Annotated in this window: 83 protein-coding genes and 1 pseudogene (1 of these 84 running past the window's edge); 49 read left to right on the top strand and 35 right to left on the bottom strand. The window is 71.0% G+C overall.

Annotation, left to right across the window (positions count from 1 at the left end; all coding sequences use genetic code 11):
* A protein-coding gene (locus AB0M02_RS33605; protein ID WP_364234497.1) for an EAL domain-containing protein crosses the window boundary here: on the bottom strand, positions 1-222 show its beginning. It extends 2,007 nt beyond the left edge of the window; only the first 222 of its 2,229 coding nucleotides appear in the window; its start codon is at positions 220-222; its stop codon lies off the left edge, out of view.
* Between the two features lie 137 nt (positions 223-359).
* On the opposite strand from AB0M02_RS33605, the gene AB0M02_RS33600 reads away from it, so the two are divergent.
* Positions 360-3,083 carry a beta-L-arabinofuranosidase domain-containing protein gene (locus AB0M02_RS33600; protein WP_364234315.1) on the top strand — a complete coding sequence of 908 codons (2,724 nt, stop codon included), beginning with the start codon at positions 360-362 and terminating at the stop codon, positions 3,081-3,083.
* On the opposite strand, the gene AB0M02_RS33595 is transcribed toward AB0M02_RS33600, so the two are convergent.
* From AB0M02_RS33595 to AB0M02_RS33585, 3 genes are read right to left on the bottom strand one after another with little or no spacing between them, the layout of a single operon-like run.
* Entirely contained in the window at positions 3,080-3,739 is a 660-nt protein-coding gene (locus AB0M02_RS33595) for a maleylpyruvate isomerase family mycothiol-dependent enzyme (RefSeq protein ID WP_364234312.1), read from the bottom strand. The two genes, AB0M02_RS33600 and AB0M02_RS33595, sit on opposite strands and share 4 nt — an antisense overlap.
* Positions 3,736-4,191 carry a MarR family winged helix-turn-helix transcriptional regulator gene (locus AB0M02_RS33590; protein WP_364234310.1) on the bottom strand — a complete coding sequence of 152 codons (456 nt, stop codon included), beginning with the start codon at positions 4,189-4,191 and terminating at the stop codon, positions 3,736-3,738. The genes AB0M02_RS33595 and AB0M02_RS33590 overlap by 4 nt, the downstream gene beginning before the upstream one ends.
* 13 nt (positions 4,192-4,204) lie before the next feature.
* Positions 4,205-4,621, bottom strand: coding sequence for a MarR family transcriptional regulator (locus tag AB0M02_RS33585; protein ID WP_364234308.1), 417 nt, complete (start codon positions 4,619-4,621; stop codon positions 4,205-4,207).
* Positions 4,622-4,674: 53 nt separating this feature from the next.
* On the opposite strand from AB0M02_RS33585, the gene AB0M02_RS33580 reads away from it, so the two are divergent.
* Positions 4,675-5,268, top strand: a complete 594-nt coding sequence (locus AB0M02_RS33580) for a TIGR03086 family metal-binding protein (protein ID WP_364234306.1) — start codon at positions 4,675-4,677, stop codon at positions 5,266-5,268.
* Between the two features lie 125 nt (positions 5,269-5,393).
* Here the strand turns inward: AB0M02_RS33580 and AB0M02_RS33575 are convergent, their stop codons facing one another.
* Positions 5,394-6,584 (bottom strand): amidohydrolase family protein, encoded by a 1,191-nt coding sequence (locus AB0M02_RS33575; RefSeq protein WP_364234303.1) that lies wholly within the window; start codon positions 6,582-6,584, stop codon positions 5,394-5,396.
* Positions 6,585-6,653: 69 nt separating this feature from the next.
* Here AB0M02_RS33575 and AB0M02_RS33570 point away from each other — a divergent pair, with 69 nt between their 5' ends.
* The 3 genes from AB0M02_RS33570 to AB0M02_RS33560 all read left to right on the top strand — a co-directional run bounded on the left by AB0M02_RS33570 (position 6,654) and on the right by AB0M02_RS33560 (position 9,814).
* On the top strand, positions 6,654-7,154 hold the full coding sequence (locus AB0M02_RS33570) for a MarR family transcriptional regulator (RefSeq protein WP_364234300.1): 501 nt from the start codon (positions 6,654-6,656) through the stop codon (positions 7,152-7,154).
* Positions 7,155-7,297: 143 nt separating this feature from the next.
* Positions 7,298-8,506: a D-mannonate dehydratase ManD gene (gene manD / locus AB0M02_RS33565; protein WP_364234297.1), complete on the top strand. Its 1,209-nt coding sequence runs from the start codon at positions 7,298-7,300 to the stop codon at positions 8,504-8,506.
* Positions 8,507-8,572: 66 nt separating this feature from the next.
* Positions 8,573-9,814, top strand: coding sequence for an FAD-dependent oxidoreductase (locus AB0M02_RS33560; protein WP_364234294.1), 1,242 nt, complete (start codon positions 8,573-8,575; stop codon positions 9,812-9,814).
* Positions 9,815-9,874: 60 nt separating this feature from the next.
* Here AB0M02_RS33560 and AB0M02_RS33555 read toward each other — a convergent pair whose 3' ends face one another.
* On the bottom strand, positions 9,875-10,693 hold the full coding sequence (locus AB0M02_RS33555) for a hypothetical protein (RefSeq protein ID WP_364234291.1): 819 nt from the start codon (positions 10,691-10,693) through the stop codon (positions 9,875-9,877).
* Positions 10,694-10,696: 3 nt separating this feature from the next.
* Positions 10,697-11,416, bottom strand: coding sequence for a hypothetical protein (locus tag AB0M02_RS33550; protein ID WP_364234289.1), 720 nt, complete (start codon positions 11,414-11,416; stop codon positions 10,697-10,699).
* A gap of 267 nt (positions 11,417-11,683) precedes the next feature.
* Between AB0M02_RS33550 and AB0M02_RS33545 the strand changes: the two genes are divergently transcribed.
* From AB0M02_RS33545 to AB0M02_RS33535, 3 genes are read left to right on the top strand one after another with little or no spacing between them, the layout of a single operon-like run.
* Positions 11,684-12,532, top strand: a complete 849-nt coding sequence (locus tag AB0M02_RS33545) for an alpha/beta hydrolase (RefSeq protein WP_364234286.1) — start codon at positions 11,684-11,686, stop codon at positions 12,530-12,532.
* A complete protein-coding gene (locus AB0M02_RS33540) occupies positions 12,532-13,176 on the top strand; it encodes a class I SAM-dependent methyltransferase (RefSeq protein ID WP_364234283.1) in 645 nt (214 codons plus the stop codon). Before AB0M02_RS33545 ends, AB0M02_RS33540 begins: the two co-directional genes overlap by 1 nt.
* Positions 13,177-13,204: 28 nt before the next feature.
* Complete coding sequence (locus AB0M02_RS33535; RefSeq protein WP_364234281.1) at positions 13,205-14,761, top strand: alpha/beta fold hydrolase; 1,557 nt, start codon at positions 13,205-13,207, stop codon at positions 14,759-14,761.
* On the opposite strand, the gene AB0M02_RS33530 is transcribed toward AB0M02_RS33535, so the two are convergent.
* Positions 14,751-15,932 carry a serine/threonine-protein kinase gene (locus tag AB0M02_RS33530; protein ID WP_364234278.1) on the bottom strand — a complete coding sequence of 394 codons (1,182 nt, stop codon included), beginning with the start codon at positions 15,930-15,932 and terminating at the stop codon, positions 14,751-14,753. The genes AB0M02_RS33535 and AB0M02_RS33530 overlap by 11 nt on opposite strands.
* Positions 15,933-16,047: 115 nt before the next feature.
* Here AB0M02_RS33530 and AB0M02_RS33525 point away from each other — a divergent pair, with 115 nt between their 5' ends.
* Positions 16,048-18,519, top strand: coding sequence for an alpha-L-rhamnosidase N-terminal domain-containing protein (locus AB0M02_RS33525; protein ID WP_364234275.1), 2,472 nt, complete (start codon positions 16,048-16,050; stop codon positions 18,517-18,519).
* A 13-nt stretch (positions 18,520-18,532) separates the two neighbouring features.
* On the opposite strand, the gene AB0M02_RS33520 is transcribed toward AB0M02_RS33525, so the two are convergent.
* Positions 18,533-20,065: a GGDEF domain-containing protein gene (locus AB0M02_RS33520; protein WP_364234272.1), complete on the bottom strand. Its 1,533-nt coding sequence runs from the start codon at positions 20,063-20,065 to the stop codon at positions 18,533-18,535.
* Positions 20,066-20,181: 116 nt separating this feature from the next.
* Between AB0M02_RS33520 and AB0M02_RS33515 the strand changes: the two genes are divergently transcribed.
* The 5 genes from AB0M02_RS33515 to AB0M02_RS33495 all read left to right on the top strand — a co-directional run bounded on the left by AB0M02_RS33515 (position 20,182) and on the right by AB0M02_RS33495 (position 29,533).
* A complete protein-coding gene (locus tag AB0M02_RS33515; protein WP_364234269.1) occupies positions 20,182-21,753 on the top strand; it encodes a S8 family serine peptidase in 1,572 nt (523 codons plus the stop codon).
* A 62-nt stretch (positions 21,754-21,815) separates the two neighbouring features.
* A complete protein-coding gene (locus AB0M02_RS33510; RefSeq protein ID WP_364234267.1) occupies positions 21,816-24,194 on the top strand; it encodes an ABC transporter permease in 2,379 nt (792 codons plus the stop codon).
* A gap of 38 nt (positions 24,195-24,232) precedes the next feature.
* Complete coding sequence (locus AB0M02_RS33505) at positions 24,233-26,320, top strand: hypothetical protein (RefSeq protein WP_364234265.1); 2,088 nt, start codon at positions 24,233-24,235, stop codon at positions 26,318-26,320.
* A gap of 58 nt (positions 26,321-26,378) precedes the next feature.
* Positions 26,379-29,084 carry an Hsp70 family protein gene (locus tag AB0M02_RS33500; protein WP_364234264.1) on the top strand — a complete coding sequence of 902 codons (2,706 nt, stop codon included), beginning with the start codon at positions 26,379-26,381 and terminating at the stop codon, positions 29,082-29,084.
* Positions 29,085-29,143: 59 nt separating this feature from the next.
* Positions 29,144-29,533, top strand: a complete 390-nt coding sequence (locus AB0M02_RS33495) for a DUF6188 family protein (protein WP_364234261.1) — start codon at positions 29,144-29,146, stop codon at positions 29,531-29,533.
* Here the strand turns inward: AB0M02_RS33495 and AB0M02_RS33490 are convergent.
* Positions 29,509-31,068, bottom strand: coding sequence for a GGDEF domain-containing protein (locus tag AB0M02_RS33490; protein WP_364234260.1), 1,560 nt, complete (start codon positions 31,066-31,068; stop codon positions 29,509-29,511). The genes AB0M02_RS33495 and AB0M02_RS33490 overlap by 25 nt on opposite strands.
* A gap of 137 nt (positions 31,069-31,205) precedes the next feature.
* On the opposite strand from AB0M02_RS33490, the gene AB0M02_RS33485 reads away from it, so the two are divergent.
* Complete coding sequence (locus AB0M02_RS33485; protein WP_364234258.1) at positions 31,206-33,761, top strand: EAL domain-containing protein; 2,556 nt, start codon at positions 31,206-31,208, stop codon at positions 33,759-33,761.
* A 2-nt stretch (positions 33,762-33,763) separates the two neighbouring features.
* Here the strand turns inward: AB0M02_RS33485 and katG are convergent, their stop codons facing one another.
* Complete coding sequence (gene katG, locus AB0M02_RS33480) at positions 33,764-35,995, bottom strand: catalase/peroxidase HPI (protein WP_364234257.1); 2,232 nt, start codon at positions 35,993-35,995, stop codon at positions 33,764-33,766.
* Positions 35,992-36,429: a Fur family transcriptional regulator gene (locus tag AB0M02_RS33475; RefSeq protein WP_364234254.1), complete on the bottom strand. Its 438-nt coding sequence runs from the start codon at positions 36,427-36,429 to the stop codon at positions 35,992-35,994. Before AB0M02_RS33475 ends, katG begins: the two co-directional genes overlap by 4 nt.
* Positions 36,430-36,715: 286 nt before the next feature.
* On the opposite strand from AB0M02_RS33475, the gene AB0M02_RS33470 reads away from it, so the two are divergent.
* Positions 36,716-36,895 carry a hypothetical protein gene (locus tag AB0M02_RS33470; RefSeq protein ID WP_364234251.1) on the top strand — a complete coding sequence of 60 codons (180 nt, stop codon included), beginning with the start codon at positions 36,716-36,718 and terminating at the stop codon, positions 36,893-36,895.
* 49 nt (positions 36,896-36,944) lie between these two features.
* On the opposite strand, the gene AB0M02_RS33465 is transcribed toward AB0M02_RS33470, so the two are convergent.
* The gene (locus AB0M02_RS33465; RefSeq protein ID WP_364234249.1) at positions 36,945-37,679 is read right to left on the bottom strand and encodes a hypothetical protein; all 735 of its coding nucleotides are present in this window, start codon (positions 37,677-37,679) and stop codon (positions 36,945-36,947) included.
* A gap of 59 nt (positions 37,680-37,738) precedes the next feature.
* Here AB0M02_RS33465 and AB0M02_RS33460 point away from each other — a divergent pair, with 59 nt between their 5' ends.
* From AB0M02_RS33460 to AB0M02_RS33445, 4 genes are all read left to right on the top strand, one after another.
* Positions 37,739-38,278, top strand: coding sequence for a QsdR family transcriptional regulator (locus AB0M02_RS33460; RefSeq protein WP_364234246.1), 540 nt, complete (start codon positions 37,739-37,741; stop codon positions 38,276-38,278).
* A gap of 64 nt (positions 38,279-38,342) precedes the next feature.
* Positions 38,343-38,531: a DUF3311 domain-containing protein gene (locus AB0M02_RS33455; protein ID WP_364234243.1), complete on the top strand. Its 189-nt coding sequence runs from the start codon at positions 38,343-38,345 to the stop codon at positions 38,529-38,531.
* Positions 38,528-40,123 (top strand): sodium:solute symporter, encoded by a 1,596-nt coding sequence (locus AB0M02_RS33450; RefSeq protein WP_364234242.1) that lies wholly within the window; start codon positions 38,528-38,530, stop codon positions 40,121-40,123. Before AB0M02_RS33455 ends, AB0M02_RS33450 begins: the two co-directional genes overlap by 4 nt.
* Before the next feature lie 45 nt (positions 40,124-40,168).
* On the top strand, positions 40,169-41,605 hold the full coding sequence (locus AB0M02_RS33445; protein WP_364234240.1) for a protein kinase: 1,437 nt from the start codon (positions 40,169-40,171) through the stop codon (positions 41,603-41,605).
* A gap of 5 nt (positions 41,606-41,610) precedes the next feature.
* On the opposite strand, the gene AB0M02_RS33440 is transcribed toward AB0M02_RS33445, so the two are convergent.
* Together AB0M02_RS33440 and AB0M02_RS33435 are read right to left on the bottom strand one after the other, a co-directional pair.
* Positions 41,611-48,366, bottom strand: coding sequence for a polymorphic toxin-type HINT domain-containing protein (locus tag AB0M02_RS33440; protein ID WP_364234238.1), 6,756 nt, complete (start codon positions 48,364-48,366; stop codon positions 41,611-41,613).
* Between the two features lie 22 nt (positions 48,367-48,388).
* Complete coding sequence (locus AB0M02_RS33435) at positions 48,389-51,094, bottom strand: DNRLRE domain-containing protein (protein WP_364234235.1); 2,706 nt, start codon at positions 51,092-51,094, stop codon at positions 48,389-48,391.
* Positions 51,095-51,225: 131 nt separating this feature from the next.
* On the opposite strand from AB0M02_RS33435, the gene AB0M02_RS33430 reads away from it, so the two are divergent.
* Entirely contained in the window at positions 51,226-52,137 is a 912-nt protein-coding gene (locus tag AB0M02_RS33430) for a DUF1295 domain-containing protein (protein WP_364234232.1), read from the top strand.
* 21 nt (positions 52,138-52,158) lie between these two features.
* Here the strand turns inward: AB0M02_RS33430 and AB0M02_RS33425 are convergent, their stop codons facing one another.
* A complete protein-coding gene (locus AB0M02_RS33425; RefSeq protein ID WP_364234230.1) occupies positions 52,159-54,042 on the bottom strand; it encodes a ricin-type beta-trefoil lectin domain protein in 1,884 nt (627 codons plus the stop codon).
* Between the two features lie 192 nt (positions 54,043-54,234).
* On the opposite strand from AB0M02_RS33425, the gene AB0M02_RS33420 reads away from it, so the two are divergent.
* The 6 genes from AB0M02_RS33420 to AB0M02_RS33395 all read left to right on the top strand — a co-directional run bounded on the left by AB0M02_RS33420 (position 54,235) and on the right by AB0M02_RS33395 (position 63,654).
* On the top strand, positions 54,235-56,403 hold the full coding sequence (locus AB0M02_RS33420) for a ricin-type beta-trefoil lectin domain protein (RefSeq protein WP_364234228.1): 2,169 nt from the start codon (positions 54,235-54,237) through the stop codon (positions 56,401-56,403).
* Between the two features lie 58 nt (positions 56,404-56,461).
* On the top strand, positions 56,462-57,451 hold the full coding sequence (locus tag AB0M02_RS33415; protein WP_364234225.1) for a LacI family DNA-binding transcriptional regulator: 990 nt from the start codon (positions 56,462-56,464) through the stop codon (positions 57,449-57,451).
* Positions 57,452-57,461: 10 nt separating this feature from the next.
* The gene (gene tsaA / locus AB0M02_RS33410) at positions 57,462-57,872 is read left to right on the top strand and encodes a tRNA (N6-threonylcarbamoyladenosine(37)-N6)-methyltransferase TrmO (protein WP_364234222.1); all 411 of its coding nucleotides are present in this window, start codon (positions 57,462-57,464) and stop codon (positions 57,870-57,872) included.
* A gap of 106 nt (positions 57,873-57,978) precedes the next feature.
* Positions 57,979-58,383 (top strand): hypothetical protein, encoded by a 405-nt coding sequence (locus AB0M02_RS33405; RefSeq protein WP_364234219.1) that lies wholly within the window; start codon positions 57,979-57,981, stop codon positions 58,381-58,383.
* Positions 58,384-58,559: 176 nt separating this feature from the next.
* The gene (locus tag AB0M02_RS33400; RefSeq protein ID WP_364234217.1) at positions 58,560-62,093 is read left to right on the top strand and encodes a P-loop NTPase fold protein; all 3,534 of its coding nucleotides are present in this window, start codon (positions 58,560-58,562) and stop codon (positions 62,091-62,093) included.
* Between the two features lie 46 nt (positions 62,094-62,139).
* The gene (locus tag AB0M02_RS33395) at positions 62,140-63,654 is read left to right on the top strand and encodes a S1 family peptidase (RefSeq protein ID WP_364234216.1); all 1,515 of its coding nucleotides are present in this window, start codon (positions 62,140-62,142) and stop codon (positions 63,652-63,654) included.
* Here AB0M02_RS33395 and AB0M02_RS33390 read toward each other — a convergent pair.
* A complete protein-coding gene (locus tag AB0M02_RS33390; protein ID WP_364234214.1) occupies positions 63,638-64,891 on the bottom strand; it encodes a cation:proton antiporter in 1,254 nt (417 codons plus the stop codon). The genes AB0M02_RS33395 and AB0M02_RS33390 overlap by 17 nt on opposite strands.
* Before the next feature lie 184 nt (positions 64,892-65,075).
* On the opposite strand from AB0M02_RS33390, the gene AB0M02_RS33385 reads away from it, so the two are divergent.
* Positions 65,076-66,080, top strand: a complete 1,005-nt coding sequence (locus AB0M02_RS33385; RefSeq protein ID WP_364234211.1) for a peptidoglycan-binding domain-containing protein — start codon at positions 65,076-65,078, stop codon at positions 66,078-66,080.
* Here the strand turns inward: AB0M02_RS33385 and AB0M02_RS33380 are convergent.
* Complete coding sequence (locus tag AB0M02_RS33380; protein WP_364234209.1) at positions 66,061-66,696, bottom strand: DUF4360 domain-containing protein; 636 nt, start codon at positions 66,694-66,696, stop codon at positions 66,061-66,063. The genes AB0M02_RS33385 and AB0M02_RS33380 overlap by 20 nt on opposite strands.
* Positions 66,697-67,049: 353 nt before the next feature.
* Between AB0M02_RS33380 and AB0M02_RS33375 the strand changes: the two genes are divergently transcribed.
* Entirely contained in the window at positions 67,050-67,697 is a 648-nt protein-coding gene (locus AB0M02_RS33375; RefSeq protein WP_364234207.1) for a DUF4360 domain-containing protein, read from the top strand.
* Between the two features lie 139 nt (positions 67,698-67,836).
* On the top strand, positions 67,837-71,160 hold the full coding sequence (locus AB0M02_RS33370; protein WP_364234204.1) for a family 16 glycoside hydrolase: 3,324 nt from the start codon (positions 67,837-67,839) through the stop codon (positions 71,158-71,160).
* 36 nt (positions 71,161-71,196) lie between these two features.
* Here the strand turns inward: AB0M02_RS33370 and AB0M02_RS33365 are convergent, their stop codons facing one another.
* The 3 genes from AB0M02_RS33365 to AB0M02_RS33355 are packed head-to-tail and all read right to left on the bottom strand — an operon-like array spanning position 71,197 to position 74,523.
* Positions 71,197-73,122 carry a CotH kinase family protein gene (locus tag AB0M02_RS33365; protein ID WP_364234202.1) on the bottom strand — a complete coding sequence of 642 codons (1,926 nt, stop codon included), beginning with the start codon at positions 73,120-73,122 and terminating at the stop codon, positions 71,197-71,199.
* Positions 73,115-73,948 carry a polyphosphate polymerase domain-containing protein gene (locus AB0M02_RS33360; protein ID WP_364234199.1) on the bottom strand — a complete coding sequence of 278 codons (834 nt, stop codon included), beginning with the start codon at positions 73,946-73,948 and terminating at the stop codon, positions 73,115-73,117. The genes AB0M02_RS33365 and AB0M02_RS33360 overlap by 8 nt, the downstream gene beginning before the upstream one ends.
* Entirely contained in the window at positions 73,945-74,523 is a 579-nt protein-coding gene (locus AB0M02_RS33355) for a DUF4956 domain-containing protein (protein WP_364234198.1), read from the bottom strand. The genes AB0M02_RS33360 and AB0M02_RS33355 overlap by 4 nt, the downstream gene beginning before the upstream one ends.
* A gap of 150 nt (positions 74,524-74,673) precedes the next feature.
* On the opposite strand from AB0M02_RS33355, the gene AB0M02_RS33350 reads away from it, so the two are divergent.
* The 3 genes from AB0M02_RS33350 to AB0M02_RS33340 all read left to right on the top strand — a co-directional run bounded on the left by AB0M02_RS33350 (position 74,674) and on the right by AB0M02_RS33340 (position 78,884).
* Positions 74,674-76,203 (top strand): MFS transporter, encoded by a 1,530-nt coding sequence (locus AB0M02_RS33350; RefSeq protein WP_364234197.1) that lies wholly within the window; start codon positions 74,674-74,676, stop codon positions 76,201-76,203.
* A 133-nt stretch (positions 76,204-76,336) separates the two neighbouring features.
* Positions 76,337-77,047, top strand: a complete 711-nt coding sequence (locus AB0M02_RS33345; protein WP_364234196.1) for a VOC family protein — start codon at positions 76,337-76,339, stop codon at positions 77,045-77,047.
* Positions 77,048-77,117: 70 nt separating this feature from the next.
* The gene (locus tag AB0M02_RS33340) at positions 77,118-78,884 is read left to right on the top strand and encodes an RICIN domain-containing protein (RefSeq protein WP_364234193.1); all 1,767 of its coding nucleotides are present in this window, start codon (positions 77,118-77,120) and stop codon (positions 78,882-78,884) included.
* Here the strand turns inward: AB0M02_RS33340 and AB0M02_RS33335 are convergent.
* The 3 genes from AB0M02_RS33335 to AB0M02_RS33325 all read right to left on the bottom strand — a co-directional run bounded on the left by AB0M02_RS33335 (position 78,872) and on the right by AB0M02_RS33325 (position 81,826).
* A complete protein-coding gene (locus AB0M02_RS33335) occupies positions 78,872-80,080 on the bottom strand; it encodes an MFS transporter (protein WP_364234192.1) in 1,209 nt (402 codons plus the stop codon). The genes AB0M02_RS33340 and AB0M02_RS33335 overlap by 13 nt on opposite strands.
* A gap of 20 nt (positions 80,081-80,100) precedes the next feature.
* The gene (locus tag AB0M02_RS33330) at positions 80,101-81,168 is read right to left on the bottom strand and encodes a hypothetical protein (RefSeq protein ID WP_364234190.1); all 1,068 of its coding nucleotides are present in this window, start codon (positions 81,166-81,168) and stop codon (positions 80,101-80,103) included.
* Positions 81,169-81,247: 79 nt separating this feature from the next.
* Positions 81,248-81,826, bottom strand: coding sequence for a TetR/AcrR family transcriptional regulator (locus AB0M02_RS33325; protein ID WP_364234187.1), 579 nt, complete (start codon positions 81,824-81,826; stop codon positions 81,248-81,250).
* 108 nt (positions 81,827-81,934) lie between these two features.
* On the opposite strand from AB0M02_RS33325, the gene AB0M02_RS33320 reads away from it, so the two are divergent.
* Positions 81,935-82,492, top strand: a complete 558-nt coding sequence (locus AB0M02_RS33320; protein ID WP_364234186.1) for a hypothetical protein — start codon at positions 81,935-81,937, stop codon at positions 82,490-82,492.
* A gap of 1 nt (position 82,493) precedes the next feature.
* Positions 82,494-83,906, top strand: coding sequence for an NAD(P)/FAD-dependent oxidoreductase (locus AB0M02_RS33315; RefSeq protein WP_364234184.1), 1,413 nt, complete (start codon positions 82,494-82,496; stop codon positions 83,904-83,906).
* A gap of 60 nt (positions 83,907-83,966) precedes the next feature.
* Here AB0M02_RS33315 and AB0M02_RS33310 read toward each other — a convergent pair.
* Positions 83,967-84,371: pseudogene (locus AB0M02_RS33310) on the bottom strand (peptidase M23); the annotation flags it as partial.
* A 103-nt stretch (positions 84,372-84,474) separates the two neighbouring features.
* Here AB0M02_RS33310 and AB0M02_RS33305 point away from each other — a divergent pair.
* Entirely contained in the window at positions 84,475-85,212 is a 738-nt protein-coding gene (locus tag AB0M02_RS33305) for a lysophospholipid acyltransferase family protein (RefSeq protein ID WP_364234182.1), read from the top strand.
* On the opposite strand, the gene AB0M02_RS33300 is transcribed toward AB0M02_RS33305, so the two are convergent.
* Positions 85,184-85,645 carry an Lrp/AsnC family transcriptional regulator gene (locus tag AB0M02_RS33300; RefSeq protein ID WP_364234180.1) on the bottom strand — a complete coding sequence of 154 codons (462 nt, stop codon included), beginning with the start codon at positions 85,643-85,645 and terminating at the stop codon, positions 85,184-85,186. The two genes, AB0M02_RS33305 and AB0M02_RS33300, sit on opposite strands and share 29 nt — an antisense overlap.
* Positions 85,646-85,756: 111 nt before the next feature.
* Here AB0M02_RS33300 and AB0M02_RS33295 point away from each other — a divergent pair, with 111 nt between their 5' ends.
* Positions 85,757-86,971: an amino acid permease gene (locus tag AB0M02_RS33295; RefSeq protein ID WP_364234179.1), complete on the top strand. Its 1,215-nt coding sequence runs from the start codon at positions 85,757-85,759 to the stop codon at positions 86,969-86,971.
* Here AB0M02_RS33295 and AB0M02_RS33290 read toward each other — a convergent pair.
* A complete protein-coding gene (locus AB0M02_RS33290; RefSeq protein WP_364234177.1) occupies positions 86,895-87,422 on the bottom strand; it encodes a DoxX family protein in 528 nt (175 codons plus the stop codon). The genes AB0M02_RS33295 and AB0M02_RS33290 overlap by 77 nt on opposite strands.
* A gap of 106 nt (positions 87,423-87,528) precedes the next feature.
* On the opposite strand from AB0M02_RS33290, the gene AB0M02_RS33285 reads away from it, so the two are divergent.
* The 8 genes from AB0M02_RS33285 (at position 87,529) to AB0M02_RS33250 (ending at position 95,414) form a co-directional block, all read left to right on the top strand.
* A complete protein-coding gene (locus AB0M02_RS33285) occupies positions 87,529-88,461 on the top strand; it encodes a LysR family transcriptional regulator (RefSeq protein ID WP_364234175.1) in 933 nt (310 codons plus the stop codon).
* A gap of 103 nt (positions 88,462-88,564) precedes the next feature.
* A complete protein-coding gene (locus tag AB0M02_RS33280) occupies positions 88,565-89,812 on the top strand; it encodes an MFS transporter (protein ID WP_364234172.1) in 1,248 nt (415 codons plus the stop codon).
* A gap of 13 nt (positions 89,813-89,825) precedes the next feature.
* Positions 89,826-90,866, top strand: a complete 1,041-nt coding sequence (locus AB0M02_RS33275; protein WP_364234170.1) for an LLM class flavin-dependent oxidoreductase — start codon at positions 89,826-89,828, stop codon at positions 90,864-90,866.
* Between the two features lies 1 nt (position 90,867).
* Complete coding sequence (locus tag AB0M02_RS33270; protein ID WP_364234168.1) at positions 90,868-91,851, top strand: amidohydrolase family protein; 984 nt, start codon at positions 90,868-90,870, stop codon at positions 91,849-91,851.
* Positions 91,848-92,318 (top strand): flavin reductase family protein, encoded by a 471-nt coding sequence (locus AB0M02_RS33265; protein ID WP_364234165.1) that lies wholly within the window; start codon positions 91,848-91,850, stop codon positions 92,316-92,318. The genes AB0M02_RS33270 and AB0M02_RS33265 overlap by 4 nt, the downstream gene beginning before the upstream one ends.
* 87 nt (positions 92,319-92,405) lie before the next feature.
* Entirely contained in the window at positions 92,406-92,963 is a 558-nt protein-coding gene (locus AB0M02_RS33260; RefSeq protein ID WP_364234163.1) for a hypothetical protein, read from the top strand.
* Positions 92,964-92,973: 10 nt separating this feature from the next.
* Positions 92,974-93,663 carry a response regulator transcription factor gene (locus AB0M02_RS33255; RefSeq protein WP_364234162.1) on the top strand — a complete coding sequence of 230 codons (690 nt, stop codon included), beginning with the start codon at positions 92,974-92,976 and terminating at the stop codon, positions 93,661-93,663.
* On the top strand, positions 93,660-95,414 hold the full coding sequence (locus AB0M02_RS33250; protein ID WP_364234159.1) for a HAMP domain-containing sensor histidine kinase: 1,755 nt from the start codon (positions 93,660-93,662) through the stop codon (positions 95,412-95,414). The genes AB0M02_RS33255 and AB0M02_RS33250 overlap by 4 nt, the downstream gene beginning before the upstream one ends.
* Position 95,415: 1 nt before the next feature.
* Here the strand turns inward: AB0M02_RS33250 and AB0M02_RS33245 are convergent, their stop codons facing one another.
* Positions 95,416-96,495, bottom strand: coding sequence for a class I SAM-dependent methyltransferase (locus AB0M02_RS33245; RefSeq protein ID WP_364234157.1), 1,080 nt, complete (start codon positions 96,493-96,495; stop codon positions 95,416-95,418).
* 34 nt (positions 96,496-96,529) lie between these two features.
* Between AB0M02_RS33245 and AB0M02_RS33240 the strand changes: the two genes are divergently transcribed.
* Positions 96,530-97,486, top strand: coding sequence for a LysR family transcriptional regulator (locus tag AB0M02_RS33240; RefSeq protein ID WP_364234155.1), 957 nt, complete (start codon positions 96,530-96,532; stop codon positions 97,484-97,486).
* Here AB0M02_RS33240 and AB0M02_RS33235 read toward each other — a convergent pair.
* The gene (locus AB0M02_RS33235) at positions 97,431-98,297 is read right to left on the bottom strand and encodes an LLM class flavin-dependent oxidoreductase (protein WP_364234153.1); all 867 of its coding nucleotides are present in this window, start codon (positions 98,295-98,297) and stop codon (positions 97,431-97,433) included. The genes AB0M02_RS33240 and AB0M02_RS33235 overlap by 56 nt on opposite strands.
* Before the next feature lie 46 nt (positions 98,298-98,343).
* On the opposite strand from AB0M02_RS33235, the gene AB0M02_RS33230 reads away from it, so the two are divergent.
* The 3 genes from AB0M02_RS33230 to AB0M02_RS33220 all read left to right on the top strand — a co-directional run bounded on the left by AB0M02_RS33230 (position 98,344) and on the right by AB0M02_RS33220 (position 100,565).
* A complete protein-coding gene (locus tag AB0M02_RS33230; RefSeq protein WP_364234151.1) occupies positions 98,344-99,162 on the top strand; it encodes a hypothetical protein in 819 nt (272 codons plus the stop codon).
* Positions 99,163-99,284: 122 nt separating this feature from the next.
* Positions 99,285-99,893, top strand: a complete 609-nt coding sequence (locus AB0M02_RS33225; RefSeq protein WP_364234149.1) for a response regulator transcription factor — start codon at positions 99,285-99,287, stop codon at positions 99,891-99,893.
* A 117-nt stretch (positions 99,894-100,010) separates the two neighbouring features.
* Positions 100,011-100,565 carry a hypothetical protein gene (locus tag AB0M02_RS33220; protein ID WP_364234147.1) on the top strand — a complete coding sequence of 185 codons (555 nt, stop codon included), beginning with the start codon at positions 100,011-100,013 and terminating at the stop codon, positions 100,563-100,565.
* Between the two features lie 55 nt (positions 100,566-100,620).
* Here the strand turns inward: AB0M02_RS33220 and AB0M02_RS33215 are convergent, their stop codons facing one another.
* From AB0M02_RS33215 to AB0M02_RS33190, 6 genes are all read right to left on the bottom strand, one after another.
* Positions 100,621-101,199 carry a hypothetical protein gene (locus AB0M02_RS33215; protein ID WP_364234145.1) on the bottom strand — a complete coding sequence of 193 codons (579 nt, stop codon included), beginning with the start codon at positions 101,197-101,199 and terminating at the stop codon, positions 100,621-100,623.
* A complete protein-coding gene (locus AB0M02_RS33210) occupies positions 101,196-102,230 on the bottom strand; it encodes a LuxR C-terminal-related transcriptional regulator (protein ID WP_364234144.1) in 1,035 nt (344 codons plus the stop codon). The genes AB0M02_RS33215 and AB0M02_RS33210 overlap by 4 nt, the downstream gene beginning before the upstream one ends.
* Positions 102,231-102,343: 113 nt before the next feature.
* Positions 102,344-104,317 (bottom strand): tachylectin-related carbohydrate-binding protein, encoded by a 1,974-nt coding sequence (locus tag AB0M02_RS33205; protein ID WP_364234142.1) that lies wholly within the window; start codon positions 104,315-104,317, stop codon positions 102,344-102,346.
* A 114-nt stretch (positions 104,318-104,431) separates the two neighbouring features.
* Positions 104,432-104,956 carry a HEAT repeat domain-containing protein gene (locus AB0M02_RS33200; RefSeq protein WP_364234139.1) on the bottom strand — a complete coding sequence of 175 codons (525 nt, stop codon included), beginning with the start codon at positions 104,954-104,956 and terminating at the stop codon, positions 104,432-104,434.
* Positions 104,953-114,696 (bottom strand): RHS repeat-associated core domain-containing protein, encoded by a 9,744-nt coding sequence (locus AB0M02_RS33195; protein WP_364234137.1) that lies wholly within the window; start codon positions 114,694-114,696, stop codon positions 104,953-104,955. Before AB0M02_RS33195 ends, AB0M02_RS33200 begins: the two co-directional genes overlap by 4 nt.
* 98 nt (positions 114,697-114,794) lie before the next feature.
* Positions 114,795-115,343, bottom strand: a 549-nt coding sequence (locus AB0M02_RS33190) for a non-reducing end alpha-L-arabinofuranosidase family hydrolase (protein ID WP_364234135.1), incomplete at its 5' end; no start/stop codon positions are given.

Below are 115,343 nucleotides of genomic sequence, written 5' to 3'. Positions count from 1 at the left end.
CGCCCAGCTCCGCTGAAGGATGTGCTCCCAGCGCAAGCGGGTCGCCGCCAGCAGCAGGAGCGCGATCGGGGCCAGCGCGGCCGGTGCCCATCCTGGCTCCGGCCAGGCGAGCTCGACGCGCACCAGGCCCATCACGGTCAGTGCGGCGAAAACGCACAGGTTGAGACGGACCTGGCGGGCCAGGTGCCCCGTCTGTCTCGTCTGGAAGTCCGCCCAGCGCATCACGTCCCCGCCATCGGCCGGGCCCGGGCGTTCGTGAGAGGAATCGACGTTCTTGACAACAGTAGCCGAATCGTGAAAACGTTTTCGAGACCACTCCACCTGGTCAAACTCGTTACTGCCGAAACCCGAGGAGTATCATGCCCTCACGACGGCAATTCCTCCAGTACGGCACGGCCGCCGCTCTTGCCGCCTCCGGCACCTCTCTCAGCCGGCCGTCTGTGCCCGGGACGATCAACGGCATGCCCGTCCCGTCCTCGTGGCGCGCCGTTCCGTTCTCCCTCGATCAGGTCGACCTGCGGCCGAGCATCTTCACCGAGAAGCGTGACCGGATCCTCGCCTACGCCCGCGCCTATCCGGCGGACCGGATCCTCAGCAACTTCCGGGCGGCGGCGGGGCTCCCGGCCTCGGGCGCGCAGCCGCCCGGCGGGTGGGACGACGCCACCGGCAACCTGCGGGGCCACTACAGCGGGCACTTCCTGTCGATGCTGGCCCAGGCGTGGGCGGGCACCGGGGAGGCGGTGTTCAAGGAGAAGGCGGACTACATCGTCGCGGGGCTCAAGGAGTGCCAGGACGCGTGGACCGCGCAGGTCGGGCTGCCGGGGACCCCGCCGCCGCCCGCCACCTGGGTGGACGGCGGACTGGAGCTCAACGGGGACGGCCAGTATGTGGGGCTGCCGGACGCGACGGTTGACGGGCTGCGGCGGTGCACGATCCGGATGCGGCTGAAGCTGATCGAGCGGCGTACCTGGTCGCGGGCGTTCGACTTCGGCACCGGGACCGCGGTGAACATGTTCCTCACGGTTCATGACGGTGTGGGGCCACGCTTCGCCATCACCACCGGTGGGAGCGGGGGTGAGCAGCGGATCCAGGGGAGCGCTCCACTGCCGGTGGGAGAGTGGGTGGATCTGGCGGTCACGCTCGACGGGTCGGCCGGGACGCTCTATGTGAACGGTGTGGTGGCCGGTTCCCATGCGAACATGACCCTGACCCCGGCTGACCTCGGTGCTCCCAAGAACAATTGGATCGGCCGCTCGCAGTACGGTGACGCGGGCCTGAAGGCGGTCGTCGACGAGTTCCACCTGTCCGACTCAGCCGAAATATCCGATATTTCGGGAAATGTGGTGGCTTACCGTTTCGAGGAGACGGCCGGGACCAAGGTCGCCGACTCGTCGGGCCGCGGCTGGGACGCGGCAGTGGTGACCGGTGCCGGCGGTGCGCCCGGGCCGAGCCACGCCGGCTTCCTCGCCGCGTACCCCGAAACGCAGTTCATCCTTCTGGAGCAGTACACGACGTACCCGGCGATCTGGGCGCCCTACTACACCTGCCACAAGATCATGCGCGGTCTGCTCGACGCGCACACGCTGACCGGCAACGCCACCGCACTCGACGTGGTCCGCGGTATGGGGGAGTGGGTGCACAGCCGGCTCAGCAGGCTGCCCCGCGAGCAGCTCGACCGGATGTGGGCGCTGTACATCGCCGGTGAGTACGGCGGCATGAACGAGGTGATGGCCGACCTCGCGTCGCTGACCGGGAACCGGACGTTCCTGCAGACCGCCGGCTACTTCGACAACACGGCGCTGCTGGCGAACTGCGTGGCGGACGTGGACACCCTGGACGGCAAGCACGCCAACCAGCACATTCCGCAGTTCCTCGGCTATCTGCGGATGTTCGAGCAGGGTGCGGGGCGCGACTATCGCACGGCGGCGGCGAACTTCTTCGGGATGGTGGTGCCGCATCGGACGTACATGCACGGCGGCACCGGGCAGGGCGAGGTGTTCCGCAAACGCGACGTGATCGCGGGCAGCATCGTGAACACGACCAACGCGGAGTCGTGTGCGGCGTACAACATGCTCAAGGTGGCGCGGAACCTCTTCTTCCACGAGCCGTCCGCCGGCCTCATGGACTATTACGAGAAGGCGCTGGTCAACCAGATCCTGGCGTCGCGGCAGGACGTGGACAGTGCGACGAATCCGCTGGTCACGTACATGGTTCCGGTCGGTGCGGGCGCGCGGCGCGGTTACGGCAACACCGGCACCTGCTGCGGCGGCACCGGCCTGGAGAACCACACGAAGTATCAGGACTCTATTTACTTCCGGTCAGCGCGCGGCGACACGCTTTACGTCAACCTCTACATCCCGTCGACGCTGAACTGGGCGCAGCGCGGTCTGACGATCACTCAGAGCGGCGATTACCCCAGGTCGGCGGCGACCACCCTGACCTTCGCCGGCCGGGGCCGTCTCGATCTCCGGCTGCGGGTGCCGTCGTGGGCACGCGGGGGCTTTTCGGTCACGGTCAATTCAAAAGCCTTTGATGTACGCGTAAAGCGCGACGGATACACCAGTGTCGACCGGCACTGGCGCGACGGTGACCGTGTGGAGATCCGGTTCCCGTACCACCTGCGCGTGGAGAAGGCGATCGACGACCCGAGCCTGCAGGCCCTGCTCTACGGCCCGGTGGCACTGGTGGCCAAGTCCGCCGGCACCGAATACCTGCCGATGTCGTGGTACTCCTCGCTGGGCCTGTCCGGCGACCTGACCGCGATCGTCCAGCCCGGCGCGACGCCGATGACATTCACAGCGGGGACGGTGCCGTTCGAGCCGTTCTACCTGGGCGACACCCAGCCGTATCACGCGTACTTCCGCCGCGTGGAGCCCACGATCGCGTTCGCGGGCACAGACTCCGGCGTGGAGAACGTGAACGGCTTCCTGGAGACCCTGTGGAACAAGGCCCCGTTCCGGAACCGGTGGGAGTTCCTGCGGGCGGTCTCGGACACGGTTCGGGCGTGGGAGAGGGAAGGGTTGTTATCGCGTGCTCAATCCGATGCCGTCAAAGCAGCCGCAGCCGCCGCACCCATCGGCTAGGGGTTCGACCGTGTGCCGCCTGACGTCTGCCGGGCGGCACACAGCCGGCGCAGGCCCGGCCCTCGCAGGTCGGCGAGGGCCGCGGCCCGGCCGGTGACCGCCATGGCGATCGCCTCCGCCGGACCGGAAATGATCTCGCCGTCGCCGGTGGTCCAGTCGATGTCGGTGGCCTTGAGGGAGGTGCCGGTGAGGCTTCCGGCGCGGACGAGCGAGGGCGCGACCGTGGGGGAGACCAGGTAGTCCAGCAGGATCCGCCAGTGTTCCACGGGCACGTCGGCGGGCAGACCGAGCGGGCGGGCGATGTCGCGAAGGTGCAGGCAGGTTTCCGCGAACGGTCCCATCGGGCCGACCCGTGGTGGATCGATGCGGTCGTGCGCGTGCGTCCGGAGCAGCGTGATCAGCTCGGTTCGGGGCTTGCCGGCCAAGCGCTTGGTGAAGTGGTCGACGGTGCGGTCGGTGTTGCCGCGGTACCGGAACGAGACCAGGAGGAAGCGGCCGAAACCGACCAGCATGGGCTGAACGAAGTGGGCGGCCATGTGCCGGACGGTCCAGCCGCGGCAGAGGGTCTCGGTGTCCCACTGGCGGTCGCTCAGGCTGTCGAGGAGGTCGGCGATCATCAGGCGGTTGGTGGTCGTCAGCTGGTAGATCTCGGTCATCCGGCCGCCTTTCGTCGGATGTCGCGGTGGAGTGCGGTCAGCACCCGGACGGTGGTGGTGATGTCGTCCGCGCTGCACTCGGGGGCCAGCTCGCTCAGCTCGCGCAGCTCGTCGTCGCGGATCCGGCCGAAGCGCTCAGTGCCGGCGGGGGTCAGGGCGATCAGCACGGAACGGCGGTGTGCCGGGTTCTCCTGCTGCTCGACGTGCCCGAGTTCGATCAGGTCGTTGACGTGTCGCTGCACGCCCTGCCGCGCGAGGTCCAGCCGCGCAGCGATCGTGGGAACGGTGGTGGGGCCGCTCTCGGCGAGGATCTCCAGGACGGCGCGCATGCCGACGGTCAGGTTGTGGGGCTTGAGGCGGGTCTCGACGACGCGGGCCGAGTTGAGGACGAGCGGCCGGACCAGCCGCACGATTTCGTATATTTCGTGACCTCGGACGCTTCGTTCGAACATGACAACAATGTTGTCATGTTCGGTGGAGGTTCTCCAGTGCTTGCAGGAAGAAGTGGCGCTCCTCGTCGTCCAGCTGGCCGAGCATCGTCTCCTCGGCGGACCGGATCTCGGCCTGGACGGCGCTGTGCAGATCGCGCCCGGCCGGTGTGAGGCGCAGCAGCCGCACGCGGCGGTCGGCGGGATCCGGCTCGCGCTCGATGAGGGTGCGCCGCTGCAGCTCGTCGAGGATGCCGATGATCCGCGTCTTGTCCGCGCCGATCGACCGCGCGAGCGCCGCCTGCGTGCGCATCGGCTCGTCGCGCAGGGCTGTCAGCACCGCGTATCCCCACATCGAGACGTCGTGCTCGGCAAGGATCGGCTGCTCGATCGCGATCAGCTGCCGCGCCAGCCGGGCCAGCATCGCGGCCAGGTCAGGACGGCCGTTGGTCACGCCGTCGAAGTTATCCGATTGACAGACCGTAAGCTCCTGTAGATAGTAAGCGCATGCCTACGAATATCCCAGACTTCCGTGCCGCGGACGTGGTCGCCGTCCGAGCGACCGTCGACCTGATCGCCAAGATCGCGGCCACCGACCTGGCTCTCCCGACCCCCTGCGCCGGCTGGGACCTGGCCACCCTCCTCAAGCACATGACCGAGCAGCACGACACCTTCGCCGCGGCGGTCGGCGGCGCTTCGGCGGCGGTGGGGTCGAGTGCGCCGGATCCGGTGCGGGACTACTTCGCGGCGGCTGAGCGGGTGCTTGATGCGTTCTCGCCTGCGGAGGTGCTGGACCGGGAGGTCGTCCTTGCCGAAGCGCCTCATCCGATCCCGGGGCGGATGGCGATCAGTTTTCACCTCGTCGACTACGTGGTGCACGGCTGGGACGTCGCCCGCTCCCTCGGTCTGACCTGGGAGCTGCCGGACGACGTCCTGCGCGGCGCGCTGGCGATCGCCGAGGCCGTGCCCGACGACGCCGCGACCCGGAAATCTCCCGGAGCCCCCTTCGCGCCGCGCCTCCCGGAGCCGCCCACCGCCGACCCGCTCAGCCGGATCCTCACCCTGCTCGGCCGCTCCCCGACCTGGTCCCCGCCGAACTGAGCGGCCGCCACGCCCAAGGTCCGCGCGACACCTGAGGTGAATGTGGAGCGCTCGGGCGATGTCGGGCGCGGCGGGCGGCTGGTGGCGGTTCGAGGGTCCGAGGTCTGCGTGCCGGGGCGAGGGTGTCAGCGCTTTCCGGTGCTGGTTGCTCTGGTGGCCAGGCCCGTCGTCTCCTGGCGGAGTTCGGTGAGGTCGAGGGTGGTCAGGGAGCCGTCCCGCTTCAGGACCCGGCCGTTCACCACGACGGTTCGGACGTCGGCGGGGCCCAGGGTGGTGACGGCGGCGCCGGTCAGGTCGCCGGAGTTGAAGAGGTGGGACAGGCCGTCGAGGAGGATGAAGTCCGCGCGCTTGCCGGCCTGGAGTGATCCGGTTCGGTCGGCGATTCCGATGGCTCGGGCGCTGTCGATCGTGGCGGAGGCCAGGAAGTCGCCGGCCGGTGTCAATGCCGCGGTGCGCAGGCGGTGGGTGCGGAGGGTGTCGCGCATCGGCTCGAACAGGTCTGGTGGCGCGTTGACGGCCACGTCGGTGCCGAGTCCGGCCCGGCCGCCGGCTTTCGCGAAGAGTGTGAACGGCGACGCTCCGTGTCCCATCGTGCCCTCGACCACCGGTGTGACGGTGACGCCTGTTCTGCTGTCGGCGAGCAGTTTCGCGTCGTCGGGGGTCATTCGGTTCATGTGGACCAGCTGCAGGTGCGGTCCGAGCAGTCCGGCGTCGTGCATCCACCGCACCTCGCCGGACGCGTGCATGGAGACCACGACGCCGAGATGTCTGGCCCACTCGATCTGCCGTGCTGTCTCGTCGCGATCGGCGCCGAGAATCGCCAGCGCGCCGGTGACTCGTCCGCGCAGTGCGGCCACGCGCTCCATGTCGGCGGTGTCCTCGGGCCGGGTGTGCGCCACGACGGCCCTGATGCCGGCCTCCGCGTAGGCATCCAGCACCGCATCCGTGTGCTCCGGGCTCCGCGTCGCGTTGCACCAGTCGAAGACCGTCGTGATTCCGGCGTCCAGGGCCTCCGCCGCGCCGAGCAGGGTCGCCCGCCGGGCGTCCTGCGGGGTGAGTGCCGCGAGCGCTCGGCCGAGCACCGCCTCGAAGTAGTCGTTCAGGGTCATGTCGGCGCCCACCCCGCGCAGCGGCGCCTGCCACACGTGGCGGTGCCCGTCCACCATCCCCGGTGCGACCACCAGCCCGTCCGCATCGATCACCTCCCGGGCGCTCGCGCTCTGACCGGGCCGGATCGCGACGATGTCGCCGCTGTCGACGAGCAGGTCCGCGCGCTCCCCGGACAGGAGCCGGGCGTTCTTCACCAGCAGATCCATGTTTTGCACCTCCAAAGCTTTTCGAAAAGCTATCTGTAAAGCTTTCTGGGCGCAACTAGGATTGATCGCGTGGGTCGAGACACCGTTGACGAGATCGCTGAGGCGTGGGACCGGGAGCTGGCCGGCGTGGTCGGCACCGAGCTGGCGCTGGCCAAACGTGCCGCCCGGGTGGCCGGCCTGATGAACGGCCCGGTCGAGGAACAGTTGACCCGGCTCGGTCTGACCAGGGCGGAGTACGAGATTCTCGCCGTTCTCCGCGCCTCCGGCCCGCCCTACCGGATGCGCCCGTCCCTGCTGGCCCAGCGCCTGTTGCTGACGTCCGGGGGCACGAGCAACGTCCTGCGCCGCCTGTCCGCGGCCGGCCTCATCGACCGCGATCCCGACCCCGCGGACGCCCGCAGCTCGCCGGTCCGCCTCTCGCCGTCCGGCGTCAAGCTGGCCGAGGACGCGGTGCGGGCCGCGAGCGCCGCCCAGGCCATCCGCCTGCGCGACGTCCCGCCCGAGGTGACCGACGCCGCCATCAGCGCCCTGCGAAACCTGCTGCTGGCCCTCGGCGACACCGCTGGCTAGCCGCACCGCCGGCCGGCACCGCGGCGGCGCCGGCGAAAGGCGGACCCGGCGGCGCCGGCGAAAGGCGGACCCGGCGGCGCCGATGAAAGGCGAACCCCGGCGGTTAGGGTCGAGGCGGGCGAGGGATCGATGGGAGTGAGTTCGTGGCGACGATTGAGCGGGTCGAGGTCCTGGTGACCTCGCCGGGGCGGAACTTCGTGACTCTGCGGATCACCACGTCTGACGGGGTCACCGGGCTGGGCGACGCGACGCTCAACGGGCGTGAGCTGGCCGTCGCCTCCTATCTGCGGGACCACCTGGCACCCCTGCTGATCGGCCGCGACCCGGCGCGCATCGAGGACACCTGGCAATACCTCTACAAGGGCGCCTACTGGCGGCGTGGGCCGGTGACCATGACCGCGATCGCCGCCGTCGACGTGGCGCTCTGGGACATCAAGGGCAAGGTGGCCGGGCTGCCGGTGTACGAGCTGCTCGGCGGGCGGTCCCGGGACGGCGTGCTGGTGTACTGCCACGCCAGCGGCAGCGACGCCGAGTCTCTGATCGACGACGTTTCCGCGTACCGTGAAAGGGGTTTCCTCGCCATCCGCGCGCAAGCCGCCGTCCCGGGCCTGAGCGGCAGTTACGGTGTGCGTAAGGGTGCTCTCTACGAACCCGCCTCGACCGATCTGCCGGACGAGCAGGAGTGGAGCACCGAGGCCTATCTGGACTTCGCGCCCGGATATCTGGCGAAGGTGCGGGAGCGGTTCGGCTTCGGTTTCCACCTGCTGCACGACGTGCACCACCGGCTCACCCCGATCGAGGCGGCGCGGTTCGGCAAGAGTGTCGAGGAGCTGCGGCTGTTCTGGATGGAGGATCCGACGCCGGCCGAGAACCAGGAGGCGTTCCGGCTGATCCGGCAGCACACCACCACGCCGATCGCCACCGGAGAGGTGTTCAACTCGATCTGGGACGTGCGGCAGCTGATCACCGAGCAGCTCATCGATTACGTACGCGCGACGGTCGTGCACGCCGGCGGCATCACGCACCTGCGGCGTATCTTCGACCTGGCCGCGCTCTACCAGGTGCGGACCGGCTCGCACGGCGCCACCGACCTGTCGCCGGTGACCACGGCCGCCGCGGTGCACGTGGACGTCTCGGTGCCGAACTTCGGCATCCAGGAGCACATGGGACACACGCGGGAGACGTACGAGGTGTTCCGCGGCGGCCCGCGCCTGGAGAACGGCATGCTCTACCCGCCGGAGGTTCCGGGGCTCGGCGTGGAGTACGACGACGCGGTCGCCGAGAAGTTTCCGTACCAGGCGAGGTACCTGCCGGTCGCGCGGCGGCTCGACGGGTCCGTCCACGACTGGTGAGCGCCTTGTCCCCCGACGCGGTGAAGGTCCAGGATGGGTGCGCAGGATCGCCCTTAGGAGGGTCTGATGGCCGGTGCCGGACATGTCATCATCGGTGCGTCGCTGACCGGTGCCAAGGCGGCTGAGGAGCTGCGAGCCGCCGGGTACACCGGGCCGGTCACGCTCATCGGTGAGGAGGAGGAGCGACCGTACGAGCGGCCGCCGCTCTCCAAGCAGTACCTGCTCGGTGCCGATCCACGCGAAAAGGCGTTCGTGCACGAGCCCGGGTGGTATGCGGAGCACGACGTCGACCTGCGGCTCGGCGTCCGGGCCACGGCGGTTGATCCGGCGGCGCACACGGTCACGCTCGGCGAGGAGTCTCTGCGTTACGAGCGGCTGCTGCTGGCCACCGGCTCGCGAGTGCGTCGGCTGGACATTCCGGGCGAAGAGCTTTCTAACGTACGATATCTAAGGTCTTTGCCGGACGCGGACAGCTTGCTGGCCGCTCTGCCCGCCGCCCGCCGGGTCGTGGTGATCGGCGCGGGATGGATCGGCCTGGAGGGTGCCGCCGCGGCCCGCGCACACGGCGCCGAGGTCACCGTCGTCGACCTGGACCGGGCACCACTGCGCCGCGTCCTGGGTGACGAGGTCGCCGCCGTCTTCACCGCGCTGCACCGCGCCCACGGCGTGGACTTCCGCTTCGAGTCCTCGGTCCGCGAGTTCCGCGGCGACGACAGCGGAACGGTAACCGGCGTCCTCCTCGACGACGGCACCGAACTCCCCGCCGACCTGGTCCTCGTCGGCGTCGGCGTCACCCCGGCCACCGAGCTCGCCGAAGCGGCGGGCCTCGCCGTCGACAACGGCGTCGTGGTCGACCAGAGCCTGTGCACCAGCGACCCGGACATCTTCGCCGCCGGCGACGTGGCCGCCGTCGACCACCCGTCGCTGGGCCGCCGCATCCGCGTCGAACACTGGTCCAACGCCCTCGACGGGGGCCCGGCGGCCGCCCGCGCGATGCTCGGCAAGCATGTCCGCTACGACCGCGTGCCGTACTTCTTCACCGACCAGTACGAACGCGGCATGGAGTACGCGGGCTGGGTGGAGACCGGCGGTTATGAGCGTGTCGTCTTCCGCGGCGACCCGTCGGGCCCGTTCCTGGCGTTCTGGGTGGCGGGGGCGCGGGTGCTGGCCGCCATGAACATGGACCTGTGGGACGTGCAGGACGATCTGCAGGCGCTGGTTCGCGCGGGGTGGACCGGCCGCACCGTCGACGAGAAGGCCCTGGCCGACCCGGACGTGCCTCTGCCCGACCTGATCCGCACGTACTGACCGGCGGCGAACACGACCGGGGCGGGCTTTCGGGCCCGCCCCGGCCTGTGACACGAACCGCTAACCGGAGCCGGCGATGGCCGCTCGTGTAGTTCGGTCGTGCCACGACTCCGCGTCGATCACCGAGACGGGTTCAGCCTCGTTCAGGCGGTCGAGGATCACGTCGGCCTCCTCCCGGAGAGCTTCCAGCGCCTCGGTCAGCCGGCTCTGCTCGGGCAGGTCGTCGAACAACTCGCCGACGGCGTGCACCAGCTGTGCGGCACGGAGCAGATCGAGCCGGGCTTTCAATGTCGCCTCCAGCGGGGACCGTGCGTTCCGCCTGGCTCGCAGGTCGGCGCGGGTGTCCTTCTCCTGCCGCGCCAGCTCCTCGTGGACCAGCCGCGCGCCGTAGCGGATCCGCCGCTCGGTGCGGGTCCGGGACATCTCCCGCTCGACCCGGACGTAGACCTCCGGATCAGCGAGGAACGTCCAGACCTTCGCCGCGCGTTCATCGACCGTGAGTCGCTGGTCGGCCTTTGAGTCGAAGGCACGCCGTCCGGCGGCCACCGCGGCCTCGCGGGAGGTCATCCCGTCTCGCAACAGTTCGAGGCGGTCCCGGAGGTCCCGATGTACCGTCCACGACGCCTTCACCCGGCGACCGGCCGGGACCTTGAGCGCCACTTCGCGATAGATCCGCAACTGGTCCGGGTCGACGTCCAGGCGCACGGCCAGCGGATCGATGTCGGCCAGAGGGATCATGGTGAGCAGGTCACCGAGCGCGAACTTCGGGTCGTCCGGCCCTCGGGTGGCCCATTCGCTACGACGCAGCGGTGGTATGGAGAGGAGCCGGGCAGCCTCGGCCGCCAAACCCGCCCGCTCGACGGGGAACGCGGATTCCATCGCCTATGCCCGTCCCGCCTCGCCGGAACCCGTGTCCGCATGCGGAATCGACCCGACCGCCTGCCGGACGACCACACCGACCTGGTCCGAGACCGATGTCTCGAGTTCCGGCCGGCGCGCGACCACGAGACCGATCTGGGCCTCCAGTTTGCGAGCCGCGGCCAGGAAGCGCTGCGCGGCCGGACCGGTGTAGTAGTCCAGGATGAGGTCATGATTCGAGGTGAGGAAGCGCCCGGCCTCGGTCGTCGGCTGGCGCTTACCGGTCTCCTCGCTCAGCTTGGTTCGCGCCACCGGTCCCTCGCACAGGACGTAGCCGAGTTCACCGACCCGTACCTGAACGAAGCCCGTGATACCGACGTTCAGCCAGCTCCACAGCTTCTTCATGAGCTGATCCCGGGCCACGCTCTCCTCGATGCTCTGAGGTAGCCGCTTGACGCCCGGGGCGTGGGGCAGCATCTCGGCGTACAGCTCGAACTTCGTGACGGCGCTCTTGGCCAGATCGCGGCGACTGCGGGCGACGTGCCTGTCCTTCATCGACTCCACGACGGCGACCTTGAGCTGCGCCTCGTCTGATTGCAGGTCGCCGTCCTGGTCACGAGCGAAACCGGCATCGATCAGCGCCTGCGCCTTGATCTTCTCGACGAACTGGGTGTCGATCAGGACCGGTGCGTCGGACGCGGCGCCCGGCCCCGGTGATTTCTCGGGTACTTCCCTCTGGAGCATGGCCGTCCACCCTTTCGAACTCAGCTCAGGTCACCGCTGGGCAGCGGTGCTGGCGTGAGCGCTGTCGCTACGTTCGGGCGGGGCGGGTCGCCCGGTCAAAACTCGAGACCGCGTACCCGTGCGGCCCGTGGACCACATCGTGGCAGCTCAGCAGTGAGCTTCGCGGGTGGTGACGGGCCGTGTGGTTTCCACCGGGCGGGTGACCTCGGGCGATCGCTGTCACGGGTGTGGCAGTGGGATGACAGGGGGTGGGCGCAGCCTGGCCGCATGCAAATGACTGCGAAGCGGGACGGGGTGCGTCTCGTGTACGAGACGGCCGGGGACGGCGTGCCGGTGGTGCTGCTGCCGGCCTGGATGATCACGAACCGGCGGGTGTGGGCGGCTCAGGTCGCGGCGCTGGCGGAGCGGTTCCGGGTGGTTTCGTACGACGGGCGTGGCAGTGGGGAGTCCGACCGGCCGCTGCACGACGGGGCGTACGAGCCGATCGAGTTGGTCGAGGATGTGCTGGCGGTGCTCGACGCGGCGGGTGTGGAGCGGGCGGTGCTCGTGGGGAACTCGCTCGGTGGGCTGGTGGGTTATCTGACGGCGGCGCTGCATCCGTCGCGGGTGGCGGGGCTGGCGCTGATCGGGCCGACCGTGGATCTGAGCGGTGAGCAGCCGAGTGCGCTGCAGGAGGCGGCGGCGCGGTTCGACGAGGATCCGGGGCCGGGTGCGAGCGGCTGGGAGCTGTACAACCGGTACTCGTGGGAGCGGGACTTCCCGCGGTTCGTGGACTGGTTCGTGGCGACCGCGCTCGGGCCGGAGGGTGACGCCGCGGCGCGGGCCGAGGGACGCGTGCAGGGGCTGGACGCCACGCCGGAGGTTCTGGCGGCGTCGATCGCCCGGCGGCGGGGCGCGGATCCGGCTCGGCTGCGGGCGCTGACCTGGCGGATCACCGCGCCGGTGCTGGTGATCAACGGGGACCGGGACGAGATCTGCCCGCCGGCGTGGAGCCGGGAGATCGCGGCGCTGCTGACGGCCCGGCACGCGGAACTCGCCGGCGCCGGGCACTGTCCGCACGTCACCCGGCCGCTCGAGGTGGCCGGGCTGCTGACCGACTTCATCGGAGGGCTGTGATGAACGAGACGATGCTGGTCAAGGGCAACCCGGTGCGCGGGCGGCTCAACGCGGCGGTGCTGCGGATGCTGGACGGGTACGGGCATCACCTGTTCGGGAAGCGGAAGCGGCGGCTGTTCGCCGGGCTGCCGGGGACGGTGGTGGAGATCGGGCCGGGCACCGGGGCGAACCTGCGGTACTACCGGCCGGGCACGCGGGTGGTGGCGGTGGAGCCGAATCCGTACATGCACGGGCCGCTGCTGGCGGAGGGGCGCCGGCGCGGCGTCGAGGTGGAGCTGCGGGCGGAGGGCGCGGAGCGGATCGGGCTGCCGGACGCGAGCGTGGACGCGGTGGTCAGCACGCTGGTGCTGTGCACGGTGCCGGATCCGGCGGCGGCGATCCGGGAGATCGGCCGGATTCTCCGGCCGGGTGGTCGGCTGGTCTTCGTGGAGCACGTCCGGGCCGTCGATTCGTGGGGGTACGCGGTGACGCAGCGAATCCTGGAGCGCCCGTGGCGGTGGTTGTTCGAGGGGTGCGAGGTGCGGCGGGACACGGAGTTGCTGCTGCGTGCGGGCGGGTTCGCCGAGGTGGACGTGGACCGCTACCGGATCGTGTCGCCGCTGCTGCCGATCAACCCGCAGATAGCGGGCGTCGCACGGCGGTGAGGCTGGACGCGGCTGACATCATGGGCGGATGCGGTTCGGCGTGCTGGGCGCGGTGCGGGCCTACGGGGCAGACGGCGCGCCGATTCCGTTGGGGGACCGGCAGCGGGCGCTGCTCGCGGCTCTGCTGGCACGGGCCGGGCGGATCGTTCCGGCCGACCTGCTCGCCGAGCTGATCTGGGGCGCGGCGCAGCCGGTGGACCCGGTGGCGGCGCTGCACAGTCAGGTGTCGCGGTTGCGGCGGGCGCTGCCGGGGGCGGAGATCGTGACCGAGCCGCCGGGCTACGTGCTGCGGGTCCGGCCTGATGACGTGGACGCGGACCGGTTCGACCGGCTGGTCGCAGCAGCGGTTTCCTCGAACGACCAAGCGAGGGCTCTCGAGGAGGCGCTCGGGTTGTGGCGGGGGGCCGCCTACGTGGAGTTCGCGGACAGTGAGATCGCGCGGCTCGAGGCGATCCGGCTGGACGAGGCGCGGCTGCACGCCACCGAGCGGTGGCACCGGGCTCTGCTGGACAGCGGGCAGGCGGCCCGGTCGCTGCCGGGGCTGGAGGCGTTCGTCGCCGGGCACCCGCTGCGGGAGACGGCCCGCGAGGTGCTGATGCGGACGCTCTACGCGCTCGGGCGGCAGGCCGAGGCGCTGGAGGAGTACCGGGGCTACACGGCTCTGCTCGCCGGTGAGCTGGGGCTGGAGCCGTCCGCGGGGATCCGGGAGACGCAGCTGCGCATCCTCCGGCACGAGATGCCGGGCGCCGGTGACACGCTGCCGGGGCCGCCGCTCGCCGACCTGCAGGCGCGCTACCTGACGACCCCGGCCGGGCAGGCCATCGCGATGGCGAGCCTCGGGTCCGGGCCGCCGGTGGTCGCGCTGCCGGGCTGGGTGTCGGCGATCGACGTGATGGCGTCCGGGCGGGACCCGCGGTCGAGCCTGATGCAGCGGCTGGTGGCCTCGTGCCGGGTGACGCTCTTCGACCGGTCGGGCACCGGGCTGTCCCGTGCGGCGGTGACCGATTTCAGCCTCGATTCGGCCGTCGCGGAGTTGGGCGCGGTTGTCGAGCGGGTCGGCGTACCCATGAATGTCCTTGCCATGTCCGAAGCCGGGCCGATCGCTGTCGCCCTCGCTGCCGCCAGGCCGGATCTGGTCCGTCGCCTGGTGTTCTTCGGGACCTATGCGGACGGGCCGGCGACGTTCCAGCGTGCCGACCTGAACGCCGCGCTGGTCACGCTGGTCCGCACGCACTGGGGTCTCGGCTCGAAGGCCTTCGCTGATCTGTATCGGCCGGGTGCCTCCGACGCCGCGGCCCGGCACCTCGCCGAGGTCCTGCGCGACTCGGCCGACCGGGAGGTGGCGGCCGGCTATCTGGAGGCGTCCTATCGGGTGGACGCGTCCGGGCTGCTCCCGAAGGTCGCCGCGCCGGCGCTGGTGCTGCACTATCGCGGCGACCGGGTGGTTCCGTTCGACGGCGGGCGGAGGCTGGCGGCGGGGCTGCCCGATGCCCGGCTGGTCGCGCTGGACGGCGGTTACCACCTGCCCGACGCGGCCGACCTGGACCGCATCGTCGGCCTGATCAACGGGTTCCTCAGTTCTTAGGCCTGCGGGCGGCTTTCACGCCCCGGTCGCAGCCCTTGCGGGCGCCGGTCGGCTGGTCGGGAGCGGGGCTGCAGCGGGCCAGGCCGGGTGGCAGGCCGGTGGGTGAGGTGCGCCCGGGTGTGGTGACGGCCGGGGTGCTGGGCGGAGGTGGCGTCCTCGTCGGGGTCGGGGCTGGGGCCGTGACGGGCGGTGCCGGAGCCGCTCGCGGGTGTGGCCTGCCGGGGAGGTTCATCAGGATTGTGCAGGCCAGGATGGCGATCAGTGCGGCCGCGGCGGCGAGGACGCCCGGACCAGGCGCGGGTCTGCTGTCGACCGTGGTTTCATGATCGTCCGCTTCCACCGGCGCGGATCCGGCCGGGTCGAGGCGGTCCAGGTCGGTGCGGACCTCGTCCGGGGTCGCCGGGCGGTCGGCCGGGTACTTCGCGAGCAGCGACCGCAACAGCCGGTCCAGGTCCGCGGGGACGTCGTCGCGGTGGGTGGAGACGGGTGCGGGCGTGCGCTCGACGTGGTGCCAGGCGATCTGCACGGCGTTGTCGCCGGTGAACGGCGGCCTGCCGGTCAGCATGGCGTAGAGGACACAACCCAGTCCGTAGAGGTCGGTGCGAGCGTCCACCGTGCTGCCCGTGACCTGCTCCGGCGCCATGTACGTGCTGGTGCCGATCATCTGCGCCGGATGGGTCAGGTCGCGGCCGGCGATCCCGGTCACGCGGGCGAGGCCGAAGTCGCAGACCTTCACGCCACCGGCCTCCGTGAGCAGGATGTTGGCGGGTTTCAGGTCTCGGTGCACCACCCCGGCGGCGGTGGCGGCCTCCAGCGCGGCACACACCTGCGACGCGATGCCGATCGCCTCGGCGACCGCCAGCGGGCCCTCGGCGATGCGGTGGGCGAGGCTGCGGCCCTCGACGAGCTCCATCACCAGGTAGAGGAGGTCCTGGTCGGCGCCGGCGTCGTGGACGGCGACGATGTTCGGGTGCGACAGGGCGGCGACGATCCGCGCTTCCCGCTCGAACCGGGCGGGCAGCGTGGAGCCGGCCACCCCGGCCGGGCGCAGCACCTTGACCGCCACCGGGCGCCCCAGCCGCCGGTCGAAACCCTCCCAGACCTCGGCCGTGCCGCCGCGGCCGAGAACCGACCGCAACTCGTACCGGTCGTTCAAGACGCGTTGCCCCACCGCGCAACCCTGGCACAACGGACACCGGGACGGCTCGGTCAGTCACCCGCAGGCGTGCACCTGGGGTGTACTCACAGTGCATCCCAGATCGCCGCGGGGACTGTAACGATGACGCATGTCCAGCATGAACTTCCCCGGGGTGCGGTGGCACGGCCACTGGGTCGCACCCGACGTCCCGGAGTTCTCGATCGATCCGACGAGCGTCGGGTCGGACCTGCCACCCGCGGGCTTCTCGCGAGCGCACTTCCGCCGGGTCCTCGAACTCGGGGACGTTCCGGCGTCCGCGCCGCTGCGAGTCTCGGCGGACTCGCGGTACGTGCTGTGGGTCAACGGCGCCGAGGTGGGGCGCGGCCCGATCCGGTCGCAGCCGCGGCGGCTGCGCTACGACGAGTACGACATCGCCGGCCACCTGCGGCCCGGGCGGAACGCCGTCGCCGTGCTGGTGACCTATTACGGTCATCCGAACTCGTTCTGGCAGCCCGCGGCGTCCAGCGGCGTGATGGGCCGGGACGTCCAGGTCGTCCTCGAGGCGCGGCTCGGCGACGAGTGGCTGGTCACCGACGAGCGGTGGCGGGCGCTGCGGTCACGGGCGTGGCGCGCGCCGGCGGCCGGCAAGGCGCTCGACGGTGTGCCGATCGAGATGCTCGACGCCCGTGAGCTCGACCCGGGCTGGACCGAGCCGGAGTTCGACGACTCCGTCTGGGCGTCGGCCACCGTGCTCAAAGCGGGCCACGACGGGGCGCTGGCCGAGTCCCGCCCGCCGACCGATCCGTACGGTGCCCTGCTGCCGCGTGGCGTCGCCGCCCTCGGCGGTCAACGGATCGCGGCGCCATCGATCACCGTGCGGAGCGCGCCGGCGCTGACCGGCCTGCCCGACCACCCCGCGGAACGACTCATCCGCCAGCTCCGCGTGGGCGAAGCCGGGCGGACGGGCCGCCTGCCACTGACCGTTCAGCGCGGTGATGACCGGGCGACGCTGGTCGGCGTCGACTTCGGGCGGATCGTCGCCGGCCACGTCGAACTCGAGGTCGACGCGCCGCCGGGTGTCCGGCTGGACCTGTTCTACCAGGAGTCCGCCGGATACGACGCCGTGGCCGGGCCGGTCGACTCCGCACCGCGCAGCAGCGCCACGTACGTCACCCGCGGCCATGCCGACCACTACCGGGCCGTCGACGTGAACGGGCTCCGGCAGCTCTTCCTGATGATCCCCGCGGGAACCGGCACGGTCATCGTCCGGGAGATCGCCGTCAGCGAGTACCACTATCCCTTCATCGGCGGCGCCGCGTTCGAGTCCGGCGACCCGGAGCTGGATCGGCTCTACCGGGCCGGGATCCGCACCACGGAGCTGAACTCGTTCGACGCGTTCACCGACTGCCCGACCCGCGAGCAGCGGGCCTGGGTGGGCGACGGCGTCGTACACCAGATGGTGCATCTGGCCGGCAACGAGGACTGGCGGCTCGCCCGCAACTACGTCACGCTGGGCGCCTCGCCGCGCGCGGACGGCATGCTGCCGATGAGTGTGGCCGGCGAGATCGAGTACCGCGGCGGCTACACCATCCCGGACTGGGCACTGCACTGGATCCACGGGGTCTGGAATCTGTACCGCCACGACGGCGACCGAGCCGCGACCCTGCGGATGCTGCCGGTCGTCGAGCGGGTGCTGCGGTGGTACGAGCCCTTCGTCGACGAGCACGGCACGCTCACCGACGTACCCGAGTGGAACCTGATCGACTGGTCGAGCGTGTTCTCCCACGGCCGCTCGTCCCTGATCACCGGGCTGTGGGCGCGGGGCCTGGCCGAGTTCGCCGAGATGGCCGACTGGGTGGGCAACGCCGCCTCGGCTGCCTGGGCTCGCGAGCGGTGGGCGGGAGCCCGCGCCGGTTACGAGGACTTCTGGGACCCGGGCCGGGGCAGCTACGTCGACCACGTCCTCGACGGCGTACGCATGCCGGCCATGTCCCAGGCCGCCGGAGCCGTGGCGATCGTCTCCGGCCTCGCACCGGCCGAGCGCCGCTCCGGGATCATCGACGTGATCACGGACGCGTCCCGTCTGGTCGTCCGCTCGTGGATCGGCGGCGCCGACGGCGGCTACGACATGACGAAGATCGTCGAGCACTCGCAGGGCGTCTACCGGATCGACTGGGACGCCGAGCGGGAGATCGTGCTCGCCGAGCCGTTCTTCAGCTACGTGGTGCACGACGCGGTCGCCGCCGCCGGCAAGGCCCACCTCCTGCCCGATCTGCTCCGCCGCTGGAGTGTCTTCCTGCACGACGGCTTCGACACCTTCGGCGAATGCTGGGGCTGGGGCACACCGGTCCACGCCTGGAGCGCCACACCCACGAAGGACCTCATCTGGTACGTCCTGGGCGTCACTCCCGCCGAGCCGGGCTTCGCCGCCGTCCGGGTCGCACCCCGCCCCGGCGCGCTCGCGAACCTGACCGGAGCCGTGCCCACCCCGCACGGCCTGGTACGCGTCACGGTCACCGATGGCCGTGTCCACGTGGACAGCCCGGTCCCGGTGCACTTCGTCGCGCTCTCCGGCGCCGAGTCCACGGCCCCCGCCGGCACCAGCGAGTTCTCGCTGTGACCCGCCGGGGGCATCAGTCCGGGTCGGCGGTGAGCACGACGCGGTTGCGGCCGGTGCGTTTGGCTGTGTAGAGGCGGCGGTCGGCCTCGGCCAGGAGGTCGGCCTGGTCAGCATCCGGGTCGTCGGTGGTCAGGCCGCCGATGCTGACCGTGACCGGCAGGTCGCCGGTGACCGGGTGCCAGGGGTGGGTGGCAATGCGCAGGCGGATGGTCTCCAGGGCCTCGGCTGCCTGGTCGGGGCTGAGGCCGGGGAGGACCAGCAGGAACTCCTCGCCGCCCAGGCGGGCCACGAAGCCGTCGTCGGCCTGGCGGTCCTGTTCGTCGGCGAGGATCTCGGCCACGGCTATCAGGACGCGGTCGCCGATGTCGTGGGAGAGCGTGTCGTTGATGCGCTTGAAGTGGTCGATGTCGATCACGGAGACGGTGACCGGTGGGTCGGTGAGGGCGTCGGGCAGGTTCTCGTCGACGAAGCGGCGGTTCCAGAGGCCGGTCAGCGGGTCGCGGCGGGCCTGTTCGCGGTAACGTTCCGCGTCGCGGCGGGCCTCGGCGGTCTCGAAGATGGCCTGGCGTGCGCGGGCCTTCGCCTCCTGCTGGGTGGAGCGGAGCTGCTCGCTCGCCGCGTGGTACCGCTTGTACTCCTCGAAAGCGGCCTGGAAATCGCCGCCGGCCGCGTGCAACTCGGCCTGTTCAGCCATGACACGTACGCCGACCGCGTTCAGCTGATGCTCGTCGCACAGTGACCGGCAGTGGTCGAGGCTGGCCTGCGCCCGGTCGAGGGCGTCCTGGTGGCGCTGGGCGATCGTGAGGGTCAGGGCGGCGTCGGCGGCGTCGTGCGCCTCGTACCAGTTGGGCGCGTCGTACACGTCGCGCAGGATCGCCTCGGCCTCGGCGTACCGGCCGGCGCTGATGTGGATGTTGGCGACCGTGTCGCGCTCGACGACGAGCAGGTCGCGGCCGATGGTGCGGGCCGCCGCGTACATCCGCTCGACCGCGGCCAGGGCGGTGGCCGCGTTGCCGGCCTCGAGCTCGGTGTAGGCCAGGTTGTTGAGCGCCAGCAGCCGGCGGGTCATGTCGCCGATGTCGACGGCGATCTGCTCGGCCTGGCGGTACCGCTCGCGCGCCTGGTCGTAGGAGCCGATCTCGGCGAGGGAGTTGGCCAGCCGGATCAGGACGATGATCCGCAGCCCGGCCGGCGCGTCGGCGTCGAGCAGGTCCACGGCGTTCAGCGCGTGCTCCAGGCTGGCCGCCTGGTCGCCGAGGTAGTGGTAGGTGAGCGCCAGGTGGAAGTGGGTCCGGCCGAGCAGCGGGCGGCACTCGTGGCGCTCGGCCCAGCGGTGCGTGGCCAGGAAGACCCGTGCCGCATGGTCGACGTCGCCGACGCGGCGGCGCATGTCGGCCTGCACCAGCCGCGCCCGGTGACCCAGCACCACGTCGCCGATCCGGTCCGCCTCGACAGCGGCGGCGGTCGCCCGTTCGAGGATGACCGTCACGTCATGACCCTCGTGGTTCTCGAGGTCATGAAGTTCGGCGGCGAGGTCCTGGCTCACCGCCGACGTATCGGCAGCGCGCCGCCGAACTGAAGGAAGCAAAACCCTCAGACACGGCGGAGGGCCGCCGATGACGTGCGACCGAATCGCAACCAGCACGCTACGGAGGATGCGCGATGAGGCGTACGAAGAAGGTTCTGCGGACCGCGGCGGCGGCGACTCTCCCGCTCGCCCTGGTCGGCGCCAGCGTGCTGAGCGCGCCGGCGGCCGCCTCTGATCGGGTGCCGCCCGATCAGGCCCTGATCGAAAGGCCGGGCGGCGGCTGGGTGTCGCCGCAGGGACGTGCCTGGTCGGGACGGTGGCTGACCACGACCAGCACGAGCACCGGCACGAGCCTGAAGGACGTGCGCACGATCATCGGCGCGGACACCGGCAACGCGGCCCGGCTGACCGGCGCCGGGGTCGGTGTCGCGCTTCTCGACACCGGTGTCGCACCGGTGGCCGGGCTGCCGGTGGGCCAGGTCGTGAACGGGCCGGACCTGTCGTTCGAGTCGCAGGCGGCCAACCTGCGGTACCTGGACTCCTACGGTCACGGCACGCACATGGCCGGCATCATCATCGGCAACGACACCGCGAGCGGCAGCAAGGGCATCGCGCCCGGCGCCCAGCTGACGTCGCTGAAGCTGGGTACCGCGAACGGCGCGGTGGACGTCTCACAGGTGATCGCCGGCATCGACTGGGTGGTCGAGCACCGCGACGACGACCCGGACAACCCGATCCGCGTGCTGAACCTGTCGTACGGCAGCGGCGGCAACCCGGCCGCGGCGACCGACCCGCTGCAGTACGCCGTCGAACGCGCCTGGAAGGCCGGCATCGTGGTGGTCGCCGCGGCCGGCAACGACGGCAACGGCGAGTCGCTGCTGACCAACCCGGCCACCGACCCGTTCGTGATCTCGGTCGGCGCCGCCGCCACCAAGGGCACGGTCAGCACCGCCGACGACGACCTGGCCACGTTCACCAACAGCGGAGCGGCCGGCAAGCCGCTCGACGTGCTGGCACCCGGCGAGTCGGTCCTGTCGCTGCGTGACCCGGGGTCGAGCATCGACGACTCGTACCCGGCGGCGCGCAGCGGCACCACGCTCTTCCGTGGCAGCGGCACCTCGCAGGCCGCCGCGATCACCTCCGCGGCCGTCGCGCTGCTGCTGCAGGCGCGGCCGCAGCTGACCCCGGACCAGGTCAAGGACGTGCTCAAGCGGGGCACCGTGCTGACCACCGGCAAGGCCGCGAGCATGAAGCTCCGGCAGATCAACGTGAACACCGCGCTGGGCCTGGCCCCGTCGCCGGCCAGCACCCAGAACTACCCGCTCTCCACCGGCAGCGGCGAGCTCGACGACGCCCGCGGCGACAGCCGGGTGGTCAGCAACAACGTCCCGCTGGCCGGCGAGTTCACGGTCTTCGGCCCGTTCCACAGCGCGAACTGGGCGGCCATGTCGGCGGCCGGGCGGTCCTGGATCGGCGGCACCTGGATGGGCACGCCGGTCGCGGCCGACGGCTGGACCGGCACCTCGTTCGCGTCGAAGACGTGGGGTTCGGCGGTGTGGGCGACCGTGCCGTGGGGCGGCAGCCGGACCTGGACCGACCCGAGCTGGAGCGGCCGGGCCTGGTCGGGCCGGGCGTGGTCGGCCGACGACTGGACCGGCGCGCGCTACACGTCCACCGAGGACTGGAGCACCGCTCTCTGGGGCTGAACCCCACCCCTGTGTGTGGACTTCGGGTTCGTATAGCGTCCGAAGTCCACACACGAGGTTTGTTGGGGGCGGTTCTGCGGCGGGTACGGGCGTACGCGGCTCACCTCGGCCTGCTCGCCGTGCTGTCGCTGGTCGCCGCGCTGCTGTTCGCCGGCGGTCCGCGTGCCGCCAACGGGTTCACCGACGAGGGTCTGCGGGCGGAGATCGCCGCGTTGCCGCACGAGGCCCGCGACCTGACGTACCGGGCGGCGCCGTCGGGGGCGCCGTCCGCCGCCGAGAGCGCGCTGCCCGCCCGGGAACAGGCACTCCCCGGGCCGCTGCGGAACCTGGTCAGCGACCGCTGGTTCGCCGGGTCGGTGGGGCCGGGGAACATCGAGCGGTCCGGGCCGCCGCCGTACTCGGGCGCCTGCAGCCCGGAGCTGCGGGTGCGCTATCAGACCGGCTGGGCGAGGGAGGTGCGGCTGGTCTCCGGCCGGTTACCCGCACCGGGCGACGCGACCGAGGCGGTGGTCGAGGCCGCCGCGGCGGACGCCGGCAATCTGCACGAGAGTGCGAGGGTACGCCTGACCGGCGCGGCCGGCTCGGTGACGCTCACGGTCGTCGGCGTGTTCGAGCGCGCCGACCCGGCGTCACCGTTCTGGGACGGCCTGGCCACGGTGCCGGTCATCTGCCCGGACCCGCGCGAGGGCGACACCGTGCGGATCACGCTTCTCACCGACCTCGCCGGGATCGCCAGGGCCGGTCATGCGACCGGTGTGCTCGCCTACGAGTGGCGTTACGCGCTGGATCCCGGGCGCTTCCGGGCATCCGGCCTGACGGCGGTCAGCACGGCGGTGGCGGCGGCGCGGCGGGTCGCGTCGTCCGGGGAGACGAGTCTGGACACCGGCGTCGACAGCGCGCTCGGGGATTTCGAGGAAAGGCTTTCCGGGGTACGGGCATTGCTTGCCCTGGTCCGGGCGGGGCTCGCGGCGACCGTGCTCGGGCTGATCGTGATGGCGTCCGGACTGCTGGTGCAGCGGCGGCGGGAGGAGTTCGCGCTGCTGCGGGCCCGGGGCGCGTCGGGCGGCGCGGTGGTGCGGCGGACGCTCGCGGAGACAGCCGTGGTGGTGCCGGCGGCGCTGGCCGCGGGGTGGGGCCTGAGCCTGCTCGTGCCGGGGCGGCCGGATCCGGTCGACGGGGTCCTGATCGCGCTGGCCGGGCTGGTGGCACTGCTGTCCGCGCCGCTGCTCGCGGCACGGTCCGGACGGCACCGGCGAGCGGCGCCCGCGCGGCGGGTCACCGGAGAGCTCCTCGTGGTGCTGCTGGCGGTGGCGGGCGTGGTGCTGGCGAGGCGGCGAGGACTGGGCGCCGACCCCTATCTGGTGTCGGTCCCGGTGCTCCTCGGTGCGGCGGCGGCGCTTCTACTCGTACGCATGCTGCCTTTGCCTCTGCAGCGGATGGGTCTCCTGGCGCGACGTTCCCGCGGCCTGGTCCCCTTTCTCGGCCTGGCCCATGCCGGACGTGGAGCCGCGGTCGGTGCCGGACCGCTCGCCATCCTGGTCGTCGCCGTCGTGACCGGCGTCTTCGTCGCCGCGGTCAGCGGAACCGTGCGCGACGCGCGCGACCGCGCCACCGACCTGGAGATCGCCGCGGACGCGCGGGTCGACGGCTTCGCCTTCGCGCCGGACACCTCGCGGGCCCTGACGGCGCTGCCCGGTGTCCGCGCGGTCACGCCGGCTCTGCTGGAGGGTGGCGCCGCGCTGACCGGCGAGACCGGCCGCCGCACGCAGGCGCAGGTCATGGTCAGCGCCGCGGTGCCGGAGACGGTGGTGTCACCGCAGGTCGCGGCGGAGATCGGGTCGGGCGGCACGATCGTGGTGCAGGGACGCCGCTACGAGTTCCGGGTGGCCGGCGTCGCGGAGACCGTGCGCGGGCTGCCGCCGAACGCGCGCCGGTTCGTCGCACTGCCCTGGAACGCGCTGCCGGTGCCCGAGTTCCAGCCGCTGATACCCAACCGCTTCCTCGTCGAGGGCCAGGGGTTCTCGGTCCCGGCGCTGCGCGAGGCGGCGGACGAGGGACAGCGGGCGAACCTGAGCCGGGTGCTGGGGCACGCCGTCCGGGTGGACGCGCTGGCGCAGCGGGCCTCCGTCACGACGTGGGACCAGCATCGGGACGCCCTGGGCCGGGGCGGGGTGAACGGGGTGCTGGACTTCACGTATGCGGCCGGTGCGATCGCGGCGGCGGTCCTCGCGCTGCTGGCGGTGGCCCTGACACTGCTTGCCGGTGCGCCGGGCCGGCGGGAGACGATCGCGCGGCTCCGGACGATGGGTCTGGCGGCGCGGCAGGGACGGCAGTTGCTGGTGGTCGAGGTGGTGCCGGTCGTGGTGGCGGCGCTGGCGGCGGGCGGCCTGGCCGGGTCGCTGCTGCCGTGGCTGCTCGGAGGGGCCCTGAACATTCGATGATCGTTGATATGGTCCGCCCCGGAAACGGGGGAGGTTCCATGCGGCGCTCATTGGCGCGGATCTCGGCATTGCTCCTGGTCTCGGCGGCGGCGGTCGGTGTGCCGTCGGCTGCCGTGGGACAGGTGGACGATCCATACGTCTTCACGTCCGCGGACGTGGGTTTCATCGACGGCGGGGAGCAGGCGGGACGGCCCGGCCGGGTCGTGGCGATGGACGACTACCTGCCGGACAGGAAACCGATCGTCCGGCTGGATCTGAGCTGGGACCAGATCCAGCCGGACGAGGACGTGGCGCCCGAGTGGAGCCGGCTGGACGCGCACGTGGACGCCGCCCACGCGCGCGGCATGCGGGTGCTGCTGATCCTCGACTACACGCCGGCCTGGGCCAACGGCGGGAACACGCCCAACCACTACCCGGTCGGCGACGCCGCCTGGGAGACGATCGTCGGGCAGGCCGTCGACCACTTCGGTGCGAAGGTGCAGGCGTACGAGGTCTGGAACGAGCCGAACAACATCCGGTACGCCCACTACGGCGACGACAGCATCGAGACCCGGATGCGGCGGTACTGGAAGCTGGCCGATCTCGCGTACGGGGTGATCAAGGACCGGTGCGAGCAGTGCGTCGTGCTCGCGGGTGCCTCGGGTGGCGGTGACGCGTACGAGGTGAACGGGGTGATCTACAACGACAACGAGGCGCGGGACTGGCTGGAGTGGGCGTACCGGCAGACGCCCCGGCCGCGGTTCGACGCGCTCACCTATCACCCGTATCCGGACTGGGGCGGTGGCAACCTGCCCTCGTACGCGAAGGACCCGTGCCACGGCACGACCTCCTGGTACCGCTACTGGTCCGGGTTCGGCCCGGACGACCCGGCGTGCGGCGGGCTGGCCGGGCTGCGTGACGTCATGGTGCGCAACGGCGAGGGGGACAAGAAGATCTGGGCCACCGAGTTCGGGTTCCCCTCCGACGGGTGGCGGGCGCCGCAGTCCATGGAACGGGTCCGGGACGCCCTGGAGGAGGGTGTCCGGATGTGGCGGTCGCGGCCGTACACCGGGCCGCTGTTCCTCTACTCCTTCCAGGACACCGAGGCCGGCCACGAGGAGTGCCGGGACAAACCGCACAACGGCGAGTGCCACTTCGGGCTGCGCGACAACCAGAACCGGCCCAAGGAACCGATGTACAGCGATCTCCGTGAGGTGCTCGACGGCGAGAACTGGCTGCCCGCGCTGGCGCCGGGCCGGTCGCTGTTCCGCGGTGCGGCGATGCGGTCGGCGAACGGGCGGTACACCCTGCGGATGCAGGCGGACGGCAACCTGGTCCTCACCGACCCGCTCGGCAGCCAGATCCGGGTGCAGGGTGACCGCCGGGCGTACCGGCTGTCCAACCAGCACGACGGCAACCTGGTGCTCTACGACCACGCCGACCGGGTGCTGTGGGCGACGAGCACCAGCGGCCGGGGCGACTCCACGCTCACGCTGACCGATGACGGCGCGCTGGTCCTGCGGCCGTCGGGGCAGACCGAGCCGACGTGGGACTCGTCGGACCTGTTCGCCAGCGGGGTGGAGGTCTACCAGGCCGGCAACGACTGGAACAACACGATCTCGGTGGACGCGCCGGGTGGCGGGATCCGCAACGTGACCGGGGTGTGCTGCTCGCTGACCGGGCCGGAGCTGTACAACGGGACGAACCCGGCGGGCGCGCACACCGGCGGGCGGGTGCTGATGTACTCGGGCCGGGACACCAGCGGCACGGATGGGTCGCACGCGTACAACAAGGTGTTCCGGTTCGGCGACATGACGGTCACATCTACGACACGGCTGTCGTACTGGATCTATCCGGAGAGCACCCAGCCCCACAGCACGTGCGTGTCGGTCGACCTGATCCTGGCCACCGCGGCCGGTGCGCGGAACAGCCTGCGCGACACCGGGGTCACCGATCAGCGTGGCAACCGGGCACACCCGGCCCACCAGTGCGGCAAGCTCACGCCCGGCACCTGGAACTTCGTCAGCGTCCCGGTGGGTGCCGTCGCCGCCGGCAAGAAGATCGTCCAGCTGGACATCGGGTACGACCAGCCGGCGAACAAGGGTGGTTACCGCGGATTCATCGACGACATTCGCATCACCCGCTGAGCGCCGCCCTACCGACCGGAGGATCCCAAGCGTGCGGGGAACCCCTAAGGTCGGGGGCGTGACAGCGGAGTACGGCCTGGGCATCGATCTCGGCACCACGCACACGGCGGCCGCCGTGCTGAGCGGTGGCCGTGCCGAGTCGGTGCGCCTGGGCACGCGGCGCATGGAGATCCCGTCGGCGGTGTTCGTCAAGGACGACGGCGGGATCCTGGTGGGCGAGGCGGCCGAGCGCCGCGGGCAGGACGAGCCGGCGCGCCTGGCCCGCGAGTTCAAACGGCGGCTGGGTGACCCGGTGCCGATCCTGGCCGGTGGCGTGCCGTTCTCCGCGCACGCGCTCACCGCCAAGCTGCTGCGGCACGTGCTGGACACGGTCACCCGGCAGCACGACGGGCCGCCCTCCCGGGTGGCGCTGACGTATCCGGCGCACTGGGGGCCGTACAAGCGGGAGCAACTCGACCAGGCGATCCGGCTGGCCGACGCGGGACCGGTGCGGCTGCTGACCGAGCCGGAGGCGGTGGCACGCCGCCACGGCATGACCCGGCGGATCGGGCCGGGGGAGACGGTGGTCGTCTACGACCTCGGCGGCGGCACGTTCGACGTGGCGGTGCTGCGCCGCGAGGAGGACGGGTTCGCGCTGCTCGGGACGCCGGAGGGGGTCGAGCTGGGCGGGGCCGACTTCGACGAGGCGGTGTACGCGCACATGCTCGGCGCGGTGGACTCCGCCGACCGGGACTCCCTCGACCGGGACGACCCGGAGACGGCGCCGGCCCTGGCCCGGCTGCGGCGGGACTGCGTGGAGGCCAAGGAGTCGCTGTCGTTCGACTCGGAGGTGACGGTGCCGGTGGCGCTGCCGGGGCGGTACGCCCGGGTGCGCCTGCAGCGCTCCGAGTTCGAAGCGATGATCGCGCCGTCGGTCCGGGACACGGTCGACGCCACCCGGCGAGCCCTGCGCTCGGCGGGGGTGGAGGCGTCGGGGGTCAGTGCGATCCTGCTGTCGGGCGGGTCGTCGCGGATTCCGATGATCGCGCGGGTGCTGGGTGCGGAGTTCAACCGGCCGGTGATGGCGGACTCGCATCCGGAGCACGCGGTGGCGCTGGGCGCGGCGGTGAGCCTGGACGCGGTGGCGGCAGTGGTCGGCGCGCCCTCGCCCGCGGCTTCGTCGTCTGTGGCTCCGGCTGCGGCGGCTGGGCCGGCTACCACTGAGGCTGCTGTTCCCGGGCCGGTGACGACCGCCGCGGCGGCTACCGAGCCCGCGCCGACCGAGGCGGCGACCGGGGCTGCCGAGCCGAGTGAGACGGTTGAGGCGGCGCCGGAGCCTGCCCGGACCGCCCCGGCGAACGGCGCTTCCGCCGCCGCCACGCCGAGCAGCGGGTCGCCGGCTGAGCGGTTGGGGCTGTCGGTCCGGCCCGCTCCGAAGCAGGACTTCACCGATCTGCGCACGCCGTCCGATCCATGGGCCGCCGCCGAGGCCGCGGAGGCGGCGGACGCCGCTGCCCGGCTCGCCGCGGCCATCGAGGCCGAGAAGGCCGACTGGATGGGTGGAGCGGGCGCTGCCACCGTGCCGGTGGCCAACCGGCCCGCCGTTGCCGACCGGCCGACGTCCGTTTCCGCCCGGCCCGCGCCGGACGGTGCCGAGGCCGGCTCGGGCGGGGAACAGACTGTTCCCGCGTCGCGCCAGCCCACCGAGGACACCCGGATCGCCGAGGTGGAGCCGAGTACCCAGTTCATCCCGGCCACGTACAGTCCGGCGCCGCCGCCGGTGGGCCGGAAACCGGACCGGCGCCGCCGGATCCTGGTGATCGCGGGCGCCGTCGTGCTCGTCCTGGCCGCCTCCGCCACCGGCGTGATCCTGGCCGACTGGAACAAGAGCCGGGCCAAGGACACACCCACCGGCGGCCCCAGCACCGGCGCCTCCGCCAGCGCGGCCGGTCCGTCCGCGATGCCCTCCGACGTCATGCTGATCCGGATGGACACCGGCGGCGACATGGGAGCCGACGACTGGAAGCCGCGGATCCAGTATTTCGACCCGGTCGAGGGCACCCGCCGTGACCTGGCCGGCACGGAGGTCGGCGACGTCCTGCCGCGCTGGTCGCACAACCGGGAGCAGATCGCGCTGACCAACCGGTCCGGCGGGAACAACGCGATCTACGTGATGAACAAGGACGGTGGCGACCGCCGGCTGCTGATCGACGGCGTGACCGGTGGCCGGGTGGCCTGGTCGGCCGACGACACGAAGCTGGCGTACGTCAAGCAGGTCGGCAAGGTCAACCAGATCTTCGTCATCCCGGTGGCCGGTGGCGAGCCGAAGCAGCTGACCCGCTCCAAGAGCCCCAAGGACGACCCGGTCTGGTCGGCCGACGGGGCCTCGATCATCTACTGGGCGGAGCGCGACGGCACCCGGTCGATCTTCGACCTGACCGTCGACGCGCCCGAGGAGCCGGGCCGCCCGATCACCGACGCCGCCCTGGGTGACGCGGTCGACCCGGCGCTGTCCGTCGACGGTGAGCAGGTGCTGTTCACCAAGCAGATCGACCAGGACAACACCGACGTCTGGCTGGTCGGCACGGACGGCTCCGACCCGCACGTGGTCGCGTCCGGGCCCGGCCGTGAGATGGACCCGACGTGGGCGCCGAAGGACGACTGGTTCGCGTTCGTCCGCGGCGACCTCAACCATCCGCAGATCGTGGTGCAGCGCGCGGACGGCACCGGCGAGAAGGCGCTCACCACCGGCAGCGCCCGGGAGGGGCACCCCTGCTGGTTCTGAGCGGATCCGCAATCGTCCTTTAAAGCTCTCTTATGGAAGCCGGGGCTACGGTCCTGCGCATGTTGCCAACCATGGTCGGGCGGAGACTCGAGTACCTGCGACTCGGTCACGCCATCGTCCTGGGGTTCAGCGGTGGGCTCCAGGTGCTGATCGAGGCCGTCGCGCACCTCGACGGCCCGGATGGCCGGGTCGACGTCGAACCCGGCGACAACCCCTCGGACGCCCTCGCGGTGGTGCTCGGGGACGTCGTACGCGAGGCCCGGACCCGCGAGACCGGCGAGCTGGACATCACCTTCGAGAGCGGCGCCGGACTGGTCGTGGACGCCGACGCGGACGTCGAGTCGTGGGCGATCGCCGGCCCGGACGGTTCACTGGTCGTCTGCGTGTCCCGTGGCGAACTCGCCGTCTGGGGAACCGACAGGGCTCAATGTGACGGCGCCAGCGCGTAGGAGCCCTTGCCGCTGCGCTTGACCTCGTACATCGCGTGGTCGGCCTCGCGCAGGAGCGCGTCACCGTCCTTGGTGAGATCGGTGGCGACGGCGATGCCCACGCTCGCGCCCACCTGCGCCGAGCCGAAGCCGGGTATCGCTACCGGCGCCTCGACCGCCTGGACCATCCGGGCGGCGATCTCGCGTGGGTCGTCGGCCGGGGCGGGGCTGAGCAGGACGGCGAACTCGTCGCCGCCGATGCGCGCGACGGTGTCGTCCTCGCGTACGCATGAAGAGAGACGTTGCGCGACCTCGCGCAGCAAAGCGTCCCCCGCCGCGTGCCCCCACGCGTCGTTGACCTGCTTGAAGTCGTCCAGGTCAACGAGCATGGCGACCACCGGCACGCCCGCCGCGAGCGCCGTGTCGAGGCGTTCGGCATAGAGCGAGCGGTTGGGCAGGCCGGTCAGCCCGTCGTGGAACGCGTGGTGGCGCAGGCGGGCGGCGAGGGCGTCCCGTTCCGCGAGCGAGTCCCGCAGGCCCTGCTGGGTGTCGCTGAGCTCGCGCACCTTGACGTCGAGCTCGCCGAGGAGGCGGGCGTTGTCGCGGAACGCGGTGAGCTGGCGCAGCACCACGAGCAGCGTGCTGACGGCGGTCGCCGCGAGGGCGACGGCCACGGTCGACTCGGCGCCCCGGATCACCGCGATGGTGAGCAGCAGGTACGTGACCGCGATGGCGCAGTAGGGCAGCAGGCTGTACGGCTTGCGCCCTCGCGGCTCGAGGATGCGCGGGCTTCCGGCGAGCTGGTTCTGGTTGACCCGCAGTGCGATCGTGAGCAGCGCGTGCGCGGCGAACACGCCGATCAGGTACCAGGACAGGCGGCCTCCGGACAGCCCGTCGCTGGCCAGGGCGTCCGCGGCCGACTTGCTCACCGCCGCGCTGCCGGCGATCACGCCGCAGGTCCTGGTGAACGGTGCCGTGCCGGACATGACGAGCTTCGCCACCACGAAGACGCAGAGCAGGATGATCACCGGCCCGGCGAGCACCGGCGCGGCGCTGTCCAGCAGCGCGGCGGGCCGGTCCGGCACGATCAGGTACCAGCCGACCACGATCGCGGCCACCATCACGGTGGCCACGTCCATCCAGAACCGGTTGCGCTCGCGACGGGACCGGAAACCCAGGGGCACGGTGAGCAGGGTGAGCATCAGCCCGATGCTGCCGACGGCGAGCGCGATCAGCTGGACCGTGGTGCCGGTCGCCGAGGTGGGCGCGGACGGATCACGGGCGACCGCGACGAGTTGCGCGACGTCACCGGCCAGGTAGACGACACCGGCGGCGGCGACGGTGCGCCAGAACCGGCGTGCCCAGCCCGGCAACTCGGGCAGGCGGGACGTGGACCGGGCCACCCACACCATGCCGGCGTGTGCCGCGGCGATCGCGATCCACGCGGACACGACCTGGAAGCCGTGCCTCGCGGCCAGCAGCGCGATCACGGCGGCGGCACCGGCCACCAGGCCGATCAGCAACCGGTCCGGGCCGGCCTCTCGACCCCGCGTCACGTCCACCTGTGGCTCATCGGCAGCCCGGCATCGCGATGAAACTTTTTCGCCGCACCGGCCGTAACCCCCGCACGTTCCGATCGTTGACGCTGGATATGACAGGCGGATCCCCTCTCCGCCGGGTGGCGGTGCCGGCGGTGCCCGTGCTTCTGGCCGCGGGTGCGCTGATTGCCGCGTTCGTCCTGCTCCCGGCGGCCGCGCTGGCCGGCCTTCTCACCTCGTGCTCCGCGGTGATCGCATTCGGGACGGCCCGTGCCGCCGTGACCGGGCGGGCGGCCGGGCCGCGCCTGCGCGCGCTGGCGATTGCGGCCGGCATGATGCTCACCGCGCTGGCCGGTGCGGCCAGCGGCGTCGCCACGCTGGTCGCGCCGGACGTGCTGGTGGCCGGCGGTGTGCCGCTGCCGGCCGAGATCCCGCTGGTCAGCCTCTTCCTGGTGGCGGCGCTCTATCTGCCCGCGATCCTGCGGCCGCAGCAGCGCCGCGACCTGCTGGGCCGGATGCGGTGGGGGCTGGACGTGCTGGGCGTCACCGCGTGCCTCATCTATCCGACCTGGCTGACGGTGTTCAGCAGCGGTGACCGGCGCGGTGCGGCGATGACCGCGCTGATCTTCGGAGCGGGCGCCGCGGCCACCGTCGCGGTGACCGGGGTGCACGCGATCCGGCACCGGGCGGCGCTGCAGTGGTGCGGGCCGGCCGCGGCGCTGTCGCTGATCGGGATGACCGCGCTGGTCGTCGGCCTGGACTTCCCGGGCCGGGCGAACGCCGCGATCGCCGTCGTGGTCGCCGCGATCGCGATCAACGTGGCCGGCGCCCTGCTCTGGTACGGCTCGGTCCGCGTCTCACCCGACGTGGGCCCGATGCCGTCGCCGGGCAGTGAGCCCTCGGCGAGTTTCCCGCTGCTCGCGCTCCTGATCCTCGGCTCGGCGCTGATCACCGTGTTCCACCTGATCAACGGTGGGCAGGTGGACGCCGTGTCGGTGCTGTCCGGCACCGTGGCGGTGGCGGCCGTGGCGACCCGCGAGTGGGTGTCCGCGATCGCCCTGCGCCGCCAGGCCGGGCACCTGACCGACCAGGGCAACCGGCTGCGCAGCCTGATGTACGGGTCGGCCGACGTCGCGATGGTGCTCGACGCGAACCTGGCGGTGCGCTGGCAGTCGGCGGCCGCGGCACGGCAGTTCGGGCTCTCCGACCAGGACGTCGTCGGCCGTACGGTGTCCGCGCTGGTGCATCCCGGCCAGGTCGAGGCGGTGCACGCGTACCTGACCGAGCTGCTGGCCGTCCACGACGGCGACCCGGGTCCCGGCCTCGCGGTCCGGCTGCGCGACGGGTTCGGCCGGTGGCGGGAGACCGAGTGGACCACCAGCGGCGCCGACCCGGCCGAGCCGCACGCGCTGGTCGTGCACATCCGCGACGTGACCAACATGCGCGACCTGGAGCAGGCGCTGCGGGAGGCCACCCACCTGGACCGGCAGACCGGGCTGGCCAACCGCGAGGGCCTGCTGCGGGCGGCCGAGCTGATCCCGGACGCCGGCGCGATGATCGTGCTGGAGCTCTTCGGGCTCACCGCGATCGGCGACGTGCACGGCCGGGACCTCGCCGAGCTCGTGCTGGTGGAGGCCGGCCGGCGGCTGCGGACGCGTCTCGCCGACACGGACGTACCGGCCCGGCTGGGTGAGACGCGGCTGGCGGTGCTCACCCACTGCGGGGCGGTACGCGCTCAGCTGCTCGCCGGTCAGCTGGTCAACGCGCTGTCCGCGCCGTACACCGTGGCCGGCGCGGTCTCACACCTGTCCGCCTCGGCGGGGCTGACCGACGTCGCCGGTGACGACGACACCGACGAGGTGATCCGGCGGGCGGCCCTCGCGCTGCGGTCGGTCCGGTCCGGCCCGCCGGGTGCGGTGGAGTGGTACGACACCGAGATGGAGACGCGCCTGCTGCGTCGCTCCACCCTCGAACAGGACCTGCCGGGTGCGCTCGCGCGCGGTGACCTGGATCTGATCTTCCAGCCGATCGCCGACCTGCGGGACCGGCGCCCGGTCGGCGTGGAGGCGCTGCCGGCGTGGCGGCACCCGGCACTCGGGACGGTGCCGGCGGAGGAGCTGCTGCCGCTGGCCGAGGAGCTGGGGGTGCTGGCCGAGATCGATCACTGGGTGCTGCACCGGTCGTGCCGCCTGCTCGCGCAGTGGCGGCGGTACGCCGGCGACCTGTGGCTCGCGGTGAACGTCCGGCCGCGCGAGCTGGTCGACCCGCGGTTCCAGGCGAGCCTGCACACGGCTCTGGACTATCACGGGCTGCCGCCCTCGGCGCTGGTCGTGGAGGTCGCCGAGCAGCATCTCGACGTGCACCAGCCGGCGGTCGAGGACGTCGCGGCCCAGCTGGGGCGGATGCGCGCCGAGGGCATCCGGACGGCGGTGGACAACTTCGGCACCGGGCCGACGTCGCTCAGCCGGCTGCGGATCCTCCCGATCGACCTGCTGAAGATCGATCGGGAGGTGCAGGCCGGCGCCGTGATGGACGTGGCGGTGACGCTCGGGCGGCGGCTCGGCATGGAGGTCGTCGCGGACGGCCTGCAGACCGAGGCGGACCTGGAGAGCGCGCTGGCCGCCGGGTGCCGGTGGGGACAGGGTGAGCTGCTGGGCAGCCTCATGCCCCTCGAGCACCTGGAGGCGATGCTCGAGGGGCACTGCCGCTGAACTCAGGCCAGGTCGAAGCGGTCCAGCTCCATGACCTTGGTCCAGGCGGCGACGAAGTCGTGCACGAACTTCTCGCGGCCGTCCTCGCTGGCGTAGACCTCGGCGAGGGCGCGCAGCTGGGAGTTCGAGCCGAAGATCAGGTCGACCGCGGTGGCGGTCCACTTCACCTGGTCGGTGGCGAGGTCGCGGATCTCGTACACATGCTCGTCGGTCTCCGACGCCTTCCAGCGGGTGCCCGGCGAGAGCAGGTTGCGGAAGAAGTCGTTGGTGAGCGCACCCGGCTTGTCGGTGAGGACGCCGTGCGCGCTGCCGCCGAAGTTGTTGCCCAGCGAGCGCAGGCCGCCGACCAGCGCGGTCATCTCGGGCGCGCTGAGGCTGAGCATGTACGCCCGGTCGATCAGCAGGATCTCCGGCTGGGTCTTCTCACCCGGGCGCAGGTAGTTGCGGAACGCGTCGGCGCGCGGCTCCAGAACCTTGAACGACTCGGCGTCGGTCTGCTCCTGGGAGGCGTCGGTGCGGCCCGCGTGGAACGGCACGGTCACCGGGACACCGGCGTCGCTCGCGGCCTTCTCGACCGCGGCCGAACCGGCCAGCACGATCAGGTCGGCCAGCGAGATCTGCGCGCCACCGGCGGCGTTGAACTCCTGCTGGATGCCCTCCAGCTTCGCGATCACCTCGGCGGCGCCCTGGTTGACCTCCCAGCCGCGCTGCGGCTCCAGGCGGATCCGGGCGCCGTTGGCGCCACCGCGCTTGTCGGTGGAGCGGAACGTCGCGGCCGACGCCCAGGCGGTCGAGACCAGCTGGGCGGTGCTCAGGCCCGACTCCAGGACCTTCGCCTTGAGCGCGGCGACGTCGCCGTCACCGACCAGGGCGCCCGCGGTGGCCGGCACCGGGTCCTGCCACAGCTGCGCCTCCGGAACCCACGGGCCGAGGAAGCGGCTGACCGGGCCCATGTCGCGGTGCAGCAGCTTGTACCAGGCCTTGGCGAAGGCCAGCGCGAACTCGTCCGGGTTCGCCAGGAAACGGCGGGAGATCTTTTCGTACGCCGGGTCGAGCCGCAGCGACAGGTCGGTCGTCAGCATCGTCGGCAGGTGCTTCTTCGCCGGGTCGAACGCGTCCGGGATGATCGCCTCGGCGTCCTTGGCGACCCACTGCTTCGCGCCGCCGGGGCTGGTGGTGAGCTCCCACTCGTACTCGAAGAGGATCTCGAAGAACCGGTTGCTCCACTGCGTCGGCTTGTCGGTCCAGGTGACCTCGAGACCGCTGGTGATCGCGTCGGCGCCGCTACCGCTGCCGTGCGTGCTCAGCCAGCCCAGGCCCTGCGCCTCCAGCGGCGCGCCCTCCGGCTCGGCGCCCACGTGGTTGTCGGCGACACCGGCGCCGTGCGCCTTGCCGAACGTGTGGCCGCCGGCGATCAGCGCGACGGTCTCCTCGTCGTTCATCGCCATCCGGGCGAACGTCTCACGGATGAAGTGCGCCGCGGCGATCGGGTCGGCGTTGCCGCGCGGGCCCTCCGGGTTGACGTAGATCAGGCCCATCTCGGTGGCGCCGACGCCCTCGGCCATCGTCTTCTCGGACGCGTAGCGCTCGTCGCCCAGCCAGGTGTCCTCGGGGCCCCAGAAGATCTCCTCGGGCTCCCACACGTCCTCGCGGCCGAAACCGAAGCCGAACGTCTTGAAGCCCATCGACTCCAGGGCGACGTTGCCGGCCAGCACCAGCAGGTCGGCCCAGGAGATCTGCTGGCCGTACTTCGCCTTCACCGGCCAGAGCAGGCGGCGCGCCTTGTCCAGGTTCGCGTTGTCCGGCCAGCTGTTGAGCGGGGCGAACCGCTGCCCGCCGTCACCGGCGCCGCCACGCCCGTCGTGGATCCGGTAGGTGCCCGCGGCGTGCCAGCTCAGACGGATCATGAGACCGCCGTAGTGGCCGAAGTCGGCGGGCCACCAGTCCTGCGAGGTGGTGAGCACGTCGACGATGTCGCGCTTGAGGGCGTCGACGTCGAGCTTGGCGAACTCCTTCGCGTACTCGAAGTCGGGGCCCAGCGGGTTGCCCTTGGCGGAGTGGGCGTGCAGCACGGAGAGGTCCAGCTGGTTGGGCCACCAGTCGCGGTTGGTCCGCGGCCGGCCGCCGGTCTTGGGGGTCGGCGAGTCGATCGCCGGGTTCTCGCTCTCGCTGCCGTGCGCGGTCACCGAGTCGTGGGCCACTGGGCAGCCGCCGGTGGTCTGATTGTCGCTCATTCGCTGCTTCCTTCCGGGTGCGTGGTCAGGCAGTCGGGGCAGGTGCCCCAGAAGACGACCTCCGCCTCGTCGACCACGAACCCGTGGTCGGCCGAGGCGGTGAGACAGGGGGCACGTCCGACCGTGCAGTCGACGTCGGCGATCGCACCGCAGGAGCGGCACATGATGTGATGGTGGTTGTCCCGCACCCGCGTCTCGTAGCGGGCGGTCGCACCGGCGGGCTGAATACGCCGCACCAGACCGGCGGCGGTGAGCGCACGTAGCACATCGTAAATCGCCTGGTGAGAGACCGAGGGGTGATTCGACCGCACCAGCGTGATCACCGTGTCGGTGTCCACGTGCGGATGGTCCCTCAGCGCCGCGAGCACCGCGAGGCGCGGCCGCGTCACGCGGAGCGAAGCAGCCCGCAGCTGCGCCTCGAAGCCGGACGTCATGCCCGAAGACCTTAGGCGACTTTTCTGGAACGAATCAAGTTTTGGTGGACTTGAACACGCCGGTGGCCGTCCACAGAAATCTGGTTGTCCACAGCGAGCGAGGCGAGGCGCGCGGCGCGGTCCGTCCGGGCGCCAGCCTGGGCGCATGACACCGATGTTGTGCGATTGCGCTTGTGTGGCCCATTACGGCATTCCCCGCGAGTTCTTCGACGAGGAGGGCTGCGCATGCTCGATCACCTGTTCATCCCAGCCCGTCACCCTCTGGGTGAGGGAGTGGAGGTGCGCGATGTTCCTCCACCCGCCTACCGGGCGCCTGTGGTTCGTCAAGTCCGTCGGTGACGGGGAGTGGGACTGGGGCGGGGCCGGGGCGATCGACCCCAGGTCCGAGATGTTCGAAGCGGCCCGGGCCCTCGAGGCACTGATGCTCAGGGCGGAGTCGGTGATCGCGACCAAGGGCGTCAAATAAGAGATAGATGACCCGGCGGCGGCCCGCCAAGGCCGCCGCCGGGGCGTGGTCAGCAGCCCAGGCGCTTGGTGGAGAGGGCGATGTCGTCGATCCAGAGGTTGAACTCGGCGGGGGTGGTGCCGGGTTGGTAGAGCTGCCAGCCGATCTTCACGGTGTTCACGGCCGGGAGGATGAAGGGGACGTTGTTGCCGCCGTGGTTGTTGGTGGAGGCGGTCAGGTCGGGGTTGGCGACGCCGTCGATCCAGACCGTCACGCGGTTGTCGGTGGCGTCCAGGGACCACTCGAAGCACTGCCACCTGTCCTCGACGACCGGGGCCGACTCGCGCCAGTTCGTCCAGTCGCCGGTGGGGCCGCCGTCGGCGCCGACGCCCCAGAAGATGCCGGGGACGGTGGGTGCGTACTGGCCGCCGATCGGGCGGACCACCTCGGTGCTGCCGGTGCCGGTGGCCTCGACGAGGGTGAAGTGTGCCCAGTCGGGTGCGGTGGGGAAGGCGTCGACGCGCAGCCGCATCCGGCCGAAGAAGCGGTTGCCCGGCGCGGCGAAGTCGTCGACGCGCAGGAAGGCGCGGCCGTTGTCGACCGTACGCACGTGCAGCACCTTGCCATGACGGGCCCGCTCGACGGTCAGCGTGCCGTTGCGGGTGTCCACACCCCACTTCAGGGTGCTGGCCCCGCCCACCGGGAGCCGGTCGAAGTTCTCGGAGAAGAGCACGCGGCTTGAGGCGGTAGCCGGCGTGGCGGAGAAGAGCAGTACAGCGGCCGTGAGAGCAGCGAGAATACGCATTGGTCTCCTTCGATCGAATGGGAGCGCTCCCATCTTGGCAGATGCCGTAGGTTGCCAGGGTGAGGGTGGTCAGCGACGACGAGGCGACGCGCGCGGCGTGTTCCTTCTTCCTGCGGCACGGCACCGTCGACATGAACCGGCTCGCCGCCGCCATGTGCGTCAGCCGCGCCACGCTCTACCGGGTGACGCACGGCCGCGACCGGCTGCTCGGCAACGTCCTGTGGCGGCTGGCCGACCGGATGCTCGCCGAGGCCCGCCGGCACCGCACCCGCGACGGCGTGGACGGCGCCATCGAGGTCACGCACCGGTTCACCGCGCAACTGCTCGCCGCCGAGCCGTTCCGGCGGTTCCTCACCTCCGAGCCGGAGGCCGCCGCCCGGATCCTGCTGACCCACGCCGGTGGGCTGACCGAGCGCGTCGTGACCGCCCAGGAGGAGATCTTCAAGGAGGTCGGCCTGGACAGCGCCGGGCCCGACCTCGCCTACCTCTACGTACGGATCATCGAGTCGGCCCTCTACGCGGAGCTGGTCGCCGGCCGCAGCACCGATCTCGGCCTGGCCCACCGCGCGGCGCGAGCGCTGCTGCTGAACGGCACCTGAGACACCTGTCGCAGCATTCCGCGTAACCGTGGCGTCACACATCGAGGCCTGAATATGGTGCGGCATGCGTTCCCGACGACACGCGCAGTGGCTGCTCATCCTGCCAGTGGTCGCGCCTCTGCTGACACCGCTCACCAACCGGATCGAGCCGGAACTGATCGGTGTGCCGTTCTTCTTCTGGTACCAGTTCGCCTGCGCGCTGTTCGCCATCGTGGTCATCAGCGCGGTCCACCTGATCACCAAAGAGTCATGACTGTCGAGGCCGGCGTCTTCACCGCCCTGATGCTGGTCGTGCTGGTGCTCGGCTTCGGCGCCGCGTACTGGCGCAGGCCCGAGGATCCGCACACCCTCGAGGAGTGGGGCGCCGGCGGCCGGGCGTTCGGCAACTGGGCGATCTGGTTCCTGATCGGCGGCAGCATGTACAGCGCGTACACGTTCGTCGCGGTGCCCGCTCTCACCTACGGCATCGGGGCGATCGGGTTCTTCGCGGTGCCGTTCGCGATCCTCACCACGCCGCTGACCTTCGTGCTGACGACGAGGGCCTGGTCGGTGTCCCGGCGGCACGGCTTTCTCACGCACAGCGAGTTCGCCACCGCGAGGTTCGGTTCACCCGGGCTGGGTGCGGCGGTCGCGGTCACCGGCATTCTCGCCACCGTTCCGTACGTTGCCGTGCAGCTGATCTCACTGCAGGCGGTGTTGCGGACTGTCGGGTTCGGCGGTGAGTGGCCCCTGCTCGCCGCGGTGACCGTGGTGTCGGTGTGCACGTTCCGCTCCGGTCTGCGCGCGCCCGCCCTGCTGTCGGTCCTCAAGGACGCGCTGATGGCGTGGATGCTGCTGACCGCGTTGCTCATGGTGGCGATGTACGGCGGCTGGGACCGCACCTTCCGGCTAGCCGGCGACCGGTTCGCGGCGACACCCTCACCGGTCGACGGCCTGTTGCTGCCCGACACCGGCCACTTCGGATTTCTCACGCTGGTGATCGGTTCGGCGCTGGCGGTCTTCGCCTACCCGCATGCTCTGGTGGCCATGCTTGCGGCAAAAGACCGGGCTACCGTACGCAAGAACGCCGCCGCCCTTCCCGTCTACTGCCTGGCCCTGGCCCTCATGGCCCTGCTCGGCTTCTTCGCCCTGGCCCGCGGTGTGACACCGGTCGACGGCGACCTCAACACGATCGTGCCGCGGATGATCCACCAGTTCTTCCCGGGCTGGTCGGCCGGCGTCGCGTTCGCGGCGCTGAGCGTCGCCGCGCTGATCCCCGCAGCGGTGATGTCGATCGCCGCCGCCAACGCCTTCACCCGCAGCCTCTACCGCCCCTACCTGCGGCCGGACGCGTCGCTCGCCACCGAGGCCCGGGTCAGCCGCTGGGTGTCGCTCGTCGTCAAGTTCGGTGCCGCCGCCCTGATCCTGGCCGTCGACCCCACGTTCTCCGTCGACCTGCAGCTGATCGGCGGCGTGATCATCCTGCAGACCGTCCCGGCGGTCCTGCTCGGCCTGCTCACCGGCTGGTTCCACCGCGCCGGCCTGATCGCCGGACTGCTCACCGGGCTGGTCCTCGGCCTCGGCATGCTCTACGAGATCCCCGAGGCGGACGGGACCGGCCACTTCGGGGGGTCGAGCTGGCCGCTCGGCGACGGCACCACCGTGTACGTCGGGCTGGTCGCACTGGCGCTCAACCTCGCCGTCGCGGTCGTGGCCACCGTCATGCTGCGCATCGCCGGAGTCGACGGCGGCCACGACGCCACCCGCCCGGAGGACTACGAAGCCGATGCCGGCGACCCGCGGCTGCGGCACCTGGACAGCCTGATCGACGGCCTTCCCCGGCAGCAGCGGGCCGGTGTCCGCTGACGATCGGCGGATGCGAATCAGTGACCGTTGTGTCACTGTGACGCGATGGCTGCTCGCGTTCTCAACGACCGGTACGAGTTGCGGTCGCTGCTGGGGCGCGGCGGGATGGCCGAGGTGTGGGAGGCGTACGACCGGCGGCTCGACCGCACGGTGGCGGTGAAGATGCTGCGCCCGGACGGTGCGGCCGACCCCACGTTCGCGGCCCGGTTCGACCGGGAGGCGCGGTTCGCGGCCGGCCTGTCGCACCCGAACATCGTGGCCGTCTACGACTTCGGCGCGGAGGACGGCGTTTCGTACCTCGTGATGGAGCTGATCCGGGGCCGCAGCCTGTCGCAGCGGCTGGCGACCGGCCCGCTGGAGTTCGCCGAGGCGGTCCGGATCGCGATCCAGGTGTGCGCCGCCCTGGAGGCGGCCGCACGTGCCGGTGTCGTGCACCGCGACGTGAAGCCTGGCAACATCCTGATCACCGAGGGCGGCCAGGTGAAGGTCTGCGACTTCGGCATCGCCCGGGTCGCCGGGACCGCGCAGGCCGACCTGACCGGGTCCGCGCAGATCATGGGCACCAGCTCCTACATGGCACCGGAGCAGGTCACCGGTGGCCGCATCGACGCCCGCACCGACCTGTACGGGCTGGGCTGCGTGCTGTACGCCATGCTCACCGGCCGCCCGCCGTTCACCGGCGACAGCCCGTTCCAGATCGCCTGGCAGCACGTGGAGAAACCGCCACCACCGGCCACCTCGCTACGGCAGGGCGTCCCCGCCGACCTCGAACGACTGCTGAGCGACCTGCTGGCGAAGAAACCGGCCGACCGCCCCGCCGGCCCCGGCCCGGTCCGCGTCGCACTGGAGAACGCCGACCTCGACACGGTCGTCGTGCCCGCACCGCAACGACCGAGGCGCCCCCGCCCCGCGCTCCTGGCCGGAGCAGCCGCTGCCGCGGTCGCCGGCGTGATCGCCGCCGTCGCCCTCGCCACCCAGACCGGCGACGCCGGCTCACAGGCCGCCCCACGGGAGGGCAGCCCCGCCCCGTCGGTCACCCCCACAGCGGGCCCCGGCGCCGTGCCACCCAGCCCACCGGCAGTCACCACCGGGCCCTCCGGCGCCGCACCCTCCAGGTCAGCCGCACCCGGCCCCACCCCGTCCGGCGCCGCGCCGTTCACCACGGTGCCACCCGTCGCCACACCCCCGGCCACGACCCCACCCGGCGAGACTCCACCGGCCGACCCACCCGGCGACGCCGTCGCCGACGCCCGCGCAGTGCTCGACACCCAGGTCAGCGCCGGCGCCATCGACGCCAAGGACGCCCGCGACCTCTACCGCCGCCTCGACAGCATCGCAGAGGAGGCCGCCGACGGCGACACCACGAAGGTCACCAAGGAGACCGCCGCCCTGCGCGAGAAGGTCACCGACCTCCATGACCGGGGCCGCATCACCGACGACGGCTACACCGCCGTCGTCGCCTCCCTCGATCACATTGACTGAGACCTTTACTCGAACGGGTTTGGTCCGTGGAAAATCACCTGATCCGGACTGAATCGGAACGATCCGAGGTGTGCCATCTCGTTGCGCTGGGTGGCCCTCTGCAGTGCTCCCGGCGGCATTCTGAACGCGATGACATGTGACCCGCGTCCCGCGTAGTCCGGAACTCCCGCGAACAGAGCGTTGTTCGCCTCACTCGGTGCCACGATCTCCTGGGTGAAGTAGGCGGCGTTCTTGCTGTTCGCCGTGACCACCCCACCCTCCATGATCGACGCGTGCCCGGCCTCGTCCGTGTAGTGGAAGAAGGTGTTCTCGTCCAACGCGTCAGTGAGGTTGTCGACACTGTGTTTGGCCGCATCCCCGCAGTTGTGGACGAGCACGGGAGCCCGGCCGGCGAGTACGTAGTACGTGTGGATGTCGGCGACGGTGAGGTTGTAGGCGGTCAGGTCCTGGACGTACTCCGACAGGGCGGTTACCGGGACCGTCGTGCCGGCGGAGGTTTGCAGACGGTCGCCGGTTCGCAGGTCCTCGGCGTAGCGGTAGGTGCGGCTGGTGGTCTCCCAGAACGGGTGCTGGTCGGTGGCCCGGAGTGTCGCTCCGCCCTGCACGGTGACCGCGACCATCCGGTGCACGCCTCCGTGCCGGATCAGACGGGTCACCGGCCGCGTGGCGGTGCGGCCAGTCCGGGCGTCGGTGGCCACGACCTGATCGCCGAGCTGGACCGCCTTGATCGGTTTGGTCCGGCCGTTGGCCATCAGGACCGGTGTGTCGCCGGTGAAGCTGTTGACGGCGCAGCTGTCGCTCTTCTTGAACAGGTTGGTGACGCGGCCGAGCATCGCTGAGGCGCGGCCTATGTCGGCCTTGGCCTTGAAGAAGCCCTTGATGCCGCTGACCAGGTCGCCGCCGAGTTTCCAGAGGAGTTTGCCGAGTTTGGCGGCCTTGCCCCAGCGGAAGGCGTACTTGGCGACGAGTTTCGCGGCGAAGCCGCTGACGGCGGACATCAGCGCGTTGATGGCGGTCTCGGCGCAGGCGCCCAGGTCGCCCTTCGTGACGCAGTCCAGGCCGGCGGTGATGCCGAGCTCGTCCATCAGGACCTTGCCGAGCTTCTTGGCCGTCTCCACCAGCTTCTTCTTGACCTCGACGCTGCGCTGGCGGGCGGCGTTGAGGTTGCGCTGCGCGGCCTCCACGGCAGCCTTGCGGGCGGTGGCCGGCTCGTCGTTGTTGTAACAGGTGCCCGCGCACGGCTTCGCCTTCCCGGCGCGCATGGCCTCGTCGTGCTGGGTGCAGGACGGGGTGCGGCACCACGAGCCGGGTTCCAGGCCGGTCGGGTCGCTCAGCGTGATCGGGCTGTTCTGGCTGTAGACGTACGGGTTGAAGGTGGCCGGGGCGGTGGGCCGCATGATCGGGTCGACGGAGAGGAACCGGCCGGTCGCCGGGTCGTACTCGCGGGCGCCCAGGTGGGTGAGGCCGGTGGCGGCGTCCTTCACCCCGCCGACGTAGCCGCGCTCGCCCGGCCAGACCACCGGGGTGAAGCCGGTGCGCTCGGCCCCGAACGGGTAGTAGCGGCGGCGCTTGAGGTCGCTGGTCGTGGTGAAGTCGGCGGACCAGATAGGCGAGCCGTTGTTGTCAACGAGCAGGGCCCGGACCGGGCCGCCGGACTGGCGCATCGCGACGGTACGCCCGTCGAACTCGTAGTACCGGGTCGCGCTCACCACCCCGGTGGTGGTGTTCAGCTGTACCTCGGTGTTGTCCAGGTACAGCGTCTTGACCGTGCCCTCGGTACGGATGAGCCGTTCCCCGTCCGCGTCGTAGACGTACGAGCTGGACGTCCCGTTGGTGGTGGCCGCGCTGACCCGGCCCTCGTCGTCCCAGGTGAAGCTCTGGTTGCCGGTGCTCGCCCCGGTCGTGGTCCGGGTCTTGGTGTTGCCGGCCAGGTCGTAGGTGTACGCCGAGGTCGTCGCGCCCCCGGACAGCGGCGTGTTGACCAGTTTGGTGAGGGTGTGCGGCTGCCCCTTGCCCGTCGCGCTGACGGCCGGGTACGTGTAGACCCGCGACGTGTCCCCCCACGACGAGTAGATCGTCTCGGTCTTCCGGTTGCCCCCGCTGTCGTACGTGTACCCGTGCCAGTACGGCGCCGGACCCGCCAGAGCCGCCCGGTCCGGTGCCGTGGTGCACACGACGTTCGTGGCCGGCGTCCACGCGCCCGTCAGCTGCGCCGCGGCGTCGTAGCTGTAGCACTGCTTCTCCGCGCTGGTGCCGCTCACCGACGGGCTGTCGGTCACCGACGTGATGTTCCCGCCCTTGTCGTAGGCGTAGCTGAGGTTCACGTCGTAACCCGAGGCGGTCTGCCGCTGCGCCGTCTGCCCGGCGAGCCGCCGCGTACCCTCCTCGTACGCGTACCCGAGGAAGATCGTCGCGTCCGCCCGCCCGAGCCCGTAGATCAGGCCCTCGCCGTACGACGACCGGATCACGCCGCCGACGATCGACCCGGCCGCGGTGGACGCGAGCGACGCCATGCCGCCCAGCTGCTCGTCGTATCCGATGCGCAGTTGTTCCGCGCCGATCCCCGCCTGCGGCACCGGCGGCAGGTCGACGGTCGCCAGCGACCCGTTCCCGCCGTACGCGTTGGCCGTCTCATAGGTGCCCTGCAGCGCACCCTCGGCGGCCGGGATGACGAGCTCACCACCGGTCGGCCGGTACGCCTCGTCGTACCCGGTGATCCTCTGGGTGTACGCCTGCCCGTTCACGTAGCGGGTGGTGGAGGCCGGCTTGCCCTTGGCGTCCGTGACCGTGTCGTACGTCCGTGACGTGAGCAGTGCCCCGCCGCTGTCGGCCCGGCGGGTCTCGGTCAACCGGCCGAGTGCGTCGTACCCGGTCCAGACGGTCTGCCCGCGCGCGTCGGTGCTGGTGACCACCTGGTCGTTGTCGTTGTAGGTCGAGGTCACGACGCCCTTGTCCGGGTCGTCGGTCCGGACGAGCCGTCCCCGCTTGTCGTAGCCGTAGTCCCACTTCGCCCCGGACGGTCCGGTGACCTGTGTGAGCCGGCCGAGCGGGTCGTAGCTGTACTTCGTCTCGTCGAAGCCGCCGGCACTGTTGGGGCTGTTGCTCTGGTATCGCCAGAGCGACGTGGTGCGCCCGCGCCCGTCGGTCCACGTGGTGGTGGGCTGCTGCCCGTCCGGCGGGTCGATCGAGATGAAGCTGCCGCCGTAACTGGTGCTGGTCCGGTACTTCTCCACGCCGGCCGACATGAACACGTCCAGGGTCGGGCGGTCGGCCTGGTCGTAGCTGATCTGGTGCCACGCCGACTTCTGCACGTCGGTGAGCTGCACGAGACCGCCGCCGGGCGCTCCGGTGGCGTAGTACGGCCCGCCGGTGCGCACGGCCAGGCCGCGCGAGTTGTACTCGCTGTCCGAGACGATCCGGCCCCCGCCCGTGGTGGCCTCCGGTACCTGCGTCTGCCGGGGGCGCAGCAGGCCGTCGAAGATCTCGTACTTGGTCCGGTAGGTGGGCGGCTCCACCGACGCCGCGACTATCTCCTGGGACCACACGTGCGAGGGGGCGCTCTTGGTGACCGAGTAGCCGAACTTCATGCTGGGCGTGTTCGGGTACGTGCCCTTCGGCCGCGACGGGGTCCACACCGCGGTGAGCCGGCCGAGTCCGTCGTACCCCAGCGACGTCACCCTGTCGTTGATGTCGGTCTCCTTGACCGGCACGCCCCACGCCGGGCTGACCTCGGTGGTCGCCTCGTTGTTCAGCGGGTCGGTGGTGGTGACCCCCACGGTGCCGCCGGTGTGGGTCTGCCCGGTCACGGCGAGATGCGTGTACGCCGTCCGCGTCACCCGGTTCATCGCGTCGGTCGTCGAGGTGACCCGCGCGTACGCGTCATAGCCGGCCTTGGACCGGGTGACGAACCCGCTGTCGCCCAGCGCCTGCGTCTCGGTGATCAGTCCCCGGCTCGGTGCCGCTCCGAACGCGCCGCCGTCGTAGAGCGTGCGCGAGTGCGCGACCAGTGTGGCCTCGTTCATCGTGCCCGCGCAGGCCGACGCGTACTGCTTCTCCTCGCTGCCGGCCGACGTGATCCAGGCCGTGGTGTTGCGGGCGTAGCTGTACTGGCTGCACATGTCGTCAGCCGTGGTGCTGGTGTCGCCCCGGTCATCGACCCTGGTGGCGGTGCCGTAGACCGGGTCGGTGGTGGTCGTGGTCCGGGTGTGCCGCTCCCCGCCGCCGAAGATCGCCGTGTAGTCGTCGGTGACACCCGGCCCCACCAGCGTCGCGGTCTTGGATCCCGAGGTGGCCGTCGGCGCGCTGATCCACGGTTTGCTGATCGTGGTGGAGATCCGCTCCGACCCGTTGAAGATCTCGGTCTCCAGAGGGGTGCCGGCCACCCGGTCCGCGTCGAGGGTCTCGCCGTTCTTGGAGTCGGTCACGTTGACCGGTGGCACCGTCGAGCCGTCGGCGGCCCGGTTGCCGTCCATCCCGCGCAGGTACGTCGTGGTGGTCAGCGACTTGGGCGTGCTCGCGTCGCCGCGCCGCACCTCGACCTTGCCGTACCCGCGCCAGCCCGACCAGGTGCGGTGCCGCGCCGGGGTGATCTCGCTGTCGTCGTAGCGCCAGGCCGCCCCGCCCACGTAGGTGATCGAGGTGACCGTGTCGACCGCCCCGCCGACCAGGTCCTTCTCGCCGACCTGGGTGACCACATACTTGTAGAACCAGGTCAGCGTCGGGTTCGTCGCGCCGACCGGCGTCCAGTACGACGGATAGCACCGTGTCGTGTTGGTCGCCGGTGACGACGGCAGGGTGCTGCTGCTGCACAGCCGGCCCGCGCCCACCGTGGTGTCGTAGACCGGCGAGATCTCACCGCCGGTCTCGTTGCGGATCAGCGTCAGCCGCGGCTTCCACATGACCGGGCCGTCGATCAGGCCGGTGACCCGGTTGCGGTACATCTCGTACGCGAACGTGATCGCCGGCATCGGGGTGGTCGCGCCGTACCTGCCGGTGTGCGTGATGCCCTTGAGCTGCAATCCTCCGGACGAGCCGTCGGCGGGGTCGTAGAAGTCCTGCGCGAAGTCCCACTGCTCGATCGTGACCGGCTGGTTCGCGGCGCTGAGGATCTGGGTGGCCACCGAGGTCAGGCGTTTGCGGGTGAAGAACGCCGGCGAGCCGTTGGTGCCGCACGAGGTTGTCGACGTGCAGATCTGGTCGAACGGCACGTCCGGCCAGCGGGCCGCGTTCGCCGAGGTCAGCTTGGCCGGGGCGCAGTCGAAGTTGTCGTCCGGCAGGCAGCGCTCGGCGGTGGTGAACACGACCTGCGCCGGCGCCGGGCTGCTCTCGGCGCCGCTCCGCGTGCCGTACGTGATCTTGGTGAGGTGACCGCCGGCGGTGTAAGCGGCCGACCTGGCGTCGCCGGACATGGCCGCCTGCCGCTGGTAGCGGTTGGTCTCCCTGGCCCAGCCGTAGTTCATCGTGTTGCCGTGCACGTCGACGACGCGGTCGACGTTCCAGCGCCACGCCTGATCGCAGAACGACGCGGTGAAGGTCGTGGCCCGGCACGGCTCACCCGGCTGGTTGCCGGCCACCGGGACGGTCCAGGTGGCCGCCGCGGTCGTGCCGAAGAAGTACTGCGTGCCGTCGGAGGTGGTCAGCTTCCAGTGCTCGCCGTTGTCGTCCGGGCTGCCGGCCGCTCCGGTGAGCAGCTCGATGCGCGACCCGTCGTCGTTGACCAGCTTGTACTTCCCGGTCGAGGCGTCCCGGATGACCTCACCGGAGTGACCGCCGAGCGCCAGGTTGACGGTGTCGGTCTTCCAGCACAGGTCACCGGTCTTGACGCTGTTGTTGCCGCCGGACTGATCCTCCTGACAGGACGCGTAGTTGCGCTCGACGTAGCCGATCGGCAGGTCGAAGCCCTCGCCGAGCCAGGTCGGCTGCGCGTTGGTCGAGGCCGTCCGGCCGTCCACCGAGCCGGAGTCGTAGGCGACGGTGAGCTGCGGCGACGGGCCGTTGAGGCCGGGCGGCACGCGCAGCGGGTAGGACCAGGAGAACGACCCGGACTGGGAGCCGGCGCTCCAGGTGGACGACGGGGACAGCGGCGTGGCGGTGTAGGAGCCGGAGGACCCGGACGCCCCGGCGACCAGGGCCAGCACGGCGGGTGCCTGCTCGACGGCGACGGTGGCGCGGGCCACCCGTGCGGTGCCGGCCCGCGAGCCGGGCAGGGCGGTGGGTTGCCGGCACGCGGCCACGTCCGGGGTTTCGAGCGCGCACGCCGGGAGTCTCACCAGGTGCAGCCGGTCGGCCCAGCCGCCACCGACGGCGCCCGCGAACGTGGCGGTGTCGACGGCCACTTCGACCTCGTCACGCCCGGCGCCGGCTCGGTCCAGGCGCAGCACCACGCCGGTGAGACCAAGGCGGTTCGCTTGCGACTGCGGGAGCAGTTTCATGCGTACGGTAAAAGGTCTTGAATCTGCCCTGGTGCGCGCCACCGTGACCGGAAGTGATCCAGCTTTCGCCGCGCCGCCCGTGAGCTCGACGGTGGCCTCGCCCGCGGACGGCCAGTCGACCTGGCGGGGCACCGCGGGCCGCACGTCGGGCCGAACCAGATCGGTCACCCGGCTCGGCACGTCACGGACCGGAAGTGGCGTCTCCTTCGGCGCCTTCGGAGTCCCGTTCGGGCGTGGCGCCGCCGCGGCCGGCTCCTGGACCGCCAGCAGTGTGGACGTCAGAATCGCGGCGAGCCCGAACGAGACCCGCCGCACCGTCGATTGCCTCATCCCAGCCCCCGAAACTCGCGTCTTACGGTGTGACCACCGGCGGATAGCGCCACTGCGTGCGTTGCGTGTCGTCGAACAGCCCGGCCGCGGCGACCGCCTCGTCGACCGCACCGGAGAACCAGCCGGCGACGCCCCAGTTCTTCGCCTCGGCCGCGACGCGCAGATAGGAGGAGGTGGCCCGGGAGTAGGCGAAGGTGCCGCCGAACACGCCCGAGTCGTCGATCTCCGAGGGATCGGTCTCGGTCACCGTGTAGAGGTGCAGCTCGGCGTCGCCGCTCTCCAGGGTCTCCAGGGTCACGGTGCCCTGGAGCCACTCGCCGGCCTCCGCGATCCGGCGGCTGGGCAGCGCGAACGCCACCGTGCCGTCCGGTTTGTAGAGCGTCGCGGTCAGCCGGGGCGCGACCGGGCCGGGTGTGCCGGTGGCGTCCTTGGGCCCGGCCACCGTCTGGATCGCCAGGCTGAACGAGGCGTTGCCCGAGTCGCCGTCCTGCGCGATCAGCACCCGCTTGCCGGTGACGCTCGCGGGCCGGGCCCAGACACTCACGGTGAAGTTGTTCCCGTTCACCGGGCCCGGCTGGCCCATGCCGGCGCCATGCGCGTTCGTGCCGTTGAACACCATCGTGGAACCGGCGCTCAGCGGGTATCCCGGCGACTCCCAGGTCACGCCGCCGCTGGTCAGCAGGCCGTTGCCCGGTGCCTTCTGGTTCGCCGTCGTGGTGCCGGTGCCCTCGTCGAAGCGCCACCAGTCCTGAGCCTGGCCGCCCACCGCCATGACCGGGTTGTCGCCGCCGCCCCACACCGCCGGCGATCCGCGGTTACCGGCCGCGTCATAGGCCCAGACACGCAGCAGGAACGGGCCCTGCGCCCGGACCCGGACGGTGGCCCTACCGTCGAAGACCGACACCGGTCCCTCGGAGGGCACGTCGTTGTTGATCGCCCACCGGTACTGGGTGACGTCGTTGCCGCCGCCGGTGAAGTGGAACCTGACGTCCTGCCCGACGGCGAACGTGCCGCCGTCGAACCAGACCAGCGGCGGCGCGGGCGCGGTGTTGTCCACGACGAAGTTGCACCAGTTGGTCCAGCCGCCGGTCAGCGGATTCGGGTTCTGGTTGTCGGTGGTCCGGGCGATCCAGCTCCACGACCCGTTGGCCAGGTTCGGTATCTGCTGGCGGAACGTGGCGCCGGACGCGCCGGGGTCCGTGACGAACCGGTGGGCCCACGTCGAGGCGCCGGCCTTCCAGATCTGGAACTCGACCTTCACCTGGTTGTCGGTGCCGTCCGGGTCGGTCGCCTTCACCTGCATGATCGGCATGTCCAGGGCGGGCACCGAGCCACCGCACTTCACCGGCGGCGAGATCATCTGCGGCGACGACGGCACGTTCGGGAACGTGTTGTAGACGACCTCGAGGGTGGACTCGTGATGGTTGAACCGCCGCCACCCGGTGCTGGAGGTCTCGTCGGCGGCCCGCAGCATCAGCGTGGTGGTGGCCCAGTTGTTCAGCACCGACCTGATGACCTGGTTCTCCACGTCGAAGTCGAGCATCGAGCCACCCGGGTTGCAGCCGGCCCGCCCGGCCGTGGCGACGTTGCGCTCGGTGTACGGCAGCCCGCTCGTGGACGGCTGGTTGTTCCAGGTGGTGTTCTCGCTGACGCCGTTGCTCAGCCACACCTGCATCCGGTTGGTGTTGCAGGAGTACGCCCAGACCTGCTTGGTACGAAAGGTCGCGGAGACGATCGTGCGGCCCGCCACCCGCAGCCGGGACGTGTCGTAGGCGAAGTAGAGCCGCTTCAGGTGGGTGCCGTCCTCCGGGGTGCTGACGTAGCCCATGCCCTCGTTGGCGTCGGGGTTGCCGCGACCCCAGAACCAGCCGGAGTTCGAGGTGGGGAACGAGCGGTTGACCATGGTGCGGTGCTGCTTGCCGGCGTCGAACGACGGGTCGATGAAGACCGGGAAGACGGTGCCGGGATCGGTCAGCAGGTCACGGTCCGCCCGCAGCGTGACCGCCGCCGCGCCGACCGACAACCCCAGCCTCGCGACCCGGTTGCCCTCGACCGGCCCCTCCGCCGACGCCCGGCCCGGTCCCGCCTGCCCCCGCTGCCGCGAGTCCCACATGGTCGGCGCCGGCCCGGCCAGCAGCTTCGTGCCGGCGCGGTCGCGGACCTCGACACCACCGTCACGCGTCTTCCTCGTGGACAGGCCGGTGCCGCCGAGGCCGAAACGCAGCGTGGCCAGAGCCGGGTTCGCGGCGGCGGCGCGGTTCTTGACGACCAGCACCTCGCTGAACCCGGTGGTGGAGGCGGTGACGACCAGGTCGGTGCCGGGGAGCACCTCTGGATAGGTCGCGGTGTTGCCGGCCAGGACCGGCGGCGGCAGGTGCATGGGCGCGCTCATCTCGAGGTACGCCTTGCCGTCCCGGATCCTCGCGAGCGGCTCGTCACCACCGGCGGAGAACGCCATGTCGACGACGGCCGCTCTGGGAACGATCGTTCTGTCCGGCCGCCTTTCGAGCGTTGCGTCGGCCGGCACCCAGGTCGTACCCCGCCTCACTCGCACCGGGTTCGCCGACATGATGACGGTGGTCGTACCGTCCGGGTTGGCGAAGGTGGTGTCGTACTCGGTCCTGGCCGCCGTGACCTCCACGCGGCTCTTCTCCGACATATCCGATTTATCGGATATAGGTGCCACGATCGTCGTGGCTACCATCAGCGCGCTCAGGACCGGCTTCATCGACACAGGGCACACTCCTGCGGGACGTCTCGGATCGCCTGGGGGAGTGCGATGTGGATGATGTTCGATGTATCTGAAGCGGATGATGATCTGCGGTCATGATGCTTGTCAATGGCCATACCCTGTTTGGCATGACAGCCGACTATCAGGTGGGCCGTAACCTCGCCGAGGCCTCGCGGCCGGTGGGGTTCGCCGTCGTCGCGCTGGCCTACCTGATCGCCGGGCTGGCCGCGTGGGCCGTCGTCGCGCTCCTGAGCGACACGCATCCGTTGCTGGTCACGTTCTACGCAGACCTCGCTGCCACGCTGGTGGTGTTCGGTGCGAGTGTCATGGTCGCGAACGCGAGTCTCTACGATCCGTATTGGAGCGTCGCCCCGGCCGCGATCGTCGTCGTGTGGCTCGACGTGTTGACCGCGCGCACGGCTCTCGTACTCTTGCTGGTCCTTGCCTGGTCTTTGCGGCTGACTCTCAACTGGGCCGTGTCGTGGCGCGGCCTGAGTCACGAGGACTGGCGTTACGTGCAGTTACGGGAGCAGCGGCCGGGCGGTCTGCCGTGGTGGCTGGTCAACCTGATCGGCATCCAGCTGATGCCCACCCTCGTGGTCTTCACCGGCCTGCTCGCCGTCTGGCCCGCGCTGACGGTGACCTCCCGCCCGTTCGGCCTGCTGGACGTCCTCGCGGTGGCCGTCACTGTCGGCGCGATCGCGCTGGAGACCCTCGCCGACCGCCAGCTGCACCGCTTCGCCGCCGACCCCGCCAACCGCGGCCGGATCATCGACCGCGGCCTGTGGCGCCGGTCCCGCCACCCCAACTACCTCGGCGAGATCCTGTTCTGGTGGGGCATGTGGCTGTTCGCCCTGGCCGCCGCCCCGTCCTGGTGGTGGACGATCGCCGGCCCGATCACGATGGTCCTGCTCTTCACGTTCGTCAGCGTCCCGATGATGGACCGCCGCTCCCTGGAACGCCGCCCGTCCTACGCCGACCACATGACCCGCGTCCCGGCGCTGCTGCCCCTGCCTCGCAGGCGGGCGGCCTCCGGCTGAGGCCGCCCGCCTGCCGTTCGGTCAGGCGGCGGTCCACTTCTGGTTGGTGCCGCCGGTGCAGTCCCAGAGCTGGAGCAGCGCGCCGTTGGCCGTGCCCCGGTCCAGCACATCCACGCAGCGGTTGGCGGCGGTGTTCACCAGGTCGCCGGAGGCGGTCAGGGTGAAGCGCTGCGCGGCGGTGCCGTTGCAGGTGTAGAGCTGGACCGCGGTGCCGTTGGCGGTTCCGGCCGCGGCGGCGTCCATGCACTTGCCGAGGGAGCGCAGGGTGCCGTCGGCGCCGGGCGTCCACTGCTGCGCCGTCGTGCCGTTGCAGTCGTAGATCTGCAGGCGGGCCCCGTCGACCGGGTTGGCCGCGGGCACGTCGATGCAGCGGCCGCTCGCGTTGGACCGGAGCGCGGAGCCGCCACCGCCACCACCCGCCGGCGCGTCCTTCCAGATGTACGTGCCGACGGTCTTCGCCGGCAGGGTGCTGGTGAACTGCTGCGACCCGGCGCGCACGCTGAACGTCTGGTTCGCCGTGCTTCGGTTGACCACCACGGTGACCAGGCTGCCGTCCGGGTTGAGGAACGCCACGTTGGTGACCGTGGACGCCGAGCCGTTGTTGGTGCCGACCCGCTTGGCGCCGCGCTGGATGAACTTCGAGAACTGCGCGGTGAAGTAGTACTCGGGCAGCAGGTGCACGGTGTCGGGACTGGACGGGCTCTGCACCAGCATCGTCGGGTCGGGGGAGCCGGTCCACTTCTCCGGCTGCCGGTTCTGGTCGAGCATCGTGACCCAGTTCTGGTACATGATCGAGCTGTTGCGCAGGTAGTCGACGATGCGGTTCGCGCCGGTGGTGCCCCACACCGCGCGCTCGGTCATCGCGACGTCCTTGGCGGGGTAGTTCGCCTTGACCTGGCCCATGATCGACGGCTCGCCGGAGTAGTCGTGGAAGGCCAGCCCGTCGACGGCGTTGAAGGCGTCGTTGGGGCTGCCGGGGTTGCCGATGACGCCGGCGACATACGACGGGCCCTCGGCGAAGTTGTGGTCGAACGCCCAGATCTTCGTGCCGCCGAGGCCGTTGCCGGTGAACTCGGCGCGCATCGCGATGGCGAGGCGGCGCTCCTGGTCGGCGGAGAGCAGCGTGCCGGGGTAGTCCGGCGGCGAGTACAACGGCTCGTTCTGCAGGGTGACGGCGTGGATCGGCAGGCCCTGCGCCGCGTACGCCTGAACCGCCCGCCGATAGTAGGCCGCGAGAGTCGGCACGTGCTGGTCGAGCAGGTTGCCGCCGATCAGGCTGTTGTTCTGTTTCATCCACGCCGGCGGGCTCCACACGCTGGCGAACAGCAGCAGGTTCGGGTTGATCGCCTTGGCCTGCTTGAGGACGCTGATGATGTTGTAGTCGATGTCCTTCTGGATGGAGAACCGCGACAGCGAGGGGTCGGCCGTCCCGTCGTCGTACGTGTAGAAGGTCCGGCTGGTGAAGTCGCTCGTGCCGAACGCGATCCGGGCGACGTTGAAGCCCGCGCCGGTGGCCGGGTCGAGCAGCTGCCGCAGGGTCCGCTCGCGGGCGGTGGCGCTCATCCGGGACAGGTTGTAGATCGTGGACTCCTCGAGCGACGACCCGAAGCCGAGGATGCTCTGGTACTGCTGCGCGGTGTTCGCGGTGATCGTGGCGGTTCCGGTGGCGGCCACGATCGGGGCGTCCGCCTGCTGCGCGAGCCGGTACGGCGTACCCGCCAGCCCGGTCGCCGGATTGGTGTACCAGTTGCCGTTGACCGGCTCGAAGCCCGCGGTGCGCGACTCGGAACTCCAGTAGACCTGCACCGACGTGGCGGCGGCGGCCTCGGTGGCGGCGACACCGGCCAGACCGGCCGTCATCGTGATCGTGGCGGCGGCGAGGGACGCCGCTCGGCGGGCTGACACCACAACATGTCCCCTCTCGGATTTGTAACGGTCACGAAACACCGTTACATGCATGGGTGTCAACGCGAAGACGCCGAAAAACCGGTTCCGGAACGGGAGTGCGTTCCGGAACGCGAAACTGTTGACATTCTTTGCTGTAACGGTGTTACGTGACGATGCTCGATCCCCCGAACCCCTCCCAAGGGAGTCCCCATGCGTCCGAAGATCCTCGCCACCGGCGTCGTCGCCGTCGTGGTCACCGGTCTGAGCGTCGCCGGTGTCACCAGTGCGTTCGCCGCCTCAGCGGGTTCACTGGTCAGCGCGTCCAGCGGCAAGTGCGTGGACGTCGCCAACAACTCCACCGCCGACGGCACCGCGATCCATCAGTGGACCTGTTACAGCACGGTCGCCACCCAGCAGTGGACCCTCGCCGACAACGGCCAGGTCCAGACCCAGGGCAAATGCCTGGACGTGGCCAACAACTCCAGCGCCGACGGCGCGCTGACCCACCTGTGGACCTGCTTCGACACGGTGGCCACTCAGAAGTGGACGCTGAACTCCTCGGGCGCGCTGGTCAACCAGGGCAACGGCAAGTGCCTCGACGTGCCGAGCAGCAGCACCGCGGACGGCACCCGGCTGCAGATCTGGTCCTGCACCGGCGCGGCCAACCAGCGCTGGACGCTCAACGGCGGTCCCACCACGCCGCCGACCAGCAACCCGACCAACCCCACGAACCCCGACCTCGGCCCGAACGTCACGATCTTCGACCCGTCGATGTCCGCCGCCACCATCCAGAACCGGCTCAACCAGGTCTTCAACCAGCAGGTGACCAACCAGTTCGGACAGCAGCGGTACGCCCTGTTGTTCAAGCCCGGCACCTACAGCGCCGACGCCAACGTCGGCTTCTTCACCCAGGTCGCCGGTCTGGGCCTCACCCCGGGCCAGACGGTGATCAACGGCCGGGTGCACGTGGAGGCCGACTGGTGGCCGGACGGCTCGCAGAACGCCACCCAGAACTTCTGGCGCTCCGCCGAGGGCCTGGCGGTCAACCCCACTGGCGGCGCGGACCGGTGGTCGGTGTCGCAGGCGGCCCCGTACCGGCGCATGCACGTGCGCGGCAACCTGGCGCTCTCCGACGGCGGCTGGTCCTCCGGCGGCTGGATGTCCGACACGAAGGTCGACGGCCAGATCAACTCCGGCTCGCAGCAGCAGTGGATCACCCGGAACTCGCAGATCGGCTCCTGGACCGGCTCCAACTGGAACCAGGTGTTCGTGGGCGTGCAGGGCGCTCCGGCCAACAGCTTCCCGAGCCCGCCGTACACCACGATCGGCCAGGCGCCGGTGGTGCGGGAGAAGCCGTACCTCTATGTGGACTCCGCCGGCGCGTACCGTGTCTTCGTCCCTGCTCTGCGCCGCAACTCCGCCGGAACCACCTGGGCGAACGGCACGCCGGCCGGTGAGTCGATCTCGCTGAGCGACTTCTACATCGTGCGGCCGGGTGACAACGCGGCCAACATCAACGCGGCACTCGCCTCGGGCAAGCACCTGCTGGTCACGCCGGGCGTCTACAACATCAACCAGACCATCAACGTCACCCGCGCCAACACCGTGGTGCTGGGTCTCGGGCTCGCGACGTTCGTGCCGCAGAACGGCGTCGTCCCGATGCGCGTCGCCGACGTGGACGGTGTGAAGGTCGCCGGCATCCTGTTCGACGCCGGCACCACGAACTCGCCGGTGCTGATGGAGGTCGGCCCGAACGGCTCGGCCACCGACCACTCGGCCAACCCGACCTCGCTGCACGACGTGTTCTTCCGGATCGGCGGCTCGATCGCGGGCAAGGCCACCACGAGCCTGCTGATCAACAGCGACGACGTGATCGGCGACCACACCTGGATCTGGCGTGCCGACCACGGCAACGGCGGAACGGTCGGCTGGACCATCAACACGGCCGACAACGGGCTCACGGTCAACGGTGACGACGTCACGTTCTACGGCCTGTTCGTCGAGCACTACCAGAAGTACCAGACGATCTGGAACGGCGAGAACGGGCGCACGTACTTCTACCAGAACGAGATGCCGTACGACCCGCCGAACCAGGCCGCCTACATGAACGGCTCGACGCAGGGCTGGGCGGCGTACAAGGTCGCCGACTCGGTCAACAACCACCAGGCGTGGGGTCTCGGCTCGTACGCGTACTTCAACGTCAACCCGTCGGTGGTCAACGCCCGTGCCTTCGAGGTCCCGGCGAAGTCGGGCGTGCAGTTCCGCAACATGGTCACCGTCTCCCTGGGTGGCACCGGCACGATCAGCCGGGTCATCAACAACACGGGTGCAGCCGTTAACAGCGGGCACCAGGTCACGTTCCTCACCAGCGGTCCGTGATGATCTCAGCCGGGGCCGGTCGCGCGCCGGCCCCGGCTGACGACCTATGCTCTCCGCTGTGAGAAGGGGCGCGACGGTTCGGGATCTTGCCGCCCGCACCGGTCTGTCCATCGCCACGGTCTCGCGCGCGCTCAACGGCCAGGCCAACGTCGCCGAGCACACCCGGCAGCGAGTCCTCGAGGCGGCCGGGCGTGGCGGCAGCCGGCCCGCCGGCGGCGTGGTCTACCTGCGCTGCCCGTACCTGTTGACCGACTACTTCGGCCTGATCGTCTCCTCGGTCGCCGAGACCGCCGAGCTGCACGGCCTGCACATCCTGCTCAACGCGGGCAAGGCGGCCAAGGACAGCGACGTGCTGCTCAGCCTGCCCGACGAACCCGGCATCGACGCGGCGATCCTCATCCTCCCGCCCGAGCCGGAATCCGCCTTGGAAAACCTGCGTGACCGGGGATTCCCGTTCGTCGTGGTGGATCCACGCACGCCGCCCCCGCGTGACGTGGCCGCCGTCTCCGCCGCGCACTTCGCCGGCGCGCGCAGCCTGATGACCCACCTCGTCGAGCTGGGCCACCGCCGGGTCGCGATCATCGGCGGCCCGCGCGAGTGGCTGGTCAACGACAACCGGCTGGCCGGCTACGTCGCCCCGCTCGCCGAGATGGGCCTGCTCCCGGCGCCCGAGCTCATGCGTTTCGTGCCGGAGCCGAGCGAGGAACACGGCTACCGCGCCGCCTGCGAGCTCCTCGACGTACCGGACCGTCCCACCGCCGTCGTCGCGTTCAACGACAAGATGGCCGTCGGTGCCGCGCGTGCTGCCGCCGAGCGCGGCCTGCGCATCCCGGAGGACCTGTCCGTCGCCGGTTTCGACGACATCGACGTCAGTCGCGCGATGCAGCCGATGCTCACCACGGTCCGCCAGCCTCTGGCCGAGATGGGCCGGATGGCGGTCTCCCTGCTGCGCCGCCTGCTGGAACGCCACGAACTGGACGCCCTGCACGTCGAACTCGCCACCGAGCTGGTGGTCCGGGGCTCCACCGGTCCGGCGCCGCGGCGGTAACGTCGGGCACATGCCCGGTTTCGAGCTCACCCCGGTCGGCACGGTCGAGTCCACACTCACCGACCAGGCCGTCGCACCCCGGCAGGGCGACGAGGGCGCGCCCTCCGCGTGGCTGATCTTCTTCCCGGCGTACGCGGAAGCGCTCACCGACATCGCCCCCGGCACCACGATCCTGCTGCTCACCTGGCTGGACCGCGCCGACCGCACCGTTCTGCGGGTCCACCCGCGCGACGACCGGGCCCGCCCCCTGACCGGCGTCTTCAGCACCCGCTCCGCCGACCGCCCCAACCCGATCGGCCTGCACCGCGTCGAGGTCCTGTCGGTCGACGGCCCGCGCCTGCGGGTCTCCGGCCTGGAGGCCCTCGACGGCACCCCGGTCCTGGACGTCAAGCCGGTCCTTGAGCCCACCGGACAGCGCTGACCCGCACCCTTCATTCCCGCCCGGCCCGGCCGATAGTCGGGCGTGGCGAAGCTGAGACGAGCGCCGTTGCTGACCGCCGGCCTGGCACTGACGCTGGTCATGACCGGTGCGTGGGCCGCCCTTCGCCTCGAGGTCGGCGACAGCGTGCCGGGACCGGGACGAGGGCGCGACGACCCCGCCCACCTGGCCGGTTGCACCTGTCGAGCCTGTCGAGCTCGACGAACGACATGTCGACGGGGAGGACGCCTGCCTCAACGGCGGCAAGCCCGCGATCACCAGCAGTCTCACGCCTCTGCTGGAAGCGCGTTTCTCCGGAGCGCCCACGAGGGGTTTCAAGTTCGAGTACCGCATTCCGGGCACGTCGCCGAGCACGGTCGTCCTCACCGCGGACGCCTACCTGACGCCCCAGGTCGAGCCGGCGCACACCTACGAATGGCGGGTCCGCGCGGTCGGTGCGACCGGCTGGTCGGAATGGTGCGCATTCGCGGTTCGGCCGATGACCGTCGATTAGGAAGATCAAATTCATGTGCCCGCCCGGGTGCATGGTCACCCTCGGGCCCTCCCGGGGAGAACGGGCGGGGTGCATGGGCACCCTCGCATCCGCAAACCCGGAGCGGACGCTGTCCGTGATCTGATGGCCGGCCCGTTCCGGCGGTTCGAGAATGCTCCCACGTGGAGGGAGCGGACGTGGCCCAGGCAGCAGGACCGGCCGTCGACTGGCGGCGGCGGGTCGAGATCGTTCTCGGTGATCTCTTCGCGAGCGGCGCCCCGATCCTGGTGGCGCCGCGCAGCATCACCGGCGCCATGTCGGCCGAGGTCAGGAACCAGGTCGCACGCCTCGGCGCCAGGCCTCGCGACGACGTCACCCACTCACCGCCCGGTCAGGTAGTCGCCGTCCGGGCCGGTGGCCGAACGGTGCTGTTCGCCACGGTGGTGGGCACCGGATCCGCCGGTGGCGGCAGCACGGCCGGCATCGTGCGGGAGGCGGCGCGCAAGATCGGCAGGTTCGCCTCGGCTCCGGACGCCGTGGTTGCCGTCCCACTGCTGGGTGCGGGCGCCGGTGGCCTGCCGCCCGAACAGTCGATGCGCGCGATCGTCGACGGGTTCGAGGAAACAGCTCACCCCACCGCGGCGCTGCGGATCCACGTGTTGAGCCAGGACCTGGCCGACCTGTTGAACCCGCTGCTCACGGCGCTCGAGCCGGAGCCCGGGAAGGTCGGGGCGGCCGCGGCGTACAGCGAGGCGATCGAGCGTCTGGCCGGCCGTTTCCCGGCCGGTCAACAGCTGACGGCGGGTGCGGTAGCGGTAGCGGTGACGGGTGCGGCCGGCGGACTGGAGGACCTGGCCGAGGCCGGCACGACGGCCTCGATCGGCGATCACCTGGAAACCGTTCGAGGGCTGTGGTCGGTCGAGCACGTCCCGACCCTTCAGGAGACGAATCTGCTGCTGGGCCTCGCGCTGGACGCCCCGGTCGGCAAGCGGTTGCTCCGTGCCGGGCTCATCGACGCGCTGGTCGCCGAGCACGGCTCCGCGTGGGACCTGCTCAGCCCGGCCGGCCGGGATCTCGCCGAGGACCAGCCGCTGCTGGCGACGGCGCTCGGCGCACCGGCGGAGTGGACAGCGACGCTGCCGGCGCCCGTGACCCTGCTGGCGTTCTCGCCGGGCGGCGACCGCCTCGCCGCCCTCGCCGGCCGCGACGTCTACGACGTCGGCGCGGACGGCCCGCCGCGCCGGATCGGTGCGGTCGACGGCGTGGTGGTCTCGCTCGGCTGGAGCCGCGACGGCATCCTCGCTCTGCGCCTGGACGACGACGGTGCCGAAGCCGTGCGGGTGGACACCGGAACGGTCGTCGGGCGTGTGCCCGGCGTGACCGGCGGTCGTCTCGACAGCGGCCTGCCCGCGTGGCTCGTGCGCTCCGGCGAGATCGTCCGCTGGTGGGGTCCCGCCGACCGTGGCGAGGAGACGATCCTGCCCGCGGCCGACGCGGTGCTCGCCGTCGACGGCACCGGCCGGCGCGGTCTGGTGGCGCTTGGCAGCGAGGCACTGCTGGTCAGCACGCTCACGGAGGACCAGCCCGCCGAGGGGACCACACAGGCCGCGACGATCGGGCGGTTCCCGCGGCGGAAGGGGCCGTACGCGCTGGTGATGCTCGACGACCGCCCGGGGGTGGCAGAGGTCTCCGACGACAACCGGCTCGCCGTGGGTGAACTGGGCATGACACCGATGGCGCACGTCCTCACCGGTGGATCACCGATCGACGTGATGGCAACCGACGCGTCCGGCCACTGCCTTGCGATCGCCGGCCGCGAGCGGGTCTCGGTGTGGCCGGTGGCCCTGTCCCGTCCCGTGTCCCGGGTCGTCGCCGACTACGAGGCCGACGGCGTGCTCGGCCCCGACCTGCTCGACAGCGACCGCGACGCGATGGCACTGGCCGGCCTGATCGCCTCGGAGCAGCTGAGCCCGCCGCTGGCGATCGGCCTGTTCGGCGAGTGGGGATCCGGCAAGACGTTCGTCCTCGACCAGATCATCGCCGACCTGGGGAAACTCACCGGCTCGAAGGGCGAGGGCTATGTCCGCGAGCTCACCGTCGTCCGGTTCAACGCGTGGCACTACGCCGAGACCAACCTGCTGGCCAGCCTCGTCGACCAGGTCCTGCAGAAGATCGCCCCGCGGGCCGTCGAGGAGATCCCGGAGGTCGGCCACGCCGCTCGTCAGGTGGAGCAGGCGGCCGAGGAGGTCGCCCGCATCGACGGTGAGCTGGCCAAGGCGGAGACGGCCGTCACCGAATCCACCGCCCGCCTGGTGCGACAACGCCGTATGGCCTGGATTGCGGGTGGCCTGGTTCTGCTGCTCGCCATCGCGGCGATCACGGTCGTGGCGATCGGCGGGCCGGGTCCGGTGTTCGGGGCGGTGAGCGCGGCCGCCGTGATCTTCGGCTATGTCGCTGCGGCAACCGTGCACCTCCGCAACGCGCGGAGCCAGGCGGCCGAGATAGCCGAGACCGGGCGGGCGGGTGTCGCCGCCCTCGGCTGGTTCACTGCCCGGACCGCCGAGGAGTCGGTGCGGGCCGTAGCCTCGCACCGGCAAGCCGTACTGGATGAGCTACGTGCCGCGCGCGCCGACGAGGCGCGGCTGCGGGAGCAGGCGGAGCAGGTACGGCGACAGGCGGAGTCCGACCGCGTCGGCACGGTGCTGCGACAGCTCTCCTCGCTGACCGAGTACCGGGAGCAGCTGAGTCTCGTGACCAGCACCCGGGACCGGTTCAGCGAGATCGACGAGGCCTTCGTCAAGGACCACCGCCGGGTCGTCATCGCGATCGACGACCTGGACCGGTGTGCGGCCGAGAAGGTGGTCCAGGTTCTCGAAGCCGTGCACCTGCTGTTCAACTTCGCGATGTTCGTGGTCGTCCTCGCGGTCGACACCCGCTGGCTCGACCAGTCGCTGCGGATCCGCTATCACCAGCTGCTCGGTGGCTCCGGCGGCGCCGCTCCCTCCGACTACCTCGAGAAGATCATCCAGATCCCGGTCCGGCTGGTCCCGCTCGACGAGACGCTGATCCGCCGAATGATCACCGGCCTGACCGGCCGGTCGCCGAGCCGGGCGCCCGCCACGCGGCCGGACGCCCCCGCCGCCTTGCCGCTCACCCAGCCGGACGCCCCCGCCTCCGTGCCGCCCACCCAGCCGGACGACGTCGCGCCGCCACTGGAAGACGCGCCGGGCGCACCCGAGGAGCCGGCGGCCGCGGAGGTTCCGGTCAGCCAGTTCCCGCGTACGCCCCGGCGGCGTCTCCCGGCCGAGGTCCTGCACATCACCGAGGACGAGGCCAGGGCGATGTCGGTGGTGGCCCCGCTGGTCGGCACGACACCGCGCACGGTGAAACGGTTCGTCAACACCTACCGCCTGATCAAGGCCCGGGTGAAGGATCCCGCCGGCTTCGATCGCCCGCGCGGCGGCATCGGTGACCACGAGGTCGTCGCGTTCCTGCTCGCGGTGAACATCGGACAGCCGGCGGCGGCCCGGGAACTCACCGCGTCGCTGCGATCCGCGTCCGCCGATGGAACCCTGCGGACCGTGATCGACAGGTCGGACCCGGCACAGGCCGCCGTGCGGCGCTGGCTCGACGCCCATCCGCGCTACGTCGAGGCCCCGGCTCACCGTTTCGCGGACTGGGCGCTGGAGGTCAGCCGATTCTCGTTCGCGCCGCTGAAGGCCGAGAGCTGAGCCCGGCCGCAACATTTTCGCAAGCTCGGGTTGTCACGGTCCGGGGATGATTCGACGACGAGGAAAGTACGGCTTGGCGGGTGTGCTCGCGGTCTGCGTCACCGCGTCGGCGCTCGTGCCGCTCAACGCCGGGGACGAGGGGCCGGTTCGGCTGCTGCCGGCTGCCGGTGTCGGGGAGACCGCGCTGCGCACCGCTCCCGGGATGGTCGACGCGATGCAGCGCACGTTCCACCTGACCAGGGAGGAGGCGGTCGCCCGGATCGGGCGGGGTGAGGCGGCGCGCCAGGTTGCGGGGCGGGCGCGGGTGGCGGCCGGTTCCGCCTATGCGGGTGACTGGCTGGACGACGATGTCACCGCCGTGACGGTGGCCGTCACCGACCGGGCCGTCGCGCGCGCCGTGCGGGCGGCCGGGGCGAACCCGGAGCTGGTCCGGTACACCCACAACAGGCTGGTCGCCGCCGAGGCGCGGCTGCAGGGGGCGCGTGATGTCAGTGGCACCTCCATCGACCAGCAGCTCAACCGGATCGTCGTGGAGAGCCGGCCGGGTGCCGAGCCGGCGGCACGGGCGGCGGTCAGCGCGGCGGCGATCGACCCGGCGATGGTCGAGTACCGGACGCAGCGCGACGACGCCGTCGCCGCGACGATCGACCACCACGGCGGGGAGCTGTTCACCACCTCGAAAGGCTCCTGCACCGAGGGCTTCAGCGTCGACCCGGGGGTGGGGCAGCTTCTCAACGTCCCGGGCTTCGTCACCGCCGGGCACTGCGGGCCGAACCAGGATCAGATCCGGGACCGCAACGGCCTGTTCGCCGGGGTGATCACCGACTCCACGTACGCCAACACCGGCCGGGGCCCGGACCAGGCCTGGGTGCCGCTGGCGGGCCTCCGTGACCCGCGGCCCGACGTGTTCAACTCCAGCACCGGTGGGTTCGTCCCGGTCCTGGGGTCGACGGTCGCCGCGTACAACGCCGACGTCTGCATGGAGGGCCAGGTGAGTAAGTGGCGGTGCGGGAAGATCACCGGATATCCGGCGAACGAGTCCGGCATCCCGGTCGGCCCGGACGGCGCGCTGCGTACGGTGACCGGCGTCGTGAAGACCTCGATCTGCTCCGACCTGGGCGACTCCGGCGCGCCGGTGCTCGCCGGCAACCAGGCACAGGGCATCGTCAGCTTCGCCACGGTCAACTGTGTCACGCACCCGCAGGGGCCCACCTGGTTCCAGCCGATCAACGGCATGCTCAACAGCATGCGCCTCAAGCTGCGGCTGCCCCAGGGCTCGCCGACGCCCGGCCCGCGGATCGGCGGACTCGGCTGCGGCGCGTTCCCGAGCCTCGGCTGGTACCGGTTCAAGTGCTACTCGAGCTGGTACGACGGCACCGACCCGGTGGTCCTGTCGTGGAGCAGCTACTACAGCGTGACGCCGGAGATCACCGACGTGGCCGGCAAGACCGCGACCGCCCTCGGCGCGTGCCCGCAGGGGCTCGCCAGCACGGTGACGCTACGGGTCACCGACTCGCAGGGGCGGCAGGACTTCATGTCGGCTCCTACCGGGTGTCCCTGACCTCAGGGTGAGGCACCAGTCCCCGGACCGGCACCGGTGGCCGGTCCGGGGCGGCGTGCGCGTGGTGGGCGACGCTCGCCGCGTACCGGCCGGCGAGCGGTTTCGCGCTGAAGCCGTGTGCCAGCACGCTGAACAGGACGGTGAGGCCGATGACCGCCACGGCACTGTCGGCCTCGCCGTGCAGCTCCTCCAGGGCGATCACCGCGAAGATGACCGAGGCCAGCCCGCGGGGCCCGAACCAGCCGATGAACGCCACGGTCGAGGCCGGGAGCCGGGTGCCGATCAGGACGAGCGCCACGGGGAGCATCCGGACCAGGGTCAAACTCAGGATCGCGTACGCGACGATGCGCCAGTCGGCGCTGCCGAGGACGATCGGCACGGCGACCGCACCGAAGAGCAGCCAGGTCAGCAGCGACATGAGCCCGGCTGTCTGCTCCACGTAATAGACCTCCTTGGCACCGCCGCGGCGGGCGAAGTGGCCGAACGCGAGCCCGGCGACGAACGCGGCGACAAAGCCGTTCCCGTGCAGCCAGAGCGCGCCCGCGTACGAAAAAAGGGAAAGCGCGAGGACCGCCGGGCCGGTGAAATCGTCGGAAGCCCAGCCACGTCGCCGGGCCATGCGCAACCCCTGCCCGCCGACCGTGCCCACCGCGATGCCGGCCGCAAGGCCGATGGCCAGCTCGACGAGAGCGGCGCTGACACCGTGCTGCTGAGCGTCCTCGGCAGCGAGGACACCGGCGATGGCGACCATCACCACCGGGGTGGCGATACCGTCGTTGAGCCCGCTCTCCACGTTGATCACTCGCCGGATCCGTTCCGGTACGGCGGGATTCGTCATCACCGAGGACCCGAGCGCCGCGTCGGTCGGTGCCAGCGCGGCGCCGACCAGCAGCGCCATCCAGAGCCCGGCCCCGTCGAGCACCCACACCGCCAGAACCGTCCCCGCGGCGATCGTGAGCGGGAGGCCCAGTCCGAGCAGCCGCGCGTAGAGCCCGAGATCGGCACGCAGCTCGCGCAGGCCGACCCGGGACGCGTCCGCGAACAGCACCCAGACGAGGGTGACCTCCGCGAACAGCTTGACGGACTCCGACGTCAGGTCCGGCAGTACCTCGGCGAGCAGCAGGCCCACGGTGACGAAGACGATGGGCGCGCTCAGGTCCGCGCGGCCGAGGCGGGCCGACAACAGGCCCCACGAGAACACGACCAGCGCGATGAGAGCCACCGCTGCCACGCCCATGTACGCCAGCCTCTCGTGTGCGGATCCGTTCCTCTTCACCCGGACGGGATGATCCGGGCGCCGCCGTTGGTTGCGACCCTGGCCCGCATGAATGGACTCCTGATGTGGGGACTGATCCTTCCGTTGCTGCTGGTGGTCGCCGGCACGATCGTGCTGATCCGCAAGCGCCGGGGCCGTCGCTGAGATGCGGGTCCGTGCAGCGATCCTCGTGGTGCTCCTCGCCCTGACCGCCTGCAGCGCCGAGGACCAGACCGCCCGGAAGCGGGAGGCACTGGCGGAGGCGCAGGCGGAGCTGGCCGCCCGGACAGACGCCTTCTGTACGGCCAGCGCCACCTATGTCACCGCGCTCGACCGCTACGGCGACCTGATCACCGAGACCGCGCCGACCGTGGGCGACGTGAAGGAGGCCGGCGCCGACCTGGGCGAGCCGCGGTCCGAGGTGGTCGAGGCCGCGGAGGATGTCGCGTCGGCGCGCGAGGAGGTCGCGAAGGCGGAGAAGGAGCTGGCGTTCACGGAACCGCCGCCGTCACGCGAGCCACTCGTCGCCGCCACCACCGTCAACCGGGTGAAGCAGGCCGACGCCGACTTCACGGCGGCGCAGGAGGGGATCGCGGATCAGACGCCGCTGCAGGAGGCGTCGGAGCGGTTCAACGCCGCGGCGGTCGCGCTGGAGATGTCCTGGCTGGCGCTGCTCGCCGAGGGCGGTTGTCTGAGCGAGGACCAGTTGCGGCAGGCTCGCGACTACACCCTGGCTGTTCAGAAGTCCCTGGCGGAGGCCGGTTACTACAAGCGCGAGGTCGACGGTGTCTACGGCCCCGACACGGTGGCGGCCGTCCAGGCTCTGCAGAGGAAGAACGGCCTGGCCGAGACCGGGACCGTCGACAAGGCCACCGACGCGGCGCTGCAGGCGGAGTTGCGGGCCAAGGGCGGTGCGGCCGCCGACGAGGCGATCGCGTCGACCGCCGCCGTGCAGCAGACGTTGAAGCTGGCCGGGTTCTGGACGGGCCCGGTGGACGGTCAATGGACCGATGCGCTGACCGAGGCCCTGAAGGAGTTCCAGGCGGAGCTGGGTGTCAAGCCCACTGGGACCGTGGACGCGGCGACGATCGCCGCGCTGGAGAAAGCCCTGGAGGAAACGTCCGGGCCGTCCCCTGCGGCCCGGACGCCTGTCAGCAGCGGCTCCAGCTGAAGTTGAAGAGGGTGTCGACGTCGCCCTCGGTGGTGTTCATCGACAGCGAGTTCGCGCCGGTGGAGTCGCCGGCGTCCACGCGCAGCTCGGTGTTGACGTTGAGAACGCGCTGCGTGTCGCACGGGGCGTAGGTGAGCACCGGCGCCACGTCCCAGGTCGCCCACTGGCCGTTCAGAGGGCCGGTGAGCGGCAGGTCCTTGCGCTCGCTCTCCGAGGATCCCTGCCAGTAGTAGCTCGTACGCTGCAGGCCCGACGCGCCGGCCAGCAGGTGTGCCTTGCCGCGGTAGCTGGCCGAGGCGATCGCGACCGTCCAGCCGTCCGGGATGGTCACCAGGACGCTGAGCTGGCAGTTCTTCCGGCGCTCGAGCACGCTCGTGTCCGGGCCGGCTTTGGCGACGAAGTTCCGGTACCGGACCCGGAAGCCGGTGTCGTCGGGGTTGCCCACGACGGACGCGGTGCCGGGGGCGCAGCCGGAGCCGTTGTTCGCGATCACCTCGACGGTGATCTTGGCGGCCGCTTCGGGCGCACCGTACGCGGGTGAGCCGAGCGGGAGCGCCACGGCCGCCGCGAGAACGGCCGCCGCCACGCGTTTCTTGTTGATCGATTGTTCTTTCATGGAGTTCCCTTCAGGTCGCAGGCGGGGGACTTTTCTGGAGTCATTCCAGTGGATCAATTAACGGGTCCGCGACAACGGTAGTGGGGCGCGCTGCATGGACACAAGCCATTGACGTCTGTCGAAGCCTTATATAACCCGTGAACGGCCGCGCCGATGCACGGCAAAAAGGATATATGCTTAGATAAGATGAGAAGAAGCGTCCAGATTCGCCCGCCTAAATCCTCCTTTGCGGCAAACGGCCCTCTTTCTCGAACCGCATCAAGAATCGCTTTATTGCGACTGCGGCTTATTGACGACATTGATGTGCATCAATACCGTGACACCGGCCCGCTCCCGCCACAGAAGGGGATTAAATGAAAACGTTGTTAACGCGTGGATGTGTCGCCCTCGCGTTCCTCGCGTCCTCGCTGGTCATCGCATCGCCGGCCGCGGCCCGCAGCATCGTGACCGATCCGCCCGATGATCACATCGCCATCGAACTGGTCGCCATGGCGGGCTCCGGCTGTGCGCCGGGCACCGCCGACGTGGCGGTCTCGCCGGACAACACGGCGTTCACCGCCATCTACAGCAACTACCTGGCCCAGGCCGGCCCGTCCGTCCCGGTCACCGAGAACCGCAAGAACTGCCAGCTGAACGTGCTCGTCCACGTGCCCTTCGGCTTCACCTTCGCGATCGCCAAGGTGGACTACCGGGGATACGGGTTCCTGCAGCGGGGTGCTGTCGCCCAGCAGCGGGCCAACTACTACTTCCAGGGCATGACCCAGGGCAGCTACGTGAACCACCCGATCACCGCGCCGCTGGACGACAACTGGATCGCCACCGACGACGTCCCGATTGCCGCGCAGGTCTTCCGCCCCTGTGGTGAACTGCGCAACCTCAACATCAACACCGAGCTGCGGGTCGCCAAGGGGACCTCCACCGACGTCAGCTACCTGACGATGGACTCCACCGACGGCAGCATCGAGACGGTCTACCACTTCTCCTGGAGGCGGTGCCCGTAACCCTCGGGGGCTTCGGTCCCGCGTCCCGTAACTTTCGTCGCTAGACACAAAAGTTGTTTACTTTCCTTCAAAAGCGCTCTAGCGTAACTCCGCACATCGGCAGAAGTCGATGTGCGGAGTTCGTGTCTGGAGCCGCTCCATGAAGAGATCGGTGCTGGTGCCCGCCGCCGTCCTGGCCGGCGCCCTCCTCCAAGCCCCTGCCCACGCCGCCGTTCCCCCGCAGGAACCCGGTGTCACCCTGCGCACATTCGACCTGCAGACGTCGCGGGACTCGATCTGCACCCTGAAGCCCGGCCAGACCCCCAACATCGACAAACGCATGCCGGTGATCAACTGGACGACCGCGGCCGACTTCGGCCTCGAGGACCGCTTCCAGTCCGAGGTGACCGGCAACCTGAACATCTCCGCGGCCGGCACCCATCAGTTCCGGCTGACCAGCGACGACGGCTCCCGGCTGGTGATCGACAGCGCCCTGGTGATCGACCACGACGGGGCGCACGGCGCCACCGCGAAGGAGGGTGCCGTCAACCTGTCCGCCGGCTACCACTCCCTGCGCCTGGACTACTTCGAGCGCGGCGGCGGCCAGCAGCTCACCCTCGAGTGGCGGCCACCGGGAGCGAGTGCTTTCGCTGTCGTCCCGGAGAGCGCTCTCAGCACCGACGCGGGCGTCGTCCGGGTGACCGCCCCCGGCCGCAAGGAGTGCGAGTCCGCCGCGGACAGCCCCGGCGACGGCCTGCCGCTCACCTCCGTGCACCCCGGTTACACGCTCACCAACCTGCGCCCGTCCGGCTTCCAGCCGCAGGTCAGCGCGATGGACTGGTTCCCGGACGGCCGGCTGGCGATCGCCACGTGGGGCGGCAGCGAGACGACCGTCGGCGAGGTGTACGTGCTCAGCGGCGTCACCGGCACCACCTCGCCGAGCCAGGTCACGTACCGGAAGGTCGCCACCGGCCTGCGCGAGCCCATGGGTCTGAAGATCGTCGACGGCAAGATCTACGTCTCGCAGAAGCACGAGCTCACCGAGCTGAACGACACGAACGGCGACGGGGTCACCGACCAGTACCGCAGGGTCGCCACCTGGCCGTTCGGCGGCAACTTCCACGAGTTCGCGTTCGGGCTGCTCTACAAGGACGGCTTCTTCTACCTGAACCTGTCCGTCTCGATCAACCTCGGCGGCGCCACCACCGACCCGCAGGGAGCGACCGACCGCGGCACCACGCTGAAGATCAACCGGTCGACCGGCGCGGTGCAGTATCTCGCCGGCGGGCTGCGTACCCCGGACGGGATCGGGTGGGGTCCCGAGGGCGACATCTTCGTCACCGACAACCAGGGCGGCTGGCTGCCCGCCTCGAAGCTGGTGCAGATCAAGCAGGACCGGTTCTTCGGCCACTACACCAACCCGGACGGGCGGTTCGACGGCCAGCCGGTCACCGAGCCGGTGCTGTGGCTGCCGCAGAACGAGATCGCCAACTCACCGAGCACCCCGCTGATGCTGGACACCGGGCCGTACGCGGGGCAGATGCTCTTCGGCGACGTCACCTACGGCGGTCTGCAGCGCGCGTTCCTGGAGAAGGTCGGCGGTCAGTACCAGGGCGCGGTCTTCCGGCTCACCCAGGGGCTGGAGAGCGGCGTGCTGCGGCTCAGCCAGGGACCGGACGGCGCGCTCTACGTCGGCGGGCTCGGCGCGGGCGGTAACTGGGGGCAGGAGGGAAAGCTGACGTACGGGCTGCAGAAGCTCGCCCCGAACGGCACCTCCGTCTTCGACATCAAGGCCATGCGGGCGGTCGCGGGCGGGTTCGAACTCGAGTACACCCAGCCGGTCTCCGCCGCCACCGCCGCGAACTACCGGGCGACACAGTGGCGGTACGTGCCGACTCCGGCGTATGGCGGCCCGAAGGTCGACGAGGAGCAGCTGGCGGTCACGTCGGCCACGGTCTCCGCCGACCGCCTCAAGGTGACGCTCAAGGTGGCCGGGCTCAAGGCGGGGCGGGTCGTGCACGTACGCTCGCCGCGCCCGTTCACCTCGGCCGCCGGCGCGTCACTGTGGAGCACCGAGGCCTGGTACACGCTGAACAGCCTGCCCGACGGCACGACGCTGCGGACCGATCGCGTCGAGGCGGAGAACTCCGGGCTCAGCGGCACCGCCGGGGTGGCGTCCGACCACACCGGATACACCGGGAACGCGTTCGTCGCGGGTTTCGGTGCGGTGGGTGCGGCGGCAACCTTCAGCGTGAACGTGCCGGCCGCCGGCTCGTACCCGATCTCCTTGCGTTTCAGCAACGGCCCGAACCCGTCGGCGGGCGCCAAGACGGTGAGCCTCTACATCAACGGGAGCAAGGTGCGGCAGGTCAGCCTGCCCGACACCGGAAACTGGGACACCTGGGCCGTCAAGACCGACACGGTGACGCTGCGGGCCGGCGGAAATACGATCTCTTACCGGGTCGACACCGGGGACGTAGGCCACGTCAATCTGGACAATTTGGCCATCGGGGTCGGCGGCGGCACGGGGACAATAACCGGTGTTTCCGGCAAATGCCTTGATGTTGACAACGGCGGCACCGCCGACAAGACCAAGATCCAGCTGTACACCTGCAACAACTCGTCCTCGCAGAGCTGGACCCGCTCCGGCGACACGCTCCAGGCGCACGGCAAGTGCCTGGACATCGACAACGCCGGCACCGCCAACGGCACGAAGGTGCAGCTCTACACGTGCAACGGCAGCGCGGCGCAGGTCTGGCAGCCGCAGGCCAACGGCTCGCTGCTCAACCCGCTCTCCGGCAAGGTCCTCGACGCCGCCGGCGGATCGAGCGCGGACGGCACCCAGATTCAGATCTGGGAGTGGGCCGACGTCGCACAGCAGCGCTGGACGCACAACGGGACCAGCCGCGTCACGCTGTTCGACGGCGGTCACCTCGGTTCCTTCCAGACCGCCACCGGCGGCACACCGACGTGGCCCGTCTCCGGCGGTTCGGCCGAGGTTCTCGGTGGGGACGTCAAGACCAAGCAAGCGTACGGGGACTTCAAGCTTCACCTGGAGTTCTGGCTGCCCAACCTGCCCGCGGACGTGACCGGCCAGACTCGCGCCAACAGCGGCGTCTACCTCCAGGACCGGTACGAGCTCCAGGTCCTCGACACCTTCGGCAAACCGGTTCTGGCGAACGACGAGTGCGCCGCGATCTACCAGAAACGCGCACCGTCCACGAACGCCGGCACCGCCCCGGAAACCTGGCAGACCTACGACATCACGTTCCGCGCGGCCCGCTGGAACGGCTCCACCAAGACCGAGAACGCCCGCGTGACCGTGCTCTGGAACGGCCAGACCGTCCACGACAACATCGAGATCGACGGCCCGACCGGCGGCGGATCCCCGGAGACTCCGGCAGCCCTGCCACTCCGCCTCCAGGACCACGGCGACCCCGGCGCCAACGTCCGCTACCGCAACATCTGGATAGAACCGGCGTAGCCCTGGGGCCCCCGGCCACGGCCGGGGGCCCGTTTCTCAGCTCGCGGTGCAGGTCAGCGCTGGTGCGTTGTTGGTGCCGGACCAGGAGCCCAGCAGGCCGAAGGTGGTGCTCGCGGCGGCGGCGAGGGTGCCGTTGTAGGTCTCGTTGCGAGCGGTGACCGTCGAGCCGCTGCTGGTCAGGACCGCGTTCCAGCCCTGGCTGACCCGCTGGCCGTTCGGGAAGGCCAGCGTGACCGTCCACCCGTTGACGCGGGCGGTGCCGGCGGTCACGCGGACCTCGCCCTGGAAGCCGCCGGTCCACTGGCCGATCGGGGTCCAGGCCGCGGTGCAGCCGGCCGCGGGCGGCGGCGTGGAGGTGGACGGTGACGCCGAGGGTGAGGGTGAGGGTGACGTCGTGCCGCCCCAGGCTGACGGGCCGTCGAGCCAGGTGGCGCGCTGGGTCATCCAGTTGCGCATCACCTGGACCTGGCCGGACCAGGTGGGTGTGGTGTCGGTGACGAACGGGCCGATCATGCGGCTGCCGAGGTTGGGCCAGCGCTGGAAGTTGCGCTGGGCGGCGGCGGCCAGCGGTGCGGTCAGGGCGTCCACCCGGCTGTTCAGTGACGCGGAGGAGAGGAGGCCGCGGCGCAGCGACTGCCACCGGGCCTTCAGATCGTTCTGGAAGCTCGGATCGGCGAGCAGGATCTGGAACCAGTCGTTGGCTTGAGGGGTACGGGTCTGCTGGTACTGCCATCCGGCGGTCTGCTCGTTGCCGAAGAAGCCGCCGGTCCCGAACGTCAGGTCGTAGTCCCACAGCGGGCCAGCCACGATCGGGCCCTCCCGGTCCTTGTAGAAGTACGTGCTGCGCAGGTAGGAGTCCATCTCGCGGCTGAGCTCGTTGAGGATGACGAGATCGACCCAGGATTTCGTGTCGATCCACGTCCGATGGTTCGCCGGTGAGCTGTGCAGCATGTCGTGGAACTGCTGGAGATACTGCGTCAGCCAGGCCCGCTGCTGGGCGTTCAGCGGTGACGGGTCCTCGACCTCGAGGTAGTTCCAGCAGGTGGCCGCCGGCCCGGTGCAGGTCAGCGTGGGCTCCTCGGCGGCGAGCCACTCGAACTTGAAGATGTAGCCGCCCGCGATCTTGGGCAGCGTGGTGTCCTCCTCCTCGAGCTGCTTGAGGTCGAGCCGGTTCTTACTGTTCTTGATCGTCTCGACGAGCATGTAGACGCCCTGATAGTCGGCCGCGGCCACCGGCGCCGAGTCGGTGTTCAGGTAGAGCTCCACGAACCGGTAGCGCGGCGCCACCATGCCCATCTCGCGGCCCAGGTCGTAGACGAGCGCCTCCCGGACCAGCGACTTGTCGCTGAACGGGCCCCGCAGCACCCAGTCCGAGTCGGCCGGCATGCCGAGCACCGGCAGGTCGGCGTCGTCGTCGCTGTCGTCGCGGAACTCGAGCCGGTACGGCGCCTTCTCGAACATGGCCGACGACTGGCCACGCAGGTGGATGCCGGTGCGGGTCGCGACGGCCGGCGCCGCCGAGAGCGACGTGCGCCCGGACGTCGTGTCGAAGACCATGGTGGCGGCGTCCACGTAGTCGCGACCGGGTTTGCCCTTGCCGTACACGTCGATCAGCATCAGCGGCAGGTCGTGCTGGGTGTCCACGGCGCGGGCCACGTACAGGGCGGTGGCGGGTTCGCCGGCGGGTGTGCCGTTCGCGTACGGGCGGGCGCGCAGCTGGGTGGTGCCGGTCAGCGTCAACGGCCGGCCGGGATAGACCGGGGACGTCGCCGCCGGTGCGGTCCCGTCGGTGGTGTACCGGATCTCGGCGCCCGCGATCGCGGTGTTCAGCGAGACCGCGACCGAACCCTGGAAGGTGCCGCTGGGCACGGAGAACGTGACGTCACCGGCGGCGGAGGCCGGTGCCGGGACGAGGATCGCGAAGACGGCCAGGACGACGGCCGCGACGATGCGCCTACCCATGGAACAGTTCCTCTCTCGCAGCGGTGAAATGCTTGCGGAGCACCCGGCGCCAGGGCGCGGCGGGCAGGTCGGCCCGGAGCGCGGCGAGCCCGGTGGCGTACTTGGAGATGGCGACCGGGCGGTGACCCCGGTGCCACAGGCGGCGGTCGGCGCCGGACGCGGTCGAGCCGGTCTTGGTCTCCACGATCGCGACCCCGGGCAGCCACAGCTCACGCCCGCCGTCGCCCCCAACCCCAACCCCAATTCCGTGTGGAGTTCGGGTTTGTATGAGGGCCGAACTCCACACAGCGGTCCACCGCAGGTCGGTGTCGACGGTGACGCGGCTGTCGCCGGGCAGCAGCAGCGCGAAACGCAGGTAGGCGGTGCGCAGCGTCGGCGCGAGTCCGGCGTGGTCGGTGGCGGTGACGCCGTGCCGGGCGAAGACGTCGTCGAGGAACTCGCCGGCCGGGTCCTGCCCGGGTACGTGCGGCGCTCGATACTTGACCGTGCTGCCGCGGGGACCCGGAACCTTGACCTCCAGCCAGTGCGAGCTCGAATCCACGTACGTCCTGGTCCTGACCTTGAATCGGCGCCGGTGCCGGTGAGCGGTGCGCAGGTAGCTGACGAGATCCGGAGTGTCGAGATAGAGCGACTCGTAGGTGAAGTGCCGGACGCCGCCGATCTCCAGCACCCGTGCCTCCGGCGCCAGGCTCTCCAGCAGCCACCGGGCCTCGCCGACCGGCACGATGTACTTGCGGTCGAACCGGCTCTGCAGGGCCGCGCGCTCCTCCATCTCGGCCAGCTCGACGTTTCTCAGCGCGGCCAGCTCACCGAAAGTCTCGGTCATCGGTGCACCGCGAGGGCGGCCGGGCGGAGCGTTCCGGTGTATCGGACGTCGACCACGGTGGAGTCGTTGATCAGGTCGACGCGGAGCAGGCGCGCGGAGGAGACCTTGGCGCCGAGCAGTTCCTCCAGCCGCCGGGTCAGCTCGTCCTCACTGGTCACGATGGAGTCGAGGACGATGATCTGCTGGCGGTAGCGGCCTAGCATCCAGCGGCTGTCGACGATCGCGAGCACGACGATGATCAGGCCCATCAGGGCGATGTTGCGCCAGATCGAGACGGTCTCCAGGGCGCCGAGCAGGCCGAGGGCCAGGGCGGAGAAGAAGTACGCGACCTCGTGCTGGTCGAGCTCGGTGGAGCGCAGCCGAATGATGGACAGCACGCCGAACAGCGCGAATCCCAGCCCGAGTCCGGTGCCGGCGTCGCTCGTGCGGAGCGCGTCGGCCACGGCCAGCACCCCGATGTTGACGGCGAAGTAGGCCACCACCAGGTCACGGCGCCGGTGCCGTGGGAAGTACAGGCCGAGCACCAGCACGGTGATGCCCACCAGTTCGGCGCCGAGCAGGGCGAATTCCGACATACGCCGTCCTCCTCAGGTCTTCAAAAGTTTCGGTTAACATCCGGAACTTTGAGGGGAGGCTAGGGTGAACAATAGGTAACTGTCAATGTCTTGGGTGTGGCGGACCGTGTCCTCTAGCGAAACGTTGTTTCCCTCTGGCAGGATGCCCGCATGATCGGGGTCAGGGAGGTGGCGGCGTATCCGGGGCGCCCGCCGGTCACCGTGCGCCATGGTGCCGCGGCGCCGTTCGGGTGGTGGCCGGCGATCTGTGTGGCGCTGGTGGCCGCGATCGATCGCATCGAGTACAACCTGCTGGCCGGTGCTCTGCCGACCATTCAGGAGGAGTTCGGCTTCTCGGACAGCGCGGCCGGCGCCATCGCCACCGCCGGCGCGCTGGCCGCGATCGTGCTCCTGCTGCCGGCCGGCCGGCTGGCCGACACCGGCAAGCGAACGTGGACGATTTCGGCCATCGTGGCGGTCTGGGCGCTGCTCACGGTCGGCACCGGCCTGGCCGGCTCCTACGCCGCGCTCTTCCTGGTCCGGATGTTCCTTGGAGCGGCCGGGCAGCTCTACAACCCGCCGTCGTCGAGCCTGCTCGGTGACCTGTACCCGGGACCCGGGCGGGCCCGCGCCTACGGCTACGAGCGCATGGCCTACTTCGCCGGCCTGCCCGTCGGCGTCATCGCCGGCGGCGCACTCGCCCAGACCGTCGGCTGGCGCACCGGCTTCTTCCTGGTAGCCGTCCCCGGCCTCGTCATCGCCCTCCTGGTCCTCACCGTCCGCGAACCGGTCCGGGGCCTCGGCGACAGCCTCTCCCGCTGGTACGCCACCACACCCTCTCCCGAGACCACGCCGGCGTCCCCTCCCGCCACCGTGCCCGCTTCCGCGGCCTCGCCCCTTCCGCCCGCTGGGCCCACCCCGGGCGCCGCGCCGGCCGAACCTTCGCCGGGCGCCGCGCCGCCGGCTGGGGCTGCGCCGCCGGCTGGGGCTGCGCCGCCGGCTGGGGCTGCGCCGTCGGCTGGGGCCGCCCCGCCGGCGGGGGACTCGCCGGGTGCCGTGGGGTCGGGCGGGGGTGGGTCGATGCGGGCTGAGCTGGGTGTGTTGTTGCGGATCCGGACTCTGCGGTCGGTGATCGCCGGACTGAGCATTCTCTTCTTCGGGCTGGGTGGGCTCTTCTTCTGGATGCCGTCGTTCTATGCCCGCGAGTTCGGCCTTCCGGAGGCGTCCGCGGCGGCCGTCGGAGGCGGCGCCGGGCTGGTGGGCATCGTCGCCGGGATCCTGGTGGGCAGCTGGCTGGGTGATCGGCGGCACCGGCAGCGGGTCGCGCTGGGTGGGTGGTCGCTGCTCGTGGGCACCGCGTTCCTGGCCGCCGCCGTCACGATCCCGGTCCTGGGGCCGCAAGCGGTGGCTTTCACCCTCGCCAACGCCGGGTTCGCCGCTGCCATCGCCAACCTCACCGCCGCCAACGCGGACGTGGTGGCGGCGCACCGGCGCGGCCTGGGCTTCGCCGTACTCCAGATGCTCGTCACCCTCGGTGGCGCCCTCGGCCCCTGGCTGATCGGGGTGGCCTCCGACAGCACCGGTTCGCTGCGCTGGGCCTACGCCGTCGTGCTGCTCCCACTCGTCATCGGCAGCCTCGTCGTTCTCCGGGGCCGCCACACCTACGAACAGGACGCCGCCGCCGCTCTGGGCGACCGATAGCGGTCTCGGGGTTTCCGGGTGTGAGGGTGCCCATGCACCCCGCCCGTTCTCCCCGGGAGGGCCCGAGGGTGACCATGCAACCAGGCGGGCAAATGGTGGTGAATTTCGGCATGATGAAGCCGGGAGGTGCCTGATGATCGGCACGTTGCGGACTGTTGTTCTCGATGCACCTGATGTTCGGAGGCTGGCCGCGTTCTATGCCGCGCTCGGTGGGTGGAGTGAGCGGTACGCGGACGATGAGTGGATCACGATGGGGACGCCGGACGGGTGGCGGATCGCGTTTCAGCGCAGTCCGGACCATGTGCCGCCGCGGTGGCCGGATCCCGCTCACCCGCAGCAGTTCCACCTCGATCTGCGGGTGCCGGATCTCCGGGAGGGATCGTCGAAAGCGGTCGGGCTCGGTGCTCGGCTGTTGCGGGAGAACGAGAGCTGGTACACGCTCGCGGACCCGGCGGGGCACCCGTTCGACCTCTGCCTGTTCCCGGCGAATCCGGAGCCCACGGTGATGGGTGTGATGCTGGACTGCCCGGATGCCGGGGAGCTCAGCGCGTTCTACGCCGAGCTGCTCGGCAAGGCTGTCACCTACGAGGGTGAGGGCATGGCGATGATCGGTGAGGAGGGCGCCCAGCCGGTCATGTTCCAGCAGGTCAGCGACTATCAGGCGCCGCGGTGGCCGGATCCGGCGTATCCGCAGCAGTTCCACCTCGACGTCACGGTCGAGGACATCGAGGTCGCGGAGCCGGCGGCGCTGAAGATCGGGGCGAGTTCGCTGGGGGTGGCGGGGGAGAACTGGCGCGTCTACGCGGACCCGGCCGGAAAGCCGTTCTGCCTCTGCTGGGACTGAAATTTGTTGTCGGGCCGGACGGGGCGCATCTACATCGGTGCATGTCCCGTCCGTCCGAAGGGATCCCCTCATGCGACAACGGATTTCCGTCCTCGCCGTCGGTGTGCTCGCCGCCGGTCTGATCACCGCCGTCAGCCTTCCCGCTGACGCCGCCGTCGCCCCGGTCAACGGCGGCACCTACACGCTGGTCTCCGGTTCCAGCGGCAAATGCCTCAATGTGTCCGGATCGGTGCTGGTGCAGCTCGCCTGTGCGCCCGGTGCCACCCAGCAGCAGTTCAAGGTCACCGCTCAGGGTGGCGGGTTCGCGCTGAGCGCCGTGAGCAGGTGCGCCGAGGCCGCCGCGCAGATCGCCGCCAACGCCTGCACGGGCGGCACGAGCCAGACCTGGACGTTCACCGCTTCCACCGCGGTGTCCGGAAAGTATCTGGTGCGCAACGCCTCCTCGGCGCTGTGCATGACGAACAGGGACGCCAGCACCGCCGGGAACAACCCGATCGTCCAGCAGACCTGCACGGACGCTTCGCAGACGCAGTGGGCCTTCAACCTCGTCTCCGCACCCGGCCCCGGCCCGGCCGCGGCGTTCCCGGGCGCCGCCGGTCCCGCGATGTACGCGACCGGCGGCCGCGGTGGCGACGTCTACCACGTCACGAACCTGACCGACAACGCGACCGGTCCTCAGGCGGGATCGCTGCGCTACGGGATCACGACGGCGCCCGCCACCGGGCGCACGATCGTCTTCGACGTGGGCGGCACGATCAAACTGTCGCCCGGCGGCCGGCAGGGCTGGCTCACCATCGGCGCCCGTAACCTGACGATCGCGGGCCAGACCGCTCCCCGGCCCGGCATCACGATCATGGGTCAGGCCACGAAGGTGACCGGCAGCAACATCGTGATCCGGCACCTGAAGTTCCGTCCGGGGCAGGACCAGGCCAACCCGGGTACGGCGACCAACGACGGCATCTGGATCACCGGTGACAACGTGATCGTGGACCACGTCTCGGTCAGCTGGTACGACGACGAGGGCATCAGCTCCAGCGACGGCGCCGGGCAGGTCTCCGTCCAGTACGCGATCGTGTCCGAGGGCCTGAACTACAAGGGCCACGGGTACGGCGCGCTCGTCGGCAGCGACGTGACCGGGTCGAACATCGCGTACCACCACAACCTTTTCGCGCACAACGTCAGCCGCCTGCCCCGGCTCGGCAACGAGACCGGCGCGGTCAACAACGTCGAGTGGAGCAACAACGTCGTCTTCGAGGGCAAGGGTTACAGCGGCGAGAATCAGCTCGCCAACGCCAACTTCGTGGGGAACACGTACCTGCGGCACAACTCGAGCAACGCTGAGGTCTTCACCGGTGCCACCGGGACGAGCGCGTACCTGTCCGGGAACCGGGCCGACTACGACGGCGACTCGAACCTGGCCAACGGGCAGGACATCGCCTGGGACCGGTTCGTCTCGGTGCCGGCGCACAGGTCCACCCGCTTCGCCGTGCCGAACATGACGACCGAGTCGGCGCCGGCCGCGCTGACCCGGGTCCTCGACCGGGCCGGGGCGTTCTGGTGGGCACGGGACGCGGTCGACGCCAGGATCGTCAGCGAGACGCGGTCGACGACCGGGACGCTGATCTCGTATCCGAACTCGTCACAGTGGAACGCGCTGTGGAACGCCGGCCAGGTGAGCGGCCCGAGCGGCTGGGACACCGACCGCGACGGCATGCCGAACAGCTGGGAGACGGCGAACGGGTTCAACCCGAACGCGGCGGACCACAACGGTGACGCGGACGGGGACGGGTACCGCAACATCGAGGAATACCTGGACGCCGCCGCTCAGGGCGCCTGACCGGAGCCTGCTCTGGTGATGCGGCCGAACGACCGCATCGCCAGAGCTCCGGCGAGCGGGCCCGGCACGAGCAGCCAGAACGCCCAGCGCCAGCCGGTCAGGTCGGCCACCACGGGTACGAGCTGAATCGTGACCACCGTCAGCGCGAAGCCGATCGCCGTCTGCGCGGTGAGGGCGGTACCGACGTAACGCTTGTCGGCGACCTCGCTCAGCGATGTCGAGAAGACGCCCGAGTCCGCGATCACCGCCGCGCCCCACACCACCCCGAGCACCGCCGTCGCGGCCGGCGGTGCGGTGAAGAACAGCGGCGACACCAGGCAGCAGGCGCCACTGACCACGAGCGCGGTGGTGGCGGCACGGGAGCGGCCGAACCGGTCCGCGGCCCATCCACCGGCCAGGCATCCGGCCACCCCGGCGACACCGATGGCCACGAACGGCAGCAGCCCGGCCGTCGCGTCCGGCCGTCCGGTCCGCTCGGCGGTGCCCGCGATCAGGAAGCTGGGCAGCCACGTCCACAGGGCGTAGAGCTCCCACATGTGCCCGAAATAGCCGAGGTTCACCAACCGGGGCCCGCGCTGTCCGAACATGGTCAGGGCATAGCGAGGGTACGGCGGAGCGCCGTGCCCGAACTGCGGCCCCTCCCGTACGAGCAGTGCCGCCACCAGCGCGCTCGCCACCGCACAGCCGGCTGCCGCGAACATGACGCCGCGCCACGGCAGCTCGCCCAGCCCGCCGATCAGGTGCGGCAGCGCCGAACCTAGCGTCAGCGCGCCGATCATGACGCCGAACGCCATGCCGCGCCGCTCCGGCCGTACCCAGGACGCGGTGAGCTTCATCCCGACCGGGTAGACGCCGGCCAGGAACACCCCGGTGAGGAATCGCAGCGGCACGGCGGCGGCCAGGCTGTCGACGGCGAACGCGAAGACGGCGGTGCAGGCGGCCGCGAGTGCCGCGCTGACCGCCATCAGCAGGTGCGCCCGGACCCGGTCGGCGAGGTTCAGGGCCGTCGACGTGACGGCGCCGGCCACGAAGCCGAGCTGCACCGACGCGGTCAGCCACACCGATGCCGTGGCGCTGATCCCCCACGACTCGCGCAGCGCCGGGACGACGGCCGAGGCGGAGAACCAGACCGCCATCCCGAGCACCTGGACGAGGGCTACCAGCGCCCGCTGCACACCGGGCCGGACGAGAAACATCCCGTCACGTTAGATGACCTTCAGGAGGAGCAGACCCGCAGCGGGCCGACCCTCGCGTCGGTGGGGAAGTTGGTCGCGGCCACGGACCAGCCGCCGAACGCGTGTGCGGCCGCCTCGGGGTTGTTCGGCGACGGCGTCCCGTAGCCGACGTCGACCGTGATCCAGCCGGACCAGGTCGCGCCGCCGTCGAACGAGGAGTTGCGCCAGATCGGGCGGACGGGTGTGCGTACCTCGCCGCCGCGGACGAACACCGCCAGCTCGCCGGAGCCGGTCGCGGCGGCACCGGGCTCGGAGACGGCGCCGCCGGGCGGTCCGGCCAGGTCGAACCACGGTGTCCACGACGAGCCGTTGTAGGAGATGCCGAAGACCCGCGAGCCGGTGCCGCGGACGAACACGTCGACCAGGCCCGGTCCGCGCGACACCGCGATCGGGTCGACGGCGAACCGTCCGCCGAGACCGACCCAGTTGCCCCAGGTGGAGCCGTTGCGCTCCAGGTAGTAGAGGTCGTCGGCCTGGCCGCGGGTCACCACGGCGATCCGGCCGGGACCCGCGGAGACGGCGATCGGGCTGGACGTCAGCACGCCGCCGAGGCTGGTGTGCGGGCCCCAGGCGCCGTTGACGTACTCCAGGAAGTAGAGCTGCTTGTTCGTGCCCCGGTAGAAGACGATGAGGTGACCGGGGCCGGCCGAGACCGCGTCCGGGTTCCAGGTGAGCTTTCCGCCGAGGTTCTGCCAGCCGGTGGCGACGCCGTCCACGAACTGCATGACGTAGAGGGCGTCGTCGCCGCCCCGGACGAACACCGCGGAGTGTCCCGCGCCCCAGGAGACGGCACCGGGTTCGGAGCGGGACACGCCGCCCAGGTCCTGGAAGCCGAGCACGGTGTTCGTACGCGGGTCGATCTGGGTGCGGGAGACGTTGCCGGTCAGGCCCGTCTTGAAGATCTCGACCGGCCCGTCGGCCCGGGCCGCCAGCCCGGAGTCCTTGTTGTCGCCGCGGACGAGCTCGGTGCAGGTGGTGGCCGCGGAGGCCGATGCCGGGACCAGCAGCGCGGCGAGCAGGCCGGTCACGACCGGAAGAACGGTGCGCATGTTCTCCTCCTCTGTTGTCGGTGAGGAGGAGCGTGACCGCCGCCGGGCTGCGGAAAGCTTGCGGTTTTGTTGCGGCGGGTCAGGCCCCGCGGATGCCGTGGATGCGGACCAGCCCGTCGACGCCGCGCAGGAAGGTCTCGCAGATCAGCGCCGGGTCGAAGAGGCAGCCGGCGGCCATGGCCCCGTCGCGCAGCATGACGAAGTGCTGAGCGGCGGCCGAGGCGTCGGTCTCGTCGACGCGTGCCATCAGGCCGGTGATCGTGTCGAGGAACCACGCCCGGTGCGCCTGGACGGCCTGGTGCACGGGGTGACCGGGGTTCGGGAACTCCGCCACGGCGTTGAGGAAGGCGCAACCGCGGAAGCCGCGCGACCGGATGCCGTCGGCGATCGACTGCGCGACGGCCCGGACCGCGTCGGGTGCCGCCGGGCTGTCGGCGAGGGCCGTCTCCACCTGGTTGCGGATGGCCCGGTCGGCCTCGTGCAGGTAGGCGACGACGAGGTCGTCCTTGCCGGGGAAGTGCCGGTAGAAGGTGGCCCGGGTGATCTTCGCGCCCGCGATGATCCGGTCGACGCCGACCGAGTGGATCCCCTCCGCGTAGAAGATGCCCGCCGCCGTGGTGAGGAGCCGGACCCGTGCGTCGGAATCGGTGCGCGCCATGTGATCAGGTTAGCAGACAGAACGTTCGTTCTTGACAAGCCGCACCGCCCGGCCCCATCGTGGTGCCAGAGAGAACGAACGTTCTGTCTCCCGCCTGAGAGGATCACGATGACCACGATCGCCGCACCCGGCATCTCGACGACGGCGGCCGCCCTGCGCCGGCTGTATTTCGTACGCTTCGCGTTCGCCATCGTCTGGGCCCTCGTGATGTTCACGACCGCCGACCACATCGGGGTGCTCGCCGGCACGCTGCTCGTGCTCTACCCGCTGTTCGACGTGGGTGCCGCGGTCGTCGACGCCCGCGCGTCGCGCGCCACCTCCTCGCCCACCCTGCTCTACCTCAACATCGCCGTCAGCCTCCTCGCCGCCCTCGGCCTGGCCATCGCCGTCACGTCCGGCATCCCCGGCGTCCTGCGGGTGTGGGGCGCGTGGGCGATCCTGGCCGGGCTGATCCAGCTGGTCGTGGGCGTCACCCGCCGCTCGATGGGCGGTCAGTGGCCGATGATCCTCAGCGGTGGCATCTCGGTGCTCGCCGGTGGTTCGTTCATCGCCGGCTCCGCGGCGGCCGACCCGACCTTGGCGAACGCGATCGGCTACGCCATCCCCGGCGCTATCTTCTTCCTCATCTCGGCAGTGCGCCTCGGCCGCGCAGCGAAGGGAGCCTGACATGGGGGACGCGACCTACGACGTCGTCGTGATCGGGGCGGGGCCGGTCGGGGAGAACGTCGCCGACCGGGTCGTGCGGGGTGGGCTGACCGCCGCCGTCGTCGAGCGGGAACTGGTCGGCGGTGAGTGCTCCTACTGGGCCTGCATGCCGACGAAGGCCCTGCTGCGCAGCGCCGCCGCGCTCCGGGCCGCCCGTGGGCTGCCGGGCGCCCGCGAGGCCGTCACCGGTGAGCTGGACGCCGCGGCCGTGCTGCGCCGCCGGGACGACTTCGCCTCGCACTGGACCGACGACGGGCAGGTCGCCTGGCTCGAGTCGGCGGGGATCGCGCTGCATCGCGGTCAGGGGCGCGTCGTCGCCGAGCGGGTCGTCGAGGTGACCGGCGCGGACGGCACCACCACCACGCTCACCGCCCGGCACGCGGTCGTCGTAGCGACCGGGAGCGGCGCGCTGGTCCCGGACATCGCCGGCCTCCGCGAGGCCGAACCGTGGACCAGCCGGGAGGCGGCCGCCGCGAGCAGCGTTCCCGCCCGGCTCGCCATCATCGGCGGCGGCGTGGTGGCGACCGAGATGGCGACCGCCTTCACGAGCCTGGGCTCCGCGGTGACCCTGCTGATCCGCGACGGTGTGCTGCCGCAGGCCGAGCCGTTCGCGGGTGAACTGGTCGCGACGTCGCTGCGGGAGGCCGGTGCCTCGGTGCGTCTCGGGGTGGAGGCCGAGTCGGTGACCCGCGACGGCACCGTGCGCGTCACCCTCACCGGCGGCGAGCAGGTCGAGGCCGACGAGGTGCTGGTGGCGGTCGGCCGCACGCCGAACACGCAGGACATCGGCCTGGACAGCGTGGGCCTGAAGCCCGGTGACTGGCTCGCGGTCGACGACACCATGCGCGTTCGCGGGTACGACTGGCTGTACGCCGCCGGCGACGTGAACCGGCGCGCACTCCTCACCCACCAGGGCAAGTACCAGGCCCGGGCGGCCGGCGACGTCATCGTGGCGCGGGCCAGGGGAGAGGCCGTCCAGGACGGCCCGTGGGGCAGGCACGTCGCGACGGCCGACGAGCGCGCCGTGCCGCAGGTGGTGTTCACCGATCCGGAGGTCGCGTCGGTGGGACTGACCGCGGCCGCCGCCGAGGCTGCCGGGCTGCGGATCCGGGTCGTCGACTACGACCTGGCCGCCGTCGCCGGGTCCGCGCTGCACACCGACGGCTACGCCGGGCACGCCCGGATGGTCGTGGACGAGGACCGGCGGGTGATCGTCGGTGTCACGTTCGCCGGTCCGGACGTCGCGGAACTGCTGCAGGCCGCCACGATCGCGGTCGTCGGTGAGGTGCCGCTGGACCGGCTGTGGCACGCGGTCCCGGCGTACCCGACTGTCAGCGAGGTCTGGCTACGGCTGCTGGAGGCGTACGGGCGCTGACTCGGTGCAGGTCACGGTGGCGCCGAGCGTCTCGACGAGTTGGGTGGCGTCGCGCGTGTGCTTCGCGTACGCCTCAGGAAAGGCCGAAATCTGAACGGCCTGGGCGGCTTCGGTGAGCCGCATCTTCTCCCAGCCCCTGATCTTGAGCAGTTTGTCGTAGAACTTCCCGGTCTGGTAAGCCGGGTCGGAAAGCTGCTTCGGCGTGCCCCAGCCCTGGCTCGGCCGCTGCTGGAACAGCCCGATGGAGTCCCGGTCACCGCCGCGCAGATTGCGCAGGCGGGACTCCTGCAGGGCGGTGGCGACCGCGATGACCTGCCCCTGGACCGAAACCCCCCGCTCGTTGCCGATGGTGACGATCACGCGCACGTTCTCCAACTGCTCGTCACTCCAGCCCTTGACAGCGGGAAGGGTGGGGGTGCAGGCGGCGTCGGCACGCAGCAGGGGACTGAGGACGAAGCCGGCCACTACGGCAACGGCGATCACGAAGAGCGAGCGCACGACCGGGAAGGGTACCGGTCGTGATCCATCCGGCGTGGACCGAGGTCAGCGAGGATGAAAGGATGGCCGCATGCTGCGGGTTTTCTCGGTGGCGTTCTGGGCGTTCATCGTGATCACCTGCCCGGTGTTCTTCGTCGGTGCGGTGCTGGTGTGGCTCGTGACGCTCCCCTTCGACCGGCGCCGGGTGGCGCTGCATCTCTACTCGTCGGCCTGGGCCGCGTTCTACGTCTACATCTGCCCTCTGTGGCGGCTGCGGGTCGAGCACCGCGACCGGTTGCCCTGGCACGGCGCCGCGGTGCTGGTCGCCAACCACGCCTCGCTGATCGACATCCTGGTGCTGTTCGCGCTGTTCCGGCCGTTCAAGTTCGTCTCCAAACAGGAGATCTTCCGGGTGCCGGTGATCGGCTGGAACATGCGCCTCAACGGGTACGTGCCGGTGCTGCGCGGCAACGCGTCGTCGGTGCGGCGCATGATGGATCTCTGCGACCGGCTGCTGGCTTCCGGCTCCCCGCTGATGATCTTCCCGGAGGGCCGGCGCACCTCGGACGGGACACTGCAGCCGTTCAAGAACGGTGCGTTCGATCTCGCGGTCAAGCACGGCGTCCCGGTCATCCCGATCGCGGTCCACGGCACCCGGCGAGCCCTGCCACGCAAGGGATTCGTTCTCCGGGAGCACATCAGAGCGCGGGTCGAGGTGCTGCCGTCGCTCGCCCCGGCGGATTTCTCCGATGTGCACGCCTTGCGCGACGCCGCCCGGGAAGCGATCGCGGCCAGGGGAGTCACACGGGAAGAGGACCCCGGCTCTTGATCGTACGGATCGCGAACGTGCTGCGCGCGTCCACGACGTACGGGACGGCCAGGAGCTGATCGAGCAGGATGCGCTCGTAGGCGGCCAGTGACGGCGCCGCGATCTCGACCAGGAAGTCGGCCTCTCCCGAGATCAGGTAACAGGCGACCACGGAGGGGATCGCGGTCAGCGCGGCCTCCACCCGCACCGAGGTCTCCTGGGCGTGGCCGGCCACCTTCAGGTGCACGAAGACCGTCAGTTGCAGGCCGAGCCGTTCCCGGTCGAGTTCGGCCCGGTAACCGGAGATCACCCCGTCCTGTTCCAGGGCACGCAGGCGGCGCAGGCACGCCGACGGTGACAGGGACACGGCCTCGGCCAGCTCGATGTTCGGGATGCGGCCGTCGACCTGGAGACGGTTCAGGATCGCCCGGTCGGTGGAGTCCAAAGATGGCATCACAACATCATGCCGCGATACCGGGAAAATGACGCACGAAGTTGCGTGAAGGCGCCGGATCGAGCTCATCTTTGCCATCGCGTGGCGCGGCGAAACGCCAATCATTGCGTCATGGACACGATCGGCACCGCTCGCGGGATCGCCCTCTACGTCGGCGCTCTGCTCGGCCCCGGCCTGCTCGTCCTGCCCGGTCTCGCGGCGGCGGCCGCCGGGCCGGCCTCGATCCTGGCCTGGGCCGGCCTCCTGATCCTTTCCGGACTCGTCGCGGTCGTCTTCGCACAGTTCGGCGTCACCCACCGGTCGGCCGGCGGCGTGGCCGAGTACGTCGCCGCCGGACTCGGCGAGCGGGCGGGCCGGGCGGCCGGGTGGTGCTTCCTGGCCGGGATCATCACCGGTGCGCCGATCGTCTGCACCATGGGCGCCGGTTACCTGACCGCCGATCCCGCACGCCAGGCCCTGCTCGGCGGCGCGCTGCTGGCGCTCGTCGTCACGGTCAGCCGGCGTGGACTGCGGGCGTCCACCGGCGTACAGATGGCTCTGGTCGTCGTTCTGGTTCTGGTTCTCGTCCTTGCCGTGGGTGGCGCGCTGCCGAGCTCCCACGCCGCGAACTTCCGGCCGTTCGCACCGCATGGCTGGTCCGCGATCGGCAGCGCCGCGGCCGTGCTCATGCTGTCGTTCATCGGATGGGAGGCGGTGGCGCCGCTGACCGGCCGGTTCGCCGACCCGCGCCGGCAGCTGCCCCGGGTGATCGGCGCCGCGTTCCTGATCACCGCCGTCGTCTATCTGGCGCTCGCCTCGGTCACGGTCGCCGTCCTCGGCCCGCGGGCGGCCACCGGCGTCCCGGTCGCCGCGCTGCTCACGTACTCGATCGGACCGGCCGGCCACGTCGTCGCCGCGGCCGCCGCGGTGCTGCTGACGCTGGGCGCGGTCAACACGTATCTCACCGGCGGCGCAGCCCTCGCCGGCCCGGCCCGCTGGTTCTGGAGCGGAATCGTCGTCTCCGGTGTGGTGATCCTGAGCCTGCTGGGCCTCGGGCTGGTCCCGGTGGCCGGCGCCGTGGCGGTCCCGGTGTCGTTCTTCGTGGTCGTCTATCTCGGCTGCATGCTGTCGGCGGTCCGGGTGATGTCCGGCGGCCTGCGGGTGATCGCCCTGGCCGCGGCCGTGGTGAACGTGATCGTTCTCGGGTTCACCGGAGCGGCCGCGGTCCCGGCGCTGCTTCTGGCGGCTGTCGCCGTCAGCCCTGTGTCATTCAGCCCTGCGTCATCGAGTACCAGGTCGGCACGATCATGGTCAGCGTCACGATGGCCAGCACCGCGGCGGCGATGAGCGCCCGCCGGGTGGTGAGCGGCTCCGGTGCGAGGGGCCGGCGGTCCGAGCGGCCCACCGCGATGAACACGGCGCCGGCCGCGAGGACCAGGTTCACCGGCACCAGCGAGTACTCGCCTCGCACGATGTGGAAGCCGGCCGCCAGGACCATCGTCAGGGTCAGGCCGGCCGCGGCGAGCGGCGTCAGCCGGGGCCGGACCCTTGTGAGAGCCGGCAGGATCAGGCCGATGCCGCCGAGCAGTTCGCAGACTCCGATGAAGACGATGAGCGGCTGCGGCACCGCGCCGAACCAGGCCACCGACTGGGGTGCGTCCGCATAGACGGCGTCGTCGGCGAGCAGCACCTTGCCGAACCCGTTGCCGGCGAAGAAGAAGCCCCACAGGATCTGCAGGGTCCAGAGGACACCGTTGAGGGTGAGACGGAGCTGGCGGGTCGTGACTGTCGCGTTCATGGCTGTTCTCCCTGTCAAGAAGTTGAGCTCAGCCTCCCGTCCGCCACCACGGACCCACATCCGTGGCGACCACGGAAACCACCACCGAGTGGTGCATGATCGGCGGATGGCGGTGCCCCGCGATCAGCCGGCCGAGAGCCTTGGCAGGCTGGACCTCAATCTGCTCGTCGCGCTCGACGCGCTGCTGCGGGAACGCAGCGTCACCCGGGCGGCGGGACGGCTCAACCTGACGCAGCCGACCCTGTCCGCCTCGCTGCGGCGGCTGCGCCGGCACTTCGGCGACGAGCTGCTCGTACGCGTCGGCAACGACCTCGAACCCACGCCGCTGGGCGCCTCGCTCGGCCCGCTCGTGGCGACCGCCCACGCCGTGGTGTCGCGGGTGTTCGCGGCCACCTCGCCGGCGGACCCGGGCTCGTCGTCGCGGGAGTTCACCCTGATCGCCTCGGACTACGGCGCCTCGGTGGCCGGACCGCCGCTGGCCCGGCTGCTGGCGGCGGAGGCACCGGGCATGCGGGTGCATCTGCGGCAGGCCAGCCCCACGCAGTACGTGCCGTTCGAACAGCGACTGCGCGAGGTCGACGGCCTGCTCATGCCGCACGGGCTGCTACCGGCGGCGATGCCGCACCTGGACCTCTACACCGACCGCTGGGTGGTGGTGACCGCGGACGACAACCCGCGGGTCGGTGACCGGCTGAGCCTCGCGGAGCTCCGCGGCCTGTCGTGGGTGGCGACGTTCTCCGACGGCGGCTCCGGTACGGCGGGGTGGCGGCATCTGCGCCTGCTCGGTGTCGAGGCCGCGGTGCAGATGATCGTCGACAGCTTCCTCGCCGTCCCGCTGCTGCTGGAGGGCACCGAGCGGGTCGCGCTGCTCCAGGAACGGCTGGCCCGCCGGCTGGCGGCCCGGGGCGGCCTGCGCCTGCTCGACTGCCCGTTCGAGGTGGTCCCGCTGGTGCAGGCGCTGTGGTGGCACCCGGTGTACGACCGGGACCCGGAGCACGTGTGGCTGCGGGAACGCCTGGCGGCGTCGTTAGCGGAATAGACGGCGTCTATGACCTGCATCGAGGTCATTCGTTGGTGCTGTGACCCGGGTCTCTGCGACGGTGACGACGTCCTCGTCCCACCGGTACTCGTGGAGCCGCCCCATGCTGTCCCCACCTGCGACAAAGGCCCCCGGTAGAGGGTTCGTCGCCGCCTTCGTCCTGGCGTACTTCGGGCTCTGGGTCTCCCTGCTCGCGCCGATCATCATCACGCTCCAGCTCCGGGTCAAAGAGGTCGCGCCGGGACGGGAGGGCGCGGTCCTGTCGCTGGTGCTCGCCGTCGGCGCGATCCTCGGCCTGATCGTCAACCCGATCGCCGGCCGGCTGTCGGACCGGACCACCAGCCGCTTCGGGATGCGCCGGCCCTGGCTGGTCGCCGGCGCGCTGACCGCCTTCGCCGGGGCGGTCACGATGGCCCTCGCTCCGGGCGTGACCGGGCTGGTGACCGGCTGGGCGGTGGCTCAGGTCGGATTCAACACGACTCTGGCCGTACTCCTGGCTCTTCTTCCGGACCACGTCGGTGCGCAACGCCGCGGCCTGGTCTCCGGTCTCCTGGGTCTGGGGCAGGGTTTCGCCGCGGTGGCCGGTGCCGCGCTGGCCGGTGGTGTCGCGGACCGCAACCTGGCCGCCGGCTTCCTGATCCCCGCCGTGATCGGCCTGGTGTGCGGGCTCGCCGTCGTGCCGGTCCTGCACGACCGGCGCCTGGAACCGGGGGAGCGCAGCCCGCTGACCCTCCGGGAGCTGACCGGCGCCTACATGTTCTCCCCGCGCCGGCATCCCGACTTCGGCTGGGCGTGGCTGTCCCGGTTCGCGATCTTCATGGCCACCGCCGCGGTGCTGAACTATCAGCTGTTCTACCTGGTCGCGCAGATCGGGCAGGACGAGACCGCGGCCGCCGGGATCGTCGCTGCCGGAACCGGCGTGCAGACCGCGGTGGTGATCGTCGCCAGCACACTGTCCGGCTGGCTCTCCGACCGGCTCCGCCGCCGCCGGGTCTTCGTCATCGCCTCCGCGCTGGCCTGCGGCGCCGGACTGCTCGTCATGGCCTCGGCCGAGGCGCTGCCCGGCTACTTCGTGGCGATGATCCTGATCGGTCTCGGCCAGGGCATCTACTTCTCCGTCGACCTGGCCCTGATCGCCGACGTGCTGCCCGACCGCGACCGCGACGCCGCCAAGGACCTCGGCGTGATCAACGTGGCCAACCTGCTGCCGCAGTCGCTCGCCCCGGCGATCGCGCCGCTGCTGCTCGGCATCGGCGGGGCCACCGACAACTACCCGGCGCTGTTCGTCGCCGGGGCCGTCTTCGCCGCGCTGAGCGCGGCCGCGATCCTCCCCATCCGAAGCGTCCGCTGAAACGGAGCCCCTCGTGTACCTGTCCAACTTCCTCGGCCCGCTGTCGCTGTCCCCGGCGCACGACGGCCCACTGATCGACCTCTGCCTGCGCCAGGCGGAGGAGTCGGCGTCCGCCGGGTTCGCCATGGTCACCTTCGGCGAGCAGCATCTCAGCGGCTACGAGCCGTACAGCGACCCGTTCCTGATGGCCGCGCGTCTCGCGCCGGTGCTCGGCGACTGCTGGTTCGGCACCACGATCATCCCGCTGCCGCTGCGCTCGGTGCTGCGGCTGGCCGAACACGCCGCGGTCGTCGACTACCTGCTGAAGGGCCGGTTCCTGATGGGCGTCTCGGCCGGGAGGGGCGGGCCGGTGCCGGAGTGGACCGTCTTCGGCGTCGACCAGAAGGACCGGACCGCCGCGTTCGACAGCAAGCTCGACCTTCTCCAGGCGATCTTCGCCCATCAGCCCGGCGACCCGCCGCTGAGCCTGGACACCCCGTTCGACCGGGGCCGGTTGATCGGCCGGTTGATGCCGGCGCCGTTCCGGCCCGGCGGCCCGCAGATCGCGGTCGGCACGAACACCCCGGAGAAGGTCGACGACATCGCGCGGCGGGGCCTGCCGCTGTTCCTCGGGCCCTGCCTGCCCCATGTCGCCGCGGGACTGCTGGCCCGGCACCGAGAGGGCCTGGCTGCGGCCGGACACGCCGGCGACGCCGCCGTGAAATCCCTGGTCACCCGGCACGTGATCGTCGGGCGCACCGAGGACGAGGCGTGGGAGCGCGCCGAGCGCCTGGCCGGCCGCAACCCGATGCTGGACCGCAGCACCGACCGGCGCGGTCTGCGTGAGCTGTCCACCGCCGACCCGGCCGACCGCAACGCCGCGCACGTGCAGAGCTGGATCATCGCCGGCACGCCCGAGCAGGTCGGCAAGCAGATCACCGGGTACGACGACGCCGGCGTGCGGCACCTCAACGTGCGGTTCACGGTCGGCGTCTCCCTCCCGGCCGACGTCGAGGCCTCCTTCGCCCTCTTCCGCGACGAGGTCCTCCCCGGCCTCTCCCTCGAAAGGTTCTGACATGCGCGTCGACGTCCACGCCCACTGGTGGGCCGCCTCCTATCTCGACCTGCTCGTCGAGCTGGGGCGCAAAGACCTGGCCCGGGCCGGCCGGCAGAGCGACGACCTCAGCGACCGGATCGCCGAGATGGACGCCAACAAGGTCGACGTGCAGGTGCTGTCGGCGATCGGTCTCGACACGTACGTCGGTGACCGCGACGCCGACGTGGCCGCCTGCCGGCACATCAACGACCGGTACGCGGCCACCGTCGCCGAGCGCGACGGCCGCTTCGCCGCGTTCGCGAGCGTGCCCCTGCCCTGGGTGGACGCCGCGGTGGCGGAGGCCGCCCGAGCCCTCGACGACCTCTGCATGGCCGGCGTCGCCCTGCCCTGCTCGTTCGCCGGCCGCCCGATCGACGATCCGGAGTTCGAACCGTTCTGGGCCGCGCTCGGGGCCCGCGACGCCGTCGTCTACGTCCACCCGGTCGGCAGCCACAGCTCCTGCCACCCCGGCCTGGCCGACTGGAACCTCGACATGGCCTACGGCAGCCCCACCCAGGTCGCCGCGGCCGCCGCCCGGATCGCCTTCTCCGGCGTCTCCACCCGCCACCCGGGCATCCGGTTCGTCTTCGCCATGTGCGGCGGAACCCTGCCGCTGCTGTGGAAGCGGCACGAGGTCAACCTGTTCCGCGGCATCCGGATGAGCGCCGTCGCCGCGGTCGGCCGCAACTTCTTCTCCTGGATCGACGACCTGCCGATCGACCGGGAGGACCCGATGGGCCTGCTCCGGAACTTCTGGTACGACACCGGTTTCCAGGACGTCCCGGAGGTGATGTTCCTGGCGCGCCACTCCTTCGGCGTGGACCGCCTGCTGCTCGGCAGCGACGCGATCTTCGCGTCCCTCACCGAGGCGGTGCGCTACATCGAGGACTCGCCCTATCTCAGTGCCGACGAGAAACATCAAATTCTGGACGTACGCGCTGCCGAAGTCCTGCGCCTGTCATGAACCAGCAGGTCCTGCGTGAGGTGATGGCCGCTGTCCCGACGCCGGTGTCGGTGGTCACCACGATGACCGGGAGCACCGCGCACGGCAGCACGGTCAGCGCCTTCGTCTCGCTGTCGATGGACCCGCCGATGGTGCTGGTCTCGCTAGCCCGCTCGTCGAACCTGCTCCGCAACATCCGGAGTTCGGGCCGCTACGGCGTCAACGTGCTCAGCGCCGAGCAGGCCGCGCTGGCGATCGGTTTCGCCACCGCGGAGAGCGGCCACCGGTTCCGGGGCGTGCGCTGGTCGGCCGACCACGACCTGCCCCGGCTGGCCGGCACCACCGGGTGGCTCGCCTGCGAGGTGGCCGGCCTGATCGACGGCGGCGACCACGTCATCGTCCTCGGCCGGGTGGTCGGCGCCGAGACGGCCGAGGCGGCGCCGCTGGTCTACCACCGGCGCACGTTCGGCACGCACCTGCCGGCCTGACTGCCGGAAACCTGACGAGTTCCTGATCATTGCTTGTCAGGCTGTCCGGCGCGGCGGGGAGCGGCCTCGCCGGACAGGAGGTGTCCCATGCGCGGCAGAGCTGTAGCGGTGCTGGTCGCGGTCGCGTTCACCGCGTTGCCCGCCTGCGGGTCCGCGGAGCCGTCCGCCGAGGCGCCGCGGGTGGCGACGCTGCAGAGCGCGGCCGCCGAGCCGTCGGCGTCGGCGACGGCCAAGGCCGAGCGCCCCCGGGAGCGGATCGGCATGACGTCGGAGGAGTACGAAGCCCTGCTCGAGCCGTACAACAAATGTATGCGCGAGCAGGGCTTCGACCCGGTGGACGCCCGGAAGAAGGCCGAGGCGGCGGCCGACTCGGCCGAGGGGGAGCGGGCGGAGAAGGCGAACCGGATCTGCGAGCCGCAGTTCCTGCCGCTGCCGCCGTGGGAGAAGGACCAGGCCAACCCGGAGGCGCGGGACTTCGCGCTCGCCGTGGTCAAGTGCCTCAAGGGCAAGGGCGTCGAGTACGTCGAGGTCAGCGAGGACGGCATCTCGATCGCGCTCGGCGGTGACCACAACGACCCGCGGTCGATCTCACTCGGGATGGAGCACATTCCCGACTGCGAACGGCAGGTCGCGGCCCGGTCGTAGAGTCGCTGCCATGTGTGCTGCTGTGCTGGTCGCCGAGGACGACCGCCGCCAGGCCGAGGTGCTCCGGCGCTACCTGCTGGCCGCCGGCCACGAGCCGGTCGTCGTGCACGACGGGCGGGCCGCGCTCGACCAGGCCCGGCGGCTGCGCCCGGACCTGCTCGTCCTGGACGTGATGATGCCCGGCCTCGACGGCCTGCACGTGTGCCGGACGCTGCGCGCGGAGTCGGAGGTGCTGGTGCTCATGCTGACCGCGCGTACGAGCGAGGACGACCTGCTGCTCGGCCTGGAGCTGGGCGCCGACGACTACCTGACGAAGCCGTACAGTCCCCGCGAGCTGATGGCCCGGGTGCGCACGCTGCTGCGGCGCGCGCCCCGCCCGGAGCCGGAGGCGACGCTCCGGGTCGGCGGGCTGGCTCTCGACCCGGCCCGGCACACGGTGACCGTCGACGGCGAGCCGGTCGTGTGCACGCGCGGCGAGTTCGCCATCCTGGCCGCGATGAGCGAGCAGCCGGACCGGGTCTTCAGCCGGGCGCAGCTGCTGCACCACACCCGCGGCATCGACCGCAGCTCGACCGAGCGCACCATCGACGTGCACGTGAGCAACCTCCGCCGCAAGATCGAGAAGGATCCGCAGCGGCCGTCGCGGCTGCTCACGGTCTACGGCGTCGGCTACCGCCTGACCGCCGGGGAACGAGCGTGAACCGGGTGCCGTGGCGGCACAGCCTGGTGACCCGGCTGCTGGCCACCTCGGTGCTGATCGCCGTCGCCGCCATCGGGGCCACCGCCTGGCTGGCCGCCCGGACCGCGACCCGCGCGATCAGCCAGGAGCAGGGCCGGTCGCTCACCGACGACAAGGGCGTCTACGACATGCTGGTCGGATACGCGGCCGGACACCCGGACTGGTCGGGCGCCGCGGAGCTGATCCGGGAGCGGGCCGCGAAGCTGGACCGGCGGGTGACGCTGATGACCGAGGACCGCCAGGTGATCATCGACTCGGGACCCGGCCCGTCGCTGGGTGCGGCCCGGCCGTCGGCCGTCGTCGACCCGCTGAACCTGGACCTCGGGCTCACCGGCGGCACCGAGCGCATCGACCCGCGCGCCGTCGGGCCGTACCTTCTGCCCGCCGCCGAGCGCGCCGAGCTGCGGATCTACGCCGAGAAGACGAAGAGCTGCATGGACGAGTCGGGTGTCAGCGGGCGTGTGGTGAGCACGCCGAGCGGACGGCCGGCCGTGGAGGCGACCGTCCCGGACACGACCGGCACGCTGGCGCAGTGCAGCTCATTGCTGGACGAGGTCGTCACCGCCACCGAGAAGAAGGCGCTGCGCGCGCTCGGCACGATGACCAGCGCCTGCCTCGGCGGGGTCAACGGCGGCACGGTCATGGTGTCGCCGAGGTTCAGCGCGTACGTGCTGACCGACAAGGAGGCGGCCGACCGCATGGTCGTCCCGCTCGTCGCCGAACACAAGGGCGCGGTGGCCGGCCGGACCGCGCGGGTCCGCTCCTGCCTGGAGAAGTCCCGCCGCACGCAGCTCCAGCCGTACGTCGCCCCGCCCGCCCTGCTGTTCGTCACCGACCCGGGCACCGGCGTCGACCGGACCACGTTCACGCTGTCGCGGGCGAACACCATCCGGATCGTCACGGTCACCGGTGCGGTCCTGCTGGTCACCATCGTGGTCACGGTCCTGGCCGGGCGCCGGCTGATCCGCCCGCTGCGGGCACTCGCCGAGGCCGCCGACACGCAGGCGCCGGTCGTGGTCACCGGCCGCGACGAGATCGCCCACCTGGCCCGCGCGCTGCACGCCTCGGCCGAGCAGCGGCGTGCCATGGTCAACGACGTGGCGCACGAGCTGCGGACGCCGCTCACCAACATCCGCAGCTGGCTCGAGGCCGCGCAGGACGACCTCGCGCCCACCGACGCCCAGCTCGTGGACCTGCTGCACGAGGAGTCGATGCTGCTGCAGCACCTGATCGACGATCTGAGCGATCTCGCCGCGGTCGACGCGGGCACCCTGCGGGTGCATGCGGAACAGCTCCGGGTGCGAGACGTGATCGAGCAGGTCACCGAGGCGCATCGGACAGCGGAGGTACGGGTGGAGACGTCAGTCGCCGGTGACCCCGTCGTGCACGCCGACGCCGTTCGCCTGCGGCAGATCCTCGGGAACCTGGTCTCCAACGCCATCCGCTACACCCCGCCCGGAGGGACGGTCACGGTTTCTGCCCAGGACGACATCATTACCGTACGGGACACCGGCATCGGTATCAGCGAGGACGACCTGCCCCGCATCTTCGACCGGTTCTGGCGCGCTGACGAGTCCCGCAGCCGCGCAACCGGCGGCAGCGGTCTGGGCCTGGCGATCACCCGTAAGCTCGTCGAGGCGCACGGCGGCACGATCACCGTGGCGAGCACCCCCGGCCGTGGCACCGTGTTCACCGTGCGCCTGCCTCGCTGATCTACGGCCGGGCCTCGTACACGTTGTTGAAGGGTGTCTGCGCGGCCAGCCGGAACCGGGAGAAACCGGCGGTGGTGGCGATCTCGCGGATGCGCGCCGGGCCGGCCTGGGTGCCGATGGCGGCGCCGGGCTCCTGGGACAGCGAGGCCGGGGTGCAGAGCAGCGCCGAGAACCCGTAGTAGGCGCGCCCGACCGGGGTGAGGTTGTCCTCGACGTTGTCGCCGGCAGCCGGTTCGACGATCATCCAGGTGCCGTCGGGGGCGATGATGTCGCGGACGTGCCGCGCGGCGCCGGCCGGGTCACCCATGTCGTGCAGGCAGTCGAACATGGTCACCAGGTCGTGGCCGCCGCCGGTGGCACCGGTCGCGGAGCGGACCTCGAACCGCACCCGGTCCTGCACGCCCGCCTCGGCCGCCCGGTCCCGCGCGGTCGCGATCGACTCGGGGTGGTAGTCGGAGCCGGTGAACGACGACCTCGGGTACGCCTGCGCCATCAGGATCGTGGACGCGCCGTGACCGCAGCCCACGTCGGCCACCGTCGCGCCCCGCTCCAGCTTGGCGGCCACACCGTCGAGCGCCGGGAGCCACGAACTCACCAGGTTGGCCGCGTAGCCGGGCCGGAAGAACCGCTCGCACCCGAGGCGGACGTCGTCGTTGTGCTCGTGCCAGCCGAGCCCGGCACCACGCCGCGCGACGTCGATGATCCGGTACGCGTCACGCACCGTCCCGAGCGCGATCTGGAAGAACCCGGGCAGGAACGCCGGGCTGCTCTCGTCGGTGAGCGCGACCGCGTGCTCGGCGGGCAGCGTGTAGCGGCCGGTGCCGGCGTCGTACTCGACGAATCCACCGGCGGCCTGCGCGTTCAGCCACTCCCGCGCGTACGGTTCGCCGGTTCCCGTCCGCTCGGCCATCTCGGCCGCGGTCACCGGCCCGTGTGCGGCGAGGTCGCGGTACCAGCCGAGTTGGTCGCCCATGACGACGAGGGCGCAGTTGAGCGACGCGCCCACCTCCTCGACGGCGCGGAACACGAAGCCCATCAGCCTGTCGGAATCAATCTGTTTCTCGGTGTCGATGCTGGTCATGGCTGGACGCTAGGCTTAGCCTCCATTAGCGACAATGCTGGTTGCTGGAGGACCATCAGTGGAACTGATAGGGCATGTCCGGGCCCTCCGCGTGCTTTGCGAGGTGGCCGCACAGGGATCGTTCTCGGCCGCGGCCGAGGCGCTCGGCCTCACCCAGTCCGCGGTGAGCCAGCACGTCGCCGGTCTGGAGCGGCAGACCGGGCTGCCCCTCGTCGAGCGGGGCACGCGGCCGGTGGCGCTGACCGATGCCGGTCATGCCCTGGTGCGGCACGGCCGGGCCGTCAGCGCACGACTGGAGAGCGCCGAGCAGGAGCTGGCGGAGATCGCCGGACGGCGCGGCCGCCGTCTGCGCTTCGGCAGCTTCCCGACCGCGCTGACCACGTTCGTCCCCGCCGCGCTGGCTCGGTTGCGCAGCCGGCAGCCCGCCACCGCGCTGACCGTCGTCGACGACCACCTCCAGGGACTGCTGCCCCGGCTGAGTGACGGCGAGCTGGACCTCGCGGTGATCTACGACAACGAGGTGCTGGGCGGGTCGCGGTTCGGCGGCGGCCGGGTCCACCTGTTCGACGACACGTTCCAGGCCGTCCTGCCCCGCGGGCACCGGGTCGCGGCCGGTGACCGTACGGTCGAGCTGACCGACCTCGCGGAGGAGGCCTGGGTCGGCGGCCGGCCCGGCAGCGCGTGGTTCACGATCGTCCGGCACTCCTGCCGCGCGGTCGGCTTCGACCCGCGGGTGTCGCTCACCTCCGACGACTACCGCGCGGTGCTGGCCTTCGTCGCCGCCGGCCTCGGGGTGGCCGTGATACCCGGCCTGGCCGTGGCCCGGCCGCCGGCCGGTGTCGAGGTCCGGCAGCTGCGCGCCGGCGCACCGATGCGGCGGATCTCGGTGGCGTACCCGGACAGTGCGTACCAGCCGCCGGTCGTCGCCGAGATGATCACGATCCTGGAGGGCGTGACCCAGCGGTTGCGAGCGGCACGACGTCCCGCATGAGGCGCTCCAGCTGCTCGTGCGGGTCCGCGAGCGGCCAGACGAAGACCTGGTCGATCCCGGCCTCGGCACAGGCGCGCAGCGTGACGGCGCAGTCCGGTGCGGTGCCGATCAGGACCCGTTCGCGGAGCTGGTCCGGGGAGCGGTTCAGGATCCGGCCGAGGGCGGACAGGTGCTCCTCGCGCTGCTGATCGCAGTCGGTCACGTAGGTCCACATCGTCGCCAGCGCGCAGGGGAATCCGTCCGGGTCCCGGCCGGCCTCGCGCAGCGCCGTGCCGAGCCGCACCCGGGCGGCGGCGATCTGAGCGGGGGAGGCGTTGTAGGCGGACGCGAGCCAGCCGTCACCCAGCCGCGCGACGCGCCGCAGGCCGGCGTCGGAACCCCAACTGCCGATCCAGAGCGGTTTGTCGTACGTCCGGAGCGTTCTGACCGCGTCGTCGAAGAGTGACCAGCGTTCGCTGAAGTCGAGTCCGGCGAGGGCGTAGTCCTGTACCGAGGAGCCGGGCCCGACTCCCAGGATCATCCGGCCGCCGGAGAGGACGTCGAGGGCGATGGCGGCCTTCGCGAGTGCGGCCGGGCCGCGTACCACCGGAAGGGCGACCGTGGTCGCCAGCCGCATGTCGCCGCTGTGCTCCACGACACTGGCGAGGGCGACGATCGCGTCCAGCCAGGGCCGCTGGAAGACGAGGTGGTCGTTGGCGCCGATCGCGGTATAGCCGAGGTCACGGGCGGTTCGGGCGAAGGCGCCCAGCTCTCCGGGCCGCCAGCCCCGGCCGTCGAAGTCGATGAGTGGCAGGTGCACGCCCAATCGCATGGCCTCAGCCTGTGTCAGTTCGCGGTGAATGGGTAGTGATTCATCGATGGACTTGACGGTTGCGCTGGCTCAGCGGCTCGCCCGGCTCCTGCTTCTGGTGGGGCTGGCCGTGGCCGCATACGTCGCGCTGAGCCTGCTCGACGACGCCGCGCGCGCCGACGAGGGTCTGCCTGACCTGCCGGATCCGGTCGCCACCGTCAAGAAGGTCACCACCGAACCTCGGAAGGTCGCCGCCGATCCGGTGCGCACGGTGAAGAAGGCCGCCGCGGACACCCGGAAGATCTCCCATCCCCGGAAGGTCTCGGCCCCGAAGGTCTCGGTTCCTAAGGTCTCGGCCCCGAAGGTGCGCAAGGTGGCGGCCGTGGTGACCGAGCCGCTCAAGAGGCTTGCCACGAAGCCCATCTCCCCGCCGGCGATTCAGCCTCCGGTGATCGAGCCGAGCGCCGTGCCTGTCCTCGGCGCCGTGTCTTCGCCTGACCTCGGGCCTCTCCCGGCTGTCCCGCAGGCTGTCACGCCGATCGCACGTTCCACGGTGCCCGATGCCTCCGTGCTCGATGTCTCCGTGCCCGATGCTTCCGTGCTCGATGCTTCCGTGCTCGATGTCTCCGGGCCTCCGGCTGGTGTCCGGCACGACGGAACCCTGATGAGACCCGCGCCGGCCACGCCGCCACCGGCCACGCCGGTGCACCCGGGCGACCGCTCGGCTGATCCCGCCCACCTCCGGGACTCCGGCGGTGGTGCCGCGCCCGTGGTGGGCGCCCTCTCGTCCCTCTGGTGGCCGGACGTCACGGCCGCTGTCGCCGCACCGCCCGCGAGCGCGGGCGCCTCCGGGCGCACTGTCCGGTACAGCGGCCCTCCCAGCTGATCCACGCGGTCCGGAATCGGGCTGTCGCCGGTGAACCGACCCGGTGACGCGCCCCGCCGGTGTCCGCGGAGACGACTCGGATGCCGGCATCCCACCGCTTCTTTCCTGGCTGGGAGGCCACTGTGATCCGCATTCTGCTCGTCGAACCCATGAACCTGTTGCGCGGCGCGCTCGCCGCGACGTTGTCACTCGAAGAGGATTTCGCCGTCGTCGCCGAGCTCGGCTGTCTCGGCGAGGCGCCGGCCATGGCCCGCGCCGTGCGGCCGGACGTCGCGGTCGTCGACGCCGGGTTGCTGGTGGGGGAGGGCCCGCGCCTGCTCGACCGGCTCAGCACGGAGCAGCCCGGCTGCGCCACGCTGGTGCTGGGCGGTCCCGACGCCCCGGCGCAGCTGAATCGCGCGCTGGACGTCCACGTCCGCGGCATGGTCGGCACCCATTCCGCGCCGTGCGAGCTGGTGCGCGCCATCCGGCAGCTGGCCCGGGGCGAACGCGTCATCGACGCCGGCCTGGCGGTCGCCATGGTCGCCGCGCCGCGCAGCCCGCTGTCGGCGCGGGAGCTGGACGTGCTGAGTGCTGCCGCGTCGGGGAAGCCGTCCGCCGAGGTCGCCGCCACGTTGCACCTGACCGCCGGTACCGTCCGCAACTACATCTCCGGGATCCTCCGCAAGACCGGCGCCCGCAATCGCCTCGAAGCCGTCCGCGTCGCCGAGCACGCGGGCTGGCTCTCCTGAGACATGACATTCGTCAGGCCGGCCGATGACAGCGCTCACTGGGACGGGCCGTGTCCGGCATCGAGGCTTGCCGGTAGGAAATCGCCCTGAAATCTCCACCAGAAATCAGGAGGAACGATGACATTCCGGCAACGACTCGCGACGATCGTCGTCACCTTGCTCGCGGCGTTGGGACTCGTCGCCGTAGGCGCGAACCCGGCCGCCGCCGCCCCGAACACCGCGTTGGCGGCGCCGGCCGGCGTTCTCGACGTCCCGGTGACCGGCGCGTTCACGGACGCCGCCGGGGGAGCGGGTACCTTCGCCGGCACCTTCACCCCGGAGAGCTTCGCGGCGCGGGACGGCAACCTGATCGCCTCCGGCACCTTGACCGGAACGCTCACCGACTCGGCCGGTGCCACCGTCGGCACGGTCACCCAGGCCGTCAGCATGCCGGCCGTCGTCGCCCAGGCCACGTGCCAGATCCTCAATCTGAATCTCGGCCCGCTGCACCTCGACCTGCTCGGCCTGGTCGTGGACCTGAACCGGGTGATCCTGTCGATCACCGCCGTGTCGGCACCGGGCAACCTGCTCGGCAACCTGCTGTGCGCGATCACCCACCTGCTCGACGGCAACCCGACCGCTGGCGCCCTGGCCGCTCTCCTCAATTCCATCCTGGCTCTGCTCCGCCAGTGATCTGCTCCACTGGCAGGCGCAGCCGCACCCCCCGAGGTGCGGCTGCGTCGCCGTCTCAGTAGCAGGTGCCGCAGATGCCCCACGGTTCGCCGGGCGGGCGCACCTCGCCCTCGTATATACCCATCTGGACTGGTTTGGTCACCAGGGGGTCGTTGACTGATGTCTCCTTGGCACCGGCATGGAAAGCGCCGTCCCCACCGATCCAGACCTCCACGCGGGCGCAGAGTTTCCGCTCGTTGGCGCCGGCCAGCAGGCACACGCCGTACTCGCCCGGGTTCTCCGGCCTCAGCACCGCCGCCGCGAAATCACGGGTGCTGCGCGGATTGGTTCCGGTCGGACCCTGGGCATCCGGCGGGAACAGGCGGACGTTGTACCCCTCGGAGATTCCGACCGGCTGGTCCTCGAAATAGGTGGCGAGACGGAACCCGGAGTCGGCAACCTGCGGGTCGCACTCCGTCGCCGAGCCGGCCATCACCACCCAGGCGACGTTCATGTAGGCGTCGTCGAACCGTGGTAGGACGCACGGTGCCATGTTCCACGGGACGGGAGCGGCGGCCGCGGGTGGTGCCGCGGTCACCACCAGGGTGAAGATCGCGGCCAGCACCGCGAGCACATGCGGTCTGCGTTTTCTCATCTTTCTCTCCCCCGTTCGATATCAACTGGGCCGGACCGTGGGATCGGCACCGCACCGTCGGCGCCGAGCACCAGGGCCAGCTGGAACCGGTTCTCCACACCGAGCCGGTCCATCAGGGCGCGTAGCGCGTACACCACCGTCCGGCGGCTGAGCCCCAGCTCGGCCGCCGTCGCCTCCTCGCTCGCGCCCGCCGCGAGCAGCGTGACGATGGCCTTCTCCCGGCTCGTCAACACGATCGCGGACACCTCCCGGCTGCTCGGGTCGTGACTGGTTCGCCAGATCCGCCAGAACAGCTGGGTGAGCTGTGCCGCCGCATCGGGGTCGGACACCTCGACGGCGCCGGCGTTGAAGTCGGCCGGGTCGAGCGGGAACAGCGCGACCCGGCGGTCGAAGACCATCAGCTTGAGCGGCAGCGAGGTGGCCTCGCGGTACTCGAAGCCGGGCGGGGGCCGGCTGACGCTGCCGTCCCGTGGTGCCAGTCCGAGGACGCGCATCCGAACGCCGCGATCGATCAGGGCCTGGTCGATGGGGCCGGCCACGCGGGCCGCCTCGGCTGTGATCACGTCCTCGGTGTGGATCGACAGGTGCTCGACGCGTTCGCCGGCGGCCAGATCGGCGATGCGGTGGCGGGTGTGATACCGGCTCGGCAGCACCCGGATCCGCTCCTGCGGGATGCGGTCCAGGTGGATCCCGGCCACCGCCGCAACATGCCGCCGGCAGCTGTCGGCATGGGCGATCGGCGCGCGCCTGCGGCGTACGATCAAAGCCACCTCATCCACCTCGCGCGCCGCCCAGCAGGTCTCCCCGCCGGACGGCTCGGCGAGGCGGATCGCGCCGAAGTCGGCCAGCTCCTCCACGGCGCGGTCCACCCGGCACGGCTCCACGCCGAGCTCGCGTGACAGGCGCGCGCCGCCTGCCGGCCCGAGCAGCACGAGCGTTCTGTAGATCACGTCAGCCAGCGGCGACAACCCCCAGCGCCCGGCAGGCAGAGCGACCGCCGGCTGACGTACCCCCGTATCCGAATCCGTCATGGTCCCCCGTCCTCTCCGGGCAGAGGGAACCACCCCGGAGCCCTCTTCAGCCAGAGGGTTCCGCTATTGCTTGCTCATTTGCGCAAGACCATCGGGAATCAGACAAGTCGATGTCACCGAGGGGCCGCAAGCGTGTGCCGGGTGAATCCCGGCACGGCCTCGGCGGTGCCTCGCGCCGCGGCGTCGGGCGGCGCCTGCCGGGTGTACACCTTGGTGGAGTCGTTCTGGTTGCGGTACACGATCAGCCACGACTGCTGGCCGTCGGTCCCGGTGAACTCGGCGACCGTCGGCTCGGTGGCCGCGGGGTCGCCCTGCGTGTCGATCCGCTCCCAGCCGCCCCAGGCGCCGGTCGCCTGCGCGGTCTCGAACACCCGGTAGATCGCGTTGTCCGGACCACGCGCGACCACCGCGATCCGGCCCAGTTCGGGGTCCAGCACGGCGGCCGGCGGCCCGGCCGCGGCGAACGTGCCGACCGGCTTCCACACGGCGTTGAAACCGCCACCGGCGGACTGCTGGATCTGGGTGAGGATCTGGCCGTCCGCGGTACGGGCGAACAGCCGCAGGATGCGGCCGGGCAACGTGATCACGGCGAGCGGGCCGGTCGGTGTGATGCCACCGAGCGGGGCCCACGAGGACAGGGTGGCGTCCCGGTACGTCGCGTAGATCGGCAGGCCGGCGGGGTCGCTGGCGAACAGCGTCGCCGAGCGGTCCGCGCCCGCCACCACGACCAGCTGCCGGAGGTTCGACCCGCCGAGCGGCCGCCACGGCAGCAGGTCGCCGGCCGGCCCGTCCTGACTGCGGAACCACAGCGAGCCGCTGTCGTCGGTCGCGAACACCGCCGCGGTGTTGTCGCTGAGCCGCGCGGCGACCGGCCGCGAACCGAGGATGCCGGACAGGTTGAGCCCTGCCTGCCAGCCGGTGTCCGGCGCGGCGGCCCGGGTGAACGACCAGACGTCGGATGCGATGCTCTGCGTCAGGACCTGCAGGCTGCCCTGCCCGTTCCGGATGAGCGTGGGCTTGCCGGTGAACGCCTCGTCGCTGTTCACCGTCGACCACTGCACGAGGTGGAAGTTGCCGGGGCTGGCCTGATGTCCGTGCCGCAGGCGGCCGAGGTTGTCGGTGTAGACGTACTCGATCGCCCCGAGTGCCGTGCCGCTCGCCGGCGCCTGCACCACCGCGGTCGGCGTGAACGGCTCCACCGTCGTGCCGGGCCGCGGCGGGATCTGCTGCTCGGCGACTCGGCACGTGTCGGTGACCGCGAACACGTTGGCGAAGCTCTGCCAGCCGACACCGAAACGCGTACCACCGACCGGCCACGTCTGCGTGTCCAGCTGCCACCGGTAGTGGTTGAGGTCGCCGTTGCCCTGAATCCCGAACAGCGTCTCCCCGCCGACCGAGAACATGCCCTTCGTGAACATCTGCCAGCCGTCACCCACCAGCTGGTTCTGGTTGACCCACCGCTGACTGGTGGCCTCGAACCGGTGCCGGTAGAGGTGCCCGTTGAGGGCCCGCCCGTACAGCACACCGGGCCCGGCGGCGACGATCAGGTCGTACCGGTCCCAGCCGGTGTCCAGCACCCGGTTGAGCACCGTCCACGTCTTGCTCTGCTCGTTGTAGCGCGACCAGCGCAGCTTCCCGCCACTGTCCACGGTGTAGAAATCCCCGAGACTGTCCACCGTGATCTTGTTCCGGCCGGCGGCGGACGCGTACTCGTTGAAGGCATCGCTCAGCTTCTCGCTCTGCGCCCCGTTGATGCTGTCCCAGTTGGTCCCGTTCCACCGGTACCGATACATCCCGGTCGAGTTGATCCCGTAGACCTTCCCGTCCGGCCCACCGAGAATCCGCCCGAACCCGTTCCACCCGGTCCCGACGACACCGTGGGTGCCGCCGGTGGCGTTGGTGGTGCCGGGCGAGGCGTAGGAGTAGCGGCGCAGGTTCCCGTTGGTCTCGGCGCCGAAGAGGGTGGCACCACCGCTGCAGGTGAAGGTGTCCGCGGCCACCGCCGGCGAGCCGCCGACCAGCGCGAGCGGCGCCGCCGCCAGGACAACCACTGTTGATCCGGCCAGCCGTCGTAGGTTTGTTGTCATTATTCCCCCGAAAATGAGCGAACGCAATTTCTACCTGCGGCGAGACGCTATACAGAGCCGGCCTGTCCATCAACGACCCTTGCGCATCTGCGCAGTGGTGGATCGTCGATCTACTTACCTGCTGTTCTGGGTATTCCTGCGACCGAGTTGCCCCTGAGCCTCTTCGCGGAGGATTTCGTCGTCCGAGCCGAGCAGTCGAATCAAGGCCTTTTCGGCATCCCGCCCAGGAATGCTTCCGAGCGCCCAGATCGCTTTACGCGCCAACGCTCTGCTCTCGTCGTAATCAAGATAATCCGGAATGAATTGGGTGGCTTCAAACAGCTGCGAAACCGTGCAGGGGTCATGCAGTCCACCGATCGCGCTGACGACATCTTCATGCTTCTCGTGCCAGTCGGCCGTAACGAGCAGTGATAGAGGGCTCAGATATTCGGGCGTCACTCCGAAGATGTTCGCCACGATCAGAGCCATTTCGACGTCGATGCGGTCGCGCCGTCTGGAGGCATCAAGCAGCAGTTCAAGGCCGAGAGTGGAGCCATCGGACGCGCCGAAATGGTCGAGCAGTTCCTTTTTGCTGCCTTCCGCAGCGCGGCCGGGAACCGACACCAAAGACAGAATCAATTGCCGATCCTCTGGAGTCACGGTCCAACCCTATCAAATCCAACGATCCCTTCGTTGAAGATGTCCAAACCGGCACCTCTCCCGAGTCCTATATTGACTTGCGCGCCTTCTCCCTTGAAGAACGCGGCTGCCCTGTTCCAGCCCCGGGACACAATGGGCATGTTGGGGAATGCGTTGGCCGTCGCCGCTGACCTGTCTCGGACGCCCACGCCCATCAGTCTTTCGGTTGTTCCCGGACGAAGCGAGAATCTCACCGTGACCCCGTCATACGATTCCGAGAAACTCTGTGTCGGGGAGATGAACGTCTCCCGGGTCGGTGATAAACGTCCGGTTGAGTTCAGCGAATCGAAATGGTCCTGACTCATCGTTCGGTAATATGTCTCGGGATCCGAGGACTGATGCCTGCCGACGTAGCCGGTGTCCGCGGCAACCTCACTCGACGCGTGCCTGCCTCCGCAGTTGTGCACGAGGACCGGTGTGGTGCCGGCGAGCACGTGGTAGGTGTGCAGCTTGTCAACCGTGAGGTTGTGGACGCGCCGGCGTTCGCTCCACGTGCGCGTGCTGACCACTTCGGCCGGGCGGTGATCGGCGGTTTCGAAGCGGTACCCGGGCCGCAGATCCTTGGCGTTGATCCATCGGTTCAGGCCGGGTATCCAGAAGGGGTGCTCGTCCGTGGCGGTGACAGTCGCGGTCTTGGTGCCCGCTGCGCCGTCCACGTCCACCGTGATCTGGACGAGGTTCTTCTGGCCACTGCCGACGATCACCTCAGTCACCCGCCGGTTCTCAGTGCGGTCCGTGGTCGGGTCGGTGGCGCGGACGGTGTCACCCGGGCGTACCTTCTCGATCGGTCTGCGGGAGCCGTCCGCCATGAGGACTGCCGTGCCGGGGGTGAAGCTGTTGCCGCCGCAGCTGCGGGCGCGGCCGGCGGTTACTGCGCCCAAGCCCGCCGAGACGGCTACGCCGGACCAGTCGACCTTGCCGGTGGTGGCGGCCTGGGTGACGGCGTCGCTGACGCCGCCCTCGGCGGCGCCGGCCAGGGCGCGGCCGGCGGTGCCGGCGACCCTCGTCGCCACCGCACCCGCGACCTTGGCGCCGACCATGCCGGCTCCGCCGCCGATCAGGCCGGTGGCGGCGCCGGTGCCGGCTGATTTGAGGGCGTCCTTCCAGTTGTGGATGTTGCCCTGGCCGGCGTCCTTGGCCAGGTTGATCAGGGCGGCTGTGCCGGCGATGCACGCCAGCGCCGCGGCGCCGGCGGTGGCCGCCGTGCAGGCGAGGCCGGCCAGGATGGAGCCGGCGATCGCGGCGACCTCGAGGATCATGTCCTTGTGTTCGGCTATGAACTCGCCGACGGTGGCGGCCGCCTTGGAGACGGTTTCGATGACGGCGCCCACCTGGTTGGCGGCGGCCTGGTAGAGGGTGGTGGCGAACTTCTTCGGGTCGGCGATGGCGGTGACCGTCACGGCGACCACGGAGGCGGCGAGTTTGGCGGTGGTGGAGACGATTTTGCCGATGGATTTGAGCAGGGGCTTGGTCACCGCGGCCAGCACGGGCAGGGGCGTGTACTTCACCGCCTTGGCGACGGCCTGTTTCGCGGCGGCGGTGACTGCTGCCTTGGCGGCGCGGGCTGCCTGGACTGCCTGGGCGGCCTTCTGCTGGGCCCAGTTGACCGCGTTCTTCACGCCGTTGGTGACCGCGTTGACGACCGTGGCCAGGCCGGACTTGTTGTAGAGCCACTCGGCGCCGCGGGCCAGGGCGCTGCCGAAGGCCTTGACCGCGGAGACGCCGTAGTTCCAGGCCGTGGTGACGACGTTGCTGACGGCGCGGTAGGCGGTCGAGACCGCGCTCGCTGCCTTGCGTACCCACTTGGGCCAGTGGCCGTCCGGGTCGGCGAAGTCCAGGGGTGCGCCGGCGCCGTACGCGTAGCGGTTGGCCAGGATCGAGTCGCCGCCGGAGTAGCCGGCGCTGTCGCGGGAGACGAACGCCCCGGTGCCGGGCTCGTACCAGCGGGCGCCCATGTCGACCTTGCCGCTGTCCGGGTCGGTCCAGTCGCCCTGGAAGCCGATGCTCGCGGTCCGCTGCTCGGTCGCCGTGCGCTTGCCGAACGGGTCGTAGGCGGTGGAGCCGGCCGGTGCGGCGGCGGCCGGGTTCGCGGGGTCGAGTTCGGCGACGATGTCACCGTGCCCGTCGGCGATCGTCAGGCGCTCGACCGCGCCGACCGCGGTGGCGAGCAGTTCGCCGGACGGGCCGCGGGCGTACTTCTCCGATCCGTACGTCACCGGGTCGGAGCCGGGACCCGCGTAGGAGAAGGCCACGCCGTTGCGCGCCGTCACCCGGTCCAGGCTGTCGTAGACGTAGCTCTGCTCGCCGGCACTCAGAAGCCGGTCGAAGGCGTCGAACGAGTACTGCTCGGCGAGCCCGGAACTGGTGCGGCTGCGCAGCGTCCCCCGGGCCGTGTACGCGTACGTGTAATCCCCGTCCGACAACAGCCGGTTCCGCTCGTCGTACGTGGCCGTCCTGGTCCCGCTGCGCACCCGGTTCCCCGAGTCGTCCCACCCGTATCCGGTGGTGCCCTCGGGACCCGTCCACGAGGTGAGCCGCCCCGCGAAGTCGTAGGTGTAGGTGTTCTCGCCCGCACCGGCCGTGCCCGCCGTCGTCTTGCGCGTCACGTGCCCGTTGCGGTCGTAGCCGTACCCGATCGAGGTGACCACCACGTTCGCCGAGCTGCGCAGGGTGTCCGTCGCCAGCTGCCCGTAGTCGTCGTAGGTGAACGCGCGGGCCCGCCCACCCCCGTAGTCGATGCTCTGCACAGCGCCCGCCGCGTCGTACGCCAGAGTCTGCGTCGTCCCGGTGAGCCCGTCGGTCAGCGTCTTCAGCCGCCCCCGGTCGTACCCGAAGCTCGCCGTCCCCGCCGCATCCGTGCGCCCGGTCAGGTTCCCGTCGCTGTCGTAGGTGAACGTGGCGCCGTCGGCGCCGATCACCGCACCCCGGTCGTTGTAGGAGAACGTGCTGTTCCCGGCCGTGGTGAGCCGTCCCGCCAGGTCGTACCCGAGGCTGCGCTGCGTGGTCTGCGCCTCGGCGCCACTGCCGGTCTCGGTGCGCAGCCGCCCCGCGGCGTCGTAGGTGCGTGTCCGGCTCACCCCGCCGGGCGCGGTGAGCAGTGTCGCGCGCCCGTCCGGGTCGTAGCCGACCGTCCAGGTGCGGTCGGCCGCCGCGGGGTGCGCGGCCGTCGCCGGCTCGATCACCGATTCGGGCAGGCCGAAGCTGTTGTACGTGTACCGAGTGACGTTCCCCCGCCCGTCCGTGTACCGGGTCCGGTTCCCCGCCGCGTCGTAGCCGAACGACGTCGTGATCGCATGCCCGTCCGACACCGGTTCGATCTGCCGCGTCAGCCGGTCCGCCGCGTCGTACTCGTAGCGGGTCGTGTGCTGGTCGGGATCCGTGGCGGCCAGCAGGTTCCCGGACGCGTCGTACTCGTACGTCTGGGTCCGCAGCACTTCCTCGCCGCCCGGCTTCAGATCGCTCTCGGCCACCCTGTTGCCGAACTGGTCGAAGGTCAGCCTGGTGGCCCGTCCCTTGCCGTCGACCTCCCGGACCTGCCGCCCGGCGTAGTCGTAGCCGAACTGCCGGACCACCCCGGCCGGTGACGTGGCCCGGGTCAGCTGCCCGAGCGCGTCGAACTCGTTGCGCGTCGTGGCGCCGCTCGGTGAGCTGACCGTCAGGGCGTTGCCCGCGTCGTCGTAGCCGACCCGCCCGGTGAAGACGCCGGCCTGCGGGAACCGCTCGATCCGCGTCGAGGTGACCGGCCGGTCCAGGTCGTCGTAGGTGGACTCGGTACGCGCACCGGTCGGCCCGGTGGTGGAGAGCAGCTGCCCGGTGTGGGTGTACGTGAACCGCGTGACCGCCCGCTGCTCGTTCGTCTCACCGGGATCGTCCTGCGTCACCACGCGGCCCAGACCGTCGTACGCGAACCGGGTGACCGCCCCGCCGGGCTGGGTCACCGCGACCACGTTGCCCAGTGCGTCGTACTCGCTGGTGGTGACCGGGGTGACCGTCTGCGAGGCGCCGGGGGCGGTGTACGCCGGCCGCACCGAGCGCACCGCCCGCCCGAGACGGTCGTACTCGGTGCGGCTCACGCGCCCGAGCGGGTCACGCGCCGAGGTCTGAGCGCCGAACGTGTCGTAACCGGCGGTGCTCACCGGGCGTACGGTCGCATCGTCCGCCTCCGTGGGCGGCCCCGTCACCCGGACCACCCGCCCGGCCTCGTCGTATTCGTAGTTCGTGGTGTTGCCACGCGGATCGGTCAGCGACAGGCGCAGCCCGCGCCGGTCGTAGGTGTAGCCGGTGACCCTGGTGGCGTTGCCCGCGGTGACCGTCTGCCTGGTGACGTTCCCGGCGTCGTCGTACTGGTAGTCGACCTGGTCGGCCGGCTGCGTGCCCAGGCCCGGCACGTTGGACGACTTGCCGGTGCTCGTGGTGCGGGTGACGTTGCCGTTGCCGTCGAAGACGAACGTGCTGGTCCGGTTCAGCCCGGCCGGGTCCTGCGTGGTCGCGGTGACCTTGCCGGCCCGGTCCACGGTGTGCGTGGTGGTACGGCTCCCGTTGCCCTCGGCCCGTCTTGTCAGGTGACCGGCGCCGTCGTACGTGTTCTCCTCCACCACGTAGTCACGGGTGGAGCCGTCCGGGTCGTGGAACTTCTTGAGCACGACCCGCCGCAGCAGGTCGTCGGCGTAGTACTGGTACTCCAGCCGCCGGCCCATCGCGTCGGTGTCGCTGGCGAGGCGGCCGGCGTAGTCGTACGAGTAGGAGTGCAGCACCAGATCGCCGAACCGGGTCTCCGCGATCTTGTGCTGGGCGGTGTAGACGAACGACTGCCGGTTCCCGTTCGCGTCCACCATCGACGTCTTGTTGCCGAACCGGTCGTACGCGTAGGTCGTCTCACCACCCTCCGCGTCGGTCACCACGGCGGGCCGGCTGTACTCGTCGTACTCGGTGCTCGTCACCCGCGGCTGGTCCCCGCCGAGCAGGTCGGCGATCGTGACACGGGTGACGTTGCCGTCCGGGTCGTACTCGTTGCGCACCTGCTGCTGGTGCCGTACACCGGTGACCGCGTCCGTGGTGGCCGGCGACGTCAGCGACGTGACCTTGCTGTTGGTGTCGTACGCGTACGTCGTGACCAGGCCCTCCGAGACCAGGTTCTCCGTGATCCGGCGGCCGATCGCGTCGTAGGTGTACTCGGTGACCAGCCCGGACGGCGTGGTCACCCGGGCCGTGTCGCCGTTGCTGAAGTACGCGTACCGGGTCACCTTGCCTCGCGCGTCCCGGGTGCTCAGCAGCATCCCCACCGGGATCTGCCCGCCTCCGACCGCGGACTCGGTGCCGTTGGAGTAGTCGTGGTCGACCGTGCTCCCGTCCGGGTTGACCTGCACGTCCAACTGCCCGGTGAAGTGGTACGAGTACGTCGTCCGGTAGGTGTTGTCGGTGGCGCTGGCCGAGCGCCCGTCGCGCGTCTCGACGACCAGGTCGCCGCGCGGGTCGTACGGGTCGGTGGGCGAGGGCGGATAGCTCGACCAGGTCGTGTAGCACTGCCCGGTCACCCGGCACGTCTTCCGGGACGCCACGTTGCCGCGGTCGTCGTACGTCATCTCGACCGCGTCGCCGTTCTCGTTGACGATCCGCTTCTGGTTGCCCTTGTCGTCGTACTCGAAGCTGCGCACGGCCAGCCCGTCGAGGGTGTGCCGGACGAAGACCGGGCCGCCCGAGCCGCCCGGGATGATCGTGCAGAACGCCGGGTCACGCGGGTCCGGCTGCGAGCAGACCGGTGTCGGCGTGGGGGAGGGCTCCGGTGCCGGCAGGGGTTCCGCGGCCTCCAGGCCGAGCGGGATGCCGGAGCGCAGGAGGCGGCCGGCGAGCGCGTCGTACTCGTACAGGTGCGGCCGGTTGGCCGGGTCCAGCACCTGGATGCTGCGGCGCAGGTCGGCGTCGTTGCCGTGTACCAGCGGCGCGCCGATCTTCCAGGTGCCGCCGTTGTCGTCGGTGTACTCGCGTACCCGATCGGTGGTCACGTCGTAACCGACCTCGGCACCGATCCGGCCGCTGGGCAGCGTCACCTTGCTGATCTGCGCGGCCGCCGTCGTCCCGGCCCGGTAGTGGGCGAGGACCGCCGCCGGCCCGAGCGGGTGCGAGTAGACCGCGACCTCGTCGATCGCGCCCTGGAACGAGCGCTGAGCGGCGGTTCCCCAGCCGGGCCAGGACCCGGGTGTGGCGGTCGCCGCGGCGCCGATCTGGTTGAACGTCAGGTCGGAGTGCTCGATCGGCGCCCCGGTGACCTCGCCGGCCTTCCGGCCGTCCAGGTACAGCGTCTGGGTCGTGCCCATCACGGACAGCACGGCGTGGTGCCAGACGTCGTCCCACACCCGCACCCCGGAGGTGGCCGGGTTGACGGTGCCGGTGGCGAACTGGCCGCGCAGCAGCCCGTCGGTCCCGGTCCAGAGCACCGGCCCGCCGGCGCCCGGCGCGGTGCCGAGGGCGGCGTTCTGGTATCCGATCAGCGGCCCGCCGGTCTGTGTGCCGGAGAGCTTGAACCACACCTCGATCGCCGCGTCCCGGCTCTTCTTGACCGTGCCCTTTGGTAGTTCGACGTGTGAGTTGACGCCGTTGAAGGTGGCCGCGGTGTCGCCGGTCCCGGCCACCGCGCCGGGAGCGCCGACGGTCACGTTGCGGTACGTGCCGGCGTCCTTGCCGAGGTTGACCGCGACCGCACTGGCCGCGCCGGTCGCGTCCTTGTCACCGAGCCGCCAGTAGGACTCCGGCTTCGCGTCGAGCACGGTGCTGCGGTAGTGCGAGCCCTGGGCGTACTCGTACCCCGTGCAGGCGGTGTCGCTCGCCGGCGGGCACACCCGGGTCAGCAGGTCGCCGCTGTAGGTGTACCGCCAGGTCAGCGGCGCACCGCCGACCGGGTCGGTGGCGACGGTGGCGATGTGGTTGCCGGACCAGGTGAACCGCAGCGAGCGCCCGGCGGTGCCGGCCTGCACCCGGGTGACCCGGCCGTTCGTGTACGAGAGTGTCACCGACCGCCCGGCGTTGTCGGTGATCTTCGACAGCTGAGCGGGCTGGCCCGCGCCGGCGAGCGCGAACTGGTACTGCGTGCCCGACCGGTCCCGCAGCGTCCAGGCGCTGCTGTCGACGGTCAGCCGGGCCGTGCGGCCGGGCGGCGCGGCGAAGGTGCCGTCCGGGTTGCGGCCGAACCGCACCGCCTGCCCGTCCGGGTAGGTGATCACCACGTTGCCGGAGCCGTCGTCGTCCGGCGTCACCCGCATGTCGTAGCGCGAGCTCCAGCCCGCCCCGAACGCCGAGTCGGTCCGCGGGTCCAGGCTGTTGTAGGTGCGCGTCAGGTTGAGCTCGGGGCCGGTGTTCGCCACGGTGGCGTCCAGGGCGGCGGTGCGGTAGTTGCCGACCTGCGCGTCGAACTCCCGGTCCTGCGACGCGTAGGGCGCGTTCGCGATCCGCGAGGTGATCTCCGGCTGCGGCACGGCGGCCAGCAGGGCCAGGTCGGGGGAGGTGACCTCGTTGGCGCCGTCCTTCACGTACGCCCGCCAGATGTAGTCCTTGCTCCAGCTGAGGCGCCCGGCCGGGACCACCCACGACGGCTTGGCCTGGTACGCGGTGCCGGTGCAACCGGTCGGTGTGCCTGCCGAACCGCGATCGCACACCTCGAAGCGGTACTGCAGGGTCGCGCCGGGCGGGGCGTCGGTGTCCACGGCGCGGGCCCAGAGCAGCGGGGTCAGCGTCGGCGTCTGATACCCGTTGGGCGGATAGATCTCCTGCACCACCGGCGGCACGTCGAAGACCTGCAGCACGATCCGGCCCGGCGGCACCTGATGGTCGGTGAAGACCTGCCCGCCGGTGGCCACCATGGTGAAGTCGAGGAAGTAGTTGCCCGGCTCGAGGGCCTTGACGGTCGCGTCGAGGGTGATCTGCGCGCCGCGGGCCACCGTCGTGGGCAGGTCGGCCGCGCGCTGCTGGGTCACCGCGGCACCGGTCTCGGCGTTGTAGGCCCGGTAGGCCAGGTAGTACCCGGCCGGCGTCCAGTCCTCGGCGCCCAGGTTGGTGACGGTCACCTTGACCTTGCCGTCCTGGGTGCGGGTGACCGGGGGTTCCGGCGCCGGCTTCGGGATGGCGTAACCGGCGTTGTACGGGGTGTGCGTCACGTACAGCTTCGGCGGGTTGGCGCCGGCTCCGGCGAACTTCTTCCACGCCAGCGAGTCCGTCGTGGACGCGCGCAGGGACAGGCCGTGGTTGGCCTGCTGCCCGTTCGCCCAGCGCTGCACCAGAGCGCTGCCGGCCGCGCCGAGGTCGATCATTTCGGGTGCCGCCGGGCAGGCTGACTGCGATTGGCCAAAGGCCAGATATCCGTACGCGAAAGGCTGGCTCGCCAGTGCCGCGCCCACTGACGGGCCGGGGTACCGGTAGCCGCTGCCGGGCGACCACTCCTGGGTCACCGGGTGGACGGTGACCGGCCGGGCCCGGCAGGACGGCGCGTCGAAGTTGGTCACCACGACGGCGGCGCCGTACACGGTGTGGTTGCGCAGCCGCTCGGCCAGGTTGCCGAACTTCAGGTACGTGGCGGTGTCCTGCCCGGCGACGCGCCCGACGGTGAGTTCGGAGCCGCCGGCGGTGGAGCCGTTGCCGCGTACGGTCATCATCGCGTCGGCCGTCGCCGAGTCCACCGGCGGCCCCACGGTCGGGTCCACCAGCACCGGGAAGCGGCGGGCCGGGTCACGCAGCCAGCCGGTGTCCACGGTGACCCGCAGCGCGTCACCGGTCAGGTGGTAGGACACGCGGGTCGAGGTGGCCGGATCCTCCGCCGAGTCCGTCATGAAACCCGGCGGGATGACGGCCCGCGCCCGGCCGCTCGCGTCGGAGAGCACCACCGAGCCCGCCACCATCGCCGCGGTGAGCCCGGTGAGGCGCAGCGGGAACGTGTACGTGGCCGGCGCGTCCGCCGAGTGCAGGACCAGGGTCTCCTTCAGCGTCCCCGGCAGCGACTCCAGCCGCAGGTCCACCGACGGGAACACGCCGGGGTAGACCACGCCGCCGCTCTCCGCCCGGCCGGCCACCGGGGCCGCGCCGGACAGCCCGTAGGCGAGCCCGTGGCCGCCGTCGAGCGTGATCCGGGCCAGCTCCGCCGCGTCCGCGCGGGGAGCCAGGCGCAGGCCCACCGCGTCGGCGCGGTTCTGCCAGCCGCCGTCGCGGGCGGTCAGTGTGCTGTCGATCGGCGCCCAGGTGCCGTCGGCACGGCGGTAGTTCACCGGGGTGGTGGAGAACTCGGTCGTCTGTGTGCCGTCCGCGTTCTGGAAGCGCCGTTCGTAGGTGTTCCGGCCGGAGGCCAGCTCCCGGCTGCGGTCCCGGTCGAAGCCCGCCCGCTTGCGCGCCGGCGGCTGGGCCACCCGGGCCTTGTTGCGCGGGGCCGCCGCCGTGGTCTTCGGTGCGACCCGCGGGTACCGGCCACGCTCCGACATCGGCACGGTCCGGTTGCCGGCTTTGCCGGCCAGGTGACTCAGCCCGGCCGCCGATCCCCAGCGCTGCTCGGGTACGGGCCCGGAGGCCGCCTGTTCACCCTGCTTCCCCGATGCCGGTGCGGCCTCCGGCGGCCCGGTGACAGCGTCACAGCCGCCGGACAGCAGCACCGCGACCGCGACGAATGCCGCAGGCCACGGTGCTCGCAGCGACCGTACCCCCGCCCGTGATCCCCCGTGCGCCATCCGGACCTCCCCCAGGTCTCGCACATCGCTGTGCGGGGGAAGTTATTCATCGACGCCCGTGAGCGACAGGGGCCGTGCTCATGTGCGCAACGCGCTGCCTATCGCTGGAGGGTGAGCAGGCCCGGCCGGTACGGCAGGAGGCCGTAGTCGCCGCCCGAGCTGGGCGAACGACCCTGGTAGAGAAGCTGCAGGTTGCAGGGGTTGATGGTCATGGTCTGGTCGGCGTTGCTGCGGATCAGCTCACCGTGGCTGATGTCGTTGGTCCAGGTGGCGCCGCTGTTGGCCTTGCCGGCGAACGGGTTGCTCTCGCTGGCCGCCTGCGGGGTCCACGAACCGCTCAGGCTGCTGGAGGTGAAGGAGCGGAAGTAGCGGCCCTGGCTGCCGATCGCTTCGACGATCATCAGGTACTGGTTCTGGTTCTGGACCTTGTAGACCTGGACGGCTTCGAACAGGTTGTTCGTCGAGTCGGTCATGATCGTGGTGTAGTTCGAGCCGAAGTTGCCGGGGAAGTTGCCGATCGGCATGCTCGCGCGGTAGATCCGGCCGTTGTCGCCGGCGAAGAACAGGTACATGTTCTGGCTGTCACCGATGATGGCCTGGTCGATCGGCCCGGTGCCGGAGTTGGAGATGCTGCCGGTGAACAGGGT

Origin of the sequence: Actinoplanes sp. NPDC051861, assembly GCF_040681145.1 — a bacterium.
Taxonomy (GTDB): Bacteria; Actinomycetota; Actinomycetes; order Mycobacteriales; family Micromonosporaceae; genus Actinoplanes.
Note: the sequence above shows the minus strand (reverse complement) of the source record. Positions and strands in the feature narration are given on the sequence as shown.

Excerpts from the sequence above, each read along its gene's own strand:
- AB0M02_RS33600 (WP_364234315.1), top strand. The coding sequence starts at position 360 with ATGCCCTCACGACGGCAATTCCTCCAGTACGGCACGGCCGCCGCTCTT.
- AB0M02_RS33595 (WP_364234312.1), bottom strand. The coding sequence starts at position 3,739 with ATGACCGAGATCTACCAGCTGACGACCACCAACCGCCTGATGATCGCC.
- AB0M02_RS33590 (WP_364234310.1), bottom strand. The coding sequence starts at position 4,191 with ATGTTCGAACGAAGCGTCCGAGGTCACGAAATATACGAAATCGTGCGG.
- AB0M02_RS33580 (WP_364234306.1), top strand. The coding sequence starts at position 4,675 with ATGCCTACGAATATCCCAGACTTCCGTGCCGCGGACGTGGTCGCCGTC.
- AB0M02_RS33575 (WP_364234303.1), bottom strand. The coding sequence starts at position 6,584 with ATGGATCTGCTGGTGAAGAACGCCCGGCTCCTGTCCGGGGAGCGCGCG.
- AB0M02_RS33560 (WP_364234294.1), top strand. The coding sequence starts at position 8,573 with ATGGCCGGTGCCGGACATGTCATCATCGGTGCGTCGCTGACCGGTGCC.
- AB0M02_RS33555 (WP_364234291.1), bottom strand. The coding sequence starts at position 10,693 with ATGGAATCCGCGTTCCCCGTCGAGCGGGCGGGTTTGGCGGCCGAGGCT.
- AB0M02_RS33550 (WP_364234289.1), bottom strand. The coding sequence starts at position 11,416 with ATGCTCCAGAGGGAAGTACCCGAGAAATCACCGGGGCCGGGCGCCGCG.
- AB0M02_RS33545 (WP_364234286.1), top strand. The coding sequence starts at position 11,684 with ATGCAAATGACTGCGAAGCGGGACGGGGTGCGTCTCGTGTACGAGACG.
- AB0M02_RS33540 (WP_364234283.1), top strand. The coding sequence starts at position 12,532 with ATGAACGAGACGATGCTGGTCAAGGGCAACCCGGTGCGCGGGCGGCTC.
- AB0M02_RS33535 (WP_364234281.1), top strand. The coding sequence starts at position 13,205 with ATGCGGTTCGGCGTGCTGGGCGCGGTGCGGGCCTACGGGGCAGACGGC.
- AB0M02_RS33525 (WP_364234275.1), top strand. The coding sequence starts at position 16,048 with ATGTCCAGCATGAACTTCCCCGGGGTGCGGTGGCACGGCCACTGGGTC.
- AB0M02_RS33515 (WP_364234269.1), top strand. The coding sequence starts at position 20,182 with ATGAGGCGTACGAAGAAGGTTCTGCGGACCGCGGCGGCGGCGACTCTC.
- AB0M02_RS33505 (WP_364234265.1), top strand. The coding sequence starts at position 24,233 with ATGCGGCGCTCATTGGCGCGGATCTCGGCATTGCTCCTGGTCTCGGCG.
- AB0M02_RS33495 (WP_364234261.1), top strand. The coding sequence starts at position 29,144 with ATGTTGCCAACCATGGTCGGGCGGAGACTCGAGTACCTGCGACTCGGT.
- katG (WP_364234257.1), bottom strand. The coding sequence starts at position 35,995 with ATGAGCGACAATCAGACCACCGGCGGCTGCCCAGTGGCCCACGACTCG.
- AB0M02_RS33475 (WP_364234254.1), bottom strand. The coding sequence starts at position 36,429 with ATGACGTCCGGCTTCGAGGCGCAGCTGCGGGCTGCTTCGCTCCGCGTG.
- AB0M02_RS33470 (WP_364234251.1), top strand. The coding sequence starts at position 36,716 with ATGTTCCTCCACCCGCCTACCGGGCGCCTGTGGTTCGTCAAGTCCGTC.
- AB0M02_RS33465 (WP_364234249.1), bottom strand. The coding sequence starts at position 37,679 with ATGCGTATTCTCGCTGCTCTCACGGCCGCTGTACTGCTCTTCTCCGCC.
- AB0M02_RS33455 (WP_364234243.1), top strand. The coding sequence starts at position 38,343 with ATGCGTTCCCGACGACACGCGCAGTGGCTGCTCATCCTGCCAGTGGTC.
- AB0M02_RS33450 (WP_364234242.1), top strand. The coding sequence starts at position 38,528 with ATGACTGTCGAGGCCGGCGTCTTCACCGCCCTGATGCTGGTCGTGCTG.
- AB0M02_RS33445 (WP_364234240.1), top strand. The coding sequence starts at position 40,169 with ATGGCTGCTCGCGTTCTCAACGACCGGTACGAGTTGCGGTCGCTGCTG.
- AB0M02_RS33440 (WP_364234238.1), bottom strand. The coding sequence starts at position 48,366 with ATGAGGCAATCGACGGTGCGGCGGGTCTCGTTCGGGCTCGCCGCGATT.
- AB0M02_RS33435 (WP_364234235.1), bottom strand. The coding sequence starts at position 51,094 with ATGAAGCCGGTCCTGAGCGCGCTGATGGTAGCCACGACGATCGTGGCA.
- AB0M02_RS33430 (WP_364234232.1), top strand. The coding sequence starts at position 51,226 with ATGACAGCCGACTATCAGGTGGGCCGTAACCTCGCCGAGGCCTCGCGG.
- AB0M02_RS33420 (WP_364234228.1), top strand. The coding sequence starts at position 54,235 with ATGCGTCCGAAGATCCTCGCCACCGGCGTCGTCGCCGTCGTGGTCACC.
- tsaA (WP_364234222.1), top strand. The coding sequence starts at position 57,462 with ATGCCCGGTTTCGAGCTCACCCCGGTCGGCACGGTCGAGTCCACACTC.
- AB0M02_RS33395 (WP_364234216.1), top strand. The coding sequence starts at position 62,140 with ATGATTCGACGACGAGGAAAGTACGGCTTGGCGGGTGTGCTCGCGGTC.
- AB0M02_RS33390 (WP_364234214.1), bottom strand. The coding sequence starts at position 64,891 with ATGGGCGTGGCAGCGGTGGCTCTCATCGCGCTGGTCGTGTTCTCGTGG.
- AB0M02_RS33385 (WP_364234211.1), top strand. The coding sequence starts at position 65,076 with ATGCGGGTCCGTGCAGCGATCCTCGTGGTGCTCCTCGCCCTGACCGCC.
- AB0M02_RS33380 (WP_364234209.1), bottom strand. The coding sequence starts at position 66,696 with ATGAAAGAACAATCGATCAACAAGAAACGCGTGGCGGCGGCCGTTCTC.
- AB0M02_RS33375 (WP_364234207.1), top strand. The coding sequence starts at position 67,050 with ATGAAAACGTTGTTAACGCGTGGATGTGTCGCCCTCGCGTTCCTCGCG.
- AB0M02_RS33370 (WP_364234204.1), top strand. The coding sequence starts at position 67,837 with ATGAAGAGATCGGTGCTGGTGCCCGCCGCCGTCCTGGCCGGCGCCCTC.
- AB0M02_RS33365 (WP_364234202.1), bottom strand. The coding sequence starts at position 73,122 with ATGGGTAGGCGCATCGTCGCGGCCGTCGTCCTGGCCGTCTTCGCGATC.
- AB0M02_RS33360 (WP_364234199.1), bottom strand. The coding sequence starts at position 73,948 with ATGACCGAGACTTTCGGTGAGCTGGCCGCGCTGAGAAACGTCGAGCTG.
- AB0M02_RS33355 (WP_364234198.1), bottom strand. The coding sequence starts at position 74,523 with ATGTCGGAATTCGCCCTGCTCGGCGCCGAACTGGTGGGCATCACCGTG.
- AB0M02_RS33350 (WP_364234197.1), top strand. The coding sequence starts at position 74,674 with ATGATCGGGGTCAGGGAGGTGGCGGCGTATCCGGGGCGCCCGCCGGTC.
- AB0M02_RS33345 (WP_364234196.1), top strand. The coding sequence starts at position 76,337 with ATGATCGGCACGTTGCGGACTGTTGTTCTCGATGCACCTGATGTTCGG.
- AB0M02_RS33340 (WP_364234193.1), top strand. The coding sequence starts at position 77,118 with ATGCGACAACGGATTTCCGTCCTCGCCGTCGGTGTGCTCGCCGCCGGT.
- AB0M02_RS33335 (WP_364234192.1), bottom strand. The coding sequence starts at position 80,080 with ATGTTTCTCGTCCGGCCCGGTGTGCAGCGGGCGCTGGTAGCCCTCGTC.
- AB0M02_RS33330 (WP_364234190.1), bottom strand. The coding sequence starts at position 81,168 with ATGCGCACCGTTCTTCCGGTCGTGACCGGCCTGCTCGCCGCGCTGCTG.
- AB0M02_RS33325 (WP_364234187.1), bottom strand. The coding sequence starts at position 81,826 with ATGGCGCGCACCGATTCCGACGCACGGGTCCGGCTCCTCACCACGGCG.
- AB0M02_RS33320 (WP_364234186.1), top strand. The coding sequence starts at position 81,935 with ATGACCACGATCGCCGCACCCGGCATCTCGACGACGGCGGCCGCCCTG.
- AB0M02_RS33315 (WP_364234184.1), top strand. The coding sequence starts at position 82,494 with ATGGGGGACGCGACCTACGACGTCGTCGTGATCGGGGCGGGGCCGGTC.
- AB0M02_RS33305 (WP_364234182.1), top strand. The coding sequence starts at position 84,475 with ATGCTGCGGGTTTTCTCGGTGGCGTTCTGGGCGTTCATCGTGATCACC.
- AB0M02_RS33300 (WP_364234180.1), bottom strand. The coding sequence starts at position 85,645 with ATGCCATCTTTGGACTCCACCGACCGGGCGATCCTGAACCGTCTCCAG.
- AB0M02_RS33295 (WP_364234179.1), top strand. The coding sequence starts at position 85,757 with ATGGACACGATCGGCACCGCTCGCGGGATCGCCCTCTACGTCGGCGCT.
- AB0M02_RS33290 (WP_364234177.1), bottom strand. The coding sequence starts at position 87,422 with ATGAACGCGACAGTCACGACCCGCCAGCTCCGTCTCACCCTCAACGGT.
- AB0M02_RS33285 (WP_364234175.1), top strand. The coding sequence starts at position 87,529 with ATGGCGGTGCCCCGCGATCAGCCGGCCGAGAGCCTTGGCAGGCTGGAC.
- AB0M02_RS33280 (WP_364234172.1), top strand. The coding sequence starts at position 88,565 with ATGCTGTCCCCACCTGCGACAAAGGCCCCCGGTAGAGGGTTCGTCGCC.
- AB0M02_RS33270 (WP_364234168.1), top strand. The coding sequence starts at position 90,868 with ATGCGCGTCGACGTCCACGCCCACTGGTGGGCCGCCTCCTATCTCGAC.
- AB0M02_RS33265 (WP_364234165.1), top strand. The coding sequence starts at position 91,848 with ATGAACCAGCAGGTCCTGCGTGAGGTGATGGCCGCTGTCCCGACGCCG.
- AB0M02_RS33260 (WP_364234163.1), top strand. The coding sequence starts at position 92,406 with ATGCGCGGCAGAGCTGTAGCGGTGCTGGTCGCGGTCGCGTTCACCGCG.
- AB0M02_RS33255 (WP_364234162.1), top strand. The coding sequence starts at position 92,974 with ATGTGTGCTGCTGTGCTGGTCGCCGAGGACGACCGCCGCCAGGCCGAG.
- AB0M02_RS33245 (WP_364234157.1), bottom strand. The coding sequence starts at position 96,495 with ATGACCAGCATCGACACCGAGAAACAGATTGATTCCGACAGGCTGATG.
- AB0M02_RS33240 (WP_364234155.1), top strand. The coding sequence starts at position 96,530 with ATGCTGGTTGCTGGAGGACCATCAGTGGAACTGATAGGGCATGTCCGG.
- AB0M02_RS33235 (WP_364234153.1), bottom strand. The coding sequence starts at position 98,297 with ATGCGATTGGGCGTGCACCTGCCACTCATCGACTTCGACGGCCGGGGC.
- AB0M02_RS33230 (WP_364234151.1), top strand. The coding sequence starts at position 98,344 with ATGGACTTGACGGTTGCGCTGGCTCAGCGGCTCGCCCGGCTCCTGCTT.
- AB0M02_RS33220 (WP_364234147.1), top strand. The coding sequence starts at position 100,011 with ATGACATTCCGGCAACGACTCGCGACGATCGTCGTCACCTTGCTCGCG.
- AB0M02_RS33215 (WP_364234145.1), bottom strand. The coding sequence starts at position 101,199 with ATGAGAAAACGCAGACCGCATGTGCTCGCGGTGCTGGCCGCGATCTTC.
- AB0M02_RS33210 (WP_364234144.1), bottom strand. The coding sequence starts at position 102,230 with ATGACGGATTCGGATACGGGGGTACGTCAGCCGGCGGTCGCTCTGCCT.
- AB0M02_RS33205 (WP_364234142.1), bottom strand. The coding sequence starts at position 104,317 with ATGACAACAAACCTACGACGGCTGGCCGGATCAACAGTGGTTGTCCTG.
- AB0M02_RS33195 (WP_364234137.1), bottom strand. The coding sequence starts at position 114,696 with ATGGCGCACGGGGGATCACGGGCGGGGGTACGGTCGCTGCGAGCACCG.